The 115343-nt window shown below is 45.0% G+C and carries 116 protein-coding genes, 1 other RNA gene and 2 pseudogenes (1 of these 119 running past the window's edge); 48 read left to right on the top strand and 71 right to left on the bottom strand.

Going from position 1 to position 115343, the window contains the following annotated elements; translation table 11 throughout:
* Positions 1 to 850 carry the 5' portion of a 3-oxoacyl-ACP reductase gene (locus J3492_RS00580; protein ID WP_207988649.1) on the bottom strand. Its footprint begins 551 nt before the window's first position, so 850 of the gene's 1401 nt are visible here — the first part of the coding sequence; the start codon lies at positions 848 to 850; its stop codon lies beyond the left edge, outside the window.
* Positions 851 to 1606: 756 nt separating this feature from the next.
* Here J3492_RS00580 and J3492_RS00575 point away from each other — a divergent pair.
* On the top strand, positions 1607 to 3385 hold the full coding sequence (locus J3492_RS00575) for an acetyl-CoA C-acetyltransferase (RefSeq protein WP_243453012.1): 1779 nt from the start codon (positions 1607 to 1609) through the stop codon (positions 3383 to 3385).
* Positions 3386 to 3671: 286 nt separating this feature from the next.
* Positions 3672 to 4685, top strand: coding sequence for a polyphosphate kinase 2 (gene ppk2, locus J3492_RS00570; RefSeq protein ID WP_243453011.1), 1014 nt, complete (start codon positions 3672 to 3674; stop codon positions 4683 to 4685).
* 23 nt (positions 4686 to 4708) lie between these two features.
* On the opposite strand, the gene J3492_RS00565 is transcribed toward ppk2, so the two are convergent.
* From J3492_RS00565 to rsmG, 10 genes are all read right to left on the bottom strand, one after another.
* Entirely contained in the window at positions 4709 to 5056 is a 348-nt protein-coding gene (locus J3492_RS00565) for a PilZ domain-containing protein (protein WP_207988647.1), read from the bottom strand.
* A 112-nt stretch (positions 5057 to 5168) separates the two neighbouring features.
* Entirely contained in the window at positions 5169 to 6338 is a 1170-nt protein-coding gene (locus tag J3492_RS00560; protein WP_424108364.1) for a DNA polymerase III subunit delta', read from the bottom strand.
* Positions 6339 to 6371: 33 nt separating this feature from the next.
* Positions 6372 to 7199 (bottom strand): 3-deoxy-manno-octulosonate cytidylyltransferase, encoded by an 828-nt coding sequence (gene kdsB, locus J3492_RS00555; protein WP_207988645.1) that lies wholly within the window; start codon positions 7197 to 7199, stop codon positions 6372 to 6374.
* Between the two features lie 37 nt (positions 7200 to 7236).
* Positions 7237 to 8349 carry a tetraacyldisaccharide 4'-kinase gene (gene lpxK, locus J3492_RS00550; protein ID WP_207988643.1) on the bottom strand — a complete coding sequence of 371 codons (1113 nt, stop codon included), beginning with the start codon at positions 8347 to 8349 and terminating at the stop codon, positions 7237 to 7239.
* A gap of 185 nt (positions 8350 to 8534) precedes the next feature.
* A complete protein-coding gene (gene msbA, locus J3492_RS00545; protein WP_207988641.1) occupies positions 8535 to 10310 on the bottom strand; it encodes a lipid A export permease/ATP-binding protein MsbA in 1776 nt (591 codons plus the stop codon).
* Positions 10311 to 10444: 134 nt separating this feature from the next.
* Positions 10445 to 10876 carry an ExbD/TolR family protein gene (locus tag J3492_RS00540; protein WP_207988639.1) on the bottom strand — a complete coding sequence of 144 codons (432 nt, stop codon included), beginning with the start codon at positions 10874 to 10876 and terminating at the stop codon, positions 10445 to 10447.
* 69 nt (positions 10877 to 10945) lie between these two features.
* Entirely contained in the window at positions 10946 to 11704 is a 759-nt protein-coding gene (locus tag J3492_RS00535; protein WP_243453010.1) for a MotA/TolQ/ExbB proton channel family protein, read from the bottom strand.
* Between the two features lie 135 nt (positions 11705 to 11839).
* Positions 11840 to 12991, bottom strand: coding sequence for a ParB/RepB/Spo0J family partition protein (locus tag J3492_RS00530; protein WP_207988637.1), 1152 nt, complete (start codon positions 12989 to 12991; stop codon positions 11840 to 11842).
* A 277-nt stretch (positions 12992 to 13268) separates the two neighbouring features.
* Positions 13269 to 14048 (bottom strand): ParA family protein, encoded by a 780-nt coding sequence (locus J3492_RS00525; protein WP_207988635.1) that lies wholly within the window; start codon positions 14046 to 14048, stop codon positions 13269 to 13271.
* 187 nt (positions 14049 to 14235) lie between these two features.
* Positions 14236 to 14967, bottom strand: a complete 732-nt coding sequence (gene rsmG, locus J3492_RS00520; protein WP_207988633.1) for a 16S rRNA (guanine(527)-N(7))-methyltransferase RsmG — start codon at positions 14965 to 14967, stop codon at positions 14236 to 14238.
* Positions 14968 to 15039: 72 nt separating this feature from the next.
* Between rsmG and J3492_RS00515 the strand changes: the two genes are divergently transcribed.
* The 3 genes from J3492_RS00515 (at position 15040) to J3492_RS00505 (ending at position 19576) form a co-directional block, all read left to right on the top strand.
* A complete protein-coding gene (locus J3492_RS00515) occupies positions 15040 to 17361 on the top strand; it encodes a Lon protease family protein (protein ID WP_243453009.1) in 2322 nt (773 codons plus the stop codon).
* Between the two features lie 260 nt (positions 17362 to 17621).
* Entirely contained in the window at positions 17622 to 18785 is a 1164-nt protein-coding gene (locus J3492_RS00510; protein ID WP_207988631.1) for a helix-turn-helix transcriptional regulator, read from the top strand.
* A 122-nt stretch (positions 18786 to 18907) separates the two neighbouring features.
* Positions 18908 to 19576, top strand: a complete 669-nt coding sequence (locus J3492_RS00505) for a TerD family protein (RefSeq protein WP_207988629.1) — start codon at positions 18908 to 18910, stop codon at positions 19574 to 19576.
* 10 nt (positions 19577 to 19586) lie between these two features.
* On the opposite strand, the gene J3492_RS00500 is transcribed toward J3492_RS00505, so the two are convergent.
* Together J3492_RS00500 and J3492_RS00495 are read right to left on the bottom strand one after the other, a co-directional pair.
* On the bottom strand, positions 19587 to 20567 hold the full coding sequence (locus J3492_RS00500) for an ion transporter (RefSeq protein WP_207988627.1): 981 nt from the start codon (positions 20565 to 20567) through the stop codon (positions 19587 to 19589).
* Between the two features lie 59 nt (positions 20568 to 20626).
* Positions 20627 to 20854, bottom strand: coding sequence for a hypothetical protein (locus J3492_RS00495; protein WP_207988625.1), 228 nt, complete (start codon positions 20852 to 20854; stop codon positions 20627 to 20629).
* A gap of 270 nt (positions 20855 to 21124) precedes the next feature.
* Here J3492_RS00495 and J3492_RS00490 point away from each other — a divergent pair, with 270 nt between their 5' ends.
* Positions 21125 to 21754, top strand: coding sequence for an OmpW/AlkL family protein (locus J3492_RS00490; RefSeq protein WP_207988623.1), 630 nt, complete (start codon positions 21125 to 21127; stop codon positions 21752 to 21754).
* Between the two features lie 202 nt (positions 21755 to 21956).
* Here J3492_RS00490 and J3492_RS00485 read toward each other — a convergent pair whose 3' ends face one another.
* Both J3492_RS00485 and aceE read right to left on the bottom strand, forming a co-directional pair.
* Positions 21957 to 23681, bottom strand: coding sequence for a 2-oxo acid dehydrogenase subunit E2 (locus J3492_RS00485; protein ID WP_207988620.1), 1725 nt, complete (start codon positions 23679 to 23681; stop codon positions 21957 to 21959).
* Positions 23682 to 23717: 36 nt separating this feature from the next.
* A complete protein-coding gene (gene aceE / locus J3492_RS00480) occupies positions 23718 to 26537 on the bottom strand; it encodes a pyruvate dehydrogenase (acetyl-transferring), homodimeric type (RefSeq protein ID WP_207988618.1) in 2820 nt (939 codons plus the stop codon).
* A gap of 875 nt (positions 26538 to 27412) precedes the next feature.
* Here aceE and J3492_RS00475 point away from each other — a divergent pair.
* The 5 genes from J3492_RS00475 (at position 27413) to J3492_RS00455 (ending at position 38972) form a co-directional block, all read left to right on the top strand.
* Positions 27413 to 29503 carry a hypothetical protein gene (locus J3492_RS00475; protein WP_207988616.1) on the top strand — a complete coding sequence of 697 codons (2091 nt, stop codon included), beginning with the start codon at positions 27413 to 27415 and terminating at the stop codon, positions 29501 to 29503.
* 198 nt (positions 29504 to 29701) lie between these two features.
* Positions 29702 to 30166 carry a hypothetical protein gene (locus tag J3492_RS00470; RefSeq protein WP_207988614.1) on the top strand — a complete coding sequence of 155 codons (465 nt, stop codon included), beginning with the start codon at positions 29702 to 29704 and terminating at the stop codon, positions 30164 to 30166.
* A 47-nt stretch (positions 30167 to 30213) separates the two neighbouring features.
* Positions 30214 to 32334 (top strand): hypothetical protein, encoded by a 2121-nt coding sequence (locus J3492_RS00465; protein ID WP_207988612.1) that lies wholly within the window; start codon positions 30214 to 30216, stop codon positions 32332 to 32334.
* A 193-nt stretch (positions 32335 to 32527) separates the two neighbouring features.
* Positions 32528 to 37768, top strand: coding sequence for a DUF11 domain-containing protein (locus J3492_RS00460; RefSeq protein WP_243453008.1), 5241 nt, complete (start codon positions 32528 to 32530; stop codon positions 37766 to 37768).
* Between the two features lie 241 nt (positions 37769 to 38009).
* On the top strand, positions 38010 to 38972 hold the full coding sequence (locus J3492_RS00455; RefSeq protein ID WP_207988608.1) for a hypothetical protein: 963 nt from the start codon (positions 38010 to 38012) through the stop codon (positions 38970 to 38972).
* 97 nt (positions 38973 to 39069) lie between these two features.
* On the opposite strand, the gene J3492_RS00450 is transcribed toward J3492_RS00455, so the two are convergent.
* The 4 genes from J3492_RS00450 to glpK all read right to left on the bottom strand — a co-directional run bounded on the left by J3492_RS00450 (position 39070) and on the right by glpK (position 43786).
* Positions 39070 to 39774 (bottom strand): TetR/AcrR family transcriptional regulator, encoded by a 705-nt coding sequence (locus tag J3492_RS00450; protein ID WP_207988606.1) that lies wholly within the window; start codon positions 39772 to 39774, stop codon positions 39070 to 39072.
* A 477-nt stretch (positions 39775 to 40251) separates the two neighbouring features.
* Complete coding sequence (locus tag J3492_RS00445; protein WP_207988603.1) at positions 40252 to 41280, bottom strand: endonuclease/exonuclease/phosphatase family protein; 1029 nt, start codon at positions 41278 to 41280, stop codon at positions 40252 to 40254.
* 171 nt (positions 41281 to 41451) lie between these two features.
* Positions 41452 to 41967, bottom strand: a complete 516-nt coding sequence (locus J3492_RS00440; RefSeq protein WP_207988601.1) for a hypothetical protein — start codon at positions 41965 to 41967, stop codon at positions 41452 to 41454.
* A gap of 223 nt (positions 41968 to 42190) precedes the next feature.
* On the bottom strand, positions 42191 to 43786 hold the full coding sequence (gene glpK / locus J3492_RS00435) for a glycerol kinase GlpK (RefSeq protein ID WP_207988599.1): 1596 nt from the start codon (positions 43784 to 43786) through the stop codon (positions 42191 to 42193).
* A gap of 417 nt (positions 43787 to 44203) precedes the next feature.
* Here glpK and J3492_RS00430 point away from each other — a divergent pair, with 417 nt between their 5' ends.
* The 5 genes from J3492_RS00430 to J3492_RS00410 all read left to right on the top strand — a co-directional run bounded on the left by J3492_RS00430 (position 44204) and on the right by J3492_RS00410 (position 50520).
* Entirely contained in the window at positions 44204 to 45862 is a 1659-nt protein-coding gene (locus tag J3492_RS00430; RefSeq protein ID WP_207988597.1) for a TolC family protein, read from the top strand.
* A 109-nt stretch (positions 45863 to 45971) separates the two neighbouring features.
* Positions 45972 to 46838 carry a YihY/virulence factor BrkB family protein gene (locus tag J3492_RS00425; protein ID WP_207988596.1) on the top strand — a complete coding sequence of 289 codons (867 nt, stop codon included), beginning with the start codon at positions 45972 to 45974 and terminating at the stop codon, positions 46836 to 46838.
* 47 nt (positions 46839 to 46885) lie between these two features.
* Positions 46886 to 48034 carry an HlyD family secretion protein gene (locus J3492_RS00420; protein WP_207988594.1) on the top strand — a complete coding sequence of 383 codons (1149 nt, stop codon included), beginning with the start codon at positions 46886 to 46888 and terminating at the stop codon, positions 48032 to 48034.
* 3 nt (positions 48035 to 48037) lie between these two features.
* The gene (locus J3492_RS00415; RefSeq protein ID WP_207988592.1) at positions 48038 to 49348 is read left to right on the top strand and encodes an ABC transporter permease; all 1311 of its coding nucleotides are present in this window, start codon (positions 48038 to 48040) and stop codon (positions 49346 to 49348) included.
* Entirely contained in the window at positions 49348 to 50520 is a 1173-nt protein-coding gene (locus J3492_RS00410; RefSeq protein ID WP_207988590.1) for an ABC transporter permease, read from the top strand. The genes J3492_RS00415 and J3492_RS00410 overlap by 1 nt, the downstream gene beginning before the upstream one ends.
* Before the next feature lie 112 nt (positions 50521 to 50632).
* Here the strand turns inward: J3492_RS00410 and sthA are convergent, their stop codons facing one another.
* From sthA to ppsR, 3 genes are all read right to left on the bottom strand, one after another.
* A complete protein-coding gene (sthA, locus tag J3492_RS00405; RefSeq protein ID WP_243453007.1) occupies positions 50633 to 52288 on the bottom strand; it encodes a Si-specific NAD(P)(+) transhydrogenase in 1656 nt (551 codons plus the stop codon).
* 70 nt (positions 52289 to 52358) lie between these two features.
* Positions 52359 to 52763 (bottom strand): DUF4377 domain-containing protein, encoded by a 405-nt coding sequence (locus tag J3492_RS00400; RefSeq protein WP_207988587.1) that lies wholly within the window; start codon positions 52761 to 52763, stop codon positions 52359 to 52361.
* Positions 52764 to 52871: 108 nt separating this feature from the next.
* The gene (gene ppsR / locus J3492_RS00395) at positions 52872 to 53768 is read right to left on the bottom strand and encodes a posphoenolpyruvate synthetase regulatory kinase/phosphorylase PpsR (RefSeq protein ID WP_424108363.1); all 897 of its coding nucleotides are present in this window, start codon (positions 53766 to 53768) and stop codon (positions 52872 to 52874) included.
* Positions 53769 to 54069: 301 nt separating this feature from the next.
* On the opposite strand from ppsR, the gene ppsA reads away from it, so the two are divergent.
* The 6 genes from ppsA (at position 54070) to ssrA (ending at position 59668) form a co-directional block, all read left to right on the top strand.
* A complete protein-coding gene (gene ppsA / locus J3492_RS00390; RefSeq protein WP_207988585.1) occupies positions 54070 to 56454 on the top strand; it encodes a phosphoenolpyruvate synthase in 2385 nt (794 codons plus the stop codon).
* 160 nt (positions 56455 to 56614) lie between these two features.
* Entirely contained in the window at positions 56615 to 57595 is a 981-nt protein-coding gene (locus J3492_RS00385; protein WP_243453006.1) for an RDD family protein, read from the top strand.
* Between the two features lie 238 nt (positions 57596 to 57833).
* Positions 57834 to 58232 carry a 30S ribosomal protein S6 gene (rpsF, locus tag J3492_RS00380; RefSeq protein WP_207988581.1) on the top strand — a complete coding sequence of 133 codons (399 nt, stop codon included), beginning with the start codon at positions 57834 to 57836 and terminating at the stop codon, positions 58230 to 58232.
* 16 nt (positions 58233 to 58248) lie between these two features.
* Positions 58249 to 58476, top strand: a complete 228-nt coding sequence (gene rpsR / locus J3492_RS00375; RefSeq protein WP_201553980.1) for a 30S ribosomal protein S18 — start codon at positions 58249 to 58251, stop codon at positions 58474 to 58476.
* A gap of 25 nt (positions 58477 to 58501) precedes the next feature.
* Positions 58502 to 59014 (top strand): 50S ribosomal protein L9, encoded by a 513-nt coding sequence (rplI, locus tag J3492_RS00370; RefSeq protein ID WP_207988579.1) that lies wholly within the window; start codon positions 58502 to 58504, stop codon positions 59012 to 59014.
* A 295-nt stretch (positions 59015 to 59309) separates the two neighbouring features.
* Positions 59310 to 59668: a transfer-messenger RNA gene (gene ssrA, locus J3492_RS00365) on the top strand.
* Positions 59669 to 59919: 251 nt separating this feature from the next.
* Here the strand turns inward: ssrA and J3492_RS00360 are convergent.
* From J3492_RS00360 to J3492_RS00160, 42 genes are all read right to left on the bottom strand, one after another.
* A complete protein-coding gene (locus J3492_RS00360) occupies positions 59920 to 60267 on the bottom strand; it encodes a hypothetical protein (protein WP_207989053.1) in 348 nt (115 codons plus the stop codon).
* A gap of 8 nt (positions 60268 to 60275) precedes the next feature.
* The gene (locus J3492_RS00355) at positions 60276 to 60770 is read right to left on the bottom strand and encodes a glycoside hydrolase family 108 protein (RefSeq protein ID WP_207988577.1); all 495 of its coding nucleotides are present in this window, start codon (positions 60768 to 60770) and stop codon (positions 60276 to 60278) included.
* Between the two features lie 66 nt (positions 60771 to 60836).
* The gene (locus J3492_RS00350) at positions 60837 to 61172 is read right to left on the bottom strand and encodes a hypothetical protein (RefSeq protein WP_207988575.1); all 336 of its coding nucleotides are present in this window, start codon (positions 61170 to 61172) and stop codon (positions 60837 to 60839) included.
* The gene (locus tag J3492_RS00345; protein ID WP_207988573.1) at positions 61172 to 61693 is read right to left on the bottom strand and encodes a hypothetical protein; all 522 of its coding nucleotides are present in this window, start codon (positions 61691 to 61693) and stop codon (positions 61172 to 61174) included. The genes J3492_RS00350 and J3492_RS00345 overlap by 1 nt, the downstream gene beginning before the upstream one ends.
* A gap of 49 nt (positions 61694 to 61742) precedes the next feature.
* A complete protein-coding gene (locus tag J3492_RS00340; RefSeq protein WP_207988570.1) occupies positions 61743 to 63197 on the bottom strand; it encodes an SGNH/GDSL hydrolase family protein in 1455 nt (484 codons plus the stop codon).
* 63 nt (positions 63198 to 63260) lie between these two features.
* Entirely contained in the window at positions 63261 to 66122 is a 2862-nt protein-coding gene (locus J3492_RS00335) for a host specificity factor TipJ family phage tail protein (protein ID WP_207988568.1), read from the bottom strand.
* Entirely contained in the window at positions 66091 to 66471 is a 381-nt protein-coding gene (locus J3492_RS00330) for a hypothetical protein (RefSeq protein WP_207988566.1), read from the bottom strand. Before J3492_RS00330 ends, J3492_RS00335 begins: the two co-directional genes overlap by 32 nt.
* On the bottom strand, positions 66468 to 66992 hold the full coding sequence (locus tag J3492_RS00325) for a DUF1833 family protein (RefSeq protein WP_341534073.1): 525 nt from the start codon (positions 66990 to 66992) through the stop codon (positions 66468 to 66470). The genes J3492_RS00330 and J3492_RS00325 overlap by 4 nt, the downstream gene beginning before the upstream one ends.
* Positions 66992 to 67468, bottom strand: a complete 477-nt coding sequence (locus J3492_RS00320; protein ID WP_207988564.1) for a hypothetical protein — start codon at positions 67466 to 67468, stop codon at positions 66992 to 66994. Before J3492_RS00320 ends, J3492_RS00325 begins: the two co-directional genes overlap by 1 nt.
* Positions 67468 to 70659, bottom strand: coding sequence for a hypothetical protein (locus tag J3492_RS00315; RefSeq protein WP_207988562.1), 3192 nt, complete (start codon positions 70657 to 70659; stop codon positions 67468 to 67470). The genes J3492_RS00320 and J3492_RS00315 overlap by 1 nt, the downstream gene beginning before the upstream one ends.
* A gap of 75 nt (positions 70660 to 70734) precedes the next feature.
* A complete protein-coding gene (locus J3492_RS00310; RefSeq protein WP_207988560.1) occupies positions 70735 to 70884 on the bottom strand; it encodes a hypothetical protein in 150 nt (49 codons plus the stop codon).
* Positions 70885 to 70893: 9 nt separating this feature from the next.
* Positions 70894 to 71571 (bottom strand): hypothetical protein, encoded by a 678-nt coding sequence (locus J3492_RS00305; protein ID WP_207988558.1) that lies wholly within the window; start codon positions 71569 to 71571, stop codon positions 70894 to 70896.
* A gap of 66 nt (positions 71572 to 71637) precedes the next feature.
* Positions 71638 to 71889 carry a hypothetical protein gene (locus J3492_RS00300; protein ID WP_243453005.1) on the bottom strand — a complete coding sequence of 84 codons (252 nt, stop codon included), beginning with the start codon at positions 71887 to 71889 and terminating at the stop codon, positions 71638 to 71640.
* Positions 71890 to 71918: 29 nt separating this feature from the next.
* The gene (locus tag J3492_RS00295; protein ID WP_207988556.1) at positions 71919 to 72269 is read right to left on the bottom strand and encodes a phage tail assembly chaperone family protein, TAC; all 351 of its coding nucleotides are present in this window, start codon (positions 72267 to 72269) and stop codon (positions 71919 to 71921) included.
* Positions 72270 to 72335: 66 nt separating this feature from the next.
* Positions 72336 to 72821, bottom strand: coding sequence for a phage tail tube protein (locus tag J3492_RS00290; protein ID WP_207988554.1), 486 nt, complete (start codon positions 72819 to 72821; stop codon positions 72336 to 72338).
* 4 nt (positions 72822 to 72825) lie between these two features.
* Positions 72826 to 73203: a DUF3168 domain-containing protein gene (locus tag J3492_RS00285; protein WP_207988551.1), complete on the bottom strand. Its 378-nt coding sequence runs from the start codon at positions 73201 to 73203 to the stop codon at positions 72826 to 72828.
* Positions 73200 to 73703, bottom strand: a complete 504-nt coding sequence (locus tag J3492_RS00280) for an HK97-gp10 family putative phage morphogenesis protein (RefSeq protein WP_207988549.1) — start codon at positions 73701 to 73703, stop codon at positions 73200 to 73202. The genes J3492_RS00285 and J3492_RS00280 overlap by 4 nt, the downstream gene beginning before the upstream one ends.
* Positions 73704 to 73732: 29 nt before the next feature.
* The gene (locus tag J3492_RS00275) at positions 73733 to 73960 is read right to left on the bottom strand and encodes a hypothetical protein (protein WP_207988547.1); all 228 of its coding nucleotides are present in this window, start codon (positions 73958 to 73960) and stop codon (positions 73733 to 73735) included.
* A 2-nt stretch (positions 73961 to 73962) separates the two neighbouring features.
* Positions 73963 to 74319 (bottom strand): phage head closure protein, encoded by a 357-nt coding sequence (locus tag J3492_RS00270; RefSeq protein ID WP_207988545.1) that lies wholly within the window; start codon positions 74317 to 74319, stop codon positions 73963 to 73965.
* Positions 74320 to 74321: 2 nt separating this feature from the next.
* A complete protein-coding gene (locus J3492_RS00265) occupies positions 74322 to 74558 on the bottom strand; it encodes a hypothetical protein (RefSeq protein ID WP_207988543.1) in 237 nt (78 codons plus the stop codon).
* Between the two features lie 29 nt (positions 74559 to 74587).
* Complete coding sequence (locus tag J3492_RS00260) at positions 74588 to 74896, bottom strand: head-tail connector protein (protein ID WP_207988541.1); 309 nt, start codon at positions 74894 to 74896, stop codon at positions 74588 to 74590.
* 2 nt (positions 74897 to 74898) lie between these two features.
* Positions 74899 to 75102 carry a hypothetical protein gene (locus J3492_RS00255; RefSeq protein ID WP_207988539.1) on the bottom strand — a complete coding sequence of 68 codons (204 nt, stop codon included), beginning with the start codon at positions 75100 to 75102 and terminating at the stop codon, positions 74899 to 74901.
* Positions 75103 to 75108: 6 nt separating this feature from the next.
* Positions 75109 to 75306: a hypothetical protein gene (locus J3492_RS00250; protein WP_207988537.1), complete on the bottom strand. Its 198-nt coding sequence runs from the start codon at positions 75304 to 75306 to the stop codon at positions 75109 to 75111.
* A gap of 109 nt (positions 75307 to 75415) precedes the next feature.
* On the bottom strand, positions 75416 to 76612 hold the full coding sequence (locus tag J3492_RS00245) for a phage major capsid protein (protein ID WP_207988535.1): 1197 nt from the start codon (positions 76610 to 76612) through the stop codon (positions 75416 to 75418).
* A 10-nt stretch (positions 76613 to 76622) separates the two neighbouring features.
* Positions 76623 to 77297 carry an HK97 family phage prohead protease gene (locus tag J3492_RS00240; RefSeq protein WP_207988533.1) on the bottom strand — a complete coding sequence of 225 codons (675 nt, stop codon included), beginning with the start codon at positions 77295 to 77297 and terminating at the stop codon, positions 76623 to 76625.
* A complete protein-coding gene (locus tag J3492_RS00235) occupies positions 77269 to 78528 on the bottom strand; it encodes a phage portal protein (protein ID WP_207988531.1) in 1260 nt (419 codons plus the stop codon). Before J3492_RS00235 ends, J3492_RS00240 begins: the two co-directional genes overlap by 29 nt.
* On the bottom strand, positions 78525 to 80228 hold the full coding sequence (locus tag J3492_RS00230; RefSeq protein WP_207988529.1) for a terminase large subunit: 1704 nt from the start codon (positions 80226 to 80228) through the stop codon (positions 78525 to 78527). The genes J3492_RS00235 and J3492_RS00230 overlap by 4 nt, the downstream gene beginning before the upstream one ends.
* A gap of 254 nt (positions 80229 to 80482) precedes the next feature.
* On the bottom strand, positions 80483 to 80959 hold the full coding sequence (locus tag J3492_RS00225) for a phage terminase small subunit P27 family (protein WP_207988527.1): 477 nt from the start codon (positions 80957 to 80959) through the stop codon (positions 80483 to 80485).
* Positions 80960 to 81081: 122 nt separating this feature from the next.
* Positions 81082 to 81372, bottom strand: a complete 291-nt coding sequence (locus J3492_RS00220) for an HNH endonuclease (protein WP_243453004.1) — start codon at positions 81370 to 81372, stop codon at positions 81082 to 81084.
* A 14-nt stretch (positions 81373 to 81386) separates the two neighbouring features.
* Positions 81387 to 81605: a hypothetical protein gene (locus J3492_RS00215; protein ID WP_207988523.1), complete on the bottom strand. Its 219-nt coding sequence runs from the start codon at positions 81603 to 81605 to the stop codon at positions 81387 to 81389.
* Between the two features lie 244 nt (positions 81606 to 81849).
* Complete coding sequence (locus J3492_RS00210) at positions 81850 to 82365, bottom strand: metallophosphoesterase family protein (RefSeq protein WP_207988521.1); 516 nt, start codon at positions 82363 to 82365, stop codon at positions 81850 to 81852.
* 128 nt (positions 82366 to 82493) lie between these two features.
* A complete protein-coding gene (locus J3492_RS00205; protein ID WP_207988519.1) occupies positions 82494 to 82706 on the bottom strand; it encodes a transcriptional regulator in 213 nt (70 codons plus the stop codon).
* 4 nt (positions 82707 to 82710) lie between these two features.
* Positions 82711 to 83118, bottom strand: coding sequence for a hypothetical protein (locus tag J3492_RS00200; protein ID WP_207988517.1), 408 nt, complete (start codon positions 83116 to 83118; stop codon positions 82711 to 82713).
* 119 nt (positions 83119 to 83237) lie between these two features.
* A complete protein-coding gene (locus J3492_RS00195) occupies positions 83238 to 84080 on the bottom strand; it encodes a hypothetical protein (protein WP_207988514.1) in 843 nt (280 codons plus the stop codon).
* A 94-nt stretch (positions 84081 to 84174) separates the two neighbouring features.
* Positions 84175 to 84684 carry a DUF6378 domain-containing protein gene (locus tag J3492_RS00190; RefSeq protein ID WP_207988512.1) on the bottom strand — a complete coding sequence of 170 codons (510 nt, stop codon included), beginning with the start codon at positions 84682 to 84684 and terminating at the stop codon, positions 84175 to 84177.
* 356 nt (positions 84685 to 85040) lie between these two features.
* Positions 85041 to 85529, bottom strand: a complete 489-nt coding sequence (locus J3492_RS00185; RefSeq protein ID WP_207988510.1) for a hypothetical protein — start codon at positions 85527 to 85529, stop codon at positions 85041 to 85043.
* Entirely contained in the window at positions 85530 to 85664 is a 135-nt protein-coding gene (locus tag J3492_RS13365) for a hypothetical protein (protein WP_279381119.1), read from the bottom strand.
* A gap of 238 nt (positions 85665 to 85902) precedes the next feature.
* A complete protein-coding gene (locus J3492_RS00180) occupies positions 85903 to 87300 on the bottom strand; it encodes a DUF1376 domain-containing protein (protein ID WP_207988508.1) in 1398 nt (465 codons plus the stop codon).
* Positions 87300 to 87977, bottom strand: coding sequence for an antA/AntB antirepressor family protein (locus J3492_RS00175; protein ID WP_243453003.1), 678 nt, complete (start codon positions 87975 to 87977; stop codon positions 87300 to 87302). Before J3492_RS00175 ends, J3492_RS00180 begins: the two co-directional genes overlap by 1 nt.
* A 41-nt stretch (positions 87978 to 88018) precedes the next feature.
* Positions 88019 to 88282: a hypothetical protein gene (locus tag J3492_RS00170; RefSeq protein ID WP_207988505.1), complete on the bottom strand. Its 264-nt coding sequence runs from the start codon at positions 88280 to 88282 to the stop codon at positions 88019 to 88021.
* A 2-nt stretch (positions 88283 to 88284) separates the two neighbouring features.
* The gene (locus J3492_RS00165; protein WP_207988503.1) at positions 88285 to 88728 is read right to left on the bottom strand and encodes a phage regulatory CII family protein; all 444 of its coding nucleotides are present in this window, start codon (positions 88726 to 88728) and stop codon (positions 88285 to 88287) included.
* Positions 88729 to 88782: 54 nt separating this feature from the next.
* Complete coding sequence (locus tag J3492_RS00160) at positions 88783 to 89007, bottom strand: transcriptional regulator (RefSeq protein ID WP_207988501.1); 225 nt, start codon at positions 89005 to 89007, stop codon at positions 88783 to 88785.
* A 136-nt stretch (positions 89008 to 89143) separates the two neighbouring features.
* Here J3492_RS00160 and J3492_RS00155 point away from each other — a divergent pair, with 136 nt between their 5' ends.
* The 14 genes from J3492_RS00155 (at position 89144) to J3492_RS00095 (ending at position 95363) form a co-directional block, all read left to right on the top strand.
* Positions 89144 to 89863, top strand: a complete 720-nt coding sequence (locus J3492_RS00155; RefSeq protein ID WP_207988499.1) for an XRE family transcriptional regulator — start codon at positions 89144 to 89146, stop codon at positions 89861 to 89863.
* Between the two features lie 169 nt (positions 89864 to 90032).
* Positions 90033 to 90200 carry a hypothetical protein gene (locus J3492_RS00150; RefSeq protein WP_207988497.1) on the top strand — a complete coding sequence of 56 codons (168 nt, stop codon included), beginning with the start codon at positions 90033 to 90035 and terminating at the stop codon, positions 90198 to 90200.
* 22 nt (positions 90201 to 90222) lie between these two features.
* Complete coding sequence (locus J3492_RS00145; RefSeq protein ID WP_207988495.1) at positions 90223 to 90516, top strand: hypothetical protein; 294 nt, start codon at positions 90223 to 90225, stop codon at positions 90514 to 90516.
* Entirely contained in the window at positions 90516 to 90983 is a 468-nt protein-coding gene (locus J3492_RS00140) for a hypothetical protein (RefSeq protein WP_207988492.1), read from the top strand. Before J3492_RS00145 ends, J3492_RS00140 begins: the two co-directional genes overlap by 1 nt.
* Positions 90973 to 91308 (top strand): hypothetical protein, encoded by a 336-nt coding sequence (locus tag J3492_RS00135; protein ID WP_207988490.1) that lies wholly within the window; start codon positions 90973 to 90975, stop codon positions 91306 to 91308. The genes J3492_RS00140 and J3492_RS00135 overlap by 11 nt, the downstream gene beginning before the upstream one ends.
* A 2-nt stretch (positions 91309 to 91310) precedes the next feature.
* The gene (locus tag J3492_RS00130) at positions 91311 to 91586 is read left to right on the top strand and encodes a hypothetical protein (RefSeq protein ID WP_207988488.1); all 276 of its coding nucleotides are present in this window, start codon (positions 91311 to 91313) and stop codon (positions 91584 to 91586) included.
* A 24-nt stretch (positions 91587 to 91610) separates the two neighbouring features.
* The gene (locus tag J3492_RS00125; RefSeq protein ID WP_207988486.1) at positions 91611 to 91859 is read left to right on the top strand and encodes a hypothetical protein; all 249 of its coding nucleotides are present in this window, start codon (positions 91611 to 91613) and stop codon (positions 91857 to 91859) included.
* Positions 91852 to 92514 (top strand): HNH endonuclease signature motif containing protein, encoded by a 663-nt coding sequence (locus J3492_RS00120; protein ID WP_207988484.1) that lies wholly within the window; start codon positions 91852 to 91854, stop codon positions 92512 to 92514. The genes J3492_RS00125 and J3492_RS00120 overlap by 8 nt, the downstream gene beginning before the upstream one ends.
* Complete coding sequence (locus J3492_RS00115; protein ID WP_207988482.1) at positions 92511 to 92774, top strand: hypothetical protein; 264 nt, start codon at positions 92511 to 92513, stop codon at positions 92772 to 92774. Before J3492_RS00120 ends, J3492_RS00115 begins: the two co-directional genes overlap by 4 nt.
* Positions 92758 to 93381, top strand: coding sequence for an HNH endonuclease signature motif containing protein (locus J3492_RS00110; protein WP_207988480.1), 624 nt, complete (start codon positions 92758 to 92760; stop codon positions 93379 to 93381). Before J3492_RS00115 ends, J3492_RS00110 begins: the two co-directional genes overlap by 17 nt.
* Positions 93374 to 93571: a TraR/DksA C4-type zinc finger protein gene (locus J3492_RS00105; RefSeq protein ID WP_207988478.1), complete on the top strand. Its 198-nt coding sequence runs from the start codon at positions 93374 to 93376 to the stop codon at positions 93569 to 93571. The genes J3492_RS00110 and J3492_RS00105 overlap by 8 nt, the downstream gene beginning before the upstream one ends.
* A 66-nt stretch (positions 93572 to 93637) precedes the next feature.
* Entirely contained in the window at positions 93638 to 94012 is a 375-nt protein-coding gene (locus J3492_RS00100) for a hypothetical protein (RefSeq protein ID WP_207988476.1), read from the top strand.
* Positions 94006 to 94374 (top strand): hypothetical protein, encoded by a 369-nt coding sequence (locus J3492_RS13170; RefSeq protein ID WP_243453002.1) that lies wholly within the window; start codon positions 94006 to 94008, stop codon positions 94372 to 94374. Before J3492_RS00100 ends, J3492_RS13170 begins: the two co-directional genes overlap by 7 nt.
* A 20-nt stretch (positions 94375 to 94394) precedes the next feature.
* Positions 94395 to 95363, top strand: coding sequence for a tyrosine-type recombinase/integrase (locus tag J3492_RS00095; RefSeq protein ID WP_341534072.1), 969 nt, complete (start codon positions 94395 to 94397; stop codon positions 95361 to 95363).
* A 280-nt stretch (positions 95364 to 95643) separates the two neighbouring features.
* Here J3492_RS00095 and J3492_RS00090 read toward each other — a convergent pair whose 3' ends face one another.
* Together J3492_RS00090 and J3492_RS00085 are read right to left on the bottom strand one after the other, a co-directional pair.
* Positions 95644 to 96081 carry a hypothetical protein gene (locus J3492_RS00090; RefSeq protein WP_207988471.1) on the bottom strand — a complete coding sequence of 146 codons (438 nt, stop codon included), beginning with the start codon at positions 96079 to 96081 and terminating at the stop codon, positions 95644 to 95646.
* Positions 96082 to 96297: 216 nt separating this feature from the next.
* Positions 96298 to 96969 (bottom strand): alpha/beta hydrolase, encoded by a 672-nt coding sequence (locus tag J3492_RS00085; protein ID WP_207988469.1) that lies wholly within the window; start codon positions 96967 to 96969, stop codon positions 96298 to 96300.
* Between the two features lie 294 nt (positions 96970 to 97263).
* Here J3492_RS00085 and J3492_RS00080 point away from each other — a divergent pair, with 294 nt between their 5' ends.
* The 3 genes from J3492_RS00080 (at position 97264) to J3492_RS00070 (ending at position 100097) form a co-directional block, all read left to right on the top strand.
* Positions 97264 to 98043, top strand: coding sequence for a response regulator (locus J3492_RS00080; protein ID WP_207988467.1), 780 nt, complete (start codon positions 97264 to 97266; stop codon positions 98041 to 98043).
* Positions 98044 to 98082: 39 nt separating this feature from the next.
* On the top strand, positions 98083 to 99798 hold the full coding sequence (gene creC, locus J3492_RS00075) for a two-component system sensor histidine kinase CreC (RefSeq protein ID WP_207988465.1): 1716 nt from the start codon (positions 98083 to 98085) through the stop codon (positions 99796 to 99798).
* A gap of 113 nt (positions 99799 to 99911) precedes the next feature.
* A complete protein-coding gene (locus tag J3492_RS00070; protein WP_207988463.1) occupies positions 99912 to 100097 on the top strand; it encodes a hypothetical protein in 186 nt (61 codons plus the stop codon).
* A 151-nt stretch (positions 100098 to 100248) separates the two neighbouring features.
* Here the strand turns inward: J3492_RS00070 and aroC are convergent, their stop codons facing one another.
* Together aroC and prmB are read right to left on the bottom strand one after the other, a co-directional pair.
* A complete protein-coding gene (aroC, locus tag J3492_RS00065) occupies positions 100249 to 101352 on the bottom strand; it encodes a chorismate synthase (protein WP_207988460.1) in 1104 nt (367 codons plus the stop codon).
* A gap of 65 nt (positions 101353 to 101417) precedes the next feature.
* Positions 101418 to 102503: a 50S ribosomal protein L3 N(5)-glutamine methyltransferase gene (gene prmB, locus J3492_RS00060; RefSeq protein ID WP_424108366.1), complete on the bottom strand. Its 1086-nt coding sequence runs from the start codon at positions 102501 to 102503 to the stop codon at positions 101418 to 101420.
* A 481-nt stretch (positions 102504 to 102984) separates the two neighbouring features.
* Between prmB and J3492_RS00055 the strand changes: the two genes are divergently transcribed.
* Positions 102985 to 104427 (top strand): L,D-transpeptidase family protein, encoded by a 1443-nt coding sequence (locus J3492_RS00055; RefSeq protein ID WP_207988451.1) that lies wholly within the window; start codon positions 102985 to 102987, stop codon positions 104425 to 104427.
* Between the two features lie 112 nt (positions 104428 to 104539).
* Positions 104540 to 105331: an aspartate dehydrogenase gene (locus J3492_RS00050; protein WP_207988449.1), complete on the top strand. Its 792-nt coding sequence runs from the start codon at positions 104540 to 104542 to the stop codon at positions 105329 to 105331.
* A gap of 163 nt (positions 105332 to 105494) precedes the next feature.
* Here the strand turns inward: J3492_RS00050 and J3492_RS00045 are convergent, their stop codons facing one another.
* Positions 105495 to 105713: a hypothetical protein gene (locus J3492_RS00045; RefSeq protein ID WP_207988447.1), complete on the bottom strand. Its 219-nt coding sequence runs from the start codon at positions 105711 to 105713 to the stop codon at positions 105495 to 105497.
* A gap of 421 nt (positions 105714 to 106134) precedes the next feature.
* Between J3492_RS00045 and J3492_RS00040 the strand changes: the two genes are divergently transcribed.
* The 5 genes and pseudogenes from J3492_RS00040 (at position 106135) to J3492_RS00020 (ending at position 112566) form a co-directional block, all read left to right on the top strand.
* Positions 106135 to 107217, top strand: a complete 1083-nt coding sequence (locus J3492_RS00040; RefSeq protein ID WP_207988445.1) for a YkvI family membrane protein — start codon at positions 106135 to 106137, stop codon at positions 107215 to 107217.
* 111 nt (positions 107218 to 107328) lie between these two features.
* Positions 107329 to 110001 carry an alanine--tRNA ligase gene (gene alaS / locus J3492_RS00035; RefSeq protein ID WP_207988443.1) on the top strand — a complete coding sequence of 891 codons (2673 nt, stop codon included), beginning with the start codon at positions 107329 to 107331 and terminating at the stop codon, positions 109999 to 110001.
* A gap of 275 nt (positions 110002 to 110276) precedes the next feature.
* A complete protein-coding gene (locus J3492_RS00030; RefSeq protein WP_207988441.1) occupies positions 110277 to 111563 on the top strand; it encodes an aspartate kinase in 1287 nt (428 codons plus the stop codon).
* Positions 111564 to 111918: 355 nt separating this feature from the next.
* Positions 111919 to 112086 (top strand): annotated as a pseudogene (gene csrA / locus J3492_RS00025) (carbon storage regulator CsrA); the annotation flags it as partial.
* 105 nt (positions 112087 to 112191) lie between these two features.
* Complete coding sequence (locus J3492_RS00020) at positions 112192 to 112566, top strand: HopJ type III effector protein (RefSeq protein WP_207988439.1); 375 nt, start codon at positions 112192 to 112194, stop codon at positions 112564 to 112566.
* A gap of 131 nt (positions 112567 to 112697) precedes the next feature.
* Here the strand turns inward: J3492_RS00020 and J3492_RS00015 are convergent, their stop codons facing one another.
* Together J3492_RS00015 and J3492_RS00010 are read right to left on the bottom strand one after the other, a co-directional pair.
* Complete coding sequence (locus J3492_RS00015) at positions 112698 to 113009, bottom strand: YeaC family protein (protein WP_207988437.1); 312 nt, start codon at positions 113007 to 113009, stop codon at positions 112698 to 112700.
* A gap of 83 nt (positions 113010 to 113092) precedes the next feature.
* Positions 113093 to 114097 (bottom strand): NAD(+) kinase, encoded by a 1005-nt coding sequence (locus tag J3492_RS00010; protein WP_279381118.1) that lies wholly within the window; start codon positions 114095 to 114097, stop codon positions 113093 to 113095.
* Between the two features lie 256 nt (positions 114098 to 114353).
* Between J3492_RS00010 and J3492_RS00005 the strand changes: the two genes are divergently transcribed.
* Together J3492_RS00005 and J3492_RS13430 are read left to right on the top strand one after the other, a co-directional pair.
* The gene (locus tag J3492_RS00005; RefSeq protein WP_207988432.1) at positions 114354 to 115073 is read left to right on the top strand and encodes a Bax inhibitor-1/YccA family protein; all 720 of its coding nucleotides are present in this window, start codon (positions 114354 to 114356) and stop codon (positions 115071 to 115073) included.
* Between the two features lie 196 nt (positions 115074 to 115269).
* Positions 115270 to 115343 (top strand): annotated as a pseudogene (locus tag J3492_RS13430) (transposase); the annotation flags it as partial.

Below are 115343 nucleotides of genomic sequence, written 5' to 3'. Positions count from 1 at the left end.
CCTCATCAGTGATATCAACCATCAAAATAGAGCCGCTAATTTCACTGGCTACTTTTTGTAGGTCAGCCTGCTGCTGCGGTATATCCAGACAGATTACATGCGCCCCTTCACGTGCCAAGACTCGAGCCATTGCTTCACCGATACCACGACTTGCCCCTGTCACCAACATGGTTTTGCCGCCTAAAGGCTGTGTCCAGTCCACGTCCACTGCGGTACCCTCACCGACACGTACGACCTGTCCTGACACATAAGCTGAGCGAGCTGAAGTAAAGAAGCGTAGTGTCGAATCAAGGTTTGACTCCGCACCTTCAGACACATACACCAGCTGAGCGGTGATACCTCGTTTAAACTCTTTACCAACTGACTTTACAAACCCCTCAAGGGCGCGCTGAGCCAGCGCCTTATCTATATCAGTAGTCTCCTCAGGTGGACGACCGATGATAATCACACGACCTGATTTTTCGACCCGACGGGCGACGAAATGAAAGAAATCATATACCTGCTTGAGCTCATCAGCATTGCTTACATTACTGGCATCAAACAGCAACACCTTAAAGTTATCTCCACTGCCCGTATTGGCTTTTGCCTCAACATCTGCCTCTGCCAGTGCATCTTTAATACCATCACTACTATTAACAAAAACTTGAGTGTGCAAATCCGACAACACTCTTGCCACCGACTCGCTGACACGTTTATCATCGCCTGTGGCTGACCCAACCAATACACTGCCTCGTACCAAACGCTCACCACTCTCAAAACGGTCAAGACTGACGGGTAATGGCAGGCCTAGGTTTTTTGCGACCTTTTTACCGATAGAAGACTGCACAAAACTACCATAACGATCTGACATAAAATACTCCTGTATTTAAAAACAAAAACTTTAATGAATAAAAAAACGCAACGATAAATAGCTCTTTATGAATAAGACCTCAAGTCATATAGTTGACTCAATTTAAAACGAATACAGCGCTGTTGATATAGAGTGTGCTCGTTTTATGTCGGATTGACTCTATTATAAAACCCTATGGTCATCACAGTAATTAATAATTATTAGTCTTTAGTAAGTGAACCTCAAGCCGTCATAACTATACACGCCCAACATAAACATGTCCAAAACTCCGTGACGTACACGATAATGAGTCAGTCTGTCAATAGCTAGCACCGAAGGCAACAAAACGACCCAGTTACTTTCTCTATATTTAAAAAAATAGTGCTTATGTTAGAATCAAACCTAGAAGTTATGACTACCATAAGTATTGATAACAATATATTATCAGATAAGCGCACAAGCAATACCAATAAGTAATACTGACCAGTCTATGTATTGCTGGTTTACTTAGCCTCAAACATGCGTTACCTGATTTGCTAAAACCATACCGTAAGCGAATAAAAGTAGTGATGATAAACTGTCAACATCTTATATATTGACCGCTTAGCTTATCAATGATGGATTTTTAGCGCCTGAATGATCTTTTAGTGTCAAATTATTTGGTGTCAAATGACTTATTATTATCTGAAACCGCTTGCTTTAAACGTTTTAGCCTAAACTGCTCTATCATGACGTTATACCCCTATCATCTATAATCACTCTTTTAAGGATAATTTTATGAGTAACAAAAAAGACAGTCCAATTGTTGGGAGTACCGTTGTCAAAAAAAACGCAGCGACTGAGACCACTCCCGTTGATACGGCCTCTAGCAGCAGTCATACAAGCGCTACTAAAAACAACGATAACGACAATTACGACTCCATCGCAGAGCTCAAAGCAGCAACAGACATCGTTGAGGATCATGCAGCAGACAACAGCACCGATAGCCAAGCTCAAAAAAAAGCCAAGCTTAAAGAGGAGTTGGTTAACGAATCCAAGCAAGCAGATGCTTTGCAAGAAGACTTTAGCGCCACAAAAATCCCAGCATCAACAGAGTCAAAACCAAACAACCAAAGCGAGAATAAAAGCGAGAAAGACATGACAAAAAGCCCGACCAAAAAACCAGCAGCGACTAAGCGTACTGAAACTAAGGGTACGACCAAAAAAACCACCAATACGGCTAAAAAAGCGCCAACACGTGCCTCTAAAAAGACCAATAACGCTAAGTTGAGTGCTGGTCAACATCGCGTGGCTATCTTAGGTGCCAACCGTATCCCGTTTGCACGCTCAAACGGCCCTTATGCTGACGCTAGCAATATCGATATGCTTACCGCTGCTCTTAATGGCCTAGTAGAGCGCCATAATCTCGAAGGGAAGCGTGTCGGCGAAGTGGTCGCAGGCGCTGTACTTAAGCTCAGCCGTGACCTCAACCTTACCCGTGAAGCGGCGCTCAATACAGCCTTAGACCCACACACACCAACTTATGACATCGCACAGGCTTGTGGTACAGGCTTGCAAGCAACCTTTGCTGCAGCCAACAAAATCGCACTTGGTATTACTGATTCAGCCATTGTAGGTGGTGTTGATACCACCTCGGATGCGCCGATTGCTATTGGTGACGGCCTACGCAAAGTGCTCCTAAAACTAGGCGCTGCTAGAAACAATAAACAACGCCTACAAGCCTTGACTGGCTTTAACCCAAAAGACTTGATTGAATCACCACAAAACGGTGAGCCCCGTACAGGTTTATCCATGGGCGACCACCAAGCCATCACTGCGCTTGAATGGAATATCAGCCGTGAGGCACAGGATGAATTGGCATTTAATAGTCACAAAAACCTGGCCCGTGCCTACGATGAAGGGTTCTTTGACGACCTTATCTCTCCTTATAAAGGCCTGACACGTGACAACAACTTACGCCCAGATTCTACTATCGAAAAGATGGGCAAGCTAAAACCTGTGTTTGGCAAAAACAACGCTAACCCAACGATGACTGCTGCTAACTCAACCCCACTAACAGACGGTGCTTCTTGCGTGTTACTGGGTACTGATGAGTGGGCTGAAGCGCATGGACTAAAACCCATGGCATATATCGTGCATCAAGAAACGGCAGCGGTTGACTTTATCGGTAAAGAGGGCAACAAAGAAGGCCTACTCATGGCGCCTGCTTACGCTGTGCCACGTATGCTTGAGCGTGCAGGACTCACCTTACAAGACTTTGATTTTTATGAAATTCATGAAGCCTTTGCTTCACAAGTATTATCAACACTTGCTGCTTGGGAAGATGAGACTTTTTGCCAAGAGCGTTTGGGGCTTGATGCGCCATTAGGCTCTATCGACCGCAGTAAGCTCAACGTTAACGGCTCATCATTGGCCGCTGGGCACCCATTTGCCGCAACTGGTGGTCGTATCTTGGCAACTGCTGCCAAGCTGCTAGACCAAAAAGGCTCAGGTCGTGCTCTGATTTCAATCTGTGCTGCTGGTGGTCAAGGCGTCACCTGTATCCTAGAGAAGTAACTTTATATCTTAAGGCAACATGATGATTAATAATGATAAGCACTACATATCAGCTGCCGTTTTAGTCTAACGTTTGCCAGATAAAAAGCACCCTTTAATCTAGTATTAGAGGGTGCTTTTTTATGCTTAGCATAAACTGACTTTTCGTCCATTCTAACTAAAAACCATATATCCTAAGGCTTATATAAGCAGTAATCTCTATTACAGCTGTAGCGCTAGGATATGCTACAGTAGATAATAACGATTAATCCAATCATCAAGAACCACTAAGTATTAGGAGTGGCGTATGTCCAAGATACCTTCAGCAACGGATTCTAACTTTTTGACGGTACAAGAGTGCGGCGAGCTTAGCACACCTGAGCAGGGCAATTTTATTGGCCGCATGGACAAGGAAATATTCAATGATGAGCTGCGACGTAAGATGCACCAAGACCTAATTGATAGCTACGATGAAGAGCTTGAGCACGAAGTTGACGATTATATAAGAGACTTTCGTTTCGATGGCATCGAGGTCACAGAACAAGAACGGATAAATCGTCGAACCTATTTTAGAGAGCTGCTACGCTTGCAGCGTGAGCTGATTAAGCTACAAGACTGGGTTGTCGAATATGGTGAGCGTATCGTAGTGATATTTGAGGGCCGTGACTCTGCTGGCAAAGGAGGCGCTATCAAACGCATTACTCAGCGTCTAAACCCTCGTGTGTGTCGTGTGGCGGCATTGCCTGCGCCGACTGAGCGTGAACAGTCACAGTGGTATTTTCAGCGCTATGTGGCACATTTGCCAGCAGCAGGTGAGATTGTTTTGTTTGATCGCAGTTGGTACAACCGAGCGGGCGTTGAGCGTGTCATGGGGTTTTGTACTGATGCACAATACGAAGAGTTTTTTCAGTCTGTACCAGAGTTTGAGCGCATGTTAGTACGCTCTGGAATTCGCTTGGTAAAGTATTGGTTTTCAATAACTGATGATGAACAGCACTCACGTTTTATGAGCCGCATTCACGACCCACTAAAACAGTGGAAGCTCTCCCCTATGGATCTACAGTCACGGCGACGCTGGGAGGATTATACTAAAGCAAAAGAGACTATGTTTGAGCGAACACACATTCCAGAAGCGCCTTGGTGGGTGGTGGAAGGCAATACCAAAAAACGAGCACGCTTAAACTGTATCGCTCATCTGCTCGAACAAATCCCTTATAAAGAGATACCACGTGAAGAAATTGAGCTGCCCGATCGTAAGCGTGACGACGAGTATTACCGAGAGCCCATTCCTGATGATATGTATGTGCCCTCACGCTATTAGTCATCATGCGCATCAGGCATGGATCACATGGTATAAGTCGCTAATTGGCTGTCAATCTTACCCGCCAGCAACCGCTCGACCTCATGTTTAATCTTTTGGCCGGCCACATCTGTACCAATCTGCACCGCAAACCCTGTTGGACGATTGGCTTGTGGTTTTTGGTTGATCCAGACCACCTTCCCATTCATCGGTAAGCGCTCGCTAGAGTTGGGTAAGGTCACAGCGACAAACACCTCATCCCCTAATTCTTGTTTGCGATTTGTCGGTACAAACAAAGCCCCATTATCCACAAACGATAAGTAGCTGGCATAGAGCTTGTCGATATTTTCAATATGACAGGTGAGAATCCCGCCTCGTCCTTGCATAGCCATAATCAGCTCCCTAATCAGATATACTAGTAATATGAGTGTGTATTATAATGGCAATTCATCGTTATTAGCGGCGCTTATGCTAAGCCCTATTTTTTATGCTGATCGCCATCGCTTATAACTGCGCCAATTGTTGCATCAGATTATCATAAGCAAACTTTTCTTGCACGTTTTGCTGAAGGGCCGCTTTTGTTTGTTGTAACTCTAAGGTCAGTGTCTCTAAAGCCCCATCACTTGGTGGATGTGACGCCAAGGCAGCTGATATATCAATATCGCTTTGAATGCTCGCAAGCCCCAGACAGACACGGCGAACATCTAGCATCATAAGCTCAGTAAGCCTAATAAATTCCAACAAACTAAGCTGCTTTTGCCAATACTCACTGGCTGCTATGGCACTGCGTTTACCACTTCGTAGCGCCTGCCAAGTGGTCAACCACAGCCCACGCATGCTATACCATGTCGATTTTGCCATATCTATCGCTGCTAAAGGTGCCCCATTTGCCAGCTGCAACACTTGCTTGATATCGTCTGGACTGACAATCTGACGATTGATCGTGCCGCCAAGTTGTTGAGTGACATAATCTAGGGCGATAGCAGGATGGATGGTCTGCAGTGGTAATTGCTGTACTCGGCTTTTGATCGTCGGGAGTAGCTTGGCTGGCATATCACTCATCAGCAACAAATGCACTTGTGCTTGCGGCTCTTCGAGTGTTTTTAGTAGCGCATTGGCAGCAGCGATGGTCATTTGCTCTGCATGATCCAATACACAAATGCGCAGCCCCTGCCCGCCTTGATAAATAAACGGTCGCAGGGCGCGAATATCATCGATTTTTATCGTCAAGGAGGCAGGGCTTGCCGCTTTTTTAGTCTTACTTTCAGCTTTGGCTTTTTTGGTACTGCTGACTGATTCTGGGCCACCCTCTTGATTATTGGCTTCGGTGGGCATGCTGGTGATAGGCAGCACTTGCAGGCTAGGATGTGTGCCAGACTTTAGCCACTGACAGCTCTCACAGTGACCACAGGCACCAAGCGGATTTTGATCACGATTGCGACACAGTAACCACGCCACCAAACGCCAGACAAACGCACGCTTACCCATGCCTTGCATACCAGCAGCGAGCAGAGCGTGCGGCAGCTGCTGCGCAGGCATACTGATACGGCGAGTCATCTGTGTCCATAATGTCTGCTGCCACGGCAAAAGTGGGGCAAAATAAGCATTACCTGTGACATCTGTTATCGTTGTAGTGTCTGTATTCATAATACCTATCGCATCTGCTTCACTCACGCCTACTGCTCCATCACTTGCTACAGTCTGTTGTTACTGCATATCATCTTGAAACGCACTTAATGTCATTGCATTTAGGCGATCCAGATCCTCTTGCGTATCGACGCCTGCAGGCAGATGGACAGCCGCTTCGGTAATGGCAATATGACCCCCGTTTTCCAACACTCTTAACTGCTCTAAACTCTCAAGCTTCTCAAGCGGGGTTTGCGACCAGTGTACATAGCGCTGCAGCAGCTTCACCCGATAGGCATACAAGCCCAAATGTCGGTAGGCGTTTTTTGGCGCCGGGAGGGCGGTTATATTTATATCGCCTGCAGCCACTGCCAACGCCACATCACGGTCACAAGGGATCGGCGCACGGCTGAAATAAAGCGCCCGTTGTTTATTGTCAATCGCCGCACTCACAACTTTTACCACCGATGGTCTCATAAAGCTGGCATAATCTGCGATGGGTTCGTATAGGGTCGCCATAACACTCTCGCTATCTTCCACCAGCAACGTCTTGACTTGCTCTAATAACAGCGGTGGTACCAACGGCTCATCGCCTTGCATATTAATAATAATATCATCATCGCCCCACCCTTTTATGGCCGCCACTTCTGCTAAGCGATCTGTACCTGAAGCATGGTCGCTACTGGTCATGACTACTTCATAGCCTGCATCAACACAAACTTTGGCAATACGTTCATCATCGGTGGCGATACACATATCATCAGCAAAGTGAGCCGCTTGAGCCTTGTCAGCGACCCACAATATCATGGGCTTGCCATGTATATTAAGTAACGGTTTCCCTGGCAGGCGAGTGCTTTTAAAGCGGGCGGGAATGACAATATGTGTTTTTGGCAAGGCTGCAATGGACATGGGTGACTCCTATAAGATGCCGATAAGTGTGGGCTCGTTAATCTGACACAGTGATATCAAAATCCGTTAACTGCTGCTTTAGCCTTTGATAACAGGCAGTGGACAGTTTAGCGGTGACAGGCAGTACCCATAGCCTATTTATGAGTGCTTGATGCTGATCAGTTAGCGTATTGGTAGTAGCCGCTTGCGACAGGACAGCTTTTACTTTTACTGCATCTTTACTGGTTACCACAACTGGATGCTGCGTATACTGCAGTAGCTCTGTTAAATCAAAGTCATGATGATCGGGATACGGGTGTTCGATCACTTCAAACCCGAGCAATTGTAGCGTATCAAAAAAACGTTTTGGATAACCAATACCGCTTACCGCATGCACGGTATCACCAGCCCTAGGCTTTGACATCTTGGTTGATAAAAGTCTCAAGCCCAGCCTTTCTGTATCTTTTTTTGACCATAAAGGCTGCAAACCATCAGGCTGTAGCTGCATCGTCAAACGTTGACCCACACTCTCTTGGCGGATAGAGGCCGACGCTGTATTTGATGGTTCATGATACACCAGAGTCGCTGTGCGTAGCCGTGACATGGGTTCACGTAAAAACCCCGTTGGTAACAGCTGCTTGTTGCCAAAGCCCCGTGTCACATCGACCACAATCCACTCAATATCACGCTGCAGCGCATAATGCTGTAACCCATCGTCAGCGATGATCAGTTGTAGATCAGGATATGACACGAGCAAGGTTTCGATCGCTTGCTGACGATTGGGACATACCGCCATTGGTACAGCGGTCATATTGACAATCAAACATGGCTCGTCTCCTACCACACTTGGCACACTATCATGAGTGACCAATGTAGGCATTTGACTACTGTCACCGCCATAACCACGACTGATGACCCCAACCCTCACCCCTTGCTGCTGCAAATGATCAACCAAGGCTATAATCAAAGGGGTTTTACCACTTCCCCCTACCGTAATATTTCCTATAACCATCACTGGTAAAGGGGCCCGATAACTTGCTAACCATCCCAACTTGTAAGCTTGGTGTCTAAGTCGTATCAAACTGCCGTATAGCCAACTTATAGGGAGCAGCAACCACAGCCAAGGGGCTTTTCGTTGCCAAGCATCAGTGATTGCAGTTTCAATACTCATCCATTTGCATCCATTTACTTACTTCATTTTAGCTGCTTGGTACTATAGCCAACCCACTACAAGATAGAGATAGTACTACTGGAATGAATTTTGCGAAGCCTCTGGAGTGCAAAGCGCATAGCAAGCGAGGAAAACTTATACCAGTGGCACGTCGCTATTAACGTATCTGTTTTATTTAGTACTAGCTATATATCAAAATCACGCGCATACATCTGAGCGTAATAGCCCTTTTTCTCCATCAGCTCAGCATGGGTTCCAATCTCGACAATCTGCCCCGCATCCAACACCGCAATCCGATCAGCCGACTCAATCGTTGTCAGACGATGCGCAATGACCAAAGTAGTACGGTCTTGCATCACATTATCCAATGCTTTTTGAATATAAAACTCTGACTCATTATCTAGCGCACTTGTCGCTTCATCCAGTATCAAAATAGGCGCATCTTTTAATAAAGCCCGAGCAATCGATAAGCGCTGACGCTGACCACCAGACAGCTGCAAACCCTCAGCCCCAATGTGACTCTGATAGCCATTTGGCATCTGCATGATAAACTCATGAGCAAAGGCGTCTTTGGCCGCCGCTTCTACTTCAGCTTGCGACTTATTGGCTAAACTGCCATAGGCTATATTATTAAACACTGTGGTATTAAATAGCACCACTTGCTGATTGACCATCGCAATCTGCGCCCGTAAAGACTCTAGAGTGATATCTTCAATAGGCACGCCATCTATCGTAATCTGACCAGAAGTCGTGCTAAGTGTACGGGTCAATAAATTAACCAGCGATGACTTACCCGCCCCGCTACGCCCAACCAAAGCCACTGTCTCGCCTGCTCGAACGTCTAAATTAAAGTCTGTTAGCGCAACCGTCTTGTCAGGGTAAACCAAACTGACATTATCTAGCTTGATATCTCCTGATAGTGAAGGACTTTGTGTGCCTGTGTCGTTTTCTTCAGGCTCATCTAGTAAGGCAAATATAGACTCACCGGCTGCTATACCCCGCTGGAGCTTTTGATTGACATCTGTGAGTGAGCGTACAGGCTTACTCAATAATCCTGCTGCAGCGATATAAGAGATAAACTCACCTGCCGTAATACTATCAATCACTGACGGACGTAGAGCAAGCCAGACCACCACTGACATCGCCATTGCCATCAGTAGCTGCACAGCTGGTGTGTTGATGCTATTAGTCACCACCACCTTCATGCCTTGGCGCAGATTCTTTTTTGAGACAGCATCAAAGCGCTGCGACTCATACGCCTGACCACCATAGTTTTTTACCACTTGATAGCCGCTGATCACCTCATTGGTAATATGACTGACACCGCCCATTGTCTCCTGAATGCCCTTGGACAGCTTCAAGTAGCGCTTAGACGCAAAGTTTACCAGCCAAAGTATCGGCGGCAGCACTAAAAATAGGATCAAGGTCAAACGCCAGTTGGTATAGAGCAAAAAACCAATCAAGGCGACTACGGTCAAGCCATCACGTAGTAGAGTCTTCATTGAGTCCGTGCTAGCAGCAGTCACTTGCTCCACATCAAAAATCAACTTAGATGAGATAGTTCCCGCTGGATTGGCTAAATAGAAAGAGCTTGGTAAACGCAATAGCTTATTAAACACCTGCACCCGCAGCTCATAGACTAGGTTTCGCGATACCAAGGCTGAGAAGTAATTACCTAAGAAACTACCCACCCCACGCACAAAGAACAGCATAATAATCAAAGCAGGAAACCAAGCTTGCTTGCTTCGATCGTTCTGATTGATCGCATCGGTTATGTACTGGAGAAGCTTTGCAATCCAAATCTCAGTCGCCGCATTGATGGCAAACCCTACAACGGTCAACAGCAACGCCCACCAGTAGGGCTTAAGGTAGCTCAACAGGCGCAGTAAGGTCTTGATTTTAGGTATTGGCAAGTCCTGTGATGTGGCATCAAAGGTCTTAGGTTCTTCAGATTGGCTCATAAAAGCCTCAGCTTAGATGTGAATAGACAAGTCAGTAACACCAGCGGCACCACTGCTTAAAGAAGATCTTATTATTACAAAACGCATTCATGACACTAGCAATCATGTAACTATGGGTTCATATGGGCACTTATTTATGGTGCTAACGTTTGCCCCATAGGCACAACCGTGCTGATATTTAGGTTTAAAAACCCAAGCTTACCTGCGATATCCATAACACGCACCACAGACTGGTGTGTTGCATTAGCATCAGCGGCTATCACAAACAACATATTACGCTCATTACCAGCCTCTTGTCGTAGCATGTTGGTCAGCTCCGCCTCACTACTGTCAGCCAGACTGATACCATTAACCAAATAACTGCCATCTTCTTGTACCGCAACCTCAATGCTCTCAAGTTGCTCAGAATGCGCAACGCCTTCAGCCTCAGGCAAGACAATATTTAAGCGGCTAAAATGATTAAATGAAGTTGCTAATAACAAAAACACGATTAAAAACAACAAACAATCAATCATCGGTGTTAAATTGATTTCAAGTGGTTCAACAGTAGGCTTTCTAAAGCGCATGACGATATCTCAGATAAACATGGTCTTGTAAGTAAAATAGATCGTGAAAAGCTTTTTATTTCACAACTTTTAAGAAGTCGTTGCTGCCGGTTTATACGTTGTTTGAATTGGCTTTTCTGCATCAACATCGACCAGTTCGGCCTCTGCTTTCTTTTTTGGTTCTGCGCCTTTTTCTATAGATATCGCTACATCGGTACCAACTGGACGAGCATCCGCCAGCAGCTGATGGTCATAAAGCTCTTGAATCAGAAGTCCGGCTTCTGTCTCAAACTGAGCATTGATATCGACAATACGGCGCTGAAAATAACGATAAGCCACCAATGCTGGTATTGCGACGATCATACCTGCAGCGGTAGTGATGAGAGCTTGCGAGACCCCAGCTGCTAATAGCGTTGGGTCTTGCATGGCACCATCTGTAATGGCCAAAAACGAAGAGATAATCCCTAATACTGTCCCTAACAAACCAAGCAAGGGTGCAATAGCCCCTATGGTTCCGAGCATATTAATGTTTTTTTCTAACTGATGAATCTGCACACTGGCTCGATTTTGCATGTGCATGGTCATCGAGTCCAGACCATACTGACGATAAAGCAAGCCAGTAGCTAAAATATCACCCAAGGGTGTTTTTTCTTTAACATTCATCAATTGAGTGCGACCAATATCGCCATTTTCACGCAAGCGATTAATCAGCTGCTCACGCAATCGTCTAGGCACGATCTTGTCAAACTGCAAGGTACTACTACGTTCAATAATGATGATTAGCGCAACGATTGAACACACAACGATAGGCATCATCAGCCAACCACCGGCTTTTACCAGCTCCCACATACCATCTCTCTTATTTATATTTATTCAATTGTTTAGATACTTAAAGCGGCTGCTCTATAAAAAGCATCTACAATTTACTGCAAGAAAAATGCCTAAAAGCTTTATTTGCGATTTAAAGTATGACCCTATAGGTTACTATTGGCCTTGTGCTTCTAGCTGCTTGATCAAAGCTGATAGCTCATCTTGACTATGAAAGAATATCTCTACACTGCCTTTGCCGTCTTTTTTGTGCTTAAGCTTCACTTCAGCCCCTAGCATCTCAGTCAGGCGCTGCGTTAAATATTCAGTATCACGAGACTGGGCCTGCTTTTTGTGTTCAGCTTTGGAGGTAGGGTTTAAGATAGATTTGACCAACTTCTCAGCGTCACGTACAGTCATACCGCCATCGATTATTTTTTGGGCGATGATGGGCTGCTGCTCAGATGATAATGCTAAAAGTGTGCGTGCATGACCCATATCAAGGGCACTGTTTGCCAAATGCTCTTTAACCGTATCATGCAACTGATTTAAACGTAACAGGTTCGATACCGTGGTTCGTGCCTTCCCCACCACCTCTGCAATCATGGCATGGCTCATGCCAAACTCGGTATGAAAACGCTGTAAAGCAGCTGCTTGCTCAATGACCGATAGGTCTTCACGCTGAATATTCTCGATCAATGCTAACGCAATGGCCAGCTCATCTGATAGCGCACGCTCAATGGCAGGAATCACGGGTTTGCCTGCCATTTTGGCCGCACGCCACCGCCGCTCACCAGCAATGATTTCGTGAGTCACTTCAGCTGAGCTCTTGTCTTCATTGGCCAATAACGGACGGATAACGATAGGCTGCATGACACCATGCTGTTCAATAGAAGAGGCCAGCTCTGCTAATGCCGTCTCACTCATATCACGCCTCGGCTGATACTTTCCTGCCTGCAGCTGCGTCACTGCGATTTGTACCAGGCTAATTTGGTCCTCTAAAAGACTAGAGTCGACACTTTCGCCACGTGTCTTAAGAGCGCTGCGAGCATTACGAGGTGCTGAAGTAGCTTTGTCAGCAGTAACCTTCTTATTACTCTTGAGCGCATCTGTTTTAGATTTGGCAGTACCTACTTGAGTGGTAGGTTTATGATCCGTTAGACCAGCATCAGACAGCGTCGCATCAACGCTTTTAGAGTCATGCCGCTCAGTGCTGGGCATCGCCGTATCATCTTGCAAAGCAGAGGCGGCAATTTGCTTTTCTTTTTTGATTGATCCTAATAAGGCATCTAAACCTCGATTGGCAGCCAACCCTCGTTTTTTCGCCATGATTACCTATCCTCTAACGCTAAAATAAAAGCCCAATGCTGGTTGATAACTTTACAAAACTTTAATCATACAACTATCGTTACTTATTAAACGCTTTAACCCACTCTTAGTGACTTAAATATACTGCTGTAGGCTGGCGCTTTCAGCCGAGCGTTTTGCTTTTGTAAAGCTTTAAAGCTGAGCTAACGCCACAGCCTACGATAGTCCATACTAAATTGAGAGTGCGGTTACTTTACTATTTGACCATTCGTTTGTTGTCATTTGTTGCTACTTATACCTAGCGGCTTTGTTTGATCACTTCAGCTGCCAGTTTTTGATACGCTCGAGCACCTTTTGACCATCGCTCATAAGCAATCACAGGCAGACCGTGAGCAGGCGCTTCTGCCAAACGCACGTTTCTTGGAATAAGGGTTTTGTACATCAAATCACCAAAGTGCGCTTCAAGCTCTGCCGAGACATCACGAGCAAGTGTATTACGCGCATCATATAAGGTTCTGACCACACCACGGATATGCAGTTTAGGGTTAAGTTCAGTTAAACGCTCAATCGTCTGTGACAAATCAGCTAAACCTTCTAATGCATAGTACTCACATTGCATTGGAATAATCACACCATCTGTGGCAACCAGCGCATTAATCGTGAGCAGGTTTAGGCTGGGCGCACAGTCTATAATCACATAATCATAAGCGTCTTTACTGCTTTTTAGTTGACTGCTCACCAAGTCCGCTACAGCTGTCTTAAACAGCTCATGACTATTGGTATGCCCCATCAAAGTAACATCCATGCCTGCCAACTCTTTATTGGCACCAATGACATCAAACCCAGCTGGGCTGCGCTCAATAGCATCAGACAAAGACACCCCATCTAGCAGCACATCGGCCATTGTCAGTTCCAAATCATTTTTGTCTAACCCAGTACCACTGGTCGCATTACCTTGTGGGTCTAAGTCAATCAGCAAGACATGCTTGCGTTTAGCAGCGAGGCTGGCGGCTAGGTTTACCGCTGTCGTGGTCTTACCCACACCGCCTTTTTGATTCGCAATGGCTATGATTTCCATACATTCACTCAATTTGATTAAGATCTATAACGGCTGGTTACTTGAAATACTAGTTGCTTTAAGTATTAGATGCTTTAAATACTGATTATTTTAAATACTGCTTAGAGTCTGTTGAACATTCAAATACAGACCAGCGTTAGGTTCCACAAACGTGCCGGATGTTTCATGATTAAAACCTGCACATAGCTTAGTCATTTTTGCCAAACATTTCAATCAAATGACGACTCTCATTTAACCCAGGCACATTGAGCTTAATGGTATTGATTTGCCATGTCTCTGCAAGGGATTGTCGCTCTTCATCAGTAGGCGCCTTACCTTTCATCGCACACAAACGGCCACTAGGGGCCAATCGTGGTTGCGCTACTTCTACGAAGTCTATTAAACTGGCAAAAGCTCGTGAGGTCACCACATCGTAGCTGGCGTCATGCGCTTCAATACGAGAAGCGATGGGCTGCACATTACTTAAACCAAGCTCACTACTGATCTGCCGGATAAAACGAATCTTTTTTTGATTACTATCGAGTGCTGTACATGAGCGCTCAGGCTGACAAATGGCGATAATAACCGCTGGCAAGCCTGCGCCTGTACCGATATCTAATAACGACCCTGACGGTAAATGCGGTATAATAGCCAAACAGTCGATGACATGTTTGATAAGTGCTTCTTCTGGATGGGTAATGGCGGTCAGGTTATACGCTTTATTCCATAATAAGAGCTGATCTAAGTATAATAACAGAGCACGCTGCTGCGCTTCAGTTAGCGTCAATCCGAGCTTATCGACTGCCTGCGCTAAAATAGTGGCCAGCTTGGGTAACTGCCCGCCAAGCTTTACAAAGCCAGTCGGATCTATGCTATTAACACCTGAATCTGTAGTACCTGAATTTGCAGACAATGCAGCGGTTTTAGCGAAAGCTGACATATAAAAAACCATCCCGTTTTGACATGTGAACCGTTTATTTTATCATGCAGGCTGCTTATTGGATAGTTGCAGATGACGACAATATATGCCACCCCTAAAAACGAATACCATACTTATATGACTAAACCCTTAATGACCCCTATCGCCTCATCAGCTAAAAGCAAGCAAGATGACTCACTGCCACATCCAATCTATACAGCGGTCTCACAACAATGCCAAATCTGCGCTGAACAACTCAAACGCTACAGTCATGCTGATAGCTTGCCAATCGATACCCGTCAAGCACCAAACTTAGATATAGGTTTTGGTCAGCAGCGAGCGCTAAAAGCCTTACGCACAGCGCTCGATATTGACGCAAGTGGCTATCATGTGTTTGCTGCTGGAGAAAACGGTCTTGGCAAACGTACCATTATCAGTCGTCTCTTGCATCAAATCGCTGACCATGCATCAGCGCCTAATGACTGGGTTTATGTACACAATTTTTCCGATCCACGTACGCCATTGGCCTTGGCCCTGCCAGCTGGACAAGCAGCCCAACTACAGCAAAAGGTGGGTGAGTTATGGACTCAGGTCAAAGAAACCATACAAGCATCACAGTACGATATTGCACCTTGTACATTACGGCCTTTATTCGACTCTATTCATCAGCCGTTCTCCAGCTTACCTGATGTCACAGCATATCTTGACGCTTTGTGTGCCGATATGGCTGAGCATACCGAGCAAATAGTTCATGGCAATGAGGAAGCTGCGGTCAGTATACAACTGGCCACCACACCAAGCCAATATACTGTCAACATCATGGTCAGTCATGATCCCAATGGTGGCACCCCTGTCATCTTTGAGAGCTTACCGACACATCTAAACCTACTTGGGCATATCGACCAAACCATCCAATCGGGCACAGTCACTACCGACGTCAGCATGATACGTGCTGGTGCACTACACCGTGCTAATGGCGGTTACTTAGTATTAGAGGCCAGTCATTTACTTGAGCAGCCTTATGCTTGGCAAAGTCTAAAACAAGCCTTACAAACCCATACTATCAAGCCCTCTACTCTTGCATCAAATACCGCCTTTGCAAGTGGTTTGTCTTCAGAGCCAGTACCGATCGCTTTAAGCATCAAAGTCATTTTGCTTGGAGAAGCTGACTTATACTATGAGCTGCTCGAGCTTGAGCCAGAGTTTGATGCTGTATTTAAGGTGCGTGCTGACTTCCATGATGATGTGCCTCGCACCCACGAGCATGAGTTAGCACTGGTTGCTAAGATGGCAGATATCATCGATGATGCCAAGCTTCTGCCTTTTGATAATAGCGCCCAAGCAGCACTACTTGAACACCTGAGCCTACAATCCGAAAACCAAGATCGGCTCAGCCTGCACAGTGATCGCCTCATCAAGCTGTTACATGAGTCCAGTCGTCATGCCCGTCTAAAAAATAAAGACATCGTCAATAACACGCATGTCACTCAAGCCATTAGCGACATGGATGAGCGCTCAGGCTACTTACGTGATTTGTACTGGAATGAGCTCAAAACCGGTCAACAATTGCTAAATACACAAGGTAAGGCCGTCGGCCAAGTCAATGCTTTGACCGTCGTCAGCTATGCCGACAGTGAGTTTGGTATGCCAGCACGCCTCACTGCAGTGATTCAACCCAATATCGGTGGTGGTGAGGTTTTGGATATTGAGCGTGACGTTGATTTGGGTGGTAGCTTACACGCCAAAGGCATGCTGATTATGACCAGCTACTTGCGAGCCCTGTTTAGTCAACACCACGCCCTTAACTTCAGTGCCTCATTAGCATTTGAGCAAAGCTATGCCCATATCGATGGCGACAGTGCAACCGTCAGCGAAGGCTGTGCGCTATTATCAGCGTTAGCGAATACTCCTATCAATCAAGCTTTGGCGATTACCGGCTCTATGAATCAGTTGGGAGAAGTACAGGCTGTCGGTGGTATTAATGCCAAAATCGCTGGTTTTTATGATGCATGCTGCGAGCAAGGTTTGACAGGACAACAAGGGGTGGTCATACCCATGGCCAATGTCAAGCAACTGATGCTACGAGATGACATTATTGCGGCGGTTAAAGCAGGACAGTTTCGTATCTATGGCGTGCATACCTTAAGTCAGGCGCTCACCCTAATGACAGGCCTACCCATCGATACCAAAAACAAAAAAGGCCGCTATCGTAAAGACACTCTGTTTGGTAAGGTTCTGCGCCGCCTAATGTTATGGGATGAAAACCAAAACGCTGAAGATAATGATGATGACAAGCAAGCCAAAAAGAAAGCAAAAAAGAAACGCAAAAAGAAACGTCGAAAAAAAGACAACCAGCGCCAACCAGATGCGAATGACAATAAAGACGAGACGACCAAAGAAACAGAGTATTTATAGTCCATCCTAAATAAAAATGGCGCACTCAGGTCATAGGCTGCTGAGATGAGTATTACGCAGCAGACTAGACTTATGCCAGCAGCACCGTGACATCAGCGTATCGGTTTTATTCCGAACTGACTAGGGCGTGTTGAACATACCCTATATACAGAGAGCAGAATAACTCAAATTACTGACTTATCTTTGATAAGATAGACATTGAATAAAACAGACGTTACGTTAGCCTCTGAGACCGACGACTTAATACAGGTAAGCTTTTAATGATTGACCCAAGCGCTAAGCCAACCGATAACTCAACGCCTGACACTCAAAAGCTACAGGCAGATCAACTGTCCACGCCTTTGATCGATGAGTCCAGCGTTCTCACCACAGACCATACAGCCAGTCGTCATGGCGCTGCGACCACGGCACGTCAATGGCAAGTGCTGTCTCAGCTGCAGCGCAACCGCTGGGTAGGAACCTCTCATATCTATGAGCAGCTCAAGCTGGCAGGGTTTGATGTCAGCTTGCGCACGGTACAACGAGACCTAAACGCCTTAGCCAAACGCTTCCCTATCGAAAAAAACAACGCCAACCCACAAGGCTGGCGCTGGAAGGATGATGCCCCGCTACAAAGCTTGCCGCATATGAATCTATCACAAGCGGTCGCCTTCAATATGGTCGAAGCCAATCTCACTCAGCTATTACCGCCTGCCATTTTGGATGAGCTGTTTCCTTGGTTTGACTTGGCACGGCGACAACTAAAAAACAGCAAAGTCACTCACTCATGGATAGACCGTGTACGGATTGAGCCTGCGACGCAAGCCCTAATCGCTCCGCATATTGACTTGGACAGTAAAGACAACATTTACCACGCTCTATTTTATCAATTACAAATCAAAGCCTACTACATCCGCAGTAATAAAACCGAAGCTTATGAATATCTGTTAAATCCCGTCGCCATCATCCAGCGCGGAGTGATTATTTATTTGTTAGCGACTCGTATTGATGACCCAGACACCATCATTCGTACCTTCGCCCTACACCGATTTACCCGTGTAGAGATACTGGAAAGTACTGCTGAGACCCCTGAGGATTTCCACCTAGATGATTACTTGGAAGCTGGCAGTATGGGCTTTACCCACCCCCTATTAAGTCAGCTGCCAGACCATGGTAAAAACACGGCAATTGAGCTGCACTTCACCAGACGAGCGGGCAAAAGCCTGACAGAAAGCAAACTGAGTGAGGATCAAACAGTCATCCTTAACGATGACGATACGCTAACCGTCCATGCCACAGTCAACTTAACCTCTCAACTGGTGTGGTGGCTACGAGGTTTTGGTAGCGGTCTGCTTGATGCCAAGCCCGACTTGCTGTATCAAGCCGTACGAGACCTTACATCAGTCGATGACCAGTTTGCAGATCAACAGCAAACCGACTCTTAAGTCTTTACCTGTTGACTTTGATGTTTTGCAGATAACAATCTGCCAAATATAGTCAAGGAATTTTAAAATCTATATGGCCATTTATACCTTTTAAGCATTATCTATTTAAAATAAGGAAAGTCATGTCCACCAGCTCGCCATTATCCTCTGATGCAGCACCCATACTCTCAGACAGCCTCAAGGCATTAGGGATAACCACTGACACCCTACTGTTTGGTCTAAACTATGCGTTTACCAAAACTGAGCCAAAAGGCATGTTAAAACGCTTCAAAAAAAACCAAAGCGCCATCGATATCGACCTGGCCTGCGTGCTCTACGATGATAACTGCAACATAAGTGACATGGTATGGTTCAAGCAGTTGCGTGATAAGACAGAATCCATTCGCCATCAAGGTGACAGCCTAAATGGCAAGGATCGTGGTGAGCAAGCCTTATACGAGGGACCGTTAGATCAAGAGCAGATTCGTCTTTACTTGTCCAAAATACCCGCCCATATCAATCAAATTGGACTACTGGTCAGCTCCTATCACGGAGAGCCGCTTAGTAAGGTAAAAGCTGGTGAAGTACACTTAAGCGACGATGAGGGTAATCGTGCCTTTATGGTCAATCTAAAACAACTGCCCCATGATTGTCATTGTATCTGGGCGGCCAGCTTACAACGTGAAGTGGATGATTGGCATATGACGCTACAAAACCTACCTTTAGCTGCTAGCGACTTACAAAACGCCGCACAAGAAGTCGCTCATGAGTTAGCACGCGCCCTCCCTGTGCCACTGGCAGTTCGCACATAAAGCCCTGTAATTACTCTAAGGGCTCCCCACAATGAGGACAGAAGTTCTTTTTTCGTACTTCTTTCTCACGGCGCTCCAGCTCCTGCTCTCGTAATACCTGTAGCACGATATCTTGGGCTTGCTCCTTGTCGAGCCCAAGCTCACGGCGAATCTTCTCGATCATCATCTGATTTTGTACTAAATCAAAGTCACCATCTACCAAAAACTCACGGAACTGCTGCTCAAGCTCATCACGGCGTTGGGCAAGCTCATTTGCCAGACCAGTTGCTAAGATACCTGCTGGCAGCGCCGCCAAGCCCACACCCAAGATAGTAATAATAGCGCCCAAGATTTTTCCGGCATTGGTGATAGGCGTCACATCACCATAACCAACGGTGGTAAGGGTCACGACGGCCCACCACATCGCCTTAGGTATCGACTCAAACTCCTCTGGTTGTGCGTGGTTTTCTACCAAATAGATACCACTAGAAGCGGTCACAATCATGATAATCAAAATAAATATGACCGCTTGAAAAGAGCCTTTTTCTTTACTGATGACCACCAACAAAATGCGCATTGAAGCAAAATAGCGGGTCAACTTTAAGATACGAAAAAGGCGCAGTATACGTAAAAAACGCAGATCAATACTGACAAAGAAGTTTAAGAAAGCTGGTGCGATCGCTACCAAGTCAATCAAGGCTGACGGACTTTTGAGCCAGTCCCAGCGCTGACGCCAAGTGGTATGGTCAGGCTTGGCTTCTGCCATACTCCAAAAACGCAACAAGTACTCGATTGAAAACACAACGATGGAGAAGTTTTCAAATAAAGTGAAGTACTCTTGATAAGGGTAATACCAGTTATCAACCGACTCTGCGATCACAGCGGTCACGTTCGTCAAAATTAAAGCAATTAAAAAATAATCAACGTAACGGCTGACTAAGGTATCATGCGCCTCATTTTGTAAAATATTATAAGTGATATGTCGCAAACGCTTTATGTATCGAAATAGCATGCCGTCCCCATACGGCATAACACCGCAATTAGATAATGAAATCGTTCTTAAAACACTGATTACACAAAATTCTTATAACCAATATAAACCAAAGCCAGTGTCATAATCGCTATAAACCCTAAGCTTAAATACAAATTCTGCAACTCTACCAAAGCATTACTGCTCGTATCGTTAGTGGGTACTAAAAACAACCCACACTCAGGACAGCAGTTGTCTTTTTCATTGATGACAACCAATGTTTGCGCATTGACACATCTCAAAGGCGAGTTACTACAATAACCCATCATAATTTATTATCACTTCACATCGTTCTATATTGACCCGAACTCTACCATAACTAGAGCAGTAGTCGTCAAAAGACAAAAAACCTATTATTGTATAGATAAAATAACTATGTTGCATATTTACATCTAACTCACTACCGTTAGTAATGAATTTGTATTATAATAAATATAAGAGGTCACAGATTATATGTTTACTGTAACCCTATCCATCAGTAACTGATAATCCCAATCAAGTGGTTACTGACAACCCTTTATATATTAAGGAACTTCGTGATGAAACTACAATCCCTAGTTTTAGCCGCTGCTACTGCACTTACTATGACCACTGCCTTTGCTGTACCTGCTGGTACTTGGTCTGTGGCTGCTGGCGCACACTATGTTGACCCTAAGAGTGACAACGGCACTCTAGATGGTGGATTAGCTGTTGATGTTGATAGCGACGTCCGCCCAACCATCAGTGGCGAATACTTTATCGCTGATAACGTTGGTATCGAATTGCTTGCTGCAATTCCATTTCATCATGACATTACCCTAACTGCTGCTAATGGCGATCAAATTGATGCCAAAACTCAGCATTTACCACCGACGCTGTCTGTACAATACCACTTCGATGGCTACAATATGCCAATGAATGTCAAGCCATTCGTTGGTGTTGGTGTCAACTATACGACTTTCTTTAAAGAAAGAATCTATGATGGCAGTGGTGCTGATTTAGATCTAGACGATAGCTTTGGTGTGGCTGGTCATATCGGTGTTGATATCCCATTTGCAGAAACTGAGTCTTTCCGTATTGATGCCCGCTATATGGACATCAAAACTGATGCTAGCCTAAACGGTACAGATATCGGTGAAGTCGATATCAGCCCTTGGGTATACGGCGTTGCGTTTGTAAAACAGTTCTAATAATAAAAAGACAGTTTAGCGTTACAAACCATAAAAAGTCGGCTTCATTGCCGGCTTTTTTGTGTCTGTTTTTTCAATACTCTCAATCGATCGACTAAGGCAGGTCCTCAATTTAATCGCCAAACTGCTAAACGGATTAAAAATGGCACAAAAAAAAGACCACCGAAGTGATCTTTTTAACCCAGTCATAAAAACATTAAGCCTATAGCAAAATACGACGTGGATCAGCCAGTAAGCTTGCGATATAACGGGTAAAGACTGCTGCATCAGCACCATTAATGACACGATGGTCATAAGATAAGGACAGTGGCAGCATCAAACGTGGCTCAAAAGTCTGCTTATCAGCATTCCAGCGTGGTTGCATCGTCGCTTCTGAAGCCCCTAAGATGCCGACTTGCGGCCAATTCACCAGTGGCGTAAAGGCGGTACCGCCCAAGTTACCCTGACTTGAGATGGTAAAGCTCGCCCCTTGTAAGTCTTTAGTGCCCAGCTTTTTATCACGGGCTTTTGTGGCCAGCTCCCCGATTTCAATGGCAATCTGCTTGATGCCCTTATCCTGTACATCTTTGATAACTGGAACAATCAGACCATCATCTGTCGCCACTGCAATACCCATATTGACGGTCTTACGCAAGATGATTTGCGTATTATCATCGCTGAGATGGCTGTTGAAACGAGGATGCTGCGTCAAGGCGTGAGCCGTTGCTTTGACAATAAATGCCAAAATCGTCAGGCCGATACCTTCGGCTTTCATGCCACCTTTTAGCTCACCACGGAGCTTTTCAGTATCCGTAATATCTGCCACATCAAACTGCGTGACCTGCGGCAGATAGGTATTGTAGTTGAGCTGCGGTATCGACACTTTTTGCAGGCGGCTCAAATCTTGAGTCTCAGTCTCACCCCAGATCTCAGCATTACTCATATCAGGCAAGCTTGGCAGACCTGAACTAACGACATTACCGCTAGCAGCGGCTGCCTTTTGCGTACTGAGCTTGTCCTTAACATGGGCAAACAGATCTTCTTTTAGGATACGATCATTTAATGCCGACCCATTGACTTGAGTAATGTCAATGCCCAATTGACGGGCAAGCTTACGCACTGCCGGTCCTGCATAAACGTCCGTTAGTTTTTCATTGACTTGTGCTTCTGTCAGCTTGCGCTGTTGTGGCTTGCTTTGTGTTTGTGCAGACTGAGACTCTGTCTGCTGTTGCTTTGGCTTGCCAGCATCGGCTGCTTGCGACTGTTTTTCATTATCCTTTGAGCTGTCTTGTGCTTGCGAATCAGTGGTTTTTGTCTCACTGGTATCAGTCTCAGCACCACCGTCACCTACGATGACGATAAAGTCTTGACCGTTGGTGACCATGTCACCCGCTTCTACCAAGATTTTCTCGACTTTACCTGCTTCTGGAGCAGGCACTTCAACAGAAGCCTTATCAGACTCAATCAACAATATTGATTGATCGGCGCTGATGGTATCACCAACGCTAACCATAATCTCAGCCACTTGCGCTTCATCGACACCCAGGTCTGGTAGCGCATGAGTCGTCGCCTGCCCTGCTTCTGCAGCAGCAGGTTTAGACTGCTGTGACTCAGATTCTGTCTGCTTGTCTTGTTCGTCTGCTGACTTTGCCTCTTGTGATTCGTCTTGCGGCGCTGCTGACTGCTCCTCAGCGGCAGGTGCTTGCTCTTCATCAGCACTGCTATCACTATCAAGCTCAATCAGCACAGTGCCTTCACTGACTTGATCACCAACTTCGACATTGATGTTGGTCACTTTACCAGCTGCCGAGCTTGGTACTTCGACTGAAGCTTTGTCTGACTCTATCAGAATAATGTTGTCGTCTTTTTCGATGACGTCACCGACTTGTACCATAATTTCGCTGACTTCGGCACTGTCTACACCCAAATCGGGGGCTTTAATTTCCATGATATTTCTCCTTATCTTATGATTGCCTTGTCGTTGTTATTCTTGGACGTCATCATCATTGAGCAATTGGGCGTCGGCTTTATCTTCCGCACGGCCTTCACTACTGATTTCATCATCATCTTCACCGACAAACTCAGGCACAGGATTTGGATTAATATTGTCAGGAGTTGGCGCTGGCGCATCAGGGAAATGGTCATAATGCGGCTGCTGCTGCCATGCTGGTGGCTGATCAGCATCGATACCGAAGCTTGAGATTGCATCTTTGACCAAACGCATCTCTACCTCGCCTTCGTCTGCTAAGCGCTTCAGTGTCGCTACCACGATGTGAGCGGCATCCACATGGAAAAAGCTACGGAGTTTTTCACGTGTGTCTGAGCGACCATAACCATCGGTACCAAGCGTGATATAAGGACGGTTATCAGGCAGCCAGCCACGAATTTGCTCTGAGTAGTTACGCATATAGTCAGTCGCAGCTACCACGATACCTTTATGCGGTGCCAGCTGTTCAGTGACCCATGGCACTTTTTCTTCGTCCATTGGATGCAGACGGTTGTAGTCATCACACGCCATACCATCACGGGTCAATTCATTAAAGCTGGTGACACTCCAGACGTTAGAATTGATATTAAACTCATCTTTTAAAATTTGCGCCGCTTTTTGTACCTCACGTAAGATAACGCCAGAGCCTAACAGCTGTACTTGGCTGGAGTTGTTGTCTTCAAGCAAATACATACCACGTTTGATGCCTTCCTCACAGCCCTCTGGCATGGCAGGTTGCTCGTAGTTTTCATTCATCAAGGTCAAGTAATAATAGACACGTTCACCATCGCCATACATACGGCGTAGACCGTCGTGCATGATGACCGCTAGCTCATAACCAAAGCAAGGATCATAAGTCACACAGTTTGGTACGACACCGAATAGGATTTGTGAATGACCATCCTGATGCTGCAAGCCTTCACCATTTAGCGTGGTACGGCCAGCGGTGGCACCGAGTAAAAACCCTTGCGCTTGACAGTCACCTGCCGCCCAAGCCAGATCGCCCACTCGCTGAAAACCAAACATCGAGTAATAAATATATAGCGGAATCATCGGTAGCGCATTGACAGAGTAGCTGGTTGCCAAGGCAATCCATGTGCTCATGGCGCCCGCTTCGTTGATGCCTTCTTCTAGCATATGGCCATCTTTGGCTTCTTTATAACCCATCAAGGCTTCACTATCCTCAGGGGTATATTTTTGTCCAGAAGCAGAGTAAATACCGATTTGACGGAACATACCTTCTAGACCAAAGGTGCGTGCCTCATCAGGTACGATTGGCACCACGCGATCTTGAATGTCTTTATTTTTTAGCATGGCCGACAGTAGACGCACAAACACCATGGTCGTCGACTGTTCTTTACCTTTGCTGCCTTGTAACACTCGATCAAAAATTGAGATATCAGGAATATTCAGCGGAATATGACCACTACGGCGGTTAGGCAGATGACCACCTAGCGCTTCACGGCGACCCTTTAGATACTTCATCTCTGCCGAATCTTCTTCAGGACGATAAAAAGGTAGCGTCTCTAGCTGCTCATCTGTAAACGGTAACTCAAAACGGTCTCGGAAATACATCAACGATTCATGATCGAGCTTTTTGATTTGATGCGATTTATTGACCGCTTGTGCTTGCGTCGACAAGCCATAACCTTTTACAGTTTTGACCAAAACAACAGTTGGCTGGCCTTTGGTTTTCATGGCTTCACTAAAGGCAGCGTAGACCTTCATTGGATCATGGCCACCACGGTTTAGGCGTGAGATATCATAATCAGATAACTCATCGGCCATCTCTTTGAGCTCTGGGTATTTATTAAAGAAATGCTCACGGGTAAACTCAGGCGTACGTGCTTCATATAACTGATACTCACCATCGACCGCCTCTTCCATACGGTACTGAAGCACGCCTGTATGGTCTTTATCCAGTAGCGTATCCCACTTACCGCCCCAGATCACTTTGATCACACGCCAGCCGGCGCCACGAAACACGGACTCAAGCTCTTGAATAATCTTACCATTACCCCGTACCGGACCATCGAGACGCTGTAAGTTACAGTTGATCACCCAGATAAGATTGTCCAGCTTCTCACGACCGGCAAGGGAGATTGCGCCCAGACTCTCTGGCTCATCAGTCTCGCCATCTCCTAAGAACGTCCAAATCTTACGATCTTCCCGTTCGAGCAACCCACGGTTTTCCATATAACGATGTACGTGGGCATGATAGATCGACATAATGGGGCCCAGACCCATTGATACGGTCGGGAACTGCCAATAGTCCGGCATCAAGTATGGGTGTGGATAGCTCGATAGACCTTTACCGCCTACTTCACGGCGGAAGTTCTCTAGCTGCTCTTCCGTCAAGCGCCCCTCTAGATAAGAACGAGCGTAAATACCGGGCGCTGAGTGGCCTTGATAATAGACCATGTCGCCACCGAAATTGTCGTTGGCTGCTCGGAAAAAGTGGTTGAACCCAGTCTCATAAAGCGTCGCACTTGAAGCAAATGTCGCTAAATGACCACCTAGATCGTCGTCGTTTTGGTTGGCACGCATCACCATCGCCAAGGCATTATAGCGAATCAGAGCACGAATCTTACGCTCGATGCCCAAATCCCCTGGATACATCGGCTCATCTTCGACAGCGATAGTATTGACATAAGCAGTATCAAGACGGTTGAACGGCAAGTCTTCTTGCACCGCCATGTTATACAGTGCTTTTAATAAAAACTGCGCCCGATCCTTATCAGCATGCTTGATGACAGATTCAAAAGCATCTAGCCATTCTTGGGTTTCGGTGCTATCGGCATCCTTATAATAATTCATTTTTTTATCCTTTTAGGTCAGTCATCCCTACCAACTGGCAGGTCTATTTAACAATTTGAAGAGATAACGGTTTACTTGTTTGGTGTCTGAATCATGTTCAAGCATTTCATTGTCTGCTGCCTCTCGATCGATAGTAATTTACTGTGCAGGCACATGGATATGAGATTGATAAACATCCATAGCCATCTTGACCAAGCAGTCACTTTTATATACTTGACCATTACGTCATGATGTCTATTCATTATAGACGCTTACGACGCAAATGTTTATGGCTATAAAGAAATGACGACATAACAAGTATTTTTTAAATAAATAACGATTAGCAAGATAATAAATATTTGTAGATTATTGAGGTGCTTTGTGAATACCTCTTAATCCTGTCAGAACCTCATTTATCTTATTCTAGACACCATACGCTTATTTATCTTTCATATTTATCACAATTAACATTTCATTATAAATACTAAGATAGAAAGCACAGTACACACAAAAAATTACTATTTTTAACTGTCTGTAATTCCTCATGCCACTATTACAGCTGACAAAAAATGCATCCACTCTTCTTTTTTTGCGCTAATATAAACTTGGTGTTATCAATACCGTCTGAGAAAATCTCTTTCCATAACAGTGCTTGGTTTTTGGCATGTTTTTTGCATAACCCATTCTAAATTAGATGGTTTTTATCATTCGTTCTTTTTAATGGCTATCTATCATATAAACAACTTAATCACTTAAGACAGTGGTCTTTAAAATAATTCCAATGTTAAAACATGAGTAGTAAGAAGGTGCATACACTACAACCAGTAGGCTATGCAGGTTTAATATAAACAACCCTACTTTTCGACTCGGTATATATTTAGCTTCGAGGACAAAAGATGCATGACAGCAGCCGTACTGGCCTGAAAAAACATACAGACATACCGCCTGCACTAAGCTTGGCAATATCTACTTTTTTACTCATCGGAGTAAGCCTCAGCAGTCTACATACTTATGCCAATCCATTCTTACCATCAACTCCACCAACCTCTCCAGTAGGTAGCTGCCCAGCTAACCATAAGATGTACTATATTGGCGCAAACCCGCCAGCATATAGTCCTATGAACTCTCAGAATTTCAGTTGGACCAATGGCAACCCTTCCAGAACTTTTACGTTTGTAGAAGCCTCTGGTAATAAGACCTTTTTAATTAACTTCCCCCTACTTTTAGACTTAAATAACAACTATGGTGGTACACCTCCCTTTTATGGATCTATCAATGGCGCTACTAGATCAGCGCTGAATTTGGTTCACAACTCCCCTGCTGCCAGAACCAACCATAGTTTGGATATCAGCATCAATCGTCCAGTGAGTAAAGTCGGTTATAAAATACAAGACTTAGACTCTACTATAAGCTCTAGGCTAGTACCATACATCGAACAGGTTGATGTCTCTGCTAATAATGGACAATTGACTTTTAATCTTAGTTTTCACGTTACCAACCGTGCTAGAGACATCGTAAGAGCTCGTCAAGGAGAGAACTGTGGTGCAGGTGAGTGTACCATCGATGCAGCTTGGGGTTACAACATTGCTGATGTCCTTCTTAATCTAAAGCATAGCAATGTTTATACACAAAGAAACAGTCCACACGCTGTGGGTTACTCAGACTTTTACTTCTGTCTGGCGCCTCCCAAGCTCATTGTTCAAAAACAGCTCGATGGTAATCGTGTCAATGACAATAATAACAACCGTGATCAGTTTTCAATCAGTATCAACAATGGCGCGGCAGCGATAGAGACTTTTGTTACTACAGGTACGGGGCAAACCGTCACTAACGATAATAGTGGTGTTGTGGACCTGACAGCCAATGATACTTATACCATTACTGAGCGTGTTATCAACACTCAAAATGACGGTGATATTGCTAATTATAATGCCGCTTACATTTGTAATAACGCCACGACTGGCAGCACCACGGTCATGCCTACTGCAGAGATGACTTATGATGCCACTGCTAAAACTCGCTCATTCACGCTTACTAACGCCACTTATGGTGATGAAATCACTTGTACTATTACCAATAGTCCATCTGTGCCATTAGTTTATACGTTTTCAGGTATTGTCTTTAACGATAATGGCGGCATCACGGCCAACGACAGTACCAAACAGGACATTTCTGCCACCTTTACCGGTAATAGTAACTACTACAATGGTGTGTTTGATAACAATGAATCAGGTATCTTTAACAGCGCCTTACGAATCCGTCTTACGGACTGCAATGGCAACAATATCGTATCGACCTCACCAAACCCTCAACCTGTGTCAAATGTAGCTGCGAGTATAGGTAGATATAGCTTCAGCGTGACTCCAAGTGCATTAGCTGGTAAATCAAAGGTATGTCTGGTACAGACAGAGCCGAATGCTTGGGAATATAGCGAAGACACAACGGTCAATACCCAAGAAACTGCATTAACCCCTAATGTCTATGATTATAAAACCGAAAAAGACAGCTCAGGTAATGTCACCCGTAATCTTGATTTCGGTGAAGTGAAGGCAGCGAATACTGCATTGGTGCTCAAAAAATCCCAATACATACACACTTGTGATAGCACTCTTAATTATCTGAATATTGCCACTACCAACCAACCAACGACAGGCTTTAGTAGTAATCCTGCTAGTAATGTTGAACCTGGTAATTGTATTGCTTATAAGTTAGAAGCCTACAACCGTAGCCACGTTGACTTGAACGAAGTCAAAATTAGCGACTCTTTGCAACGCAGCCCCGTTGAGTCTGTATTCAATTTACCAAAACCGTTAGGAAACCCTTCGTCAGTGTTTAGAAGCACCAATACTTCAGCGCCTATTGGTGAAAACGGAACCATCATATCTGAGAGCTTTAACTTATCAAAAACGCCAACAGACTCTACAGAGCCAAGCCAAGCAACTTTATACTTTAATACCAAGTATGGTGCTAAAAACACAGCGCCATAAACGCAATTCACAGTCATACACTTTAAGGTGTATGACCAATACCATTATGATAACGTCTTATTGATCACTGACACTCAATGCCTTAAGAAACAAGGGGTTAACGTAGCACGCTTATCAAAAACCCACCTTTTACAAATTATACTTTTATTAATGGCATGATTATTGCTGATTAAAAAGTACCCAATTGAGGAATTTTATATGAAACCTTTTCAATTTTTACGCCAGGCTCTGATCGCAGCGACAGCATCTGCATGCTTGATCAACATATCCTATGCAGCAGATGCGCTCAAGATGGAGCTACAGGCTAACAAAATTGTAAAATCTGCGGATGGCGAAATTAGCTATATCTCAGCATCAAATGCTCAGAAGGGTGAAACCGTACAGTACCGTGCTACATACACCAATGTCATTGATCAACCTATCAGCGACGTTACTGTGACCCTCCCTATACCTGCCAGTATGACATTTACCGGTGAGGCTCAACCAAGCAGTGCACAAGCAAGTATCGATGGCAAGAATTATGCTGAGATGCCACTTATGCGCAAAATAGACGGCAAATTTGTCAAAGTCCCATTATCTGAATACAAAGCACTTCGCTGGAATATCAAATTACTTCCTGCGAAAAAATCAGCAGACGTATCACTTAATACCATCGTTAACTAACTCCTTTGACCTTTGTCTTTCGTTTTTTTAATCAGGAGAATCTCTGGATGAAATCCGGTACCTTTAAGTACTCAGTATTAACAGTCAGCATCGCCGCAGCCTTTGGTATTAACAATATTGCAAATGCAGCAGAAGTCGTAGCTGAGTCAGCGCCTACCATCGAAAACATAGCCAGTGCTACCTATAAAATCGGCAATGTCGAACAAACGCCTGTTGAGTCCAATCCAGTAACCGTCAATATCACTCAAAGTGCCGCTTTTAGTTTAACCGCTAAAAACGACGACGATAATGCTGCCGATGACTATAACCGTAACTTGACTGTCACGCCTAAAGGCCGAGTAACCTTTAACCATACTTTAACCAACTCAGGTAACGTAAAAGATACTTATACGCTTGACTTGGCTCAGGGCGGTACAATTCCAGGTACAGAGTTTGGTCAAGACCCAACAAGCGCTTATGATCTAGATGCTACCAATGTTACCTATACCATCTATAATGCAGAAGGTACAGATATAAGCACGACTACCGTGACTGGCACTGAGTTCAAAAATACTGACATCATCCTACAGCCTAATGAGCGTGCTGAGATTTCAATCGCTGCAAAAACAACTGGGAACGTTGGTGGTAACTCTCAAAACCTAACCCTATCAGCTTCAAGCGCCTTCTTTACAGATACTGCTAATAACGCTGACGCAACACCGCTCACTAATATCAATAACAGTCAAACCAAACTACCTGTATTTAAGATCACCAGTAAGGCAAGTAGCACCCTAAACTTAAATGATCCAAGCTCCAAGGTCACCTATACCGTAACAGTTAAGAACGATGATAGCGCTGACTATGCAGTGAATGCGAACAATATTACTGTTTTTAATGGTCTACCAGAAGGCCTACGTCTAGCGGATCAACCAAACCTAAGTGTTAGCAATAATGCCACTATCGTACCGGGCATTGAAGGCGAAGGCAGCAGTACGGCGAATGATAGTATCAGAGTGACTTTATTGAATTTAGCACCTGGTGAAACAGCAACCATTACCTTTGATGTGCAAAAGGATAAAGACGAACCACTTGCAGAACCCAAAAACACCATTAACCACGCTTCTGTCACCTTAAACCTTGGTGAAAACGTAGTCATGTATGACAGTACGGACAGTACTGATCCTCAGCAAAACACTGATGAGTTTTATCCAGCCAGTGATGATAGTGAGGTCACAGATGGCACCGTTAGTACAGCTACTGGTAGCGACTCTGCAGCGCCTTTGGTTGCCAACCAGCGTGCCATCAGTCTTATCAACCCAACTACCAAAGAAATCCCTACCAATACTGGAGACACTACTTTAGTCACTCATTCTGTTGTCATTCAAAACACTGGGCAAGAAGTAGAAGGTGATGAAGCAGATGAAGTGAAATTCACGATTGCTCCAGACGCCAATAACAAAGTTACTGTAGTCACAGGTTCCGTTGAACTGGTATATGATGCTGATAATAATCCAGCGACTCCTAACGTCACTTACACCATCTTACGGGATATTAATGGTGATAATGACCTGACCAATGCTGTACCTAAAGATGGCGCGCCACCTTGGACTGGTATGGCGCCAGGCTCTACGGTTACGGTTAACTACCTAGTAGAGTCTAACGATGCGGTCTTGGGTACCACGGAAGATATCACCGTGGCCATGGTATTGGGCGGCAATGATGTACCAACCACAGGTGAGCGTCTGGTCAAAAACAAAACGCAAGTAAAAGGTCTGAAGCTTGATAAAAAACAAGCGTTAAATAAAGCTTGTGCCGCTGGCGCTACCCTCACATTTACACAAGATGATGTCGCCGCCGAACCTGGTGATTGTATCGTCTATAAGATTACGGCATTTAATCAATTCTCAGCGGCAGATGCACGATTTACTTTCGATGATGTTGTCATAACGGATACGACAGATCGCTTTAATAACAAAGCGCAAGTGCTCACGTCAACCACTACTCCTGCTTATACTGTCAAGCTCGCCAATGTCGCTGATGCAAATGCATTGCCCGCAGACAATGCTCATGGAGCAACAGCTGATTCTACTGCTATTAGTGGTACGGTAACCAGCTTAGCACCGCAGAAATATGCAGCGATGGTATTTGCTGTACAAATCAATCCTACCGGTGCAGATGGCAGCCTGTAGTCTCCCATAGGCCATTTATCGTTATATCACGTTATCTGTAATTAAAATTATAGATAACGCACAAAACTGTCCTTACTTAGATTTCACTAAAAGTAAGGACAGTCTCTATGTTTTGGATTTGATTGGATAATCACGTAATATGACACTTCACTGTATCGCTCAGTCTACTCGTCTATCGACTAAAGTAGTCAAATTGTCTGCACTAACTGCAGCCATACTGATTATGCAATCAAATTCCGCAGCGGCAGCTACCTCCGATGTGCTCAGCATCATCGACAATATTGCTAATGCCAGTTACATCGTCAATAACCAAACGGATAACACCCTAAAGTCTGAATCAAATAGAGTACGAGTCAAAGCCTCTGTTCTATCAGAGTATGGTATCAACTTAAGCAAGTCACCACGACAAACTGTAGCGCCAGGCAACACTGCTAGCTGGGTAAATGTACTCACAAGCAACAGTTATAATGTTCAGACTGTCGATCTAAGGCTGACAGTACCTGATACGTTATCAAACATAAGACTCTATCAGGACTTAAATAACAACGGCATCGTCGATGATGACGATAAGCAGCTATTGCTTGATAACTTAACTGCTCAAATTAGGCTAGGACAAGGCGAAAGCATTCAGCTTATCGTTGAAGCACTAACTGCCGCTGATGCAACTGACGGCGACTTGATCGATATTCAGCTTGGTGCAACGGTCGTCGAAGACCCGTCGGTAAAGGCAGTCATAGAAACGGATAGCTTAGTCATTGTCAAGCCAGGTATCGGTTTTAAAAACAAATCCTTTGACAGTGATCAATCCTCATCGCAAATTGGCAAAGACGTCTATGTCGAAGCCAGTTATGCACAAGGCAACGTTGATCCTTATAAGCAAGATCAAGTATGGATAACCATTACCTCACCAAAAACGGGTGATAGTTACTCGTTAAAGGCCATCGAGACGGGTAACAGTACGGGTAAATATCGCTTAAATGTACCTACGCAAAACAATGCCAATGCAATCAATGACGACATCATTCAGACGCTGAAAGGTGACAAGTTAGTAGCTACTTTAGACGCTTATATTGATAGAGATGGCAATCGCCAAGACATCACCACCAATATCAGTAGTAATACCACCATCATCGATGTGCTGCCCAACCTCAAAATAGAAAAAGAAGCTGATGTCAGGACTGCCGAGCTTGGCGATTATGTCAATTACACCATTAAAATCGAGAACAGTGGTGAAACGACTGCTTATAATGTCGACTTAAAAGATGCTCTGCCACGTGGCTTTGACTATGTGCCAGGCACCATGCGTATTAATAATACAAAAGCGGATGACTTCGAAGCAGTTGGTAAATATCAGGTTTTAAGTTTAGGTAACATTGAAACTGGTAAAGATAAAGCCAAGAAAATTACTTACCGCGTTTTGATTGGCTCATCAGCACTTGGTGGCGACGGTATCAACCGTGCTATCGCCCAAGGTCGTAACTCTGAAACTGGTGGCACAATCATCACTTCTAGAGAGGCGCAGTGGCCGATTGAGGTCAACCGCGGGGTGATGAATACTGATGGTATCATCATCGGTAAGGTCTATCACGACATCAACCGTGATGGCATTCAACAAAAAGAAGATGGCGAGCTTGGTGTCGCAGGCGTACGTATCTATATGGAGGACGGCAACTTTGTCGTGACCGATCCTGAAGGTAAATACAACCTATATGGTGTTAGTGCCAAGACCCACGTCCTAAAAGCAGACCCCACCACTCTACCTAGAGATACTGAGCTTGTCATCCAAAGCAACCGCAATGCTGGCGATGCCGGTAGCCGCTTTGTCGATCTCAAATACGGCGAGCTACATCGTGCCGACTTCGCCATCGTCGGTGGTATGGCAGACAGCACCGAACGTCTCAATGCTGAGCTGATCAAACGTAGCGAAAGCATTAATGCCAAAAATGATACACTCGAGCAAGCCATCAAGACTAAACTTGATCTAGAGCCTATCTATAATCAAAATGATAATGACAATATCGATGCCAGTGGCTGTAAGTCCAATGATGACTTAGACCAAGGTATCACCTGTGACTCAGCGATAGTTGCAGACATGGTCGAGCCAAATGCTGATCGCATCAATATGACGGTCAACACCATCCAGCAACCAAAAGCTGAGCTGCTAGAAGAGTTCCTCAAAGAAGTACCAAACAACGATGTGAGCTTTATTAACCTAAGTTCAGGGCAGCAGTTGGCTTCATATAAGCAACTGGTACAAGTACAAGCACCACTCGGCTCTCAGTTTACCTTATATGCCAATGGCAAAGCGGTATCAGAGCAGCAAATCGGTAAGACCGCCGAGCAAAAAAAGCAAAACGTCACCGCCTTTGACTACTATGCGGTAGATCTCCAGCGTGGTCGCAATACACTACAAGGGGTCGCAACGGATATCAATGGCCAAGTCATCTCCGAGCAAAGCATAGAAGTCATCACCCCTGATAGTCTGCAAGCCATCGATTATCGTACGCAAACACAGCTGATACAAGCCGATGGTATCAGCGAATATCAGGTCGTCATCAGTCTAAAGGACCGTGACAACCGTCCTTATGTGGCTTCAACTCCGATTACCATCGATACCAATATCGGCCGTATCAACCTAAAAGACAGCAATAAAGACCAAGCGGGCACTCAGGTCACCGTCAGCGGTGGTGAGTTACTGATTCCAGTGATTGCACCAAGTGCACCAGGTAAAGGTGAGCTGGTCATCGACACGGGTAGTACCAAGCAAATTATTCCGCTGCAGTTCACTGCCAAGCTACGCCCAGTGATCGCCGTCGGTATCGTCGAAGGCGCTATCTCACTCAAAGACTTCGATGGCGGTAGTATCACTGATGCTCAAGGCGCATTTGAAAAGGAGTTACACGAGTTTTCGGGCAATGACGATTACTCAGCGACGGGTCGTGCCGCTATGTTCCTCAAAGGCAAGGTGCGCGGTGACTACCTACTAACCCTGGCCTACGATAGTGACAAAAAAGGCGAGCGCCTGTTCCGTGATATCGAGCCAGGTGAATATTATCCTGTCTATGGCGACTCCTCAGCCAAAGGCTTCGATGCACAGTCGACCAGCAAGCTTTATGTACGCTTGGATAAAGGCCGCTCGTTTGCCATGTATGGTGATTTAAAAACTGACGTGACAGACGACGAAGGCATTAAGCTTGGTCAGTACAACCGCACTTTGACCGGTGTCAAAGCACAGTACGAAGACGACAACACTCGTATCACAGCCTTCGCTGCAGAGACCAGCTCATCACAGCGTGTCAACGAAACTCGTGGTCTTGGTATCTCAGGCCCTTATCCGCTAGCAGAAAACTTCGATGCGGTACTCGAAAACTCTGAGACCATCGAAGTTATCACCCGTGATGCCAACAATCCTGGACTTATCGTGCGCCGTGAGACGCTTACGCGCTTCGCTGATTATGAGATTGACCCTATCAGCCGCAGTTTATACCTGACATCACCGATTGCTAGCCAAGACTTTGATGGTAACCCCATCTACCTACGTGTCACTGTCGAAGTGGACGAAGGTGGCGAGAACTATTGGGTCGGCGGTGTTGCAGCCAAGCAACAATTGACAAATAAAGTCTCTGTCGGTGGTAGCTACATCAATAGTGACGACCCACTGAACAAAGAAGAGCTTGCCAGTATCAATAGCGTTATTAAGTTTAATGACAAGCTAAAGCTGGTCGCTGAATATGCTAAGAGCAAAGCGGAAAACCCTAATTACGATCCAAGCAATCAGATCAATGCAAAAGAGCTTCTAGATGGCGACGATACTGACGGCGACGCCCTGCGTATCGAGCTAAACTATGACGACAACAAACGGACACGAGCAAAGGCGTACTATAACGATGCAGATAAAGGCTTTGTCACGGGCGCATCACCGCTCACCGCTGGTCGTACAGAATCTGGCCTAGAAGTCACTCATGCCCTAGAAAGTAAAAGAACTGCGTTCAAACTAGAAAGTGTGCGTAGCAAAGACCACACCACTGAAGCCAGCATCGAAGGGGTTCAAGCCAGCGTTGAGCAGCGCTTGAGTACCAACATCGTCGGTGAAATCGGTGTACGCTATTATAAGCAAGATGCGACTGCCGCCTCACGCAATATTCAAGGTGCAACGGATGTAAAAGACCTCACTGATGACACGATATTCAATGACAGTATTACCAATCAGTCTGCGCTTAATAGTGTCAGTGACGCAGCCGAAGACATCGAAGGTACCACTGCCCGTGCCCGTATCACTGCGCACCTACCCAAGCTCAACAATGCACTGGTGTTTGCCGAATACGAGCAAGATCTTGAGCACAGCAATCGAAACGCCACCTCCATCGGTGGTGAGACGCCTATAGGTAACCTAGGCCGCCTTTATGCCCGTCATGACCTAATCAACAGCTTGTCAGGCAGTTATGGCCTTGATGATACTGATGAACGTCAGCGTACCGTGGTTGGCTTTGATGCCACTTATATGAAAGATGGCAAGGTATATAGTGAGTACCGTATGCGAGATGCCATCAGTGCTCGTGAAGCGGAAGCCGCCATCGGTCTAAAAAACAAATGGTATGTACAAGAAGGCTTAACGCTTAACACTTTGTTTGAACGTGTGGAGTCACTCGAAGGTGAAGAGGACAGCACGGCCACTGCCGCAGGTTTCGGTATTGAATATCTGGCGCAAGAAAACTATAAAGCATCAGGCCGCTTAGAAAAACGCTGGGGCAATACCAGTGATACCTTATTAGGTAGTGCTGGTATCGCCTATCGCTATACTGATGACATTACTCTGTTGGCAAAAGACATCTACTCACGAGTAGACTATGATGACGGTCATCGCACCATCAATCGCTTTCAGCTTGGTGCTGCCTATCGTGATTATGATAGCAACCAGCTAGACATGCTCGCCAAGCTTGAATATCGCCTAGACGATAATAACACTGGCGACGATCCGTACCAAAAAGACACCGTCATTTGGTCATGGAGTGGCAACTATCATCCAACACGTCCGCTCACTATCTCTGGGCACTATGCGGGTAAATATACTAAGTATGATGCCGATGGTATCGCCAGTGACAATACTGCACATGCCGCTTACGCCCGTGGTCTATACGACATCAGCGAGCGCTGGGATATTGGTCTACAAGCAGGGACTTACTGGAATGATCAAGCTGATGACATGTCATATATGCTGGGTGCTGAAGTCGGCTATAGTCCTATGACCAACCTATGGCTGTCACTTGGCTATAACTTTATGGGGTTTGAAGACGAAGACATCGCCTATGAAGACACCACCCAACAAGGCGCTTACTTTAGACTGCGCTTTAAGTTTGACGAAGATTTGTTTAAGCGTAAAGACCCTCGCAAAAACCAACGCTTAGACATTGACTCTATAGTGAATCCTAAATAAAAAGAGTACAGCTATTATAGCGTGCTACTGGTATAAGTTTTCCTTGCTTGCTGTGCGACCTCAAAACTTTTCGATGCTGCGCAACATTCATCCTAGTAGCACTGTATCTATTTTATAGTGGATTGACTATACTTGATATTTTTCAGTGTATGGCTTTTACAGTATGCTCTCAAGCGTTTAGCCATTAGCAACCTTATGAGATTAAGCCACCTGGTTTTAGCAATACCACTAAGTAGGATGTATGTTCAAACTAACCGCAGCATTTAAAAAAACAAATAATCAACTGCCTACTCTCCGTACAGGTACAGCGCTAGGAGCAGCATTACTGCTGTGTGCCATGGCACCATCTGCGCTTGCAGACAATCACCCTCAAGACATTGTGACCAATAACACAGTTTTCGATGGTACGGTTGTTAGTACGCATTTGAGCGCTGCTAGCGATAGCGCTCCCCGTTTCGCAAATTTGGCCAACTACTGTACCGATAATAATAGAGCGCAAACGACACAGCCCAAGTATCAAAGTGCACAACGACAATCGATTGACTGCATGTTTATAGCATTAAGGCACTATCAGCGACAAGCACTAACGCCGCATCAGCAGTATTTTGCTTACAAAGCACAGGCGTGGTTAAATTACGCCTATCATCAAGACAGTATAAACAGCACATCTGCTGCTGGCAGTTATGCCTTACAGACAGGTCATACCATCTTGCAAGCCCTATTAAATAATGACCTTGCACAACTAGAGTGGAGCCCTGATATTCCTACATTTTCAGCTTTGATGCGTCCTGATCTGTGGGCGACACTCAATGCTCTAAAAGATAGCGGTGGTGTAGAGACAGCACCACGTGAAATCGCCTTTAGTGAAATTGCTTTGGTTTGGGCAGCCAGCAAGCAGTGTGAGCGAAGTTGGATAGAATCAGGCAGCCACTTTCGTATGGCCGATCGCTGGCTTGAGCAAGCCCGTGAAGCATACGTCAATGCTCATGACTCACAGACCAATGTAGATCTAGAAAACAAAATCAATCGTTATTACCAAGCCTATGTGCCATTAGATCCAAGCGATGATGTCTGTCGTGGTCAAACCTTTCCTGTCATGCCTGTCACAAATAAAAGCTCAGCCAATTCTACTCGTATCAGTGATAAGCCTGCAACCACGATTGCCCTACCTATGCCAAGTGCGACTTATCATATTGACGACTAGCATCAGGTTAGGATAATTGATGACAATAAAAAAATCTGGCCCATTTGAGCCAGATTTTTTATGTACCGCATAAAGAGTAGATGTGTATCAACATTGACTACTGTTTACGTGGTAAATTCTCAGGTAAGTAGCAACGCAAATAAGCAATCGCAGCAATGGTGGCTTCTTGTAGATAGCTGTCTGTGATTTTTTCATGGCGACGATAAGATAAAGTAAAGATGCCATTAATAATACTATAAGTCACCATCAGCATGTCTTTGACATCACCAAAGCTTGGCAGCTCATAACGCTGGGTTAAGCGCTCATAAACCAGCTCAACGATTTGATGATCGATATCTTCACCAAAACTATCCCCTTCAAAATCTGGCGTATTGGTATCGTAGATTAACTTCGCCTTAGTGCTGTCTTCATAAAAGATATTCACACTACGCTCTAACAGAGCTGTCAAATAACCTTGCCATCTATCATAGTCTTCTGTTTCTACCGTAGTCAGTATCTCAAAGATCTCAATGGCATTCAAAAAACGCAAGGCTAAAAATATCGCCTCAATATTAGGAAAGAAATGATAAGCAGAAGCTCGTGGGATTCCTGCTTCTTCACAGACATCAGCCAGACTGATCTCATTGATTGCTTTTGTCTCACTGAGCTTTTTGGCACCCATCAATAGTTTTTGACGACGGGCACGGCCTTGCTGACTGGTAAACTTAAACTTATTAGGCACCAGTTTTTTTGCTAATTCTGAATCGACAAGTATGTCTTCGATTTTATCATCAAAAACCTTATCGCTTGTTTGCTCACTCATTATAAACCTCTCGATGTTATACCCTAATTTGATAACGACTTGTCGTGTGTTCGCTTGTCATGCCTGATCTCTGTAGGTCAATTCATAGGCTATTAATGGCATAGCACTGGACGCAACTGACCTCTGTGTTATCGATTATGACAAATCATACCAAAATCACAACAACGAATATAGATTGCAGATATTTAATAAAAACGCGCACACTACAAGTAAAGGGCTTGTATGGATAAAATAGCAATGTATTAATCAAAGTACCTATTTATTATCAGTGTATCAATAAATAAGAGCATTAAATGTGGTCAATGATTAGGGCGTGTCCTCATTTTGAAAATTATGATAAAAATGAGATAAATTGAAGTCAAACAAGGAAAATAACGCAGATAATATCGGGATACTAGCCAGTTATTTGACGCCGTTTGGCAAAATTTAGCCATTTTTAGTCCATTTAGATGCAATCGTTCAGATTGAGGACACGCCCTAATCGTAAATCTTTATTTTCGCTCGTATAATACCATGGTCAGTGGCTCTATCGATATAGTCCCACTTCAAGTGATCATTAAAATAATCCACTCGCTCGACGGCACCAAGCGCAAACTTACTGTCAGGTAAGAACTCTTCTGAAACAAATAGCTGATCAATCACCTCTGGCATGCCTTGATAGATATGAGTATAAGCCATGTCTTTCATCCAACCATACCGAGACTGGATTCTAGCAGCATCAAACAAAGCGACATCACGCATGCTTTTATCATAATTCACCTCACCTGTCTCTGTCATTAACTGTGTGGTCACACTGTCTGTCACATCATTCATATCACCCAGTAAAATGAGTGGCTCGCGCGTATGGTGCAAACGTTCGATAATAGATATACGTATAGACGCCGCTTCCGCAGCACGCATACACAAACTGCGCAATTTGGCACGCACACGCACGTTTGGATCATCAATATCCTCTAACAACTGACCATTGTCATCACGTAGGTGATAAGCTCGTTTGCTTTTCAGATGAGCGGTAATGATCGTAATCGGCTGACCAAAAGCGTTAACACGCAATAATAATGGCGGGCGATTAAAATGCTCATAAAGCCCTACATCCGGTACATCGATGATGGCTTTTGGCTTGATGTCTTCTAAAATGGTGGTTTCTATCTGCTCAAAACGACTGATAATACCAACAGCTGGTGTGTTTTTGGCACCCTGACCTTGGGTATATGAGTTGGCACTATCGTTGCTGGCTAGTGGTGCGACCACATGCTCTGGTTTAAACCCTAATGACAGCGCTAAAGCTTCTAGGGCGTCACTGTCCCATACCTCCTGTACTGCTATGATATCAGCATGTGCTTTGGCAAGTAGCTCAGTCAGGCCACTAAGCTTGCGCTGATAGGTCTTTTGATCATAAGCAGGCGCATTGTCATAATAGATTCTATCAGGATTGGCAAAGTTCAGTAGATTGGCAGTGGCAATATAAAATTGTTTTTTACCATCAGCAATAGCGTATTGGCTCATAATATCCCTATTTTTTATCTCTGATTGTTATGTATAGGCTGGTACTTTTTATCTCACTCATTTATAAAAAAAGCCCCTAGATTGTGTTCTAGGAGCTTTAACATATCATATATCTTAAGGGCTTTGGCTCAAAAGACTACGATAATCAATGACAAGGTGACTCATAAACAATCACTTACTTACTCGGTTCCATGCATCACGTGATGCTAGGCGGGCTTCATCCCATACCAGACGAGAGTCTCCTTTTACCTCTTCCCATGAGCGCTTCAGATCTGCTTCATGATCTTCAAAACGAGCATCGACTGGATAGTGTGCACGGTTGGCATACCCTACTGCATAGGCTGGGTGCATATCACGATCAAACTCATAGCCTTCTTTGTAGTAAGGCGCTTTTGCGTATTCTGCACGCCAGTAAGCCTCTTCATGAGTGGGGTTGATGGCTTCACCTGCTGCATGGCCGGCACCGCCACCAACGATAGCACCGACAGCGCCACCGATAAGCGTACCTAACGGCCCTGCCATAGTGCCTATGGCTGCACCTGCTGCTGCGCCGCCAACTCCACCGACACCTGTCCCTACTGGATGTGAGCCAGGCTCACCCGTGATCATATCTGCGTTCAGATCATCTTTTGTCTCATCAGACATGTTTTTTACTTCTTTACGATCAATATGGTCATGGTTACTCATGTTTTATCCTTAAACGTTTTATTATGAATTTATTCTAATAGTGCAAGTGTTTGCTTGCAGGTCTCTGCAACCATTTAAGTATAAAAACGATAGGCCCTTTGTTGATAGATAAGTAATGTAAGAGATGTCAAAGTCACGATGGGCTTACGTTACAGCATGTATATTTATAACGCAGATCATTGACTAGGTTAATGACTATGTAAGTTGCTGGCTTATAAAGCATTTAGATAGCCATCAAGGCTCTACTCACTGCATTTTGCCATTTTGCCAGATGCTCGGCACGCCACTCAGCTGACATGCTAGGCTCAAAGATACGGTCTACCTGCCATGACGCCTGCATCGTACCTGCGTCATACAAGCCACTTTTGACACCTGCCAGCAACGCTGCGCCTTTGGCAGTGATTTCAGTATCTTGCGGGCGCAGTACTGGTACGCCCAGCAAGTCTGCCTGAAACTGCATAAGTAAATCATTATTGGCAGCGCCACCATCGACCCGTAGCTCAGTGAGTGGATGTGGACTGTCTTTTTGCATGGCGATAAGCACGTCATAAGTTTGGAAGGCAATCGCCTCAAGCGCTGCACGAGCAATATGGGCTTTGGTGGTGCCACGACTTATTCCGCTGATACTGGCTTCTATATCAGAGCGCCAGTAAGGTGCGCCAAGACCAGTAAAAGCTGGGAGCAATACGACATTCTCGCTACTGTCTACTTGCCGAGCCAACTCTTCGACATCGCAGCTTTGTTTGATCATGCCTAAATTGTCACGTAACCACTGCACGATAGCTCCCGCCATAAACACGCTGCCTTCTAGCGCATAAGTCACCTCACGGCTAAAAAAAGAAGTGGGCGCTTGTATGATGCGTTTACCAGATTGTACGATATCACTAATGGACAGCTCATCCACACGGCTCATCGGCGCACGGCGCTGCCAAGCAATGGTGGTAAGAAGCTGATGCTCACTAAGCTTTGGCGTTTGACCGATGTTCATCAACATAAAACAACCTGTACCATAGGTGTTTTTTGCCATGCCAGGATCGAGACAGCCTTGACCAAAGAGCGCTGCTTGTTGATCGCCCAAAACCGCATGAATGGGGATTTGTTTGGCAAACAAGCCTCTTTTGGTTTTGCCAAAATCGCCATCTGATGGCAGTACATTGGGCAGTATCGCCAGCGGAATATCAAAACGAGCACACAGCGACTCTGACCATGCCAGCTTATGAATATCATATAATAAGGTGCGAGAAGCGTTAGTCACGTCTATAACATGCTCACCGCCAGTCAACTGATAAATCAACCAACTATCGATGGTGCCTACTGCTATCTGTCCGCCTTGATGACTTTTTGCTCGTGCTTTCAGTTTAGGATAATGCTCAAGCAGCCAAGCAATTTTACTGGCACTAAAATAAGGATCTAGCCTTAAGCCTGTTATTTGTCGTACGCTTTGTGCGACATCTGTATCTGCTGTCGCCTCATTGGCTAGCTTTTGGCAGTAGCTTGCTGTACGACGATCTTGCCAAATAATCGCTGGTGCCAGTGGCTTGCCTGTTTGTTTGTCCCATATCACGATAGACTCACGCTGATTGGTGATGGCGATACTGGTGACATCGGTAGCGAGCAATCCTGCTTGGTTAATCACATCGTGAGCACAACTGATTTGGGTTTGCCAAATCTGGCGAGCGTCTTGCTCTAAATACCCAGCCTTTGGTGTTTTGAGCGTGGTGGGCTGCTGAGCAATTTCAATAGGACGTGCTAGGTCGTCGTATAAAATCGCCCGACTCGATGTCGTTCCTTGATCCAGCGCCAATATATATCCTGCCATGCCCTACCTCTCTATATGCTCTATGACTTGTTTTGCCCCACTTATCTAATGGGGGGTAAGCTCACTTTATAATAGTCTACAACAGTTCGTACACCGTTTATAATACAGTGTGTTTATCTGTTTTTATGAAGCATAAGCAATGATAACTGCAAAATAACAGGGCCATGGCTTCAAACGCAACACCTACTTTTGATAAAGTGGTGACCATACAGTGAATGACAAGACCATAATGAGCCTTGACCAGTCATGATTGTGACACTACAGTGTAGGGCCTTAATAATCACGGCCAAATAATAAATCTTAAAAGCCACTGACTTTAACAGTATTTCCCTTTAAAACAAGGTATATTCAAAAACGCTATCCTCAAACCTCTTGCATGATAATATTTCGTTCTCTGATTAATGGTACAAGCCTCTTATGAAATTTGCTATCTTATCTCTGTCTGGTGCTATCACAGCTCTTATGTTACTAGGAGCAGCAAGCCATACGGTCGCAAGTACTCACATGGTACCAACTGATACCACACAGATCATAGAAGTCGGTTCTGATACTGGTGCGACACAACATAAGGGCGCGGATACCAAGGCAGTCATTCACACTAGTAGGTTGGACACAGACTTAAAGCAGCAAAACAACAATCCGACGCTAAATACTGTGATTGACCCTATCACGCACAAAAGCATTGCCCATAGCTACCCTATAGACGTTTCTAGTCATCTGAGTCTTGAGCAAGCGCAAGATATTTTATTACAAGTCTCACCCAAGCTTGCTGCCAATCAAGCGGCCATCGCCGCCAGTGAGTATCAAACCGATGCTCTGCAAACAGTAGACGACCCTTTTGTCTTTGCAAGAATGTCAGCGAGTACTTACACCATTCAAGAAGATATTGACTTGTCATCGCTAAGAAACGAAATCATCAGTGGTGTCAATGAGGTAGGCGATAACATCGACGATGCGCTGGAGTCGTACCAGCTACCAAATCTTCCCGACTTCGGTGAGCGTATTCCGAACTCTCATGAGTTTAAACGTTCAGGTTCAACGTCAGGCGCAGGGCTGGGTTTTGCTTGGCCGATTTATACCGCTGGGCGGACGCAGGCATTGACAGAGGCCTCAGACGCTCGTACCCAAGAAGCGGTGGCAGACAGCATCTTGGATAAAAACGAGCTGTACAACACTTTGATTGAGCGTTATTTTAAGGCACAACTGGCGATTATTGCCGCCTACCTACGTGAAGATGCTTATGATACGTTGCAGCAGACTGACCATATGGCACAGCGGTTATTCGAAGAAGGTTTTATCTCACATGTCGATCGGCTTGAAGCCCAGTCGGCACTTGCTGATGCCAAGAGCGAATCTATAAAAGCCAACAATGATGCCCGTCTGGCGATGATTGCGCTACAGCGTCTGCTACGCACAGAATACCGGATCAAGCCAACCACGCCATTATTTGTTTCAAGCAAACCATTACCAGATATAGAATACTTCCAAAACTTAGCACTCAATCATCACCCTGGCCTAAAAAAAGTAGCAGCGAAGCGGGCACAAGCTGAGCGGTTGCATGCGCTATCAGATACTGGCTATAAGCCTACTGTTATGCTTTATGGCTATGGGCAAGCTGAAAAAGACCCCAGCTGGATCGCTGGTGTCTCTGCTAGCTGGAAGTTATGGGGCGGCTTGGATAAGTCTGCATCTTTAGCTTCTAGTACCGCTAAGATTCGTCAGGCTGATCTTTCGGAGATTGAGCTCAGTGACAATCTTCTGCTGTTGGTCGAAAAAAACTGGAACGATGTCAACAATGCTCAATCACGCTATCAAGCACTACAAAGCAATGTGGATTTGGCATCAGAGGTACTGCGTTTACGTCAATTGGGCCTACAAGAAGGGGTGAATACAGCCATTGAAGTGGTACAAGCGCAAACCCAGGCGCTCAAAGCTCGTACCGAGCAAGCACAAGCGGCTCACGATTACGTTCAGGCACTTGCCGCATTGATGCAAAGCGCAGGCACACCACTTGCCTTTAATACGTATCTAAATACAGCTGATATCAGACTACCGACGCTATACACTAAGCCATGATTGCTACTAAGCATAAATAACAATGTTCAAAGTATAAAAAGCTAAAATGCTAGACATTAAAGGCTAAGAGCAATGCTGGCGCTATTACTAACCCTTGGTGAATGATTCTATGATGACAGACTTAACTTCTAAGATACCCAGTTGGCTACAACCTATCATCAACACTTGGCGTATAGCAAACACCTCTCATGTTTGGGCGCATTGTGCCAGCGTCGGATTTTTTGGTTTTTTATCCATTTTTCCAGTAATGGCTGTGTTTGTGCTAATCTATGGTCTGCTATTCTCGCCTATGGAGATGCAAGAGCAGATTGCGCTTTTGCGACCTTTTATCCCAGACTCTGTCTATGATGTTCTCAATAACCGCTTAACCGAACTGGTATCCAATACCACATCACGCTTAAGCTTTAGTTTATTACTCTCCAGTGCGTTGGCGCTTTATGCAGGTTCAAAAGGCATTAAATACCTAATTATCTTGATTAATTTGGCTTTTCATATCAATCAAGAGCGCGGCTTTATTCAAAAGACCATACGAGCGCTGAGCCTAACGCTCGGTGCTGTCTTAGTCGTAATCATAGCCATCTCCTCTATTGCCATCGTTCCTTTAGCAGCAGCCTACTTCCCTTTCCCGCAGATCGCAAAAACGGTTGCACTTTGGAGCAGATGGCCAATACTGGCAGGCATCATTTTTTTAAGCTTTCTAAGCTTGTATCGTTTTGCACCAAACGCCGATGCGATTGCACTTAAAAAACTCATGCCAGGTGCAGCGCTTGCCACCGTGCTTTGGATTTTATTGTCCGTACTATTTTCGATTTATGTACAAAACTTTAATAACTACAGTGCTGAGTTTGGCGCCCTGTCAGCAGCTGTTGTCATTATGCTTTGGCTGTATTATTCAGCGTTTATTGTCGCTTTTGGGGCCATGTATAACTTTGAGGCCATAGAGGATGCTAAGCCTTATGTCATCGAAGTATATTAAATGTTTTTACCGCACTTTTGAGTATATTATTTAGGAATACCATTGCCATGACTGAACCTCATAATGAGCTGGGTGAATCAAACACTGCTAATGAACCTATGGCAGGCGCAAAAGCTGAGCCTACTGCTCCTGATTATCAGCACTCACGCTCAAAGAGTAACGCCACTACAGACAAAGCGACAATGAAAAAAGCCATTATTGCTTTAGTTATTTTTATCGTGCTTGGGGTTATTATTTATGGCTTATACAAAAGCGCTCAGCAGCCACAAAGCCTCACTCTGCAAGGGCAGATGCAAATGCAGCAAACCTCCATTGCAGCTAAAGTTCCTGGACGTCTGGCACAGATACTTGTCACTGAGGGGGATCGAGTCGAGGTCGGTCAGCAGCTCATTGAGATGGACTCACCTGAGATTAATGCCAAAATAAATCAAGCCCAAGCTGGCAAGCAAGCGGCTCAAAGTCAGTTAGATAAGGCTGAGAGTGGCGCACGTCCACAAGAGATTGCCCAAGCAAAAGCCGCTTGGCAAGCCAATAAAGCCGCTTCAGATTTGGCCAAAAGTACGTACGAGCGTATTGATCGTCTGTATAAAGAAGGTCTGATGTCACGACAAAAACGTGATGAAGCCTATACACAGTATCTCGCCAATAGCGACAAGACCGAAGCGGCACGCTTACAATATGATCTGGCAACCGAAGGCGCACGCAGCGAAGACATTGCGGCTGCTCGCGCGCAAGTGGCACAAGTTGATGCAAAGCTTGAAGAAGCACGGGTCGCTCAAAAAGAAGCCAACCTAAAAAGCCCGATTTCAGGCATCGTTGATGATGTGATTGTCAACGCTGGTGAAGTCATTGGTCAAGGCGTGCCAATACTGACGTTAGTCAATCCAGATGATCAGTGGGTGGTACTTAATGTTACCGAAAATCATTTAGGTCAGTTCGCTATTGGTCAGCAGTTTACAGGCACTATCCCAGCACTGTCCTCTACAGAAGCGCCGTTTACGAAAGATTTTACCGTTTACGCCACCTCAACCCTGTCGGACTTTGCCACTTGGCGTCCGACCAATAATGACGATGGGTTTGATGTGCGTACCTTTGAGATCAAAGCCAGACCTATAGACCCTGATGATCGTATTCGCTCGGGTATGAGTGTCTTGGTACAGATAGACCCTACTCTCACTACTTCGGCTGCAGAGTAAGCCATGCGCTTGTTACATGCTTTTTTGCGCAGTGCCGCCTACGAGCGACGGTTTTTGGCCAAAAACCAATGGGATTTGGCGATGGTACTGTGGATACCATTGGCGACGATACTGCTCGTTTGGTGGATATTCTCTCAAACCCAGATTCGTGAATTACCGATTGGTGTCGTGGATCAAGACAACAGCCCAGTGGCCAATACGTTGGTTCGCTATTTAGATGCCAGTCCTGAGCTACAGGTTCATCGCCTATACCACTCGCCAGCTGAGGTCGAGGCGGCGATATTGCAGCGTGACGTATATGCCGTGGTGGTTATTCCTGAAGACTTTGCCCGTCATATTTCATCAAGCACCCCTGCTCCTGTGACTTTGCAGGTAAATGCGCAATATGGTACACACTCAGGCATTATCCAGACCAGTGTACAAGCTGTGGTGGCCACGCTATCGGCAGGTGTGGAGATACAGCGCTTAGTTAAGCAAGGCACAGCGCCCTCACAGGCCATGATCAACCAATCCCCTATCAGCATTCAGCGTACTAGCTTATTTAACACCATCAATAACTATCAGCAGTTTTTGGCATCGACAGTGATTCCGGCGCTGCTACATATCTTAGCGATGGTGATTGGGGCGACCACCATCGGTCGTGAGCTGCGTGACAAGCAGCTGGGGCGTTGGTCACATTTTATTGATACGGGTACGCCCGATATGAGTACAACCCCGTCTAATGGTGATAATCCATCTCTGACAACGGCGCCAAACATACAAAACCACAGTTCTGCTGTGCCAGCAAAAAAGCGCTTAAATCAGCACTCATCATCCAGTTTATCAATACTATTTGCAGGACTATTGGGGAAATACTTCTGGCCGATACTGGCTTATAGTATCTGGCCTGCGGTGGCATTGTGGCTGGCAGCACCGCAGCAAGGAGCAGCGTTGGGTTCTATATTGATGACTTATCTCAGTCTGGTCCTGCTGATGATCTTGTCATTTTGGTTGGGCGCTGTTTTTACTCTGACTTCGTTTTCATTGCGTATGGGCTTGTCTGCTACGGGATTCATCTCTGTGCCCTCTTATGCTTTTGCTGGTGTGACTTATCCTTATATCGCCATTACTGATAGTGCCAAATATTGGGCAGACGCCCTGCCTTTGACGCACTATTTAAAACTGCATATCGCACAGCTACAAATGCAAGCGCCGACTATGGTATCCATGCCAATTGTTTATGGCCTGTTATTGGCAACCATCATAGCGATGCTTTTCATGACGCTATTGCTAAAACGTGCCTTAGCACATCCTGAGCGCTGGGGGGCCCGCTAATGTCAACCTCAACCACTAATACCCCGCAAAACCCAGTGCCACAGTCGTTTTTGGCAAACTTTATCCAAACCATCAAAGATGTGTTTACCGATAAAGGCGTACTGCTGATGTTGATTATAGCGCCTATTATCTATGGGTTTTTTTATCCATGGCCTTATTCATCTGAGGTCGTCAATCATGTGCCCGTCGGAATTGTCGATTATGATAACAGCGATTTATCACGCACTATTGTGCGCTATAGTAGTGCCAGCCCACAGCTTGATACCCGACGCTTTTTAAATGAACAAGCCGCCAAAGAAGCCATTTGGTCAGATCAAATCGCAGGCTATATGATTATTCCAAGTGGTCTTGAGCAGCAAGTGCTGTCAGGAAAGGCAGCCAGCGTCAGTGTGCTTGGTAATGGTGGCTACTTTTTATTAAATAAAAACGTGCAGATGGGGTTTTTGCAGGCGGTCAGCACCGTATCAGCAGGCGTAAAAGTCAAAAAGCGTGTCGCTCAGGGCGCTTATGCGCCCACTGCTGCGCAAAATACGCAAGCCGTGCCACTGCAGATGGTGACGTTATACAATCAGACAGAAGGCTACGGGGCGTATGTGGTACCCGCTGTTTCTATTATCATTTTACAGCAGACACTGTTGATCGCTGCAGCGATGCTGATTGGTACTTGGTATGAGCAGCGCCGACATATGACCAGTATCCGTGGCTGGCTAGGACGTATTGCTGCACTCGGCACACTCAGTTTTATGGTTGGCTGCTTTTATTATGGTTGGACTTTTGAGCTGCATCACTATCCACGGGGCCAAAACATGCTTGGTAGCTTCTTGTTTCTTACTGTGTTTTGTCCCACAGTTGCTACTTTAGGCTGCGTCTTTGGGCTATGGTTTCGCCAGCGTGAGCGCAGTATGCAAATACTTATCTTTAGCTCATTGCCGATGTTTTTTGTCAGTGGTTATCCTTGGCCAGCCAATCAGTTGCCCGATATATTGCAAGTATTACGCTGGTTGATACCTACCACCCCTAGCATCAATACTTCCGTACAGCTCAATCAGATGGGTGCTAGTGTCGCACAAGTCGCTACGGGATTTTATGCCTTACTGGGCTTATGGCTATTTTATTTTTGCTTATTATTGATTATGCGTCGACGCACACAATCAAAACAGCCAATTTTATAAAAGATACACGTTAACTTAAAAGATACAGCGTCTGTTGAACCATTGTAAAATTAGGTCAAAAAAAGCGCCTGTTAGAGGTTTAACAGGCGCTTTTATTATGGCATATTAAAATTTAGAACACCCGGTTGAGACCATTTAGGGCCGCTACCCGATAGGCTTCTGCCATGGTCGGATAATTGAAGGTGGTATTTACAAAATACTCAAGCGTGTTGTTGCTCTGACACTTCATTACCGCCTGCCCAATATGAATAATCTCTGAGGCATGGTTACCATAACAATGAATACCTAGAATCTCAAGCGTCTCACGGTGGAACAAGATTTTGAGTACGCCGGAGCGCTCGCCGATAATCTGCGCGCGTGCCAAGTGCTTAAAGAACGCCTGACCCACTTCATAAGGTACTTTTTCATCAGTCAGCTCTTGCTCAGTTTTGCCAATACTTGAGATCTCAGGGATGGTATAAATGCCAGTCGGTACACTTGATACTGGCTCAGCATCTCTATCACCAACCATGTAAGCCGCAGCACAGCGACCTTGGTCATACGCTGCTGATGCCAAAGACGGCCAACCTATCACATCACCTGCAGCATAAATATTGTCTACATCGGTACGATAGTTGTCATTGACCTTAAGCTGACCACGACTGTTGGCCTTTAGACCAATAGCGTCTAAGTTTAGACCCTCTGTATTACCTGAGCGTCCATTTGACCAAAGAATCGCATCGGACTTGATTTTTTTACCACTCTTTAGATGTAAGACAACATAGTCATCATGGGTTTCTAGATGATCAATCTCTTCGTTATTGCGAATCAATACGCCAAACTGTCTAAAGTCATGGGCTAAGGCGTCACTAATCTCAGCATCAAGGTAACTTAATAACTTATCGTGGTTGTTAATCAAATCCACTTTATAGCCCAAGCCAGTAAAGATAGAGGCGTATTCACAACCAATCACCCCTGCACCATAAATGATGATTTTTTTGACGATATAATCCATTTGTAGGATTTTATCCGAATCAAACACACGGGGATGGTCAAAGTCCAAAATATCAGGACGATAAGGACGGCTACCAACTGTGATAATGGCTTTGTTAAAAGTGATCGTTTCAAAGATATTTTCTTCAGTCTCGACACGCAAGGTATTTTTATCTACAAAATGCGCCCACCCTTGAATCACATCGATGCGATTGCGCTCATAAAACCGAGTGTGGGTACTCACTTGGTTACGTATGACTCGGCGCGCATTGGCCAATACCTTGTTTAGCGGCACTTGCTCGTATTCAAGCGCCTTGGTAAACATAGGGTCACGGCGAAAGTTAATTAAATTAAATACAGACTGGCGCAGCGCCTTACTCGGTATCGTACCAACGTGAGTAGAGTTGCCACCGATTTGGTCACGAGGGTCAATCACGGCTATTTTCTTACCAGACTTAGCCAGTTTCATCGCTGCAGCTTCACCAGAAGGCCCAGCACCCAACACAACAGCATCGTACTCAAAGCTATGTGGATCGCTTTTAATACGCTGTAGATCCTTGGTAAACTCTGATTTGATCTCGATACGAGTATCGTCTAGCGGGCTGACCAAATTGGGATGGTGCAAGACATCCTCTGTGACTTGCTCATGTGTTTGCTCAATTTGTTGTTGCTTACTTTGAGCCTCTGTTTGCTCTAGTGTGGTCGCAGGCGCACGACCACTGTCTTTATTTGATACCTCGGTATTAATGTCTTTACCAGTATCATTGGTAGCGTCATCTTTACGTTTGCTTCCCATGCTATCCTCTTTATATAAGTGTATTTATTCGTTTATTTACTGGGGTCTTTTGCATTTTTTATGCATAGCTTTAAGGGGTGCCCACCATACGTTGTGACAAGATATTTTGCAACGTCCATTGGCCTGTTAGGCTTTTTTTAGCCTCATCAATTTGTGGGCGGACGCTAATCACATACTCAGTCCCGATAGCTGGCGTGAAGTTATCAACCCCATCATAAGGAATCTGAAAGACAGGGCCATCGCTGCTAGATTTTGCCAATAAGCACTGCATGGGTAGCGCCGATGCGCAAGCCACACGGTCTGGCATGATGGTCAAGGTCTGTACGTCTCCAAGCACAATGGTCGGCACATAACGAGGCTCAGGCACAGGCTGACGAGAAAAAGGCGAGGTTTGGCAAGCACTTAGCAGTGCAGCACTGCATAACAAACCTGTGAGTAGCAAGTGCGGCTGAAAGGCTTTGTGGCGTAAATTCATAATATGCTCTATATATAGTAGTAAGTATTTAGCATGTAGTCGTGATTGGTACACAGCGGCAAATTGTAAAATAAAAAGCAGCATTTTTTAGTGGCTGCTTGATAAGTTTTAGCCGATACGGCGTTTAAGCCCTGTCATCTGCAAAATACGAGTCGCAATTTCTTCAACAGACATCTCTGACACATCCAAACTTGGAATACCTTGCGATGTATATATGCCCTGAATGGCTCTTTGCTCTTGTTGAACTTGCTGATAGCTGGAATATCGGCTACCTGCACGGCGCTCTTGGCGAATTTTTACCAATCGATCGGTATCAATTACCAGTCCAAATAGTTTGTCTTTATGCTCACGCAGCGCTTTTGGCAGCTGATTGTCATATAAGTCGTCTTCAGTAAGCGGATAGTTGGCGGCTCGAATCCCAAACTGTAATGCCAAATACAATGAAGTCGGCGTTTTACCTGAGCGAGACACGCCAATCAGGATGATATCTGCCATATCATAATGACGGGTACGCGCCCCATCATCATTGTCTAATGCAAAATGCACCGCATCAATACGCTCTTTATAAGTCTCTGAGTCAACATTGTCATGAGCGTGACCTGAGTGCGCATCTGGCTCGACGCCTGTCTCTTCAGCGATACGCCCGATCAAACCTTCATACATATCTAGGTTACAGCTGTGAGCGGAGTTTATTTTTTCCCGTATCTCAGGACTGACAATCGTATCAAAAACTAAGGGCAACAACCCATCACGCTGATACGCCATATTAATCTGTTGCACCGCATCCTCTGCACGCTCCAAGCTATCGACATAAGGCAGTACTCGAGTCTCAAAGGGTACGGAGGCAAACTGACTTAATATAGAGCGTCCTAAGGTTTCAGCCGTAATGGCAGTACCGTCAGAAATAAAAAAAGCACTTCTAATCGTTTGAGAGTTGTCCAGACTTAAGGCATGGCGGTTTTGAATGGTAGGCTTGTCCTGCTCAGATTGAATATGGGAATACATAGCTTAAAAACCTTAATAGTCACACGCAGTGATAGATACGCTTAGATATTTATGATGGTATTTTACGTCATACATTATACCCATAATAGGCAATTAATAGGAATCATTGTTAGTATAGAGTCTGTTCAATCACCTCTAGTCACCCAATATCCTCTTTAATCATTACCAAATTATCTCAAAACCCTACAGTTTGTATTTTTTTCACAAGTTTTTTGGTTTAGCTATCGAAATTGTCGTCATATAGCGGTATAATTTACCCCGTTATAATCCTTACTAAATAACCTTATTTTTTGGAGTTATCATGGCAGCGCAATCTTCAGCACTTGTGATCAACCTTGATCAGCTAGGAAAAAACGATATCGACATGGTCGGCGGCAAAAATGCCTCACTTGGTGAGATGATCAGTCACCTATCTGATTTAGGCGTTAGTGTACCAGGCGGCTTTGCGACTACCTCAAATGCTTTTAATCGCTTTTTGACAGAGACAGGCTTGCTTGACAAGATTAACAATGAGCTTAAAGCGTTGGATGTTGATGATGTCAATAAACTGACCGCTACGGGTAAAAAAATCCGTAATTGGATCGTTGAGCAAGAACTGCCAAAAGATCTTGAGCAAGAAGTGCGTCAGTCTTTTGAAGCCATGAGCGGTGGCCAAGATATCGCCGTTGCCGTGCGCTCTTCTGCCACTGCTGAAGACTTGCCAGATGCCTCATTTGCTGGTCAACAAGAGACCTATCTGAACATCCGTGGTATTGATAACGTCCTTGTTGCTATCAAAGAAGTATTTGCGTCTTTATATAATGACCGTGCGATCTCTTATCGTGTCCACAAAGGTTTTGAGCACGAAGGCGTGGCTTTATCTGCCGCTGTTCAGCGCATGGTACGCTCAGAGACGGGCGCAGCTGGTGTTATGTTTACCTTAGACACTGAGAGTGGTTTTGATCAAGTGGTCTTTATCACTTCAAGCTACGGCTTAGGTGAGATGGTCGTCCAAGGCGCGGTGAACCCAGACGAGTTCTATGTCTCTAAGCAGCTACTTGCCAATGGTAAGCCTGCCATTATTCGTCGCAACCTGGGCAGTAAGCATAAAAAAATGGTCTATGGCGATGAAGGCAGTACCAAAAAATCAGTCAAAGTCGTCGATGTTGAAAAACAAGAACGCATGCAGTTCTCATTATCGACTGAAGAGCTAAACTCTCTTGCCAAACAAGCCATGACTATTGAAAAGCATTATGGTCAAGCGATGGATATTGAGTGGGCAAAAGACGGTGATACCAATGAGATATTTATCGTGCAAGCCCGTCCTGAGACTGTCAAAAGCCGCCAAGACAGCAATGTCATGGAGCGCTATGTCATCAACACCAGTGAAGCCAAAGTACTGTGCGAAGGTCGCTCAATCGGTCAGCGTATCGGTTCAGGCAAAGTACGTATCGTCACCAATCTAAACGAGATGGACAAAGTACAAGATGGCGATATCTTAGTTTCAGACATGACTGATCCTGATTGGGAGCCGGTCATGAAACGTGCCTCTGCTATCATCACCAACCGTGGCGGCCGTACCTGTCACGCTGCTATTATCGCCCGTGAGCTTGGTGTACCTGCTATCGTTGGTTGCGGTAACGCCACCGAATTATTGGTAGATGGTCAAGACGTCACCGCCTCTTGTGCCGAAGGTGATACTGGCTTCATCTATGAAGGTCTAATCGACTTTGATGTCCAGACCAACTCTATCGAAACCATGCCAGAGCTGGCATTTAAAGTCATGATGAACGTGGGCAACCCAGATCGTGCCTTCTCATTTGGTCAAATGCCAAACGAAGGTATTGGACTTGCTCGTCTTGAATTCATCATCAACCGTATGATTGGTGTGCATCCTAAAGCGCTACTCAACATGAACAGCTTACCACGTGAAATCTCACAAGCAATCACTGAGCGCATCGCTGGCTATGCGTCACCCGTTGATTTTTATGTTGATAAGCTGGTTGAAGGTATCTCTACCTTAGCCGTTGCCTTTATTGATCAACCTGTCATCGTACGTATGTCAGACTTTAAATCAAACGAATACGCCAACTTATTGGGTGGTAAGCTGTACGAGCCATCAGAAGAAAACCCCATGCTGGGTTTCCGTGGCGCTAGTCGTTATGTCTCTGATAACTTCCGTGATTGCTTCGAGCTTGAGTGTAAAGCGCTTAAGCGTGTGCGTGACGAGATGGGCTTGACCAATGTTGAGATCATGATTCCATTTGTTCGTACTGTTGGCGAAGCCAAAGAAGTCATCGAACTACTAGAGAAAAACGGTCTAAAACGTGGTGAAAACGGCCTACGTGTCATTATGATGTGTGAGCTACCGACCAACGCCCTATTAGCAGATGAGTTCCTAGAGCACTTTGATGGCTTCTCTATTGGCTCAAACGACTTAACCCAGCTCACGCTCGGTCTGGATCGTGACTCAGGTATCGTGTCGCACTTATTTGATGAGCGTGATCCAGCGGTCAAAAAACTACTATCGATGGCAATCGAAGCTTGCCGTAAGCAAAACAAGTATGTGGGTATCTGTGGCCAAGGACCATCAGATCATCCAGATCTAGCTTACTGGCTTATGGAACAAGGTATCAACTCAGTGTCACTAAACCCTGACTCAGTACTTGATACTTGGTTCTTCTTAGCAGGTGAAGAAACCAAATAAGCTGTCATATTAAGTCACAGCGGTAACTCACACAGTCGTTAAAGATAAAACGTTAGGGTCTATTTGAAAAACATTAAATAGGCCCTAATATCATATATTAAGAACCATGATTTAATATTATGAACAGCGACTTAAGATATGACTAACTATGCAGGCAACTATGCAGATTTTTCTTGCTCGAAATAACGTACAAGCTGGTCCTTATACTTTGGATCAGCTTAATATTATGTTGGCATCTGGTGAAGTGGTACTAGATGACTTGGTCTGGCACGAAGGCTTCGATCAATGGCAGCGTCTTGGCGATGTTACAGGTAATCAATACACCTATCGCCCAGCTGCTACGACCACTAATGACTCTATCATTAATAATGTGACTGTATTCCCTGAAGACACCAACAACAGTGCTTCAGCAAATGATAGTAGCGATAACAAGGTCTCTTTAGATAGACTTTATGGCAAGCCTGAGCGTCAAACAGACGATGGCAAAAATGCAAAGGTTGATATGACGACCAATCGTTTGCATACCCCGCATAACCATGTTTCTTTAAATAAAAAAAGCACGTCCAAACTGGCTAGCAGTACAGACAAAGTAGTCGGTAATGTGGTGCTTGCTCCTATTATGTCGCGCGTGTTAGCCACCGCAATCAACGCCCTACTTTATATACTAGCCATCTTTCCACTGGTTTTAGCACTGACCAAGATGGATGTCGACTACACCAAGTTCCAAGACATTCAAAACATGGATGCAGCTTATCAGTACTCTATGAGCTTGATGGAAAGCTTGCCCAGCTCGACTTTAATGATGTCACAAGTGCTGGTGTTTGGCTTATTTGCTCTACAATTGGTGTTTATCACACTGCGTGGGCAGTCACTTGGCAAGCTCATTACTGGTATTCGTGTGGTCGACCAAACCACTCATCGCCTACCGTCTTTCGGTAAGCGTATCGGTATGCGTACGCTGTTATTGTTTATCATTTACAATCTTTTATTTTCCTTTACTAGTTTTTTAGGATTTGTGGTCATTGCCGTACATTATTATATGGCTTCTAAAAGCCCTGAAAATATCGGTTGGCACGATAAGCTAGCAAAAACACTGGTGGTAAAAGCAGATGATAGCCAGTTGAGCAAATTACCAAAATAATGATCTGACCCACAGCCGTTTCCTGGACAAGAAAGCAGCGCTCAGTCGGTGCTTTTTTTGTATAAAGCAATTATTCTCGATGACATCCTGATTAGGCTTTGTATTCATGCTGGGTAGCTGTTATAATACTGCGCTTTATATCCTAAGCTTATCTGTTTTATTGCTCATAATGCTTACCTTATAAATCTCCTTGCTATTAACATAGGGTTGATAGCTACTAATCCGTAAGGAGTCCAATATGCGACATTACGAAGTGGTGTTAATTGTACACCCAGACCAAAGCGACCAAGTGGTCGGCATGGTTGAACGCTATATCAAATTGGTTCAAGACAATGGCGGCGCTATTCACCGTCTAGAAGATTGGGGTCGTCGTCAACTGGCCTACCCAATCAACAAGATTCACAAAGCTCATTACGTTCTTTTCAACATCGAAACTAACGGTGAGACTTTGGCTGAGCTTGAAGAGTTATTCCGTTATAACGACGCGATCATTCGTAGCCTAGTTATGCGCCGTGACGAAGCAATCACTGAAGAGTCGCAGTTAGCTAAAAATGCCGATGAAAAGCGTGCACGCAAAGCGACTACTCGTCGTTCAGACAGTCGTGAAAACGACAATGACGACAACAGTGAAGACTAATTAAAGGAGAATACTCATGGCACGTTTTTATCGCCGTCGCAAATTCTGCCGTTTCACTGCTGAAGGCATCACTCACATCGACTATAAAGATGTTGAATTGCTAAAACAGTACATCAGTGAAAATGGTAAAATCGTACCTAGCCGTATTACAGGTACATCTACAAAATATCAGCGTCAATTAGCAACTGCTATTAAGCAAGCTCGCTTTCTTGCGCTACTTCCGTATACTGACAACCATCAGTAATTTAACCGTTAACTAGGAATGACTCATGCAAATTATTTTGTTACAGCGTATCGTCAACCTTGGTAAACTCGGTGAAACTGTCGATGTAAAACCAGGTTACGGACGTAACTTTCTTATCCCGCAAGGCAAAGCGCTACCTGCGACCAAAGCTAATATTGAAAAGTTTGAAGCACGTCGTGCTGAGCTTGAAGCTGAAGAAGCCAAAGAAATCGCCACTGCTCAAGAGCGTGCTGAAGCCTTAACTGACGTTAATGTTATTATGCGTGCCAAATCAGGTGACGAAGGCAAGCTATTCGGCTCTATCGGTACTCGTGATATCGCTGAAGCACTAACCAACTCTGGCTTAGAAGTGGATCGCTCTGAAGTGAAGCTTCCAGAAGGTACGCTACGTCAAGTAGGTGAATATAACGTTGACATTCAGCTGCATCATGACGTTACTGCTAACATTTTAGTCACTATTCTTTCTGAAGATGGTGATAATGAAGATCTAGCTGAAGATGAAGCAGAAGACGATAATGAAGAGACTTCTGAAGAGTAATCTTTAGTAAGCTTTGATTTATTCTAAAAGAGAGCCAGTACTATATTGGCTCTCTTTTTATTTTTTGGCGCTATTACTTGTCATAAACTAAGTAGGTCTGATAGGTCAGCTTTTGGTTTTTAAATAACGTTAAAAAGTATTTAAAAGATATACCTTGAAATTGAGCGAAGTAAGCCACATATATCTATTAGCTTAAAACTAATTACTTAGATTTAAGCTAATGATATTATATGTAACCAAGCGCTATATTTTCTTGTAATATAAATGATAGTGCGATATAATACTCTGTCTTATTGGGGATGTTCTGGCTTCGACGCTGGTGATGAAACTCAATGATGCATGTCGAGAGTATATGTCCTCTCGTAAATCAAACATATATTGTTATAGTCGCAAACGACGAAACTTACGCTCTAGCAGCTTAAACCCTGCTTACTGCGCTGCCGATTACCTATAGTTGACCAGCCCAGTTGAAGCGTCCGTATATAGGTTCGCCACAAGTGATTGTCTCAATCGCTTGGGTTCAAACTTAGAGACTCGTCCAATCCATCCTGACTGTCGGATCGGTGCGGACTAAAACTAAAGACAGAAACTAAACATGTAGAGTCATGAGCGTAGTGCTGGCGGACGCGGGTTCAACTCCCGCCATCTCCACCAAATATTTTAAATCAAGTCAATCACTTAGGTGGTTGGCTTTTTTTATGACAGGATTTTGACAGGATGCATCGTTTTAGACATTGCGGTGTAATTATTCCTGAACTCCAACCGCATCAATTAAGCCCTGATGTCGTGCTTGGCAGTCCTTATATTGATAACTGGTATCTATAGCCCAGCGTGTCATGTGTGCACCCGTGTTGCCTGTCAGTAGTTTTAAATCAGCACACGGCTGCATCAGGTCAGGTGAGATATTACTTACTGGCAATGGCACTGTTAATCTGTGACAAGCCGTCGTCATCAATACACTCGTTAAGATAAACAGGACGCTCGATAATCTTTTCAACTTCAACATACTTAACTCCCCGCTCTTTTTCACGTGCTGACTTAAGCGCCTGATACTTCCCTGACGCTTCGGCCGCTTGTTTGGCGTGCTTAACTATCAATACATCAAGCTTAGCTTGTTCTTCGATGGCAGCGATTTTATAGCCCTTATTGTACTGACTGGCACCGTACCAGTAGATAAGCGCTATTGTTAGCACGGTAAACAGTAATACGGCTATCGGTCGCCAGTAGACCTTAATCAATGACCATGTAAGCATAATAAATCCTAATTATCAGCTGCAGCAAAGCGGAGATTACCCGCTACACGACGTGCCCAGCCGCGACCAAAAGTCTGCCATGTGCGCAGGCGAGTATAAAACTCGATACGCTCAGCATTGAATAAAAACACCACATCGTTTTTATCCATTTTTTCAACTGCTGCCAGTGTTCGGGGTCCGATTAGACCATCTGCACTAGCGCCGACTGCACGCTGTAAAAACTTAACTGCTTGTCTATTGCCGTGATTGTATGCAGCATCTGTCAACTGCCACGCAATCAAGCGGTCCAACTGGTCGCCCTTCACTGCTTTGTAGTACGACTTTTCAGTAATTGCTTTCGCAGTGGATTTTGGCAAGCTGCGCATTGGGCCGTAATATCCATGCGCTTGTGCTACTCGCTTTGTTACGCCGTACATGGTTTCGCCGCCTGGGTCGTTTGGGTGATTGACGTAGCCACCTTCATGCTTCATCAATCTATCAAAAATATTATCAAATACGTTCATGTTTTCTTACCTCATTGTAGGCATTAAAAAAACCCCGAAATTGGGGCTATGCTTAATGCTAATTGTTTATAATTTATCGACTGCCTTTTTACCAGCTTTATCGATTGCAGCCTTTGCAAGCTTAGGACTTGCTATGTCTAGCGCAACCATCAAATACCCTGAAAAGGATCCTGCTGGTATTGAGATTAAGAATATAGGGAAGATATAATCCAGTGCGAACTTCTTATGTAAGAGCTCAGCGACTGCACTGCCTGCAATCACTGCTGTAAACAGTAATATTGCCGATATTTTTAACTCATAGCCTTTTTTGTTGATGCCGTAGATACCGCCAACTAGCCCGCCAAACATGCCAAATAGCACCTGAGGAGTAAAAGACGCTATTATCTCTGCCACGAATGTCATTACGTCTCCTCATTGGTAACTCGCTCTTTTAGCATAGCCCGTTTGATTATTTTATTACCCATAAAAAACACCGCTACGGCCCACGTCCCTATAATAACTGTAGCAGGTGTTACCATGCCGTTTTGTGATGCGTAATAAGCGCCTGTTACTACGCCCCACACTAATGATGACGCTATCATGCAAAGACCACTCGATTTAACAGCGCGTAGCGAGGGTATCAGCATCGATGCTATCTGCAGTAGACCCAGCAGAAAAAATGCAAAGAAATACCAAGTCGACACTTGATTAAAAACTGTGTAACTGGGCAAATTAAGACCACCGCCAGTCAATGCTTTTCTGTATATAAAAACATTACTAAATCCAATTATAAAAACAGCATTGATAAGCTCAGCAAAAGTAATGCTGATCGCTAAGTAGCGCTTTAGTCTTGCGATTAGCCTGCTTGTCTTACGTGCTGATTCTGATTTGCACAACCAGCGATTAAACAACAGCATGCGCATGATTGTCTGTTTGATGTCCATAGCCCCTCCTAGATTTTAGAAAAAATAAAGCTTATCGAATGAGTGGTTATTACATAGATTCTAAAAACGCTTTTATTTTATTAGCAATAATCTTGTGCCCCGCATCGTTTGGGTGTAAGCCATCTGGGTCACTATTATTAGGCGCTGTAAAATACTCTGTATTCGCAGCAGGGATCCATACGGGTAAATTGCTCTCATGATATAAATCAAGGCATGGGATTGAATAGTGATTACAATACCGCTTAATCAAATCTACAAGCTGCTTGAGTGTATATCCGTAAGCATTATTTGCGGCGTTATCGCCCCAATTTGTGATGCGCGGCAATGGCGTTATCACTGCTATTTTTTTATCGTAAAACCTAGTAATCAGTCCCATTAGGGCTGTATTGATACAGCCGCTTATCGTTGTTGTACCAGTATCTAAAAAACCACCTAGCAGTTTTTGGTTAGTCGATTTTTGATTACCCCAGTCATTTGTGCCCCAAAACACGGTTAGATAATCAAAATCTGTTTGCGTAATAGTGTCAGCAATATTGTATCTATCAAAATAACCTGTGCCGCTGATGCCATAATTTATAACTGCTAAGCTATTTATATCGTCAGCAATGTAGTCGTGATAATTTTTGTTAGCTCTAAAATTATGCTCAGTTATTGAGTCACCTATCGCTGCCCACTTTTTATTAGTCAGAACTGAGGGCTTTATCATAGCCCTAGCTGCCTTATCAACAATATCAGCACTGCCAATCTTGCTTATTTGCGAGTTATACAAACCAACAAAAAATGGGTCTGCAACAGTAGTACCCACTTTTGTGTTAAAAAGCAGGTAACTAAATCCGCTAGGTATCGTAAACTCTAATCTGTAAATACCTGCACTCACTGTCGTTGAGTTGATACCTGTAAGCACTTGCACTTCTTTACCCACACTCATGTCAATGCTATTACTAACGGACGGTAATACGAAAGACTGGGTGAAGCTGCTAAAAATAACACAGTATTGACCGCTGACAACAGGCAAGGCACCTATTTGAGACCCGCTTAAAGCAGTGATAACCGAGCCTCGATTTTTTATGTAAACGTCATTACTCTTGATGGATGAGTTATATAAATTATCACTCTCAACTAAAACAACATCAGATGGCGGCCCGTACTGCATTACATCGGAGTAGTATGTTGTAAGCTGTTTTGATGGATTCCACTGAAGAAAAACCCATGAGCCTGATTGCTTTTGGTAGTAGCCGTTGTTGGATGTTGTAGTATCGTCGGTGACCAGTGCATAATCACCGTCAATTAGAGCGCTCGCCTCCATTAAAGCCTTAGTCGCAAAAGGCGTAGCAGGTAAGCCGCCGTTTTCAAACATTTGTGAAATGGCTTTTTTAACCGATGGGTAACTTTCACCTAGTCGCGTTGTGACCTGTTTTGACTCATTACCGTTAACCACTTCTTCTAGCGACTTCGCGTCAACGCTTGCGTCTTGCAATGCTTTGAGTGTGATTTCATTAGCCATTTTTTAAGCTCCAAAAAAAAGCCCTCAAAATTGAGGGCGTTGTTTAATTTATTGGTTATTGGTTTAGGTTATTAAGCCGTTGATATAGTCTTTATCGTTTGGGTAATACCTGCTGTCATATGACATGGCGCTTATCGTTGACTCAAACAGCGCTTTCGATGATTTCTCACTGATCAGATACGCATCGTATTCAGTGTTATCCGCTTCGGTGATATTAAAGACAGCGTGCGTCACACCATCGGTCACAAGTGACAGTGCGGGTATGCGTGCCACTTGGATTTGATAATCATTAAGCTGACCGACAATCTCAATCACATCGACCGTGCTGTTTTTGAGTTGCAGATGAATAACATAGTTCTTGCCAGCATCTAAGCTGACAGGATAATCAAGCGTGAGCACCGTGTTTTCTTGATTTTCAATCTGACCACTGCACAGTATCGGCACGGTCGAATCAACGACCGCGATTCTATCCATACGCGTCACCAAGTCGCCTTCACCGTATGCGGTAAACTCTATCGCCTTACGATTGTATTTCAGCTTATTCCATGCACGATTCGCAAGGAAATGCGCTTGCACGTTGTTGGTTACGCCTTGGCTTTCGATGGTTTTGTAATTGGTGCGCAGCTCGTCTGGCAGCCTGATAATAGCTTCGCCATAGTTGTCCGATGGGTCACGCCATTTAAACTCAATACCATCATAGTTATCCTGGACACCAAAGAACTCGGTTATGACCATGCTTTCTGGTGCGATATTGCGATGGTTAAATAGTGCCAGGCTATTAGGTGTTTCGCGCTCAAAGTTAAAATAATGCAAACCACCTTCTCGTCTGGCGGTGCAAAACACGGCTTCAGCAACGGTGAATATCATTTCTTGATAGCTACTGTACTTATCATCAAACGTGTAATTAAACTCACACGCTTTATCGGTACCAAAGTAAGCGGCTATCTCTGCGCTCAGGTCGTAAAAGGAATTGCTATCGACTTCGCTTGGGCTCATGCGTCCGTTGTACTGATCCAGCGCCATGTCAATCGCTATGTCAGCAAAGTTACTGGTCGGTAAAAACCCATCAGGCGTATTAAGCTTGCGATGGGCTTCCATGTTTAATTCGCTAGCATTGGTACCAGATCCGATTGCCATGCGCTTAAGCCTGACGATGGTGTCATGCTCATAAACTGACTTTTTGGTTTGGTAATAACTGTAGGCTGACTCAAACACCACATCATCAATCAAGCTAGAGCCGCTGCCATTATCGTTTTCACGCTTGACGCGAAATCTAAACTTGCCAGCGTTTGGCAACTCTTGACGCATGGTTAGGCCAATAGGATTGCGATTGTTGGCAACGCCTTGCATGATATCGCCGTATCTAAAAACCTGACCAGTGGGCACTTCATTGACAATCATTTGGTATTCTATTTCGATTGCGACTTGCTTAGCTCTATCTTCTTCATAAATACCGTTTTGAGCCAAGAAGTTAACGATAAAGCCAGTACTGTCTTTGTTGCCTGCGTAATACCAACCAATCCAGTTGTCAGCCGACCCTCTAAAGGTTACTTTCCTTTTTAAGAACTCAGATTTTTGTTGTGCTGTCAGGTCGCTTACCCGATTCCAATCGCTATTTACAGCGCTTGGATTGACTAAGGTAATGGATGTAGGTGACGTACTACCCACCGTGTACTGACCGCTTAAATCAATATTGCTTTCGTTCTTCGTGAGCACCGATGCAACAACACCAACAGCATCAGCGGTCATCAGTGAGAAGGTTGGGTTTGAGCTGTTGTAACTAGGCGATAGTGTTACTTCATAAAAGTAATTTCCTGAACCACCTGTCTTTACAATGCTATCCACATCATAATCACCCGCTAGATCCAACTTACCGTTAGTAACGTCATCGATTAATAATGCTGATATCTTTATTTTTTTATAAGCATCTGGATTGGTAATATCTCTTGTGCTAGCTATGGTTAGTACACCATCCATTGATATATCGCTATTGCCTGATAAAACAGCATCTTCGACTGCGCCATAAATAGCATTTTCAATGATGATACCCTCACCAGAGCTAAAAACGCCTGTGAAGTCAGCCGTTCGTGGCGACTCTAAATAAACCCAGTCTTGCTGAGAGTTACTCCAAAACCTAATCGTTTCCATATAAGCATAGCCGTCAGCTTTTATCTCACCTGTCTCCAGTATGTTGATATTATGATAAATAAGTTTGCCACTGTTTGGCGGCACCAACGACTGCTTTCCATCAATCGAGCTAACTTGTTTAGTGACGATCGGCAACTCATCAAACACGCCACCGATTTGAATTTGCGGTGCTGGACTGACCAGTGATTGATTGGGTTCATAAACACTAAGAGACGCCCCTTCAATTGTATTGACAGGCGTTTCACCCTCATCGATGGTGTTCTCATCTATAGAAAACCAACCTGAACCCACACACAGCAAGCATTCTTCTACTTGCACGTTGTTACTATAATATCGATAGACAGGTGATATCAGGTCAGGTATTACTTTGCGCTTGCCGTATATCGTTGGCACACGTTCGCCAACTCGGTGCTTGTTTTGACGCTGTGCCAAGCTGTTATTTGGTGAGCCTGATACATCTTGCGGTGCATTTACTTCGGGCATATTGTAATAGGTATAAACGGCAACACCCACCGATATGACAGCAGCGATGATGCCAAGCGTCAGCGGATCTCCTGCGTGACACAATACCTGATAGTCACCCGTGACATCTTTTAGCGCCCACGCATCCGCTTTGGTTTTAGGTGTGATATCGTTTTGCAGACAGATGCTGTCTTTGTAAAGTCGTGCTGTTGGGTACTGCTCACGCACTTGCAGCCATTCAGTCAATAAGCAGGTATAGCTACGCTCGGTGCAGTCGGTGGCGTCAAGCTCGTTGTGAAAAATCTTTAACGTCATAGAACTTTACCTTTTTGTATTGTCGCTTGATGCTGCGTAACGCTTCAAAGCGCGTACCAACCTCTGATAAATGCAGCACACGTCCGCAATAGTACAAGCCGACATGATGCGTATTGTCTAGCTTGGTCATCAATATGATGGTTGCGTCGGTTGGATGCTCTACCAATTCGCCTTTGGTCATACTGTCCTTGGTGGGGCTGAGCGTGGTATTGAGCGAACCAGTTAAGCCTAAGAAGCATTGACTAAAATCATAATTAAACAAGTGCTTGCCAGCATCTATCAAGAAGTGGACGCAGTGATAATGGTCACGGTCAAACTTGCGACCAAGTAAAGGATCGATGCTTTTCATAACAATCCCTTCAGGTCAGGATACTCATCGAGAGAGTAAGGTCGCCCAGTTTTCACTGTGTTTTTATCCGATGTTTTGGCATCAAACGTGGTGGCTTGGTGGTCACGGCTCATCTGTTCAATATTCAAACCTTTGATGATGTCAATTGGTTTGTCTTTGGCAAAAGTCATTGATGCGGTGTTAAAAGCGTAAGCTCTATAAGTGACCTGTGGAAACTCGTCACTGGCTGCGTCACGTATCTGCTTGATAAGTGGTGGCACAATCTCGCCCAAGTCACCAAGGGTGATATTTAGGTTTTGGTCCAAGTCATCAGAGGTCATGCCCTTGTTTATTATTAATGGCGCAAACTCAAAACTGACTACCTCGCCAGTCTCGAGCATGGCGTCCACGCCGTCGGCATGATTGGTGACAATACGTATTGGCTCAGACCATAGGCTGTGACTGACTTCCAGTGTCTCGAGCAATGCAATACTTGGCGAGCTGTCAAGATGCAAGTCTTTGATATCGTCAATCGTTACCACTACAAACCCCCTAATGCACTTGGTAAATCTTCATTCACCAATTTTTCAAGTAAGTTAAATAGTTTTATCGGATTGCCTTCATTCCATGCGTCAATGATAATTTGGTCAAACTCCTTACCTGTGTTGTTTGGCTTGACTCGCAAACCAAAAGACACACTATAGACTTTGCCATCTCGCTCATCTATACGTAACGAGCCAGCGATAAACTGACAGACGTATGTTAGCGCCTCCACATCATCAACAATCAAGCGCCAAAGGAATGGGCGTGGATTGCTCTGATGGCTGCGCCAAAATGCCCAAAAGTATTGTTGCTTCATACCATCATCAAGCATGACCGACGCAGTGATCGTGTGCGTGTTATTGACAAACTGCACACGCTGGCGGGCAAAACCGCCCATCAACTCTTGCTCTAGTAAGTTATTAGCCACTTCAGGCGTATAGCCGCGCTGCAGTGGACACAATGCAAAGTTATTCATTAACGTTTTACCCTCGCAGTTGTGTGACGCTGAATGCTCTTACTTTCGATTGAGTTGGGACGGCCAATGCGACGGAATGACTTCTCGATCATCTTATCCACCATATCAATGGTCACGGTGCCATCAGGATTGTGTCTTGCGCTAACGCTTGCGCTTGAATTGTTATTGATGGTGATATTGCCCTGATTGCCGCCATCTTGCATAAACTTGGTCAAATCGCTGTTTTGATTAGGCGACAGGACGCGCTCGCCTTTATCTAGTAGGTATGTTGACTCTTTTGGCACGTTACTCAAACCACCGTGAGCAATACCGCTGACCGCTGGGGCTGACATGCCGCCAATGCCAGCTGCACGGGCAACCTGCATACCTGCTGCGACTGCCGCCATTGGTCCAGCAATATAAGGACCTACCAAGGGAATGGCAGAGATAGCGTTGTAAGTGTTCGAGTAAGTCTCTTCTACGTTCATTAGAGCTTTTTGTACAGCATAGGCTTTTTCTAATGCAAAGGCTGCGCGGTGCATCTTCGAGTTTTCACCAAAGAACATCGCAGCAGCGTCCGTCATGGCACCAAACGCAGTTTCTTGCATGGCGATACGCTTATCTTTCAGCTGCTCATCAAGTGATTGCTGCTTGAGTGCATAATCTTGATCCATCGCCCAGAGGTTATCCATATGCTCTTGCTTTGCCATCTCTAGCAACTCAAAACGCTCAAGCTCTGGCAGCTCAAACTCACCACGCTCATCGGTTGCATTGATTTGGTTTCGGCGGTCTTGGTACTGATTATTGACCGAATTGAAAGTATCGTCTCGGTCTTGCGCCAATCTCCATACTGCATAATCATCTTCGCCCATGGTGCGCTGTGCCATACGGTCAAGACCTTCACTGGCAGCATAACCTCTGTTTGATTGCATACTACTAGCGAGTGATTGATATAGCTTGTCTTGCTCACGCGCTTTGGCATTGGCAGCAAATCGAAAGTTTGCCAAGTCTTCTTTGTAAGCGGCATTTTGCAGGTCAACATACATCTGTCTAACGTTGTCATCTTGGATGTTCGCCGCTTCAATTGCTTTGAGCGCTTCTTGATGTTTTGTATGGATTCGCTCTTCTTCGCTCATATACTTATCCATAATAGATAAGAGGTTGGCATTTTTTTCTTTGGCGTAGCGCTCTTCTTCACGCGCCATATATTCTGCGCGTTCAGTTGAGCCAGCCGCATAAGCTTCTTGAATGCTTGCCACGCGCTCCTTGTGGCTCATCTCTATTTTTTCATTGGCAGTGGCGTACTGATTAGCAATGGATAACTGCTTGCGTTGTAACTGTTCTTGCGCTCGTAACGCATCAGCAGCGGCTTTCTCTGCCATCGCGTCTGCCCTTCTAAGCGCACCATCCATAGCACTGTTGCCAGTGCCACTGCCTTTTTCGATACCCATAACACCTGGCATCTGATGCAATAAGTCAATAACCACACCATCTTCAAAGGTGACGGTCGATACGTAGCCGCCACCTTTTGAGTCGTGCCAAGTCTTCACGCCAGCGACTGGAACATTGGTTGTGATTGGTGTGTTTTTCGGCACCGCAAAGTCAGTGCCACGATGATTTGTTGAAGCGCCCTTAATGCCTGTGTTGCGTGGGCCAAAGCCACTGGTTTTTCTGTAATCGGTGATCCGCTTGCCGCCTGCTCTGAACCTATCCATGTCCGACTGACTGACTGCACGACTTTTATCACGGTATTGAATATGTAGATGAGCATTACCCACACCAGTGTCGCCACTGATACCAACTAGGCGAGCTTGTGCTGCTGTTGCAGAGTTTGCAGCTTTCGCAGCCTTACCCGATGCGGCCGCTTGCTTTTCTAGCGCTTTGGCATTGGCGTCTGCTTCTTTGGTATTGATTGCCAGACCGTCGCTGTGACTTTGTAAAAAGGTGCTGGTGTCATAGTAAGATTTTGATAAACCTGTGAGCTGCCCTTGCTGCCCCGCGCTGGCACTCTCAAACGCCTTGACAGCCCTATCGTACTCATCGCTTATAGACTGCATACTAACGCTCATAAGACCTGCGCTAGTAATTGTGCCGCCGATTAGGGCCTTGCTCTTTGCAATAACGCCATCAGCTTCGACAAATGCTGTATAGGTTTGTCCTATATTGCGCATCTGAGCACCCACCGCTTGGAAAGACTGAGCTATGATCTTGACGCTTGCTGCTAAAGCTATGATTAGACCAGTTGTTGTTCTGACTGCTTCGCCAACACCGTTCACCTCATCCTTAAAGCCACGCCCTTCTTTCCCGCCTTCGGTAAAGTAATTTATCAACGTACCAAGCGCAGGGATGGTTTCAGCGACCAATTCTGTTTTCAACCCCTCAAACCTAGTCTGAATAGCTTGCGTCTGTGCTGCTAGCTTGCGCGACTCTTCTATCGCTTCTTTAGTCTTAATCACACCCGCATCGGTTAGCTGAGAGCCATACTCTTCGAGTATCACACCACCGTCAGCGAACAATGGCATGAGATTACCCAAGTCGCCCGCCAAGCTTTCAAAGACAAAGCGCTGTTCTTGTGATGTGGCACCCAATGCATCAAGCTTGTCTTTAACGATTTGGATTGCTTCAGCACCGTCTTTACCTTGTAATGTCTTACCAAGCTCACGGATGCCTTCTTCTGTGATTGAAGTGTTATTTTGCAACGCTTCAAAGAAATCAGCGGCACCACCACCACCAGTTGCGCTAAACTCGCCAAGCTTCTCCTGCGTGTCTGCCAAGATAGAGGCCAACTGCTCTTGCTCAACGCCCAAGCCAGCCGCTGCATGCGTCAATACTTGGAACGCTCTTAGGCTAGTATTGGCCGTGCCAGCCATAACTGCTAGCTGCACATCAGCCTTGGATGTTTCTAGCGCCATTGCAGCCAATGCGCCTGCTGCGACTGCTACGCCACCGACTGCCATGCCAGCCAATGCACCTGCCGCCATCATGCCGCCACCACTGACTGCCGCCAATCTGCTGTTTAGCGTATCAAGTGCACTGCCAAGCTGAGTACCGCCCAAATCCTCCATAACCTGATCGCGAAACTTACGAACAGAACCACCCATATTGTCGGTGCGCTCTCTTGTCTCACGTTCAGCTCGCGTCAAACCGTCTGTGAACTCACTTAGGCGTACCGCCAAATCAAGTGTCAGTCTGCCAAGTGAGTTTGTTGCCATGATGGTTCATCCTTATTTTGGGCAATAAAAAACCCCAATCATTGCTGACTGAGGTTCTTGGTTGCTTGTTATTTTTTATTCGTCATCTACATAATGGTAAACATAATAACCAACAGGTACCAACTTCACGAGCGTCCATTCATTATGCTCAATCAAGCTGTTTACCCATATTTGTGCCCAGTTTAGTTGTTGGGCGGGTAGCTTCTGGTGCGGGGAGTATTTCATCTTTATCTTTTATTTGTTAAATCCCTTGGTTACTTTATACTTAATTTCCTTATTGTTGGCATCAATGACGTCTATCAAAGCACCTTTGTACCCAATCTCTTTGGATTGTGATAAGTCGTATTCAACATCATTGTTAAACGCAGGTCTTGCTGTATCGCTACTAAACTCACGATAGCCGATATTTATCTTATTACCTATTTTGCCATTATAAAGTAACGTCTGTTGAAAGCTGTTTTTATTAGCAGTCGCCCAATTAGTTTTTTGATACGGAACATCTGTGGTGCAACTACTAACATAGTTATAAATTGTCATGACACAAAGAGCATTATCTTCTTTCCTAACAGCCAACAAAGCAGGCGGGTCTTTTAGCAATCCCTTCGTGACTTTACCAGCGCCAATATCATTAGAGATCCTATATTGCTCGTACTTCTCATCCTCACCTTGTTTCGCAAAATAGCCCGAAGATACTTTATTGCCAGACATATTGTAATCGCCATCTATATAGATAGCATCTTGTTGAACCATCATTCCTTGCGTCAACATATGATCCCCAAGGCTGGCAGTAGTCACCTGACCGATTGGCGGCTTGCTTATCTCTTTGAGTTCAGGCGTGTAGTTGTAGGCAGGTGTTGCGCATGCAGACAAAATACCAGCTGCTACAACCGATGTTAGTAGTATCTTTTTCATAATCTATTTCGCTACAATTAAATAAAGGTTAACTATAACCGATTAGAAACACTCTAGCAATATACTTTAGTCTGACAGCTGCGCTTCAAAAGTCTCAATAACATCATCTTCATGCGGCATTAGCTCAAGGGGGTCAATATCTCCGCCTTGAGAGTTGATATAGATAGACATCATATTAGCCACCGATTGCTCAACACGCCTGCCCACATTTAGACTGCCACGTCTATAGCGGTACTCTGCCCACTGTCTAATCTCTAGCATGGTTAGATTATTCTTAACCTGATGGACGGTGTTGCCACCGATACCATTTAAAGCCAATTCGAATAACAGCTCGTTTTCACCTGCGATTATTCCTTTTTGCTCTTGGCTTCCTCTATCGTCTTTTTTACATTCTCAAGCCCCCACACTTTATCAAAAATGGCGTTTGCCAGTGGCTGCACCAGTTTGTCTTTAACCTGCTGCTGGGTGAACTCCAACTTACCTTTTTCATCCACCAGCGCCTTGCTAATCCATTCAGCTGCCACATCATCGCCTTTATTCATGCGCCGCAGTAGATCGTCAGTTACACCGAACGGTAATTGCTTAATGAGCACATCGACTTCAAACTCTTCACCATTGTGCCAAAACTTAATGGTTTCCTCGCGCACCTCTGAGACAAGGCTGCCCGACTTAATATCTGATAACTTTAACTTTGCCATTTATGAGCCCTTTAAAAATAGTTAAACCCCAATTAAGGGGTTTATGTTTTATTGATTAGTCAATGCTTATGGCGTGGTATTGTATGCCGTAATAGCCTTAGATTGACGTTTCATCGGTACCGCATGCTTAACCAGATCGTTGGGCTCAAACGTGGGGTTAGTGTCTTTTAGCTGCGTAACAAATGAAGTCCATGTACGACCTTCGGGCAACGTCACCGTATCAGTTGCTAGCGTAGGTTCGACAGTACCATCACTCCATCCGATAAATACTTCAACAACCGCTTTTTCATCAGCTAACTGTAGTAGCGTCATATGTGTTGCATTTTTGGGGTCAGTATTGATAGAGATGGAACCTTCGCCAGGCGTAGTGAGACCTGGCACTGATGTAGTGGTATTTTCTTCTTCCAAGCACGTATCATCAATATCATTAACGCTGTCATCGCCCAGCTGAATACCAGTGATACATACCATTTTAGTAAGCTCAGGCGTATCGCCATGCTTAATCCATACTTTCGTACCTTGTGATAGTACGCCTCTTTCGACTTTAGCCATGATGCTAATCCTCTGTTGTTGAACGGTCCGATATCCAATTGGCATCAAAGCCGCGCCCGTAAAGTCGAGCGTTGGAATCATATTGATTGATTGTTGGGTTTAATATCCATGCACGTGATTCTAATGCGTTTCGTATAGCGCCACGTAGCGCGCTTGCATACTTAGAGCTAGTGTCATAGACCATGATTTGGAATTGTACGTTGTCGAAGTTAGCGGGTGCGTCCAAGTGGTTCTCAGCTTGACCGCTGATGATTTGCCAAACTACGTAAGGTGCTTGGGTGCCCTCAGGTGCGACAGCCTCCCAAACCTTGGCTTCTACATCTATAAGCGACGTCACGCCAATGTCTGCATTAAGCGCGCGGTAAATAGGCAAATCACTCATAGTTTGGCAATCTCTTTATCAAGTTCAGCGCTATAAGCGCGGGTAAACTCCGCTTGCACGGCGTTGATATTATTATTCAGCGCCGGACGTAAGAAAGGATCCGCGTTATTCGTAGCCGACCCAAACTCTTTAAAGCGCCAGTACCAAGTGTCGCCGCCGGGGTTCTTTTTGCTGCCTTGGGTTTGATAGCTGCGTCCAGCGCGGTTTGCTCTTCTGTTAGCACGGGTGTTAGCGTACTTTCTAGCGCCACCTTTGACGCCGACTTTCATCGTGACGTTGTCATAGCCTTTGGTTTTACCAGCTTTAACGACGATGTTCTTCCAAATCTTTTCGGGACTGTCTTTATCGTCGATACGTTTGGCATTCTCACGCGCGGCTTTTTTGACGATGTTCATAGCTTTGCGACTAGCGCGATTGGCGGCGTTTTTAGCTTTACGCTTATTACCAAGCTGTCTTAGCTTGGCTTGGACCTCGTCGAGACCGGTGATTTCGTTTGCCATAAAACTACCTCAACGAGTTAATGCTATAGCTATTTATGTGGATTGTAGGATGGTTTCGGTGGTTTTTTTAACGCGCCTTCAGCTTGTGGCGGTGTTGGTCTTGGCTGATAGCCATAGCCGTTAGTACCATCATATTTATCAGAAATAGAAATAGCAGATTTTGACTTGTTAAAAACAAAACGAAATAATATTGATGTAGCTAAACCTAATAAAAACGCAATAAAAAATAAGACTTGGTAACTTATGAATATATACATTGTTAGTCCTTAAACTGCTCAGCACCAGATGACAGATTGAACGTCGTGTATTCGACGCCCGTATCGTTATCAGGCAGACCAAGACTATCAATCGCATAAGTACGGCCCTGCCATATTACGCGCATAGTCGTATCGAGACTGGTGCCAGTCTTATAACGCACCATCATTCTAGCGGTAATTTCTGACTGAGCTGCCTGCGCTGTCAGCAAGTCTTTAGTAGATAGCGGTGTGACCTTGGCATAGACCTTTTTGTGAGTGGTCCACTCGCCATCTAATAGATGCCCGTCTGCATCACGACCACCGCTGACATAGCGCTGAATAGTAACTCTGTGACGTAACTCGCCTGCCTTGACTGCCATAATTAATCCATATCTAAAAAGGTCGAGCCTGCGTCGGCGTCATCTTCTTGTTCGACTAGCTCGTTTATCAGATCGTTGTTTTGGTCGATGAGCTCAGCAGTGTTTTGATTACTAATGTCGATTTGCTGAATCAGTATCGTGTTTTGCTCGATTACCTGCGTAATCAGCGCTATTAAGTCTTTGCAAGAGCAGCTTGGCTCTTCGTTTTGCTTCGCTGGTTCTGTCTTTAATCCACTCACGGCGTGCCTCGCATCCTTTACAATTCATATTAAATCCCCATGCGGCGGTGCGGTTGCAGTACGTGATAAGCACCCATAGGCACCTCAACCATTGACGAATCACTGACTGACTCACGATGAGCGTACCAATGCGCCACTAGCATCAATGTCGCTTGATCAATAGAAGCATTGTCAATAACGCCATCAGGATCGGTATCTGGTACCGCTACTTCATAGATAGTGCGATCAAGATACATCTGAATATGATCTCGAGCAGCTGCCACATATCCAAGCAATAAAGCGTCTTCGTCATCGTGGTCGATGCGGCATTGGAACTTTACCTGCTCAAGAGTCACCATGTTTAATCTGCCTTGTCTTTAGTATCGGCTTTCGCTTTAGTTTTATTGGTTTTGGTTTTAGGCTCGTCGTCTTTGGGTTTGTCAATTTCAACAACATAACCCTTGTCAACTAGCTCCCGCCCTTCTTTTGAGGTTACGGTTAGCACTTCATTCTTCTGTGCAATCGTGCGGCCAATCATCATTCTTTTCAGTGTTAGTATCTGCATAATGGATTACTCGGCTTTATTGGCTGGCTCTTTCGCCATCTTGTTTTTAGGTTTGGGCGCCGCTTTTTCTTCTTTGACATCAATCTCAGCAATCAAGCCCATTCCCATCAGCTGCTCAGCGTCAGATTTAACTTTAACCTCACGTGTATCGCCTTCAAAGTACTGACGATCACCCCAATGCTGCTTCGTGACTTTATATTCCATGACTTGCTCCTTTTTAGTAAGACAAAATCAGCTTCATAAACTGACTTTGGCTTAATAAAAAAGCCCCACCAATTTTGGCAGGGCCTTATCAAGCATTATTGATTAAATACTAAGGCGTGGTTTTCGCCGCTAGTGTGCCAGTGATAAACGCTTCTGGACGATAGACTGCCAGCGCCAAACGTTCTTCACAAAGAATAGTGATCATATTCTTCACAAAGTCATCTTCGTTCTCAGTCGCAATGGCAATCGATGCTTGCTGACGGTCAAAGACCTGAGCACCCATATTGAATGCACCAGTCAAGAACTTACCAACACCCATCGCCTGAGTACTGACTACTGGCAGACCCCACATGGTTGGGTTAGCAGTACCTTGCGGCTGTCCAATGATGTAACGACCCTCAGCATCTTTCGATAGCTCCATGACGGCCCAGTCAATTGGGTTTAGCACATGACCGCTTGCTGGGTATTCAGCCAGTACCGCTTGCAGCATTGCCAAGCGCAATTGGTCCATAATCGTATAGTCGGCTAGTGACGCAGGGTCAGCAAACGCAGTCGCTTGTGGCACAATGCCTTTCAAGTTACCCGTCAAACCATCGCCATTTAGCAGCTGACGGTCTTCAACCAATTTCAAGCCATACATCAAACGACCACCGATATACGACTCAAGCTGTGCGGCGTCGTCCAAAATCTGACGAGAAGCTTTGACATAATGAGCAAGCGTGCGGACAGCTGCCGTTTCGTCAGCGAACTGAAGGTCAGACTTAGCCTTTAACGCACCTTCAGCAGTCTGAGCAGCAGCGTTATTAGTAAAGCCAGTCTCACGGATATACTCAATAGAGTTGCTATTGGTTTGACCTGCAGCAATCAGATCGCGAATGTGCAGCATTTGATTAGGCGGCGCAATGATACCCGCTTGCTGTTGCGGTGTGACCAACGCGCCAGCAGAACCAGCGGCAGCACTTGTTGCGCTAGTAATATCTTTGACATGCAAAGTAGCACGTGCACCGTTGCGTGGGTTTTCAGCAAACGACTTGAATTGATCGCTTTCAAACATCTGCTGACCAAGTGACTTTTGATGCTCAATCTCATCAGCGCCGCGGCGGGCTTGTTTTTGCTCAACCTCATCAAGACGGGTTTTTGCTTCATTCATTAGCGTTAATGCATTATCAACCTGGTCTTTTAGGTCGCCAATGCTCTTTTCACCAGCATTCATCTTGCCAGTCAATTCCTCGCCCAACGCCTTTACGTTATCAGTTGCTTTCGCAAATTCAGTGGCGAGCTCTTTTACTTGATCTTCTGGTTTCATAACCAAACCCTTATAAATTAATGTTTTTTAAAATAGTGAGCGCATCGCCCATATCGGTATCAGCTGATTGTTTTGAACCAGGCTCGCCCTGAATCAATGATCGCAAGCCGTGCCCAGCTATGGCCGTTGCTTGCGATTTCGAAAAGCCACCAGCATCACGCAGGAACTTCTCAAATTCGGATAATGTAGGCATCTCGCCCTTTTCTAAAATAGATTTGACGCTATCAATTCGGCTGTCATCGTTAGCAGGAAATGTCACCACACTGACTTCCTTTAAATCAATAGCCAACAGCTCAAGAACGCTATCTTCTTCGTTGAATGACCACTTCTGCAGTCGATAACCAATAGATAGACCATCGATAGCACCGTGTTTCATTAATGCGTGTGCTTCACGTGCTTTAGCCACATCTTTGACCAGCAAACGACCTTCGCCATACAGCCCATGATCATCTTCGGTCAGCTTGGTCCATACGCCGATGACTTCACTGCGATTGTGTTGCCACAGAATCGGCGGCATCTTACCTTTGTCGGTCCACGCTTTGATACTGTCAGCGAACGCGCCTTTTTTGACCACTTCGCCATAACTATCTTCAACATCATTGACGCTGCAATAGCCGCTGAAGAAACCTTCGTCATCGATAGCTTTTACATCAAAGCTAATCGCTTTCGTTTTTAGTTTGCTCATTGTTTTTTCCTAGCAATTCGATGGGTGTGAGGTTGAGCTGTACGGTCAACTGGTCAGCGCCAGTGTGCGCAGGCAAATCTTCAAGCGCTCGCACCTCATTACGTGTCATTACGCCATTTTGCAGCAGCTGACTATAGAAGTTAGAACGTCCCGCACTGTCAGAACGCAGCAAGCCTTCAACAGCGAATTTTGGTGTGTATTTCTTACGCTCTTCTGGTGTTAATAGCTTACGAGAAACCATTTGCTCAATGCGCACCAATGTCGGACGCAAGCCATAGGTTAAGTAACCCAAATTCATCTGCTCAAGACTGGATGCCCATGATGATGCTTTGTCTGTGTGGTAGATAAGCTGTGGTGGCGTCTTAAAGGTTCGGCATATTTCCTCAATACCAAAATAACGGTTCTCAAGTAACTGAGCGTCCTGTGCGCTGATACGAATATTAGAAGCACTTGCTGGCTCCATGCCAGCTTCAAGCACCATCCACTTGCCAGCGTTTTGCGGCTCACCAAATGTCGCTAAGTTTTTACGTAAGGATTCACGTTGCTCATTATTCAATACTTTTTCGCCAGTCTTGAGGAATCCGCCAGCCTTTAGATTGTTCTTGAACTCAGAATTAGCGGCATTGTTCGCATCAATCTGACCGCCAATCACATCAGACTGGTATCGAATAGCAGACAAACCAACCAAGCCATCAAGCGAGAATCCCTTTAAGTGCAATATCTCATCTTCGCTATAAACAACCTCGCTCTTAGTGCCTTTCTTATACGTGTACTTGATTTCACCTGTTTTACTTCGGCTGACTTGCATGCTTTCAGGATCTAGCAGCTCCAAAGCAGACACTGCATTCACTGCATTTCTACGAATAACTGCATAACCATTGCCATCAAGCTCTTGAGAAGCGACCATCGCTTCCCAAAACTCACTAGCGGTCATGTCAGCATTTGGCTGATCATGCAAGATACGATACAAAGGATGGTCTTTTGCGAGGTCCTTATTGTCATCTCGAAGATGAAACGGCAAAGATGCGATGGTTTCACTACGCAAGCGCACACACGCCCAAACCGTTGCCAGCTTAAGCGCCTTATCTGGAGTAATACTATTACCGCCAGCGGTACTATCACCTGTAAACGGTATGGCAGTGCCGCCCTTGTCTAAGCGGGTTTTATTACCACCGCCAAGCCAAGCGCCGCGAAAGCGCGACCACCAGTTAATGTCATTAAGTGTACTCATGCGATTATTGGGTCCATTAAGAAGTCGTTTAAGTTACCAGCGCCTTGGTCATGCACCGTCGCACGTGCCAGCGCCATAATTCCAGCGACTGGGCCATCAATCTTGTTCTCTGAGCGCTCTTTGTTCGGGTAGATGTTGTCTTTTTTGTCAAGCGTGGCAGTCACGTTCGACATCATCCAAGTCATAATCGGACAATGGCCATGCGCCCAGCGTTGTGACAGTACCAGCGCCTCTGTCTCTTTCATCGGCTCTGATATCATTTGTACGGTATGGCGTATCTCAACCATCGTTACGCCGTCGTTTTCCATGTTCTGGGCTAGCTGTGCTGCTTGCCAGGGGTCATAAGCGACTTCTTGAACATCATGCGTCGCCATGTCATCACGGATATCGTCTTCAATGACAGAGAACTGTATAACCTCACCATCAGTCACCGTCAGCAACCCGAGCTTGTCCCATTCTTGATAACGCTCGCTGTTGACTTCACCTTCTTCATAGAGACGCGCTTCAGGTATGTAGTATTTGCCGTGCACATGATAATTAGGGTCATCGCCATGCGGCGGGAAGACCATTACCTTGGCCACCACGTCAATCTTGGTTGCCAAATCAAGACCGATATAGCAGGGCCGACCTTTTAACTCGTCCAGTGACAAACGTTCTGGCGCCTGATTCCACTTAGACATATTCATCCAAGCGGACTTGGCACCGACAAACTCGTTGACGTGCTTGGTTCTGAATGTGTTTTGCTTACGTGCTGATTGCACAGCGTCACGGCAACGCGCTTCCAAGAAGTCGCCACTGACAGAGATGTCATAGTTTGGATTGGCTTTACGTAATGCAATCTCACTTGTCCAGTCGTCGTCTTCATCCTTGGTGTAGATCATCGCCCACATATCAGGAATATCCATCGCGCCTTCAAGCATCTTTTGTGCGTCACGTATAAGCATGTAGCAAGGGCCACCGATACCACTACCAGCGGTCGTGATAACAACCATCATCGGTTGCTCACGTGAGCCCATACCAGTTTCCATGGTGTCGTATAACGTGCTGTCTTTGTGCTCGTGGTATTCATCAACTAACGCACAAGATGGACTCGAACCATCACCTGGCGTACCAATGATTGGCTCAAAACGACTGCCATCACGCGATACGTTCATGTTGGACGCATTGGATTCAATGCCGTACCAGTCTTTCATCTGTGGCGTTCTATCAACCATTTGCTTAGCAGGTCGGAATACCTCCCAAGCCTGCTTCTCAGTAGTCGCACCTGAATAAACTTCAGCACCAAACTCACCGTCTGCCACAAACATATACAGACCGATACCAGCTGCAATGATTGACTTGCCGTTTTTACGTGGCACAAAGATAATCACCCGCGTATAGCGGCGTAGCTTGGTTTTCTTATGAATCCAACCAAACGGAATGCAGATACTGAATAACTGCCAAGGCTCAAGCGTGATTAAAAGTCTGTCTTGTGCCCATTTGCCCTTGGTATGCGGCAACAACTGGATGAATTTGGCTATCTTTTCAGCTTTAGCAGGGTCAAACTTGTATGGAAAGTCCTTTGAACGACTGGCTTTCTTGTCGTCTAAATGACGCTGACACGCAAGTTTTACCCACTTGCATGCGATGATTTTGCCCGCAACAACGTCACGAGCGTACTTTTCAGCTTTCGCAACATTGGTGTATTTGGTACGGGCCATTTCATAGTTTCTTGTCTTTTGTTGGACGTAAAAAAACCACCGTGAAGGTGGTTGTTATTTCTTAGGTTTCTTTAACTGCGGTATTGGCGCTTTATTAGAACGAGGCATCACACCTTGTCCAGGATGACGTGGACTTACAACAGGTGGTTCTGGCAACATAATTAAATACTGTATAAGTAGACCGCCAACAAATCCTGATAAAAATAACAGCGTCAAAATGACGGTATCACTAACATATATGCACATATCAAACCCTATAAATCAGCAAATGGATTGCCGCTACCTTGCTCGCCTTTTGGACCTATTAATCTTTGACGACTGCTAGGATCCAAACCAAGCAAACTACCAAACTGCACCATCTGCCGCTTGGCTTCATTGACTACTGTTACTGCTGGGTTTTTGATCACCGTTTTTTCGGTAGTAATAGTAATTCCGTTTAAAGTAATATCTTTTTCAGCTTCACGCCAGCGACAATACGCCATGCAAAACGACTCAACGTTATGCAGGTCTGGCACGGTCAAAACTTCATTGGCCAATAAGTCAGGCACGATGGTCTCCCACATACCGATAGCAATATCAGGCATCCACGCAGGCGCTTCAACTTTGGTCAGCTTAGTAAACTCAGGCTCGTTATTATTGAGCGCACGCTTGCCTGGATTACCCGCCAGCTGTTTTTGACGTGTCGGTTTTGGCTTGCGTCCTCGCCCAGGAACCGTTGCAATGCCACTCATAATAATCACCCGTTGTCTAGTATTTTTGCATTGACCTAAGTTTTTAATTTCGCGGTCGTACAAATGTTGGTTAGGGGGCGGTCACTGGGGGCTTCCGGCTGAAGTCAAAACCCGCCCTCCCCCTATTCGGTCGCAGTTTTTGAGCGGTGACACTTGCGACACAACGACTGCAGGTTGCTGAGATCATCAGTGCCGCCGCTTGCCTTGTTGACTATGTGGTCAACGTCGGTGGCTGGCACGTATCTGCCTGTGCGCTCACAAGCCACGCAAAGATGACCATCACGCTGTAGTACTTGCGTGCGTAACTTGCGCCAAGCGTGTCCATAACCACGTTCCGTTGTGCTGCCTTTGCGCTGTGGTCTTCGTGTCCAATTGCTGCGCTGGTCTGCATGGTCATCACAATATCCTTTCATGCTGCGCTTGGTGACTAGGTTAGGGCAGCGGTAGCTTCTACATGGTGTGGACGGCATTGCTTTGGCTTCCATTTCTTATTGTCTGGCTCAATCAAAGCCATATATTGCTTAGCTACTCTATTACCATTGTTCGCTCTGGTAGTGAGTAAGCTTAAGTTATAGCTGCGATATTCTAGTGTCTCGCCATTGCGATACCTGCTGTACAGCTCTTCGCTTGTGTGTTCGTATCGCATGCCAGCTACTCCGCAACCAAACGTTAGACATAAAAAAGCCCGATATGGAAAATCACATATCGGGCATAAAAAAGGTGCTATCAACTCATATCATCATCACATGCAAATCAGATAGTCATTGACAGCTCATCGTATGTTGCAGTCGTCATCTGCTAGCGGGTATCTCTATGGCATGTGCTGACTGTGGCTAAATCAATCAGGCATAAAAAAAGCCCACCGAAGTGAGCCGAGTATTTATCTTTATTTAGGCAACGAAGTGACTTAAAGGGTAAGGCTTAAAGTCTCTATCAAAACAGACGTTGTATCTATTATCTATGTGTCGCATATCATTGTGATGAGTATGCCCGTAGAGATGGATTGCGCCGCGCTTCTTGTTCCACCACGACTCAATGGGATAGTGAAACATAATAAAGGTCTTACCCTCAATGCTTTCACTATGATAATCGCCTAATACTTTATGCTTAGTTTTTTGACACAATGCTTTGAGTTGGTTCTCATTATCGTGATTGCCGATAATAAATTGCCAGTTGCCCTTCAACCTATCCAGCGTCGCCTTTAGATCATCAAACTTTATTTTCTTACCGTAACTAAAGTCGCCTAAGTGATAGACGGTATCGCCATCTTTGATGTGCTTGTTTAGTGACTCAATAATAAAATCCGTATGCTCAGCAACGGTGCAAGGTCTGTCGCAATACTTAACAATATTGTCATGACCAAAATGCAGGTCGCTAGTAAACCATATGTTTTTATTATCACTCATCATTTACACCACCAAATATTGGACATAAAAAAAGACGAGAGCAGTTAAGCTTTCGTCTTATGATTTATTTGGCTCTACTTACAACTGAAGCCAGTATGACAAAATCATACCTTACAGTGCGTCTTGGGTCAAGCGTTGTCGGCTAGATACTCGCCTATCTCTTTTTGATTGGTTGTAAGTAGCTCAGTTATTTCATCGCGTATAGCATCCTTAATAGCGCTCTCTCCACTTGCCCAGCGTCTAACTGTGCGATTATCTACGTCTAACGCTCTAGCTAATGCTGACTGCCATTGGTCGCCATATAGCAGGCGACCGGCTTGCCCTAGTTGCTCAATAGTCATAATATTAGTCCATATCTACGTTGTAAACCTTAGTAGCAAAACCATCAATCAACAGCTCGTTATCGTCATCGCCGTGACCCATATCATCACCACTAACTAAAACTAACTTGCACTTACCTGCACCATTACCATAAAGAGTAACCATTTTTGATATTTTCTCATCAATCCATTCAGCATCATCACTATCACTTAGGGCAATAGTTGAGCAGCCATCCAACATATCATCTGATGATATGTCATTTTCAAAATCCCAATCATGACTATGCTCAACCCAATCACCTTCAGCAATGTCAAAATTATCATGGTCATTATTAATAATGCGTAAGCCGTGGGCGACATCATAACGAGTATCAACAATCTCAGCGATGTCAGCAGCGATTTGAGCGATAGTGCTTTTATCTAATGTGTTCATAATATTCTCTCTTAGAGTTAAGCCGTTGCCTCATTGCCCCGACTTGTTAGATACATTGTGCCCTATTTTTAGGGCAATGTAAACCCTTACGAGTAAATTATTTTAAAATAAAACCTCTGTTACAGAGAGCTTATACTTAACTCACGGCGGTATCTATCAATAGCACTATCAGCAATTGACACCAAGTCCTGCAAATCATCAAACATTTGCTTTTGGTACTTCAAGAAGTGATTGCTATATGTTCGGTCATTCATTTCTATTCCACTAAATAACAAACGGCCTTTGACCGTATAAACATCCCACAGTTGGTACAACTCAAAGTATAAGACCATTCGTGCCATCAGCCGTGCCAGCTCGGGCAAGCTGTGCTTGCATGCTTTAGGCTTGCTGCGTCCGTCATTTTTACAGCGACCGACCATGTTTGCCGCTAACTCGTAAACAACTTCATTAAAAGCGCTTGACCAGTCCCATGCGCCATCATTACCCCAAAGTATAATACTTGCCAGCGCCTTGGCCGCTCTATCGTCAATACTAGCAATAGCGGCGCACTTATCTTCCCAATTGACTTCTGGCGGCAGACCACCGGCACCAATGTCAAACTTCACCGTCTTGGCATGCATGCCACGCTCAAGCCATTCTTGGTCTGCAAGTTGTAGAGTTGTCGACTCGCCAAAGCTGCTAGTCAAGGCGCCAATGGCCGCAAAAGCGAACTGACCTGGCTTAGCGGGTTTTGCTTTTGGCGATTCGGGCTTACTATCGACCTCCTTTACGGGCGAGGCTTTGATGCTGGCGGGTACAGCTTGGCTAAGAAACTGCTTGATACTCACTACCCGTATACCACGCGTCTTAATATTAGGCCATTCTATCTCAACTGACCCATCCTCATTGTCTACAGCCAGAACTAAGATCAACTCACCTTTCTTGTCATGCCACTCGGTTTTTGACTCTACGGCTGTACTCATTTGCGACCCCCTGAACCATGAAATAAAAGTCCATAAATAAAGATGGCCCAGCAAATAACAACAATCGACAATATTATCTTATCTGTGGTATCAATCACTGCTCTCTCTCCCCAGCTTCTTCACCTGCCAGCGCAAAGTAAGCAGCGCCATCTAAGTAGTTATCTTCACGATGTTCGCCTTGTTCTGAGCGGGCGAGCTTAAGGCATGCCATAAACTTCCAGCCCTGCTCTGGTGTCAATTCATGCCCTGTTAGCGCGTTAAACATCGCAACAATCTTTGGCATTGACCGCTCAGCCTGACCGCCTGACTTATCGTAGGACTTGCCACGCTCTGCCATAACTTCAACTGCTTCGGTGAGTATCTGCACGGCCTTGGGTGGTAGCGTGGCTGATGGTAGTGGATTAAAGGCCTTGGCGGTTGCTGGCTTTCGCTTAAAACGCGCCTCAAACCCAGTGATACTCATACGGTCATTGGCAATGTCTGAATCAAACAAAGGGTGGTTAAGCCAGTCAAAGTAAACTCTACCAGCATTAACGTTTTTAACCCTCACTTCCATACCATCATTATCAATCCATGTGCTACCCACTACGTCAACACTCTTCATAAACACTCCTCGAAACACTGCAAAAATAAAAACACTGATAATCGAAAAACACGCCTGTCCTCGGTAAACTCGACCACGCCATCATCTACATCTAAAACTAAGACCGTAACCTTGTGATTATTTTTAAGCCTCCAATCTTTTTTTGGCTCAATATCCCTCACACTCTTCCCCTCAATCTCGTGTAAACCCAACTCGCATTCGTACTATCAACGCCAAGAAACCAAGCAGCGCCCATAATGACTCGGACAAGTTATAAATTTGTAGCACCACGTTTGACACCGCAACGACCAACACTATGTTAAATATGCATACAAGTAGCGCATGAAAGCACTCAGGCCAATACTTCCAATCCATAATCACTTCCTCTTTTTGTTTTTAATCGGCTTTGGCGCTGGCACGTCGACCACACCCTTTTCGATTAATCGATGGTATTTATAAATCATCATGCCAGCGTCTCGAGCGTGCTCAGACGTGCGACCTGCCCAGCCAGTGATCACCTCGAAGTCCTTGGCTTTACGTTTGGTGTCGATGTTAGCGGGCGCAACTAAAATATGGCGAAGTCCGTGACGCTCGCAAAACTCTTGCCAGATACCGCAATCACGCTTGACCGATCCAACGCCTTGCATGCGCTCACGACCAATACTACGGTCAACCCAACCTCGCTTGCGAACATCCTCAATGCAGACGATCAACTTTACGTCTGACTGTGCCGCTTCGTCTCTAATCGCTAGGACCTTGTCTTGAGCGCTTAGAATGGTTTGAGTGGATACTTCTTGCAGTACGCCGTCTATGCTATGAGCAAAGCCTGTTTTTACGCCTGTATCTATTCCGATTAAGATCACCATCTACCCCTTAATAATTTGATTGAATGCTAGCCTGCTCATGGTCTCTTTACTGCCGTCTGTGTAAGTAACGACCACCGTATTGGACTTAATCCATTCCATACGCTGTACTTGTTTGTTGTTGTAGATGTTTTTCATAACCCTTGAAACTCCTTAAACTTACCCTTGATCAATCGATAGCCTTTTGGATTGCACTCATCACTCTCTAAGTAGCCTAGATCAACCAATTGCTGTAAAGCTCTCTGATGTGTTCTGATTGTGCCATTTAGTATTCCTGACAGCTCCTTCCGGCCAACCCATCTGGGGTAACTGGCAGCAATGTAACGTAATGCTTTGAGCCTGATTTCGAAATTAGCCGCATTAGTCATGAAGCCACTCATACCGCCTCCTGCATTTGGTTTAGTAATATGTCGTAAACTTCGTCTGCTGACTTGCCTGGCATCTTATGCTGCTTAACGTATTCGTAAGTCTCAGCAATGCTCATGCTTGGCAGCGGCTCCTTGCTAAGGCCGTTAAAAATGCAGCATTTGCTTGGGTCAATCTTGGCCTGTACTGGCTTGCTGTGGCTCGGATGAAATGCATCAGGGATATCACTATCGCGGGTTGGCTGGTTTGCTGTGGTGCCAGACCAATCTGCATTGTCGATATTAAAACGGCCCTTGGCTTTTTCCTGACGTGCTTGGCTTGCTGCCTGCTTGTCCACCTCACCCATCAGCCATTTTCGTAGCTTAGCTTTGCGATTGTGATCTGTGACAATAGGTTTACCAAGTAACGCCTGCTCTGCGTAATGAGCCTTAAAATCTGAAACATGCAAGTCATACTGATCATCAGTGAGTTGCATCATCTTGCCTGCTCTGAATAACTCACCACGCATCTGATCAATGGTTGGTGCTTCCCAGTTTTCGATATCATCTGCACGTTGGTCACGTATCTGGTCTGCTTTGGTTGACTGATGGTTGACTGATGACTGGGTTGGCTTTGATGTTTCGATTGGCGCTTGTTGACTTGGGTCAGTAGAGTTGTCCACAGAACTATGATTGAAATTATCCACAACCGCCTCGCCTGTGTTTGTGTGTGCGCCCTCACTAACTGGTTTATGGTTAATGGTTAATGGTTCATGGTTCTTAGTTATAGCAGCGTTTTTTGCGTTACTGGCGTTACAGTCATCGTTACTTGGCGTTACAGTTTGCGTTACTGTTTCCGTTGTATCGCTTACAACCTTGGTTGAAATACTGTCAGAATGTTGAACATACAAACTTCTTAAGTCAGCAATCTTGATACCCTTATCAACGGTAACGCCCACACCTAATAGGCTATCAATCATTAACTTACGTTCTTGGCGAGACTTGCGGACACGTTCTGCAGGTGTCATTGGTGTATCATCATCGTTACGTGTAACGTTACAACCATCGTTACCGAGCGTTACACCTTGCGTTACATCAAACGTTACACCGTTACTGGTAGCGTTACTGCTTGCGTTACCTTTATTCTTATTTCCCCACTTGTAATCTTTGAGTATCTTGTCCCAAGCTGCACGCTTGTAGTGCTTGCCAGCTTTTTTAAACTTATCTTTTAGTACAAATGCTAGGGCTTGCTTTTCATCGTCGCTGATGACAGATAGGCGGCGCTGTAATAACTCCATGTCGCTACCATCGATGGGCTTTTCTTCTGATAAGTACAGTGAGCGCAAGTCAAGATAGATTGTTTTCTCGATGCGGTTCATGTGCTTGGTTTCAAAGTCGTGATCAGTAAAGTTGTGATTAATAAAATGCATTACGCAACCCCCTCACTAATCAAACGCTCAACAACCCATGCTTCGCCACGTTTGGTGAATAGGGCTTGTGAGTAGCCCTGCTCTGTCTGCTTAACCATGCCAAGGCCATTATCGATAAACCACTGCTGAAACACACGTGAGCGCTTAACTGCACGGTTATAGACGCCAAGCTCATCAAGTATCTTATTCATGGCTACAGCTGATAGACGCACCTTTTGAGCGACTTGCGTGGCATTCAACAAGCCAGCACGCTCAACCACATTGTCGTAGTGCGCTACTTTTGGCGCAGCAAGCTCAAGCTGGCGGGCTTGGTCAGCTGCGAGTTGCAACGCTTCTGCGTATGATTGAGGGATTGCAGGAGTAACTGGACTACTGGCTTTTGCTTGGCGCTCACATTCAATAAAGTATTGGCGTGCTTGGCGACCTTTATTTGAGCGCTGAATCATAGATATTTCTTTCGCCATATCGACGCTTAAGAAATAGTCTTGCAGTTCTTGATTGGCTGGGGCGTACCATCTGGTACACCCTACATAATCAATATTCACTTGGAATCCGTAGCTGACCATGCGCTCAAACCATTTTGAGAAACGCTCGCCACCAGATAAGAAGTCGTGAAGCTCTCTTGCTGATACTGCTTGTTGTAGTCCATCATGTTGTTGTACTGTTGGAAAATTCATGGCATAATCCTTTTTATCAATTGTTTGTATTTCAGAAACGCCTAAAGCCCATCAGTTCCCGCTGATGGGCTTTTTGTTTGGGCGTTGATAATATCTTCGATGCTGACACCAAGCGTATCCGCTATTTGCTCAAACTTTTTATAAGCTTTTATTAACCTGATGTTGGTGTTGATAATGCTGGCGGGTGAGCGTGCCAGCTCGATACGTTCAAACTCACGCTTGATTGCATACTCATCACCCGTGACCTCAGTAGCTGCGATCAGGGCACAATACGAGCATTTGCAATTATTGTTTGCTGCTGACATGACTATCTCCCCTCGCACTGTTCGGTAACTTGTTTGCTCAGCGTACGCAGCATGACGATCATGTCTTGGATTCTGGTCTGTAGTAAGTCGTGCTCTTTGCAGTCGATACGGCCATCCTCTAGCGCTTTATGCATCTCAACCATCACTTCACCCTGACTCGCTGATGTCGATAGCGCTGTCATTAGTAAGCTCGCCTGCGGCGTCGTGCCAGTCGAAGTGGTAAACTCGCCACCAAGCTGCTGGGCCATCGATTGAATGATTGAATGGTCGCCTGTAAATTCCATGATGGTTAGTGCTTCATCTAAGCGCAGATGATGGGTGTCGGTGTTTGGGTTTACTTTGTTGTTAAGTACAGTGCTAGACATGCCCATACGTGCTGCCAAGGCGATAGAGCCGCCATGCTTTGAGTTGTGAACTGTCTTGTGTGCTGCGTCTATTACGTTCATCGTGTTCTGCCTATTTATAAAAACGTGTTGTTGATGAAGGGTTGGTTGTAGTATTTAATCAGTGGTTTCGAGCAAGGCTAATGCAGGGCAAAGATCAACGGCTTTGAACTCACCGTTTGTTATACGCTCGGCCTTTAGTGCCAAAGTAGCTGACATATTGGCCTTACCTTGAACCCATGCTGAAACTGAAGGCTGTGTACAACCTAAAGCCTCAGCAGTCTTTTGTTGTCCGCCAAAGCGAGCTATAAGCTGCGAGTATGATTCATAAAGAGTGGGCATTTTATTGTCCTAACTATCGATTTTATATGATTATATTGTTTTAACTATAATAAAGCAATAGTTTAGGCTGTTTGCGCTTATATAGTTGTAACTATAAAGTGAGGTGTTTACTATTCATTTTAATAACGAGGTTGTTATGGATACGCTTCCAGATAGATTGAAGTTTGCTAGAGAGCAGCTGAACCTTTCACAGCAGCAGGTAGCTGATGCAGTAGGTATGAAGCAGCCTAGTTATTACCAGCTTGAAGCAGGTAAGTCGAAACGCTCACGATTTATAAGTGAAATCGCTAAGGTGTTAAAGACAGACGTTGATTGGTTAATGCATGGCGAAGGTAATTACGCCTTGCCAACTGAAGATGCTACAGATGATGACCTCGTCAGCACACAATACGTATCTATTGGCAAGCAGTCTGACTATGATCTGGTAAAGGTTAAGTATCTGGATATAAAGGCTAGCTGTGGCAGCGGGTATATTAATGAGCAACACCCTGAGGCACATACGCAAGCATTTACTGTTGAGTTTTTACGCAGCAACAACATGCCCATAAATGGTGAGGGGTTGGTTTTAATGCATGCCTGTAGTGACAGTATGGGCTATACAATACCGCATGGCACACTGATGCTGGTCGATACCAATGAGCGTGAGTTTGACAACTTTGTGAACAATAAGGTTTATGTGTTTCAGGCTGATAATGAAATGATATGTAAGCGAGCAATTAGAAACCTGAATGGCACGGTAGTATTAAAATCCGATAACTCAGATAAGAACAACTACCCCGACCAAGTGATCGACAGGGATAGCTTCTCACAGTTCAAGCTGTTTGGGCGAGTAAGATATACTTTTGCTCAACACTAGATGTTTCTTAACCATCAATAACCGCCTATATGGCGGTTTTTTTGTGTCTTTTTTTTAAGGAGTTATAGGCAGTTAGAGTTATTAAGGTTAATTATAGTTTAAACTATTGACACCCTTATATAGTTTAAACTATAATAATAACCAATCACAACGACACAAGGTAATCATCATGAACAATCAAACCGAACAACTAAGCAGACGTGACCAGTTGGCGGCAGCTGTCATGCAAGGGGTTATCACTGCCAATGCTGGCAAGCAAGTCACCAGCTACGCAATGGCTGAATCAGCAGTAAAGCACGCAGATGCTTTGATTAAGGCGCTAGACAGTCATGAATAGCACAACAATAGGGATAATTGTTATGAAACTCATTACAAGAATGTTGGCAGCGGTAGGCGTAGTAGCACTGGCTGTACTCATCATAAACACAGCGTCAGCGGGTGCGAGTAAAGTTATTGATGCTTATGACCGTCAACAAGCCAGCGAAAAAGCAATGATTGATGAGCATAAGCTCTATCTTGCCAGCCGTGATGATGACTTCTATGTCACCGATCCAATAGATAGCTTTGATCAAGAAGCTTATGAGGCGTCTGAGCAGTATAAGACAGCAAGGCACGCCAACCAATTTATCGCAAAAGCATACGGGAGAGAGTAATGAGCAAGTTAAATTTATCTGAGCTGGCGAATAACCTTAAAACGCAAGACAACGCAGCCACCAATCACCCGTTGTATTGCGTCTATTCAAAACGCCCTATTCCGGTTGATGATGATTGTTACAACGGCATTGAGGTTCAGACAACATGGATTGATGTTGATGATTGCGAAGAGGTAGAAGATGAAAGTCTTTCTGATGCTATATCTGAAATATCTCAGGGTTATGCTGAGGTCACGGTGATAGTTGATGGGATTAAGTACAACTATGAGCGCAAACTAATAGGACTGATACCCGTTTTTCAGACCGCCTGCCTCACTCGCGCTGGTGCAGATGCCTACCTTGAATCCAATGGTCATAACTTGAGGGAGCCATACATTTATGTTCACTCGCTCAACCGCAATGACGAAATGATTGGCTTGCGTGAACACGTCATCAATAACTTCTCAGGAGAGAGTAATGACTACTAAAATGAGTTATAGATCGATGACCGATGCCGGGCTTATCGATGAAGGTCTTGATTGTGACCCCGATAGCCTTGCCTATGAATTGGCTGTCACATTGGACGCACTGCCTATCCACCATGGTTCGGTGCAACTCGATGATGATAGCTCTTGCGAAGACTGTGACCAGCTGAAAAACGAGGTTAACTACCTTGCATACGAGGTGTCTCGCTTGGAGGATGATTTGGCAGAGCTTGATATTAAAACCTTGATTGCTGGCGCCAAGAAAGCACGCAAAGCCGTTAAACAGGCGCATGACAAGGTTAATTATTTGTTTGGTTTAGGGGATTAATCATGTCAAACCCCAAAGCCGTGCGAGTATACGTACCCATCATCGCAAACCCTAAGTATTTGGTGAAAGTCGGTGACAAGTTAAAGATGACCAAAGGGCCAGAGTTTACTCGAGCGGTATACGATGGTGTGGCTACGGTTATAGATGTAGACCCAGTAGACCAGTCCTTTCGGATTGAGTTTGAAAGCGGTGCAAAGCTTTATATGAAACCACCAACGGGCCCATCCCTACTCACTTACTCATTATATGACATTAGATTCGCAGTCATTCACAGCTAACTATGACCATCAAAAGGATTAATTATGACTATTTTAGCCCAGTTAAACAAAAACCTGTCATTGCAAATGGCGAACATCATGGGCGCTGACAGCGACGAAGAAGAGCTAAAAGCCGTCGCTGAGCAAACTCGCCAGCTGACAGCCGTCAGCAAGCAAATCATCGATAGCCATCGCTTGGTGTTAGACGCCAATAAGTTTGCGTACTCAACAGGCGAAGAGGTGCGCATGGGAGCTGAGCTGCTAGAAGTTGGTTATGGTGGTATCGATGGCTAAATATATTCGCTGGCGTGTCACCAAGGCCCACCATGACTTCATCAAAAAACATCAAGCGCATATCACTCGTAAAGAGCTGGCAAGGATGTTTAATGAGAAGTTTGGACTGTCTGTCAGCGTGCCAAGTATCGCAAGTTACGCCAAGCGTCATGGCATGCTTAGAGTGATTACGCCACTGATTCATAAGCCTGAGCACTTGCAGTATTTAGAAGACAATCACGGGCTGTTGCCACGCAGTCAGTTGACCGATAAGTTTAACCAGCACTTTGGCACCAGCTTTACCGTCAAAGACATAAGAACCGTCTGCAGACGGCTTGACTTAAAGATGGAAAAGGTAAGGCGTAATCATTTGCCTGTTGGCTCGGTGCGTAGGCGGACCAAGTATCTACACATCAAAGTCGGCGAGCCAGACGTGTGGAGAAGCCTACACAGGCACACGTATGAAGAACATTATGGGCCGATACCGCCAGACTATATCGTTATGTTTGCCGACGGTGATTATGACAATACCGACATTGAAAACTTGGTTTGCGTGCCAGCGGATGCAAGCTGGATCATCAACAAACACAGCGTGGCCAAGACAGAAAACCCCGAATTAAACCGTGCAGTGATGCTAACTGCGGCACTGAGTGTATTGAATAAGGATGAAACATGAGTTTATTGGCAAAGCTAAACAATGTGCTAGAAAACCAGCTGGATGTACTGAACAGTGCCGACTTGGTAGGTGACGAGCTTGATGAAGAGATACGCCGAATCAAGTCCATTAACGAGGTGTCAAAGCAGATTGTCTCTGTAAACCGACTGGATTTAGATGCGATTGAGGTGGACTTGGAGTACGGCGGCGAGCGTGTTGACAAAGGCCTTCTTACGGTGAGTGGTAATAAAAAGGGAAATAACAATGGCGAAGGGTTATAAGATCAACTGGACTGATGCCCATATTGCTTACATAAGAGCAAACCAGTATGGCATTACACGGAGATCACTGTTTGAGAAGTTGGTGAATGAATTTGACGACCTTGATGATAATGTCAACTTCAACAATATGAAGGCCCTAATATCTCGTCTTGAGCTGAGCAACGGCAGAGACGGAAGAATGGTGTCCGGGCACACCCCGTGGAATAAGGGCAAAACAGGCTATATGGGCGCAAACAAAACATCCTTCAAAAAAGGAATGATTGCTATTAATAAGCGCCCAATTGGGTCTGAACGCATATGCCAAAGTGCTGGTTATACCTTGGTCAAGGTGTCAGATACAGGCAAGCGTTGGCAGCACAAGCATAAGCTGTTATGGGAGCGCCATCACGGGCCGATACCTGATAACCATTGTATTAGGTTTATAGATGGGAATAGACAGAATATCGTACTGAGTAATTTGATTTGCTTGCCTCGTGCAGTGCATGCAACGCTCAATCACCACTTGAAACCAAACACTAAAGACGCTGATCTAAACAAAACTATAATTCTGGCCGAATGCGTTAGGCAGAAAGTAAGAAGCAAACAAAAAGGATGTCATGATGGCTGATGATATTGATCGTGCAAACACGTCTATAGATGCTGAAATGAAAGCACGCCTGCGTGCCCTACCGGTATTCGATGTCCCGTCGCTCTCTGAGTGTATGCAGTGCGGTGAAGAAATACCAAGCAAGCGGCGGGCGCTGGGCGGTGTAAGTCGCTGCATTGACTGCCAAACGGTCTATGAAAAACGCAAATGAACGCAAATGAACGCAAATGAACGCAAATGAACGCAAATGAACGCAAATGAACGCAAATGAACGCAAATGAACGCAAATGAACGCAAAAAAGGATTGATCATGTGTTTCGAGTTTAACAAGTATGCAGAAGTCACAGAGCTTGCAGTATTGTGCAACAAAGAATATCAAGCACGGAACTACAATCGCTTGTTTCTGCGTAGTGAAAAAAGCGTCTTTAGTATCGCCCGTTTGTCAAAAAACCCTGACGGCAGCTGCGCTGTAGAGTATCAGGAAATCAAGAAGTCAAAAAAGAGTGACTGTTTAACGTATGCAACATCAATGCAGATACTCACTAATGACGACTTTGAGACCTTGCGCTGCAACGCTTACGACAGCGTAAAGAGCGCAATACAAGCGCTAGGCGAATTAACGTGTAGAAAAAAGGAGGGCCCACCATGTTAAATCAGAGCGAAACGCTCATCGGCGTACTGCACGAGCTTGGCCTAACCCCACTCGACTGGGTCGATGCTCAGCAGTTCTCAGCACTGACTGGTATTGAAGAAAAGAAACTGCCCGCACGTAAGCGGCGGTGGCCAGAAAACGTTGTTTGGATGAAGCAGTCGGGTAATATATATTACTCGATAAGAGGATATAACAAATGGATGACCAGCCAAGCAAAAGAAAAATGCCGACAGGCGTCCGGATCAGACATGGCCGCTTGCAAATCTACTTCAGTCGCAACAAAGAGACGTACAACGTCACGCTCCCATACCCCACAACTGCAGCGGGCATCAATACAGCCGTTAAAATTAGACGTGAACTGATCACCAAAGCCGAATGGGGTGTGCTTACTGATGACGACATCGCTCTTGCTCGGGGTGATGTCGTTGCTGACGATAGCAAAATTGTCGATAACGGCGTACTATTTCAAGAAGTCGCTCAAAAGTACTTAAAGCATTGCGAAGCCAATCAGGATTCTAAAGGCGACTACCTAAGCGCTCTTAACAAGCACTGGATGCCACGCCTGGCATTAATGCCTATCGACAAAATAACATCAGACAAGGTTCGTGATGTCATTGCAGATATCGGCTTTAACTCAGACAAGACCTATAATAACTGTCTGGTACCACTGCGCGGTGTTTTTGACAAAGCGATAGAGCTAAGACTAATCACGCCAGCCGACAACCCAATGTCGATGATCAAGAATAAAAAAGTACAGTCGGGGCTGCCAGATCCGTTTACTCGAGATGAGATGGATGCGCTATTAAATTGGCTTGATGTGAATTTAGAGGGTAAAGATAGGTTTTATTACTGGTATTTTGAAATGGCGTTTTGGACAGGTTGTCGTCCCAGTGAGCTGATAGCGCTTAGATGGAGCGATATTGATTGGTTTAACGGCTCAATGATCATTAGCAAAAGCCGTGTGCGAGGTGTCGAAAAGCAAGTAACAAAAACGCACACTGCACGAGAGGTATATCTAAACGATCGCTCAAAGCGAGCACTTGAAGCACTCGATGCAATGAAGCTGCATGACGACTATGTGATGATCTGCCCAGAGACCAGCCAGCCTTTTTACAACGAAAAACCCGCCCGCATGCGCTTAATTGATGCAATGAAAGCTAAGCGAGTGCGTCACCGTCCTGCATACAATGCCAGGCATACCTATGCTACTATGCTGCTGATGGCTGACGTGAATCCAGTGTTTGTAGCCAACCAACTTGGACATAGCTTGCAGATGCTTATTAAGAGATATGGCCGCTGGATCCACGGGGACCAAAACAAGATTGAGATATCAAAACTGCCAACGAATTAATAGCTGTGACATGATTCTTGACAGGATTGTATGACACGCTATGACATACAATGACATTTCAGCAAGCTAAGTCATTGATATTACTAAGTCAAAATATCATAGCGTGTTATAGAGTGTCATCAAATCGGGTTCAACTCCCGCCATCTCCACCAAATTCGAAAAACCGACCACTTAATTTAAATGGTCGGTTTTTTTATGGTTGGTTGTTATTTTTAAGATCATACGCCTAGACTACTTCCATCTAGAGCTTGTATTTAAAGCGCTGTCGAAAACATGCTGATTAACTCGCAGGATTATCCAAAGCCCATCGATATAGCTTCCTAAGTCCATAACTTGCCGGATCGACCAGCTCAAGCATATCTGCACAAGCTTCGGAACAAAACAACCGATACTCAGGATTATAGAACCCGGGAATCACTGTTCTAATCAATGCCAGATAATCATATTTAAAGTTTTGGCGTTTATTAAACCAACGTATGGCATAGTCAATATCACACATCACTGGCACCAACACCCAATGACTGGGTTCCATATCAATAACCTTACGACGTAGGCCACCATCACGATGACTTGAACTGATACAGTCATAACGTCCCTCCCCTAAACTATCAATCACCAGCTCGCAGTGACTGTATGGAGAGCCATCAATCAAGCTAATCATTCGATCTAATGCCTTGCCCTGCTTAGCCACATAAAACGCTAAATAAGTCATTTTCATTGTACGCCTCCAGAGATTATCTTTGATTGACCGTTAAACCGCTGATTTGAACCATACAGGGTCATACTGGTTTATATCTTTTATACTACACGATGAAATACAATTAAGTCGATAAAGAGAATAAAGACCAGAAAGTTAGAGCAGGTTGAACGTTTAATAAAAAAACTCCGTCATTACTGACGGAGTTTGTATAACAGCTTTATGTTTTAATGACTTTTAATGCAATACAGTATTCAGCCACTTGCCGATATTTTCAATCTGCGGCATACATACCTGGTGCGCCATTGGGTAAGTATTATACTCAACAGGATAACCTTTAGCGGATAGCAGCTGTTGTGCTTGTTGGCCTAGGACAGCCGGGACCACTGGGTCATGAGTACCATGCTCGATGAGTATCGGTATGTCCTTATTGGCCGCACTGTAATCGATATCATCATTGGTTGCCAAATAAGTTGACAACGTCATCAGGCCCGCTAATCGCTGCGGGTAGCCAAGTGCCACATGATAGGCCACCGCCCCACCCTGCGAAAACCCTGCTATCACGATGTGCTCAGGTGCGACACCGCGCTCAATTTCACGACTGATTAAATCATGAATTTTTTGTGATGACGCTTCGATTTGTGCACTATCGACTTTGCGCTCAAGGCTCATCTCTAGGATGTCATACCATGCTGGCATGACCATGCCGCCATTAATAGTCACAGGGATATTTGGCGCATGTGGAAAAATAAAGCGTACGGCCATATCATCAGCCAAACCCAACTGCGGTACAATGGGTTCAAAGTCGTGACCACTGGCACCTAAACCATGCAGCCAAATGACTGATCTATCTATTGGTTTTTGCGATGGGTTGTGCTCAACGATGACCGCATCTAAATATTTGCTCATATAATCTAGCTTCCTTTTATAATAAATATAACCTATGACAAGGCTGTTTTACGCAAAAGCGCCAGCCAAAAAACGACCTACTCGTAGTCTTAGTTTTCATCAATTTTTCACACTTTATAGTCAGTCACCAAAGAGTACGACCATATATTTGTGCTACGATAATTTATTGATTTTGGCGTAGCGCCTATCTATTGTATGACGCTCTATTATTATTTTTCAATGCTCATATATAGACGGGTATAATTCAAGCCAATTCAGCATCAACCATTTTTCTTATACAAAGACACAAAGCCTATGACCCATATTTTATTGGTAGAAGATGATCCTGCTATTGCCATGTCGCTCAAAGTGACCTGCAAGCGTGAAGGCTGGAAAATCACGTGGCTAGATAACGCCAGTCGTGTATTACCGATGCTGCATAGTGATGCGGCTCAAGACCTATCCGCGATTATTCTAGATGTGGGACTACCAGATGGTGATGGTTTGAGCTTATGCCAACAAATACGTCATACAGATGGTATTGGCAACTTAAAAGATATTCCGATTGTATTTTTGACTGCTCGTAGTGATGAGGTAGATCGTATATTAGGGCTAGAAATGGGTGGCGACGACTATTGTGCCAAGCCTTTTAGTCCACGAGAGCTCGTTGCCCGTCTCAAAGCCATTTGGCGCCGTGAGCAGCTGCTGTCACAACAGCCTGATCTTTCTACAGGATTAGACGATACTGATAATGGCAGTGTCTCTAATGAGACACAAGGTCAAGCGTTAACATTTGACGGCCCATCTGGTATCTGGCATTACCAACCGCTCAATTATTCATTGACATGGAATGACACCAAACTAGAGCTGAGCAATACCGAGCGCAATATTTTATTGACTTTGCTACAAGCACCCAATCAGGTCTTTAGTCGTGAACAACTATTAAACGCTGTCAGCGACTATCCCGACCATCGCTTGGCTCGAACGATAGACAGTCATATAAAGTCGATTCGTAAGCAGCTGGCAGCTATTGATGCCAGTATTGATGTCATCCACACCCATCGTGGGCTTGGTTATGCATTATGTCCTGCTTAGTAGTGGTCATTCACTACCTCACACAGCTGCTTTATAAATATGAATCATAAAAAAGTGAATGGCTATATTAACAGTCATGATAATAACCGCTCTAATACCAATCAAAGCAATTGGTACGCCAAGTTACACCCTATTGGTACAGCAAAGCAAACTGCTAAGCCTGAGCGATTACTTAATTTAAGTATATTTTTTAGGATTTGGCTCGCCGTCGCTTTAGTGCTTGTTATTTGTGGTGCACTTGTATTTGGCCAGTTATTTGGTTATGTCAAGCCTACAGCGCAGCAGGTTATTGAAGATACTTTGCTCGACACCAGCAAACTACTCGCAGCCAGTCTACAAACGCCCTTATCTTCAGGGCAATTATATGATGCTGACTTTCAGGCGCAGCTTGATGCTGCTTTTTCTGGTCCGTCAACAAGCAATCAACCCATAACCCCTGAATATCAAAAGAAAAGTTTTAGTAGTTTTAGAGTGTATGTGACAGATAATCAGGGTATGGTCATTTATGACTCACTATCCCAACCTGATAATGACGAAGGGCAAGACTATAGCCAGTGGAATGATGTCTATTTAACCTTAAAAGGAGAGTATGGGGCGAGAAGTACGGTGCGCAATCACCGCCATCGTGATGGCTCAGTCATGTACGTGGCGCAGCCAATCAATAACGCTGCCGGCGATACAATTGGTGTCGTCAGCGTTGGCAAGCCAACCGCTAGTGTGCGACACTATCTAGACAATACCCGCAAACGGATGCTAATTACAGCCCTGCTTATGAGCATTATCGCTCTGATACTAGCAGGACTGGTGGCATGGTGGCTGAAGCAGAGTATTACCTTAGTTACTCAATACACTGGGGCTTTAGCAGAGGATACTAAAAAGCCTTATTTTTATTTAGGCCATGAGCTCAACAGCCTAACAGACACGATTGAGACCATGAAGCATCGCTTAGAAAATAGAGCGTATGTCACTGACTATGTCCATACCCTAACTCATGAGCTCAAAAGCCCTTTGACAGCGATTCGTGCCAGTGGCGAGCTGTTAGAGGATGACGAACTGGATGCTGAGGATCGGCAGATGCTCATTCAAGCCGTTGGGGAACAGAGCATCAAAATGCAGCAGCTGATCGATCGTCTGCTCCTGCTTGCCAAAACTGAGCAACCGACCTTTAAGCTGAATCGACAACTGACTCCTTTATTACCATTGCTACAGAGCTTAGCAAAAGACAATGCGGCAAAGTTGCAACAGCAGCAGCTCTCGCCTATTAGCATTTATATTGATGATAAAGATATGTCAAAAGCCACTGCTTTGTCAGCAGATATATTGGCAACTACCAGTATTTTCGCTGATCAGTTTTGGTTGGTGCAGGTACTACAAAACGTGTTAGACAATGCCATTCATTTTGCCGATAACACGATCAATGTCTATATGCATAGCACTGCAAAAGCCGTCACCATAGAGGTTTTTAATGATGGTAAATGGTTGCCTGATTACGCTATTGACAAAGCTTTTGATCGTTATTTTAGCCTATCACATCAAAGTCAAAGTGAGCATGCCTCTATGTCTAGCGGCGCTCTAAAAAAAGGCACTGGTCTTGGTCTAACCTTGGTCAAACAAGTGATTGAACATCATGGCGGCCATGTGAGCATTCGTAATGTTGGTAGTAGCGCTAATGATGCTAATAAGGAGGTTGATACTAATACAAGTCAGAGTTCTGGCGTGATGGTTAGCCTTACCCTCCCCTTGGCTAAAGATTAAAAAGGACGAGTATTTATTATAGTTCATCAACTTTCCATCATTCCTACACAGGTTTTCTATCTCTTTGTTTTACGATAGCGTCATCGAAATCGTAAAACAAAGAGAGAAACTCTATGCAGCATATTGTTATTAAAAGCCTGTTAGGTCAGAACCGTCATCGTTGCGCACAGGCTTTATCGGACCAAGGCATCGACAGTATTGAGTTTGGCCACTGGTTGGCCATTCCCAGTCAGCGGTTATTATTGGTTTTTCGTCATCAGCACTGTGTGGCTATTGATGATTATCAATTGACAGTTTAAGACCTCTATTAACCTACCAACTAGAGCCTATCATGAACTGATTAACTACTCTTTTGAGAGTCCAAAAAAAAGCCCTGTATCATATCTATTAATATTTCATTAGATATGATACAGGGCAGATAGCTTTACAATATATTTTACTAAGACGACTTTAAGTAATTGATTCTACCGGCTGCTTAACATCGGTATTTTGCCCACGATGACGCAGATAATGATCGAGTAAGACAATCGCTAGCATGGCCTCTGCAATGGGCGTGGCTCGCACCCCAACGCAAGGATCATGACGGCCTTTGGTGAGCATATCGACCGCTTCGCCTTGAGTATTGATACTCTTGCCAGGTGTGGTGATACTAGACGTTGGCTTTAGGGCGATACTGACACGAATATCTTGGCCTGACGAGATGCCGCCCAAGATGCCGCCTGCATGATTAGCAGTAAACCCCTCCGGCGTCAGCTCGTCACGGGAGTGATGACCAAACTGCCCTGCTACCGCCATGCCATCGCCAATCTCGACACCCTTTACCGCATTGATACTCATCATGGCATGAGCAATCTCAGCATCCAAACGGTCAAATACTGGCTCACCAAGTCCGACCGGTACGCCACTGGCGATAACTTCTAGCTTAGCGCCACAGCTGGTACCTTCTCGGCGTAGATTATCTATCAAGGTCTCAAAGCGACCAATAGCGTCTTTGTCAGCAGTGAAGAACGGGTTGCTATTCACAAACTTCCAGTCAATTTGACGTGTGTCTGTGATGTTACTATATTCGTTGCCAATCTGAGTCACATGACCACGGATTTGCACCCCTAAGCGCTCTTGTAGATATTTCTTTGCGATGGCGCCTGCGGCTACTCGCATTGCCGTCTCACGTGCTGATGAGCGCCCACCGCCACGATAATCACGAAAACCATACTTCATACTGTAAGTATAATCGGCATGACCTGGACGAAAGGTATCTTTAATGTCGCTATAGTCTTTGGATTTTTGATTGGTATTACGAATCAACAGACCGATAGAGGTGCCCGTGGTTTTGCCTTCGAACACCCCCGAGATAATCTCGACTTCATCAGACTCTCGGCGCTGAGTTGCGTACTTGGACGTCCCTGGTTTGCGGCGGTCCAAATCCACTTGCAAATCAGCGCTAGATAACGCCAACCCTGGCGGTACACCATCCACAATTGCCATAAGGCCTGCACCATGTGACTCACCGCAAGTGGTCACCGTAAAAGCCTGTCCAATACTATTGCCTGCCATATCTATCCTTAAACCCGTAAAACTTCTTCAGAAACACTTCATTGAGATCTTGAGTAACCACTATACTATTGAGCATTGTCCAGTAGCTGCACATAATGTGCAAATAATTCACGGTGCTTTATGAGCTCATCATAGGTCATAGCAAAGACACCGTGACCACCAAGCGCAAATGTCAGCCAATTAAACTGAATCTCTGGGTACGCTTGATTGAGCGCCCACTCACTATCACCGACCTCACACACAAGCAGACCTTCAGACGTTAAGTAGTCTGGCGCTTCAAATAAAATACGATGTACCAAATCCAGCCCATCTTGCCCTGCAGCTAATGCATGCTCAGGCTCGTACAAAAACTCTGGCGGTAGATCTGCCATAATCGCGGCATCAACATAAGGCGGATTGGTAACGATGAGCTCATACTGATTGTCAGCAGGTAGCTTGGCAAATAAGTCTGACTCAATCACATTGACTTGATGACCCAGATCATGATGATCGACATTAACCATCGCCACCTCTAAGGCCCCTTTATCGATATCGGCAGCATCGACCAGCGCATCGACGAAGCGTGTCGCCATTGCAATAGCAATACAACCAGAACCTGTACATAAGTCTAAAATACGCTCTGGCTGTGGTAACTGCTTGGCATCTAGCCCATGCTCATAGAAGGTAGCAGCTTGGCCATCGACTGCTATGCCAAGCGGCTTAGCCATATCGTTGACATTAAAATAGGGATAGAACTGTTGACGAATCAACTCGGCAACTGGCGAGCGTGGAATCAAAACCCGCTCATCCACATAAAAAGGTAAATCACAGAAATAAGCCAAATTAATCAGATAGCTTAATGGCTTACGCCCAGCAATACGCGCTTCTAGTAAGCTCAAAACGTCTTGCTTTTCTGAAGCCGTCAAGCGGCAGTCGAGTATCTGCTCATTTGCCGCCCAGTCCAAAGATAAAGAATGCAACACAATAGCAGCGGCTTCAGCAAACTCATCATTCGTCCCTTGCGCAACGACGACATCGTAATTGCGTAATTGAGTCACGGCAAAGCGAATAAAATCACGGATACTAAACAGCTGCTCACGAGCTTCTTCGAGTTCGTTATGCAAGTTTACATACTCACTGTGATCGGTAACAAACGCACTATCAGCTTCCATATTATGGTCTAAGATTGTGGGGTTAGGCTCATCGTTAAACTGCTTTTGAAACGCTTCTGCACTCATAGTCTGGTGTTCTGGCATATCGCACCTTATTGATTACATGCTCTTGGTCTACATGCGGGTTAATTAATTCAAATATGATGTGTGCATTATAGACGCAAAGCCGATACAGCGCCAACGACTATCCATCTGACTGTCAAACAATAACGTGCCAGCCTCAGAATTGCTTTCACTATGATGACCTAATGATGAGTAGTGACTGACCAATGACTAATGTAGCACCTTACTAAACCTTTCGATAACAAGCAGTTAAGCAATTTAACAGCCTTACTATTGAGTGAACATTACTCAAATGTAGTCAATACGTCAATAGGTGACGTTTAGCTTCTTCTCAACGCAAAAAGATGTGTCAAAAGTTTGCGTAGTATCTGAATTATGCGCATAATAGCCTCATTGTAACCACTGACTGTGATTTAACATGATGAAAATAAAACCTCTTATTACTGCTATGTCTATCGCAGCGATTAGCGCTACGATGAGTATCAGTACTTTTGCTGCAACCAATGATAACGCTCGTACTTTGTCAGCACACAGCGCAGACAATCTACCTGATATGGCTGTGCTCGCCAGCCTTGATATCCAAGAAAGCCGTAGCAGCTCTGCTGAGAGCAACTCTGCAACCTCTAGCGCTACTGACCGCATGAGCCAGCTGATCGATGCCAAAAACAAAGCTAACCAGAACAATGAAACAGTAGATGCGCCAGCCACAGTAGAAGCGCCCACTATAGAAGCGCCGGCCGTAGCCGCTGACAATATGAGTGCACAAGAGCTGACTCGTAAAGACGAGCAGTCTGATAGCACTGATGACATCACTGAAGGCCAAGCAGTTGCAGCCCCGAGTGAGGGCGCCTCTGTCGACACAACGAACCCGCTTTCTTTTGAGCTTCCCAATAATCAGCCGTTACAGAGCTTGGGTGATGACACTGCCATCAAAAGTATTGAGGACAAAAACGGTAAAAGATATACCACGCTGAACCTATCAAACTATGCCAAACAAGTAAACGACGCCTCTTGGTCACCGAATATGAAAGTCAACTCGGCGATGACGATTAAGATGCAGGCTTTGCTTGATTGGAACCATGCATCGCCTGGCCCCATTGATGGTGGTTGGGGTATGAATAGTAAGAAGGCTTTAACCAACTTCCAAACCATGAAGGGCTTACCAGCAACTGGTAAGATGGATCAAAAAACTTGGAATGCTTTGATTGAAAACATTCCTGCTAATAAGCCTGTGCTCGTCACTTATACGCTCACAGAAGATGATATCAAAACTAAATTTGCGACCACCCCTTCTGGCTCAGAAGCCAAATCCAAGATGAAAGGGCTGTACTATCAAGACATCAAAGAGATGCTTGCGGAGCGCTTTCATATGGATGTGCGTTACTTGGATAAGCTCAATAAAAACAAAAAGTATCAAGTTGGCGAAACCATCACAGTGGTCAATAACCGTGAGCCACTAAACAAACGCATCAATCGGGTGGTGGCCAATAAATCCGACAAAACCTTATATGCTTATAACGGTGATCAGTTGGTTGCTACTTATCCAACTACCGTCGGTAGTGCGGCTACCCCTTCCCCTCAAGGCACCTTTAAGATCATCAATAGAGTTAAAATGCCTTGGTATAAAGCCACTGTCGGTAAGGGTGATAAGAAAAAAGTACACATGCTGCCACCTGGCCCAAACAACCCGGTAGGTGTAGTATGGATGGGACTATCCAAGCCCTCTTACGGTATTCATGGCTCACCAAAGCCTGAAGGCATCAGTCGCCAAGCATCAGCAGGCTGCGTGCGCTTGACCAACTGGGATGTGTTAGAGGTCTATGCCAATATTGAGAACGGTGCGACAGTCGAGCTCAAGTAAACGTGTTGAGTATTAAAAAACACTTTGAGCGATAAAAACCGCTTTGTCAAAAAGACCTTATATAAGGTCTTTTTTTTAGCATTGAGCTATTTTTTAGATATAGGTGTTTATTATGAAAACCGTGATGTTTATAGGTTATGGATCGATGGCGAGAAAGGTGCATGAGATGCTGCCGAAAGATATCAAGCTATCCACAATTCTCGCCAGCGCTCGAAGTGCAGAGCGCCTAAAAAGGGAGATGGGCGAATCTGTAACGATTATTACTGCTGTAGAGGAGTTAATAAAGACCCCTGACATCGCTATTGAAATGGCAGGACAAGAAGCACTCAAAGAGCATGGGCTCAAAGTTTTACAGAAAAAAATCCCTCTTGGGGTGGTCTCTGTGGGCGCTTTTACCGATGAGAAGTTTGCGGTTGCACTACATGATGCTGCAAAAACGCAAGGGGTGAACATTCATCTCTTAGCAGGGGCGGTTGCCGGCATCGATGGCATCAATGCTGCAAGCTTAGCTGGTCTTGACAAAGTGATTTATCAAGGTAGAAAAAACCCATCCGGCTGGCGGGGCAGTTATGCTGACGAGCTGATTGACTACGACTCTTTAGAGCAGTCGACGATATTTTTTACTGGGACGGCAAGAGAAGCGGCAAGTCTGTTTCCTGATAACTCAAATGTGGCTGCGACCATCGCTCTTGCAGGCGTTGGGTTAGATGAGACCCAAGTCGAGCTGATCGCTGACCCTGCCCTAACCCACAACATTCATCATATTGTAGCTGAAGGCGTATTTGGCAAACTTGAGCTCAGCATAACCGGATTACCTCTAGCCGAAAACCCCAGAACTTCAAGCCTAGCAGCATTTAGCGCTTTACGCTTATGTCATCAAGTAAATCAAGTTCTACAGCTGTAGAGCGCTAGCAGCAAATACTTGAATAGCATCAGTATGGAAAATGGAAACCCCAGCGACACAGCAGTACCTTTAAGCTGAGCCAGCTGTCGCTACCTATGTGACATTACCTATGTGGCATCAATATATATGCGCCATACGGTTGGCTTTTTTAAACCGTCTGACCCTACACGCGGCGGCTGTTGTCTGTTTCTTCGCCAGTGATGCTGCTGATTTTTTTGGTAAAAAACAGTCCAGCGGGTATAGACACCAATAGCCCCACCACCACAGCAATTTGGATATGTGGAATTTCGTTAAACCCAGTCACCAAAGCTGCAATAATGAGCACACCGACAATAACCGTTGCTGCCATCGAGTAAACCATAGAGAATAGTGGCCAGTTCATAATATAATCCTCATTTAAAGGGGTATAACCACTGTATACCCTAAATCCACACTACTAGTAAGCCTTTATTATAAACCAATACACTACTTATATCGACTGACTTTTAGTAAATAACCTCATTATTATTATGGATTAATATGGGACATCCTAAACCCTAATCATTTTTTCTTGGCCTGTCAGTTAGAGAGAGTCAAAATACCCTGAAATACAGATCAGACTTGAAAACAACATCCCGCCAAGTACAATGTACCTCGCAATAAACAAGCACTCCCTTTTCATCGCAAATGATAGACAGGTAATCCGGTAGCACAGACATTACTGCGACCTTAATCTATGTCTAGTCATAGGATATTTGCATTAAACAATAATTAAGGCACATTTTCCCTAAAAACTATAACTTCAGGGATAGGAGTACAAAACAGTGAATAAACAGTCTTGGCAAATAGCGGCAGCCTATATGTCGGTAGTGGTTGGCGGGGGTTTTGCCTCTGGTCAGGAAGTGCTGCAGTTTTTCACCGGTTACGGTATGTCAGGTGTTATAGGCACACTGGTTAGTGCTGCTCTTTTTGCATTTTTAGGAATGCAAATAGCACGCATGAGCTCAAGCATGCAGGCTCATTCCCACAAAAAAGTCTTGTACACCTTGTTTGGTACACGTGCAGGCTTTGTTATGGACGTGGTGTTGTCATTCTTTTTGTTTGGCGTTGGCGTGGTTATGCTTGCGGGTAGTGGTTCGATTTTCGCTCAGCAGTACGGCTGGCCACCACTGGTAGGTGGTGTTTTTATGACAGTACTGGTGATTGCCACGCTTTGTTTGAATGTAAGAGGCATCATAAGACTCATCAGTATCATCATGCCTGTACTGCTATTATTGATACTGGCAATCACCACTTACTCAATTTTTACCAGTAATGTCGCCAACGACACGCTAAATGAAGTCGCAAAAGAGATACCCACCATCAGCTCGGACTGGCCGGTTTCAAGTTGGATATTTGGCGCCCTACTTTATGCTTCATTTAATATTGCGGTTGGCTTTCCTATGCTGGCTGTGATTGGTGGGTTGACTCATTCACAAAAAACAGCAGCCATGGGCGGAGCAATGGGCGGTCTTGGCTTGGGTCTGTTGATATTCTTACTTAATATCGGGCTTTTTGCCAATATCGATACACTCATAGGCGTTGAGATGCCTACTTTAGGACTCGCTGCAAATATCTCACCAGTGTTAGCCCTGATTATGTCGGTGACGCTTATTTGTATGATATACAGCACCGCAGTGGGTATGTTTTTTGCTTTTAGCACCCGCTTTGCTAAACCAGGAGCAAAGGGTTTCAAATGGCTAAGTGCATTTTTTGCCATCATTGGTCTGGGCCTAAGTCAGCTTGGTTTTAGCAAACTCATTGGCACCGTGTATCCAATGCTGGGTATCGTTGGTCTAATTATGATTGTGGCGATTATTTTGGCATGGTTTCGTAGCCGCAATCAGCCAGCACAAACACCAAACTAAAACTGCGCATACTTAGTCTTCTATATCAACACCCTTGGCGTTTGTGCTAAAATCGCTTGCAAAATCATTTAACTTATTTTACTCAATACCACCCGTCAGTAAGGAGCCGCTGTGAGTCAGCCATTTCGCTCAGCCGATATTCGTCAAGCCTTCATAGATTATTTTATAAGCAAGCAGCACACCGCAGTCCCCTCATCGAGCCTGATTCCGCATAACGACCCGACATTATTATTTACCAATGCGGGGATGAATCAGTTTAAAGAGACATTTTTGGGAATGGAGACTCGTGACTATACCCGGGCGGTGACCTCACAAAAATGCGTGCGTGCAGGTGGCAAGCATAATGACTTGGACAATGTCGGTTATACGGCTCGCCATCATACGTTCTTTGAGATGCTGGGCAACTTCTCTTTTGGCGATTACTTCAAGCAAGCTGGTATCGCTTATATCTGGGAGTTTTTGACCTCAAAGGACTGGTTGGCAATCGATAAAGACCGCTTATACGTGACTATTTACGAAACCGACGACGAAGCCTTTGATATTTGGCACACTGAAATTGGTATCCCTGCAGAGCGCATCATTCGTATCGGTGACAATAAAGGTGCCCCTTATGCGTCTGATAACTTTTGGACGATGGGTGATACCGGTCCTTGTGGTCCTTGTACCGAAGTGTTTTATGACCATGGCCCTGAAATAGAAGGTGGCCTTCCAGGTACGCCTGAAGAAGATGGCGACCGCTTTATCGAGATTTGGAACTGCGTATTTATGCAGTTTAATCGCCAAAAAGACGGCACCATGTTGCCCCTACCTGCACCAAGTGTCGATACAGGCATGGGGCTTGAGCGCATCAGTGCTATTATGCAAGGTGTACATAGTAATTATGAAATAGACTTGTTTGTACACTTAATGGATGCGGCAGCAGATATTCTAGGTATCGCTAATGAGCAACAAGCTTCTCTGAACGTCATTGCTGATCACATTCGTGCGGTGGCGTTCTTGATTGCAGATGGTGTGCTACCAAGCAATGAAGGCCGCGGTTATGTCTTACGCCGTATCATTCGCCGAGCGGTACGTCATGGCAATAAACTTGGTGCAGAGAGTGATTTTTTCTATAAAATGGTGGCGCCACTTGTCGCTGAAATGGGTGATGCGTATCCAGAGCTAAAAGACAAACAAAGCCAAATTGAAAATGCGATTCAAAAAGAAGAAGCGCAGTTTGCCAAGACTTTAGCGCAAGGCTTACGTCTGCTTGCCAGCGAGCTTGAAGACTTGCAAGATGGTGACACCCTCTCTGGTGCAGCAGCATTTAAACTCTATGATACTTATGGCTTTCCGCTGGACTTGACCGCTGACATTACTCGTGAGCGTGGCATCCTCATCAACGAGGACGAGTTTGACGAGCACATGCAAGCACAGCGCGACCGAGCTCGTGATGCTGGTAAGTTCGATGTTGATTATAGTAGCGTTATTCAAGTCGACACCCCTACTGAGTTTATCGGCTATGAGCAATTGACAGAAGACAATGTCACTCTGCTCGCTGTCTATCAAAACGGAGAAGCCACTGAGGCTCTAAACGAAGGTATGGAAGGCGTCGTCGTCCTTGATCGTACGCCGTTTTATGCTGAAGGCGGTGGACAAGTGGGCGAGCTTGGCGAGATCCGTACCGCTACTGGTGTATTTGAGGTGCAGGATACCAAAAAATCCGGTCAAGCCATTATTCATCATGGTATCGTCACGATGGGCGAGATCAGTGCCAAGCAAAGCGCTGAAGCGCAGGTACTGTCAGATATTCGTAGTGCCAGTGCTAAAAACCATTCCGCCACGCATTTATTACACGCTGCTCTACGGCAGGTACTTGGTCACGATGTGACCCAAAAAGGCTCATTGGTTTCAAGCGACGTGTTACGTTTTGACTTTTCTTATGACAAACCCGTCACTGACACTGAAATCATGCAAATTGAGCGTTTGGTCAATGAGCAAATTCAAGCCAATGTCCAAGCGTGTATCGAGCATATGCCTATCGACGACGCCATGAATAAAGGCGCAGTCGCCCTGTTTGGTGAAAAATACGGTGATGACGTACGGGTACTAACCATGGGCACAGAACAAGTGGTCGATGGTCAGCGTCAGCCCTTCTCTATCGAGCTATGCGGCGGTCTGCACGTAGAGCGTACTGGCGATATCGGTATCTTCAAAATCACCAGCGAGGCCGGTATCGCCGCTGGCATCCGCCGTATCGAAGCCGTCACAGGTATGAACGCTGTCAAGTACTTGCAACAAGGTGATCAACAGTTGAGCGAGCTGGCAGCACAGCTAAAGGTCAAACGTCCTAATATTGCTGCACGTGTGCAGACCATGGCAGACAAGCAGCGTGAGCTTGAAAAACAGCTTGAACGCTTACAGCAAAAAATGGCAAGTGCGCAAGCAGCAAACCTACTTGATGATGTGCAAAATATCGCTGATGTACCCGTATTGATTAGTACCTTATCAGGGATTGATGGCAAGTCGATTCGCACGCTGATGGATGATATCAAATCCAAGCTTCCTGATAGCGTCATCGTTTTGATCGGTGATAAAGACGGACAGTTGGCATTGGCAGCCAGTGTCGCCAAGTCTGTCACTGGCCGTATCAAAGCCGGTGATATCATTCGCCATTTGGCAGGCGAGCTTGGTGGTAAGGGTGGTGGTAAACCTGATTACGCTCAAGGCGGCGCACCAAAACCTGATAATAGTGCTGCTATTATCGGCAGCTTACCGGCTTGGCTCGAATCACAGCTGGGTTAGTGGTCTAAGACTTGCCAAACCTAAGTGATTAAGCAACAAGCATGCGATTGGTTATACCTGTTATAACCAATCGCCATATATCAAAACACGGCTATGACTTAATTTCAGCGCATGATTGTGGTATAAAGTAACACTGTCTAAAAACAACACCATCAATATACAGTCAATGCACTGTAAAATGATGTCGTTTTTACAACTCGACTTTAAAGCATCCAAAACCCGTTCATTAGCAATGAATTTTAACCAACAGCCATCATGAATAATAGGTAAAACTTATGGCGTTAATAGTACAGAAATACGGCGGTACCTCAATGGGCAGTATCGATCGTATTAAGAACGTCGCAAAACGTATCAAGCGCTGGCATGACAATGGCCATCAAGTCGTCGTCGTCGTCTCTGCTATGAGTGGCGAGACCAACCGCCTTATCGATTTAGCGCGCCAGATTAGTAGTGATCCAGACCCTCGTGAATATGACCAAATGGTCTCTACTGGCGAGCAAGTATCCATCTCGCTACTGGCAATGGCTATCAAAGAGCTGGGCGTGGGCGCACGTTCATTTACTGGTCGTCAGGTGGCGATTAAAACCGACAGCTCACATAATAAAGCTCGCATCGAAAGTATTGATGATGCCAGCATCCGTGAGCAGCTAGATGCCGGCAATGTCGTTATCGTTGCAGGGTTTCAGGGTGTCGATGACCAAGGTAATGCCACCACTTTAGGTCGTGGTGGTTCTGATACTACTGGCGTCGCTGTGGCAGCAGCATTAGGCGCTGATGAGTGCCAAATATATACAGATGTGGATGGGGTCTACACCACTGATCCACGTGTCACCTCAAAAGCCAAAAAGTTGGAAAAAATCACCTTTGAAGAAATGCTAGAAATGGCAAGCCTTGGCTCCAAAATCTTGCAAATTCGTTCAGTAGAGTTTGCTGGCAAATATGGTGTACCGTTACGTGTCCTCTCAAGCTTTGATGAAAATACGGACGGTAGCTTTGATCAAGACTTCCAAGATAATGTTGGTACCTTAATTACGATAGACGAAGGAGACAGTATGGAACAGGCAATCATCTCAGGTATCGCCTTTAACCGTGACGAAGCAAAAATTGTAGTACGCGGCGTACCTGACCACCCCGGTATTGCCTCTGCAATCCTGACACCTATCGGCCGTGCAAATATCGAAATCGATATGATCGTACAAAACCTGTCTACTGGGGGTACCACTGACTTTACCTTTACCGTCAATCGTACTGACTTAGATAAAGCCATAAAAGTCCTAAATGATGAAGTCAAAGACGACATCGGTGCCAAAGAGATTTTAGGGAATAGCGAAGTGGTCAAAGTCTCCTTGGTCGGCGTGGGCATGCGCTCACACGCTGGAGTTGCCAGCCTTATGTTCCAAACCCTCGCTGAAAACAACATCAATATCCAAATGATATCGACGAGTGAAATCAAAATTTCCGTACTGATTCAAGACCAGCATTTAGAAAAAGCAGTTAAGTCGCTGCACACTGCATTTGGACTTGATCGTGAAGATGGTGATAGTCGAGTGGCAGGACAGTAAGGCTTAAAATAAACAACCATCTGCATGATTTTTGCTATTTGTATGGAGAATAGAGTCGTTACTGACTCTATTCTTTTTAACTTTTAGGCTGACGAAAGGTGATAATTACCCAGCAGTTTTGTTAAAAGCCGTGACAGTATCTATTATGCCACCTATAATGGTGGCTCATTTGGGCTAAATGAACCTACCTATTATCATCGTATATCATATCTTACTTTACTTTAATTTGAGACGAAACGTATCATTTTGAGATTATTATTGATAAGATATTTATGCAATGATGTAACGATGATTTGCAATTGAGATGTAATGTAATGAGTAATATTTTTTTAATGCGACATAAGGAGTGTGACGCATGCTAATTTTAACACGCCGTGTGGGCGAGACATTAATGATCGGCGATGAAGTCAGTGTGACTGTATTAGGGGTCAAAGGCAATCAGGTACGCATAGGTGTTAATGCGCCAAAAGACATTGCTGTACATCGTGAAGAGATTTATCAACGTATTCAACATGAGCGCTCTGTTCAGTCGCAGATGCAACATCTTGAGCAAGGCAATTTTGCGCCTTCATTTGATGACGAAGATTATTTCAATCGTTAATTTAACTTGCTTTGAGGTCACTTACTTATGAGTATCCGCCAATCTGATATATCGGCTCTACTTAATGGTTTGAACAAAAAAGCCATTGGATTTAATGATGTCATCAGCTTTATCGATGATTTTTATCGCTATGCACCAGTGCCGTTCGTGAACGGGATGCAGCACAATCAAGCCGGTGAAAACGAAAGCAGCGCCAAGATTTTTGGCTTTGCAAAGCTACATGGTTTGAGCCAGCTCGATACCCTGACACTGTTTGGTGAGCACTATGCTAAAGTTAAAGCGACTCCAAAGGGGACAGACCACGCCAATATTCGTAACTTTTTACATTGGGGTTGGCAGGGTTTTTTGATGGAAAAAAACCCACTTACTCTACGTCCAAGTGTAGACACTACGGCAATATAACGAGCAAGTGTGTGTAATCATTTTGGCTCAAAATGAGCAGTCATTATGATTAAGCTATCAGCATATCAGCTAATAAACAAAAGCCACGCTATACTATATAGCGTGGCTTTTTTATACTGGCTTGAGGGTGTTTATTTATTAAGAAACTTCACAGGCTGAATGGCACCTTTAGGATTTGGCAGATTAGGGTAATGATGTTCATGCTCGACATCACACTCAGCACCAACAACCGAGCCATCGTCTTTAATAGGTTTATGAATATAACCGGTACGCTCAGCAGGTGGTAAATGCTCGTGCTCCCATATCATGACGGCCTGCATGCAAGTCTCTCGCTGCTCAACAGTCAATCGTCTACCATCAGGCCATTTGCCCAGCTCTATCGCTACACGGAACTTTTCGACCACATCAGGGGTTAGACTGGCCAATATCGTTTGCTTATCCATCTTGTCTTTTCTCCACCACTATCTTCAATCTCTATGTTAGATCATATAACTGTCTAATAACTGGGGTTATTTATTATCAATATCTACTCATCATCAATAATATCATCATCTTTATCCAGACTAAACTCTTCAGCATGAACATTCCAATGCAATTTGGTTCGACAGGCTTCATAAAAGTCAAAACCAGGCGGATGTAGCAAGGTGAGTTTGTCTGGGTGTTTGCGAATATACAGCCGCTGGTCTTGTTCGATAGGTACACTGGCTTTGCCATCTGCACTCACCATAGGTTGGGTACGATTATCCTCATGAATCCGAATGCAAACCTCACTATTGCCACTGACCACAATCGGCCGACTAGACAAGGTATGTGGATGCATAGGGACGAGACAGATGGCGTCCATACTGGGATGAATAATAGGGCCACCACCTGACAGCGCATAAGCAGTTGAACCTGTAGGAGTCGCTGCGATCAGCCCATCACTATGCTGACGATAAACATCTTGGCCATCAATTTTCATCTGAAAATCAATCATATGCACAGATTTACCAGCATGCAACACCACATCATTTAGCGCCATATCTTCATGCAGGACTTCTCGACCTTGGCGGATCTCCATCATAAGCAAAAACCTATGATCCAGCTGATAATCACCCATAAGCACTTGGCGCAATTTAAAAGCCGCTTCTTTAGGCTTAACATCAGCCAAAAACCCCAGACGACCTCGGTTGACCCCTAGCACGGGTACGCGATAACGTGCTAACGCTTCTGCAGCATGAAGTATGGAGCCATCACCACCAACCACGATAACTAAGTCACAAATCTCACCAATCAAACTACGCTTGACAATTTTGACCGCAGCTATTTCGGTTAAGTCCAAAGTCGGTAAATTGGCTGTTTGCACATCCATAATCAATGTCAAATTCATCTCATTGATGGTTTGGGCAATCTGCACCAGGCTTTTAGTAACGCTGCGCTTCCCTGCTCGGCCCATCAGACCAATGCGACGAAAAGCAGGGTTTTTAATGGCATGAAAGAGCTCTGATTCATGTAAGTGTGGCAGCCTTTCTGACTGCGCTGAGTTTTCCATAAAGCGACTCGACATAACTTTAAAATACAGGGCAATGATAGCGATAAATGCGTGCTTAAACTAGCCTGTTTTGTCAATTATCATTGTTAACGGTGATGATTGACCCCATACTATAACCTATCAAACGAATTTTTATATTCATTGCAATACGTTGCTAAGCCTTGAGGGCTGTCACGTATACACAGTTGACAATAATGTCGGTTTTGCTAAAGTAGCTGCAATCTATTTTTTATATTATTTAATTAAGGATATTTTTATGGCCAATCCTATTGTCAGTCGCGCAGAACTTGCGATCGGCGGCAAGTCGATGACCGTTAAAGGCGTGGTACAAAAGACAACAATGCTTTTAGGGTTGTCAGCGCTATCTGGTCTAGGCTTCTTTTTTTATGCGATCGCTGCTGGGTTATCTAGTGGTTTTATTTACATGACGTCTATCATCAGCATGTTTGTTGGTGTGGGTCTAGCGTTTTTCATTATGTTCAAGCCGCATATGGCAAGAACGCTTGCTGTACCTTACGCCTTAGTCGAAGGGCTATTTTTGGGTGGCATCTCTATGATATTTATGAGTATGTACCCAAGCGTGCCTCTGACGGCACTCTGTGCCACCTTTGTGACCGCAGCGGTCATGCTTGGTCTATACCGCTCAGGTATCGTCAAGGTCAATGATAAGTTTCGCTCTATTATGATGTCGGCTATTTTTGCCATTATGATCTTGTATCTTGTACAGTGGGGTTTTGTCTTATTTGGTTCCAGCCTACCGTTTTTGTTTGATGGTGGTATGATTGCAATTGGTTTTAGCTTATTTGTAATCGTCATCGCATCATTTAGCTTATTGCTTGATTTTGATAACATCGAGCGTGGTGTTGCTATGGGTGTGTCTGAAGACTATGAATGGGTCTTTAGTGTTGGCCTTATTGCGACCCTAGTGTGGATGTACATTGAGTTTTTACGTTTACTGAGCTATTTACAAGACTGATGTCATCGCTGTTTTCAATTACCAGAACCGCCTTTGTCGAGGCGGTTTTTTTATGATATAAATTTGGCTTATTTAGGTTTATCATCCAGCGCCGTAAAACCACGTCCTTCTAGGGCGTGGATATCAGGCGTCAACCGTTGTCGCCCAATATTGCAAGTGCCTTGATAATCACACCCATTGAGATCATAATTACTCCATGAAAACGCTCAAACTACGCATCAAAGACAAACACGCCAAGCAGCTCAATATCTTAGCTGGGGCGGTTAACTT

Origin of the sequence: Psychrobacter coccoides, assembly GCF_017498085.1 — a bacterium.
Taxonomy (GTDB): domain Bacteria; phylum Pseudomonadota; class Gammaproteobacteria; order Pseudomonadales; family Moraxellaceae; genus Psychrobacter; species Psychrobacter coccoides.
Note: the sequence above shows the minus strand (reverse complement) of the source record. Positions and strands in the feature narration are given on the sequence as shown.

Bases quoted from the DNA above. Each gene is read 5' to 3' on its own strand.
- J3492_RS00490 (WP_207988623.1), top strand. From the start codon at position 21,125: ATGAAACTACAATCCCTAGTTTTAGCCGCTGCTACTGCACTTACTATG.
- J3492_RS00250 (WP_207988537.1), bottom strand. From the start codon at position 75,306: ATGGAATATAAAGTCACGAAGCAGCATTGGGGTGATCGTCAGTACTTT.
- J3492_RS00525 (WP_207988635.1), bottom strand. From the start codon at position 14,048: ATGGAAATCATAGCCATTGCGAATCAAAAAGGCGGTGTGGGTAAGACC.
- J3492_RS13170 (WP_243453002.1), top strand. From the start codon at position 94,006: ATGTTAAATCAGAGCGAAACGCTCATCGGCGTACTGCACGAGCTTGGC.
- J3492_RS00080 (WP_207988467.1), top strand. From the start codon at position 97,264: ATGACCCATATTTTATTGGTAGAAGATGATCCTGCTATTGCCATGTCG.
- J3492_RS00485 (WP_207988620.1), bottom strand. From the start codon at position 23,681: ATGGAAATTAAAGCCCCCGATTTGGGTGTAGACAGTGCCGAAGTCAGC.
- rplI (WP_207988579.1), top strand. From the start codon at position 58,502: ATGCAAATTATTTTGTTACAGCGTATCGTCAACCTTGGTAAACTCGGT.
- J3492_RS00050 (WP_207988449.1), top strand. From the start codon at position 104,540: ATGAAAACCGTGATGTTTATAGGTTATGGATCGATGGCGAGAAAGGTG.
- J3492_RS00290 (WP_207988554.1), bottom strand. From the start codon at position 72,821: ATGGCTAAAGTCGAAAGAGGCGTACTATCACAAGGTACGAAAGTATGG.
- J3492_RS00215 (WP_207988523.1), bottom strand. From the start codon at position 81,605: ATGCGATACGAACACACAAGCGAAGAGCTGTACAGCAGGTATCGCAAT.
- ppsA (WP_207988585.1), top strand. From the start codon at position 54,070: ATGGCAGCGCAATCTTCAGCACTTGTGATCAACCTTGATCAGCTAGGA.
- sthA (WP_243453007.1), bottom strand. From the start codon at position 52,288: ATGGGAAGCAAACGTAAAGATGACGCTACCAATGATACTGGTAAAGAC.
- J3492_RS00245 (WP_207988535.1), bottom strand. From the start codon at position 76,612: ATGAAACCAGAAGATCAAGTAAAAGAGCTCGCCACTGAATTTGCGAAA.
- J3492_RS00355 (WP_207988577.1), bottom strand. From the start codon at position 60,770: ATGAACGTATTTGATAATATTTTTGATAGATTGATGAAGCATGAAGGT.
- aroC (WP_207988460.1), bottom strand. From the start codon at position 101,352: ATGGCAGGCAATAGTATTGGACAGGCTTTTACGGTGACCACTTGCGGT.
- rpsF (WP_207988581.1), top strand. From the start codon at position 57,834: ATGCGACATTACGAAGTGGTGTTAATTGTACACCCAGACCAAAGCGAC.
- J3492_RS00110 (WP_207988480.1), top strand. From the start codon at position 92,758: ATGGCGAAGGGTTATAAGATCAACTGGACTGATGCCCATATTGCTTAC.
- J3492_RS00125 (WP_207988486.1), top strand. From the start codon at position 91,611: ATGACTATTTTAGCCCAGTTAAACAAAAACCTGTCATTGCAAATGGCG.
- J3492_RS13365 (WP_279381119.1), bottom strand. From the start codon at position 85,664: ATGAAAAACATCTACAACAACAAACAAGTACAGCGTATGGAATGGATT.
- J3492_RS00345 (WP_207988573.1), bottom strand. From the start codon at position 61,693: ATGGACATCAAACAGACAATCATGCGCATGCTGTTGTTTAATCGCTGG.
- J3492_RS00030 (WP_207988441.1), top strand. From the start codon at position 110,277: ATGGCGTTAATAGTACAGAAATACGGCGGTACCTCAATGGGCAGTATC.
- J3492_RS00470 (WP_207988614.1), top strand. From the start codon at position 29,702: ATGAAACCTTTTCAATTTTTACGCCAGGCTCTGATCGCAGCGACAGCA.
- kdsB (WP_207988645.1), bottom strand. From the start codon at position 7,199: ATGTCCATTGCAGCCTTGCCAAAAACACATATTGTCATTCCCGCCCGC.
- J3492_RS00475 (WP_207988616.1), top strand. From the start codon at position 27,413: ATGCATGACAGCAGCCGTACTGGCCTGAAAAAACATACAGACATACCG.
- J3492_RS00165 (WP_207988503.1), bottom strand. From the start codon at position 88,728: ATGAACGTAATAGACGCAGCACACAAGACAGTTCACAACTCAAAGCAT.
- J3492_RS00430 (WP_207988597.1), top strand. From the start codon at position 44,204: ATGAAATTTGCTATCTTATCTCTGTCTGGTGCTATCACAGCTCTTATG.
- J3492_RS00320 (WP_207988564.1), bottom strand. From the start codon at position 67,468: ATGAATAACTTTGCATTGTGTCCACTGCAGCGCGGCTATACGCCTGAA.
- J3492_RS00130 (WP_207988488.1), top strand. From the start codon at position 91,311: ATGTCAAACCCCAAAGCCGTGCGAGTATACGTACCCATCATCGCAAAC.
- J3492_RS00295 (WP_207988556.1), bottom strand. From the start codon at position 72,269: ATGGCAAAGTTAAAGTTATCAGATATTAAGTCGGGCAGCCTTGTCTCA.
- J3492_RS00155 (WP_207988499.1), top strand. From the start codon at position 89,144: ATGGATACGCTTCCAGATAGATTGAAGTTTGCTAGAGAGCAGCTGAAC.
- creC (WP_207988465.1), top strand. From the start codon at position 98,083: ATGAATCATAAAAAAGTGAATGGCTATATTAACAGTCATGATAATAAC.
- J3492_RS00090 (WP_207988471.1), bottom strand. From the start codon at position 96,081: ATGAAAATGACTTATTTAGCGTTTTATGTGGCTAAGCAGGGCAAGGCA.
- aceE (WP_207988618.1), bottom strand. From the start codon at position 26,537: ATGAATTATTATAAGGATGCCGATAGCACCGAAACCCAAGAATGGCTA.
- J3492_RS00205 (WP_207988519.1), bottom strand. From the start codon at position 82,706: ATGACTATTGAGCAACTAGGGCAAGCCGGTCGCCTGCTATATGGCGAC.
- J3492_RS00170 (WP_207988505.1), bottom strand. From the start codon at position 88,282: ATGTCAGCAGCAAACAATAATTGCAAATGCTCGTATTGTGCCCTGATC.
- J3492_RS00535 (WP_243453010.1), bottom strand. From the start codon at position 11,704: ATGTGGGAGCTGGTAAAAGCCGGTGGTTGGCTGATGATGCCTATCGTT.
- J3492_RS00310 (WP_207988560.1), bottom strand. From the start codon at position 70,884: ATGAAATACTCCCCGCACCAGAAGCTACCCGCCCAACAACTAAACTGG.
- J3492_RS00465 (WP_207988612.1), top strand. From the start codon at position 30,214: ATGAAATCCGGTACCTTTAAGTACTCAGTATTAACAGTCAGCATCGCC.
- J3492_RS00410 (WP_207988590.1), top strand. From the start codon at position 49,348: ATGTCAACCTCAACCACTAATACCCCGCAAAACCCAGTGCCACAGTCG.
- ppk2 (WP_243453011.1), top strand. From the start codon at position 3,672: ATGTCCAAGATACCTTCAGCAACGGATTCTAACTTTTTGACGGTACAA.
- J3492_RS00045 (WP_207988447.1), bottom strand. From the start codon at position 105,713: ATGAACTGGCCACTATTCTCTATGGTTTACTCGATGGCAGCAACGGTT.
- J3492_RS00120 (WP_207988484.1), top strand. From the start codon at position 91,852: ATGGCTAAATATATTCGCTGGCGTGTCACCAAGGCCCACCATGACTTC.
- J3492_RS00135 (WP_207988490.1), top strand. From the start codon at position 90,973: ATGACTACTAAAATGAGTTATAGATCGATGACCGATGCCGGGCTTATC.
- J3492_RS00115 (WP_207988482.1), top strand. From the start codon at position 92,511: ATGAGTTTATTGGCAAAGCTAAACAATGTGCTAGAAAACCAGCTGGAT.
- J3492_RS00565 (WP_207988647.1), bottom strand. From the start codon at position 5,056: ATGGCTATGCAAGGACGAGGCGGGATTCTCACCTGTCATATTGAAAAT.
- J3492_RS00195 (WP_207988514.1), bottom strand. From the start codon at position 84,080: ATGAGTACAGCCGTAGAGTCAAAAACCGAGTGGCATGACAAGAAAGGT.
- J3492_RS00185 (WP_207988510.1), bottom strand. From the start codon at position 85,529: ATGGTGATCTTAATCGGAATAGATACAGGCGTAAAAACAGGCTTTGCT.
- J3492_RS00160 (WP_207988501.1), bottom strand. From the start codon at position 89,007: ATGCCCACTCTTTATGAATCATACTCGCAGCTTATAGCTCGCTTTGGC.
- J3492_RS00260 (WP_207988541.1), bottom strand. From the start codon at position 74,896: ATGGTGACTCTTGAGCAGGTAAAGTTCCAATGCCGCATCGACCACGAT.
- J3492_RS00280 (WP_207988549.1), bottom strand. From the start codon at position 73,703: ATGGCAAACGAAATCACCGGTCTCGACGAGGTCCAAGCCAAGCTAAGA.
- J3492_RS00540 (WP_207988639.1), bottom strand. From the start codon at position 10,876: ATGCGCTTTAGAAAGCCTACTGTTGAACCACTTGAAATCAATTTAACA.
- lpxK (WP_207988643.1), bottom strand. From the start codon at position 8,349: ATGAGTATTGAAACTGCAATCACTGATGCTTGGCAACGAAAAGCCCCT.
- J3492_RS00005 (WP_207988432.1), top strand. From the start codon at position 114,354: ATGGCCAATCCTATTGTCAGTCGCGCAGAACTTGCGATCGGCGGCAAG.
- J3492_RS00335 (WP_207988568.1), bottom strand. From the start codon at position 66,122: ATGACGTTAAAGATTTTTCACAACGAGCTTGACGCCACCGACTGCACC.
- J3492_RS00450 (WP_207988606.1), bottom strand. From the start codon at position 39,774: ATGAGTGAGCAAACAAGCGATAAGGTTTTTGATGATAAAATCGAAGAC.
- J3492_RS00105 (WP_207988478.1), top strand. From the start codon at position 93,374: ATGGCTGATGATATTGATCGTGCAAACACGTCTATAGATGCTGAAATG.
- J3492_RS00285 (WP_207988551.1), bottom strand. From the start codon at position 73,203: ATGAGTGATTTGCCTATTTACCGCGCGCTTAATGCAGACATTGGCGTG.
- J3492_RS00255 (WP_207988539.1), bottom strand. From the start codon at position 75,102: ATGCAGATACTAACACTGAAAAGAATGATGATTGGCCGCACGATTGCA.
- J3492_RS00020 (WP_207988439.1), top strand. From the start codon at position 112,192: ATGAGTATCCGCCAATCTGATATATCGGCTCTACTTAATGGTTTGAAC.
- J3492_RS00340 (WP_207988570.1), bottom strand. From the start codon at position 63,197: ATGGCTAATGAAATCACACTCAAAGCATTGCAAGACGCAAGCGTTGAC.
- J3492_RS00455 (WP_207988608.1), top strand. From the start codon at position 38,010: ATGTTCAAACTAACCGCAGCATTTAAAAAAACAAATAATCAACTGCCT.
- J3492_RS00225 (WP_207988527.1), bottom strand. From the start codon at position 80,959: ATGAGTGGCATTGCAACGGTTCCTGGGCGAGGACGCAAGCCAAAACCG.
- J3492_RS00425 (WP_207988596.1), top strand. From the start codon at position 45,972: ATGATGACAGACTTAACTTCTAAGATACCCAGTTGGCTACAACCTATC.
- J3492_RS00180 (WP_207988508.1), bottom strand. From the start codon at position 87,300: ATGCATTTTATTAATCACAACTTTACTGATCACGACTTTGAAACCAAG.
- J3492_RS00495 (WP_207988625.1), bottom strand. From the start codon at position 20,854: ATGATGGGTTATTGTAGTAACTCGCCTTTGAGATGTGTCAATGCGCAA.
- J3492_RS00150 (WP_207988497.1), top strand. From the start codon at position 90,033: ATGAACAATCAAACCGAACAACTAAGCAGACGTGACCAGTTGGCGGCA.
- J3492_RS00230 (WP_207988529.1), bottom strand. From the start codon at position 80,228: ATGGCCCGTACCAAATACACCAATGTTGCGAAAGCTGAAAAGTACGCT.
- J3492_RS00515 (WP_243453009.1), top strand. From the start codon at position 15,040: ATGACGACAATATATGCCACCCCTAAAAACGAATACCATACTTATATG.
- J3492_RS00200 (WP_207988517.1), bottom strand. From the start codon at position 83,118: ATGAACACATTAGATAAAAGCACTATCGCTCAAATCGCTGCTGACATC.
- J3492_RS00235 (WP_207988531.1), bottom strand. From the start codon at position 78,528: ATGAGTACACTTAATGACATTAACTGGTGGTCGCGCTTTCGCGGCGCT.
- J3492_RS00400 (WP_207988587.1), bottom strand. From the start codon at position 52,763: ATGAATTTACGCCACAAAGCCTTTCAGCCGCACTTGCTACTCACAGGT.
- J3492_RS00010 (WP_279381118.1), bottom strand. From the start codon at position 114,097: ATGGAAAACTCAGCGCAGTCAGAAAGGCTGCCACACTTACATGAATCA.
- J3492_RS00420 (WP_207988594.1), top strand. From the start codon at position 46,886: ATGACTGAACCTCATAATGAGCTGGGTGAATCAAACACTGCTAATGAA.
- rsmG (WP_207988633.1), bottom strand. From the start codon at position 14,967: ATGTCAGCTTTCGCTAAAACCGCTGCATTGTCTGCAAATTCAGGTACT.
- J3492_RS00220 (WP_243453004.1), bottom strand. From the start codon at position 81,372: ATGAAAGGATATTGTGATGACCATGCAGACCAGCGCAGCAATTGGACA.
- J3492_RS00240 (WP_207988533.1), bottom strand. From the start codon at position 77,297: ATGAGCAAACTAAAAACGAAAGCGATTAGCTTTGATGTAAAAGCTATC.
- J3492_RS00140 (WP_207988492.1), top strand. From the start codon at position 90,516: ATGAGCAAGTTAAATTTATCTGAGCTGGCGAATAACCTTAAAACGCAA.
- J3492_RS00145 (WP_207988495.1), top strand. From the start codon at position 90,223: ATGAAACTCATTACAAGAATGTTGGCAGCGGTAGGCGTAGTAGCACTG.
- J3492_RS00210 (WP_207988521.1), bottom strand. From the start codon at position 82,365: ATGAGTGATAATAAAAACATATGGTTTACTAGCGACCTGCATTTTGGT.
- J3492_RS00415 (WP_207988592.1), top strand. From the start codon at position 48,038: ATGCGCTTGTTACATGCTTTTTTGCGCAGTGCCGCCTACGAGCGACGG.
- J3492_RS00360 (WP_207989053.1), bottom strand. From the start codon at position 60,267: ATGCTTACATGGTCATTGATTAAGGTCTACTGGCGACCGATAGCCGTA.
- prmB (WP_424108366.1), bottom strand. From the start codon at position 102,503: ATGGAAGCTGATAGTGCGTTTGTTACCGATCACAGTGAGTATGTAAAC.
- J3492_RS00055 (WP_207988451.1), top strand. From the start codon at position 102,985: ATGATGAAAATAAAACCTCTTATTACTGCTATGTCTATCGCAGCGATT.
- J3492_RS00190 (WP_207988512.1), bottom strand. From the start codon at position 84,684: ATGAAGAGTGTTGACGTAGTGGGTAGCACATGGATTGATAATGATGGT.
- J3492_RS00440 (WP_207988601.1), bottom strand. From the start codon at position 41,967: ATGAGTAACCATGACCATATTGATCGTAAAGAAGTAAAAAACATGTCT.
- rpsR (WP_201553980.1), top strand. From the start codon at position 58,249: ATGGCACGTTTTTATCGCCGTCGCAAATTCTGCCGTTTCACTGCTGAA.
- msbA (WP_207988641.1), bottom strand. From the start codon at position 10,310: ATGAGCCAATCTGAAGAACCTAAGACCTTTGATGCCACATCACAGGAC.
- J3492_RS00270 (WP_207988545.1), bottom strand. From the start codon at position 74,319: ATGGCAGTCAAGGCAGGCGAGTTACGTCACAGAGTTACTATTCAGCGC.
- J3492_RS00510 (WP_207988631.1), top strand. From the start codon at position 17,622: ATGATTGACCCAAGCGCTAAGCCAACCGATAACTCAACGCCTGACACT.
- glpK (WP_207988599.1), bottom strand. From the start codon at position 43,786: ATGGCAGGATATATATTGGCGCTGGATCAAGGAACGACATCGAGTCGG.
- J3492_RS00530 (WP_207988637.1), bottom strand. From the start codon at position 12,991: ATGGCGAAAAAACGAGGGTTGGCTGCCAATCGAGGTTTAGATGCCTTA.
- J3492_RS00505 (WP_207988629.1), top strand. From the start codon at position 18,908: ATGTCCACCAGCTCGCCATTATCCTCTGATGCAGCACCCATACTCTCA.
- J3492_RS00500 (WP_207988627.1), bottom strand. From the start codon at position 20,567: ATGCTATTTCGATACATAAAGCGTTTGCGACATATCACTTATAATATT.
- J3492_RS00085 (WP_207988469.1), bottom strand. From the start codon at position 96,969: ATGAGCAAATATTTAGATGCGGTCATCGTTGAGCACAACCCATCGCAA.
- J3492_RS00385 (WP_243453006.1), top strand. From the start codon at position 56,615: ATGCAGATTTTTCTTGCTCGAAATAACGTACAAGCTGGTCCTTATACT.
- J3492_RS00100 (WP_207988476.1), top strand. From the start codon at position 93,638: ATGAACGCAAATGAACGCAAAAAAGGATTGATCATGTGTTTCGAGTTT.
- J3492_RS00175 (WP_243453003.1), bottom strand. From the start codon at position 87,977: ATGAATTTTCCAACAGTACAACAACATGATGGACTACAACAAGCAGTA.
- J3492_RS00445 (WP_207988603.1), bottom strand. From the start codon at position 41,280: ATGAGCCAATACGCTATTGCTGATGGTAAAAAACAATTTTATATTGCC.
- J3492_RS00350 (WP_207988575.1), bottom strand. From the start codon at position 61,172: ATGACATTCGTGGCAGAGATAATAGCGTCTTTTACTCCTCAGGTGCTA.
- J3492_RS00275 (WP_207988547.1), bottom strand. From the start codon at position 73,960: ATGTATATATTCATAAGTTACCAAGTCTTATTTTTTATTGCGTTTTTA.
- J3492_RS00330 (WP_207988566.1), bottom strand. From the start codon at position 66,471: ATGAAAAGCATCGATCCTTTACTTGGTCGCAAGTTTGACCGTGACCAT.
- J3492_RS00070 (WP_207988463.1), top strand. From the start codon at position 99,912: ATGCAGCATATTGTTATTAAAAGCCTGTTAGGTCAGAACCGTCATCGT.
- J3492_RS00315 (WP_207988562.1), bottom strand. From the start codon at position 70,659: ATGGCAACAAACTCACTTGGCAGACTGACACTTGATTTGGCGGTACGC.
- ppsR (WP_424108363.1), bottom strand. From the start codon at position 53,768: ATGTATTCCCATATTCAATCTGAGCAGGACAAGCCTACCATTCAAAAC.
- J3492_RS00015 (WP_207988437.1), bottom strand. From the start codon at position 113,009: ATGGATAAGCAAACGATATTGGCCAGTCTAACCCCTGATGTGGTCGAA.
- J3492_RS00305 (WP_207988558.1), bottom strand. From the start codon at position 71,571: ATGAAAAAGATACTACTAACATCGGTTGTAGCAGCTGGTATTTTGTCT.
- J3492_RS00575 (WP_243453012.1), top strand. From the start codon at position 1,607: ATGAGTAACAAAAAAGACAGTCCAATTGTTGGGAGTACCGTTGTCAAA.